Annotated in this window: 103 protein-coding genes, 8 tRNA genes, 1 other RNA gene and 1 pseudogene (2 of these 113 running past the window's edge); 61 read left to right on the forward strand and 52 right to left on the reverse strand. The window is 70.1% G+C overall.

Annotated elements, in window-relative coordinates:
• The 3 genes in view from purL to purS are tightly spaced (each overlapping or abutting the next) and all read right to left on the reverse strand, a layout consistent with a single transcriptional unit that may run on beyond the window.
• Positions 1-91 carry the 5' portion of a phosphoribosylformylglycinamidine synthase subunit PurL gene (gene purL / locus ACGFSB_RS08170; protein WP_393395951.1) on the reverse strand. It extends 2,159 nt beyond the left edge of the window, so the window shows 91 of its 2,250 coding nt (coding positions 1-91); its start codon is at positions 89-91; its stop codon lies off the left edge, out of view.
• Positions 88-768 (reverse strand): phosphoribosylformylglycinamidine synthase subunit PurQ, encoded by a 681-nt coding sequence (gene purQ, locus ACGFSB_RS08175; RefSeq protein WP_393395954.1) that lies wholly within the window; start codon positions 766-768, stop codon positions 88-90. The genes purL and purQ overlap by 4 nt, the downstream gene beginning before the upstream one ends.
• A complete protein-coding gene (gene purS, locus ACGFSB_RS08180; RefSeq protein WP_135332092.1) occupies positions 765-1,016 on the reverse strand; it encodes a phosphoribosylformylglycinamidine synthase subunit PurS in 252 nt (83 codons plus the stop codon). Before purS ends, purQ begins: the two co-directional genes overlap by 4 nt.
• Positions 1,017-1,349: 333 nt before the next feature.
• On the opposite strand from purS, the gene ACGFSB_RS08185 reads away from it, so the two are divergent.
• The 8 genes from ACGFSB_RS08185 to ACGFSB_RS08220 all read left to right on the forward strand — a co-directional run bounded on the left by ACGFSB_RS08185 (position 1,350) and on the right by ACGFSB_RS08220 (position 6,030).
• On the forward strand, positions 1,350-1,667 hold the full coding sequence (locus tag ACGFSB_RS08185; protein WP_393395957.1) for an Lsr2 family protein: 318 nt from the start codon (positions 1,350-1,352) through the stop codon (positions 1,665-1,667).
• 113 nt (positions 1,668-1,780) lie between these two features.
• A tRNA-Gly gene (locus tag ACGFSB_RS08190) sits at positions 1,781-1,852 on the forward strand.
• A gap of 79 nt (positions 1,853-1,931) precedes the next feature.
• Positions 1,932-2,007 (forward strand) — tRNA-Gly (locus ACGFSB_RS08195).
• Positions 2,008-2,178: 171 nt separating this feature from the next.
• Positions 2,179-3,177 carry an ABC transporter ATP-binding protein gene (locus tag ACGFSB_RS08200; protein ID WP_393395959.1) on the forward strand — a complete coding sequence of 333 codons (999 nt, stop codon included), beginning with the start codon at positions 2,179-2,181 and terminating at the stop codon, positions 3,175-3,177.
• Positions 3,174-3,971 carry an ABC transporter permease gene (locus ACGFSB_RS08205; protein WP_393395962.1) on the forward strand — a complete coding sequence of 266 codons (798 nt, stop codon included), beginning with the start codon at positions 3,174-3,176 and terminating at the stop codon, positions 3,969-3,971. The genes ACGFSB_RS08200 and ACGFSB_RS08205 overlap by 4 nt, the downstream gene beginning before the upstream one ends.
• A gap of 14 nt (positions 3,972-3,985) precedes the next feature.
• Positions 3,986-5,326, forward strand: coding sequence for a sensor histidine kinase (locus ACGFSB_RS08210; protein ID WP_393395965.1), 1,341 nt, complete (start codon positions 3,986-3,988; stop codon positions 5,324-5,326).
• Positions 5,323-5,931 (forward strand): response regulator, encoded by a 609-nt coding sequence (locus ACGFSB_RS08215; protein ID WP_393395968.1) that lies wholly within the window; start codon positions 5,323-5,325, stop codon positions 5,929-5,931. Before ACGFSB_RS08210 ends, ACGFSB_RS08215 begins: the two co-directional genes overlap by 4 nt.
• A 23-nt stretch (positions 5,932-5,954) precedes the next feature.
• Positions 5,955-6,030: transfer RNA gene (locus ACGFSB_RS08220), tRNA-Gly, on the forward strand.
• Positions 6,031-6,136: 106 nt separating this feature from the next.
• Here ACGFSB_RS08220 and ACGFSB_RS08225 read toward each other — a convergent pair.
• From ACGFSB_RS08225 to ffs, 6 genes are all read right to left on the reverse strand, one after another.
• Positions 6,137-7,033, reverse strand: coding sequence for a phosphoribosylaminoimidazolesuccinocarboxamide synthase (locus tag ACGFSB_RS08225; protein WP_393395970.1), 897 nt, complete (start codon positions 7,031-7,033; stop codon positions 6,137-6,139).
• A 137-nt stretch (positions 7,034-7,170) separates the two neighbouring features.
• Positions 7,171-8,664 (reverse strand): N,N-dimethylformamidase beta subunit family domain-containing protein, encoded by a 1,494-nt coding sequence (locus tag ACGFSB_RS08230; RefSeq protein WP_393395973.1) that lies wholly within the window; start codon positions 8,662-8,664, stop codon positions 7,171-7,173.
• Positions 8,665-8,943: 279 nt separating this feature from the next.
• Positions 8,944-10,794, reverse strand: a complete 1,851-nt coding sequence (locus tag ACGFSB_RS08235; protein WP_393395975.1) for a hypothetical protein — start codon at positions 10,792-10,794, stop codon at positions 8,944-8,946.
• A gap of 337 nt (positions 10,795-11,131) precedes the next feature.
• Positions 11,132-12,394, reverse strand: coding sequence for a phosphoribosylamine--glycine ligase (purD, locus tag ACGFSB_RS08240; RefSeq protein ID WP_393395978.1), 1,263 nt, complete (start codon positions 12,392-12,394; stop codon positions 11,132-11,134).
• A 380-nt stretch (positions 12,395-12,774) separates the two neighbouring features.
• The gene (locus ACGFSB_RS08245; protein ID WP_393395981.1) at positions 12,775-15,057 is read right to left on the reverse strand and encodes a DNA polymerase III subunit gamma and tau; all 2,283 of its coding nucleotides are present in this window, start codon (positions 15,055-15,057) and stop codon (positions 12,775-12,777) included.
• Between the two features lie 45 nt (positions 15,058-15,102).
• An RNA gene (gene ffs / locus ACGFSB_RS08250) (signal recognition particle sRNA small type) lies at positions 15,103-15,201 on the reverse strand.
• A gap of 154 nt (positions 15,202-15,355) precedes the next feature.
• Between ffs and ACGFSB_RS08255 the strand changes: the two genes are divergently transcribed.
• Together ACGFSB_RS08255 and ACGFSB_RS08260 are read left to right on the forward strand one after the other, a co-directional pair.
• Positions 15,356-15,443 (forward strand) — tRNA-Ser (locus tag ACGFSB_RS08255).
• 282 nt (positions 15,444-15,725) lie between these two features.
• Entirely contained in the window at positions 15,726-18,446 is a 2,721-nt protein-coding gene (locus ACGFSB_RS08260) for a SpoIIE family protein phosphatase (protein WP_393395983.1), read from the forward strand.
• 627 nt (positions 18,447-19,073) lie between these two features.
• Here the strand turns inward: ACGFSB_RS08260 and ACGFSB_RS08265 are convergent.
• Positions 19,074-20,453: an FAD-binding oxidoreductase gene (locus ACGFSB_RS08265; protein WP_393395984.1), complete on the reverse strand. Its 1,380-nt coding sequence runs from the start codon at positions 20,451-20,453 to the stop codon at positions 19,074-19,076.
• A 326-nt stretch (positions 20,454-20,779) separates the two neighbouring features.
• Here ACGFSB_RS08265 and ACGFSB_RS08270 point away from each other — a divergent pair, with 326 nt between their 5' ends.
• Together ACGFSB_RS08270 and ACGFSB_RS08275 are read left to right on the forward strand one after the other, a co-directional pair.
• Positions 20,780-21,715: an ATP-binding cassette domain-containing protein gene (locus tag ACGFSB_RS08270; RefSeq protein ID WP_393395987.1), complete on the forward strand. Its 936-nt coding sequence runs from the start codon at positions 20,780-20,782 to the stop codon at positions 21,713-21,715.
• 169 nt (positions 21,716-21,884) lie between these two features.
• Positions 21,885-22,667, forward strand: coding sequence for an ABC transporter permease (locus ACGFSB_RS08275; RefSeq protein WP_393395989.1), 783 nt, complete (start codon positions 21,885-21,887; stop codon positions 22,665-22,667).
• Between the two features lie 50 nt (positions 22,668-22,717).
• Here ACGFSB_RS08275 and ACGFSB_RS08280 read toward each other — a convergent pair whose 3' ends face one another.
• Positions 22,718-25,918 (reverse strand): BTAD domain-containing putative transcriptional regulator, encoded by a 3,201-nt coding sequence (locus ACGFSB_RS08280; RefSeq protein ID WP_393395992.1) that lies wholly within the window; start codon positions 25,916-25,918, stop codon positions 22,718-22,720.
• A gap of 61 nt (positions 25,919-25,979) precedes the next feature.
• Complete coding sequence (locus ACGFSB_RS08285) at positions 25,980-26,459, reverse strand: cupin domain-containing protein (protein WP_393395995.1); 480 nt, start codon at positions 26,457-26,459, stop codon at positions 25,980-25,982.
• Positions 26,460-26,581: 122 nt separating this feature from the next.
• Between ACGFSB_RS08285 and ACGFSB_RS08290 the strand changes: the two genes are divergently transcribed.
• From ACGFSB_RS08290 to ACGFSB_RS08315, 6 genes are all read left to right on the forward strand, one after another.
• On the forward strand, positions 26,582-27,514 hold the full coding sequence (locus tag ACGFSB_RS08290; protein WP_393395998.1) for a LysR family transcriptional regulator: 933 nt from the start codon (positions 26,582-26,584) through the stop codon (positions 27,512-27,514).
• Positions 27,515-27,562: 48 nt separating this feature from the next.
• Positions 27,563-27,817 carry a hypothetical protein gene (locus ACGFSB_RS08295; protein ID WP_393396001.1) on the forward strand — a complete coding sequence of 85 codons (255 nt, stop codon included), beginning with the start codon at positions 27,563-27,565 and terminating at the stop codon, positions 27,815-27,817.
• Positions 27,818-27,828: 11 nt separating this feature from the next.
• A complete protein-coding gene (locus ACGFSB_RS08300; protein ID WP_393396004.1) occupies positions 27,829-29,034 on the forward strand; it encodes a flotillin family protein in 1,206 nt (401 codons plus the stop codon).
• A gap of 122 nt (positions 29,035-29,156) precedes the next feature.
• Positions 29,157-29,741: an HhH-GPD-type base excision DNA repair protein gene (locus ACGFSB_RS08305; RefSeq protein WP_393397000.1), complete on the forward strand. Its 585-nt coding sequence runs from the start codon at positions 29,157-29,159 to the stop codon at positions 29,739-29,741.
• A gap of 451 nt (positions 29,742-30,192) precedes the next feature.
• The gene (locus tag ACGFSB_RS08310; RefSeq protein WP_393396006.1) at positions 30,193-30,516 is read left to right on the forward strand and encodes a hypothetical protein; all 324 of its coding nucleotides are present in this window, start codon (positions 30,193-30,195) and stop codon (positions 30,514-30,516) included.
• Between the two features lie 62 nt (positions 30,517-30,578).
• A complete protein-coding gene (locus ACGFSB_RS08315; RefSeq protein ID WP_393396009.1) occupies positions 30,579-30,716 on the forward strand; it encodes a hypothetical protein in 138 nt (45 codons plus the stop codon).
• A 23-nt stretch (positions 30,717-30,739) separates the two neighbouring features.
• Here the strand turns inward: ACGFSB_RS08315 and ACGFSB_RS08320 are convergent.
• Positions 30,740-31,159, reverse strand: a pseudogene (locus ACGFSB_RS08320) (helicase HerA-like domain-containing protein); the annotation flags it as partial.
• Positions 31,160-31,386: 227 nt separating this feature from the next.
• Between ACGFSB_RS08320 and ACGFSB_RS08325 the strand changes: the two are divergent.
• Both ACGFSB_RS08325 and ACGFSB_RS08330 read left to right on the forward strand, forming a co-directional pair.
• Entirely contained in the window at positions 31,387-31,683 is a 297-nt protein-coding gene (locus tag ACGFSB_RS08325; protein ID WP_003955420.1) for a type II toxin-antitoxin system VapB family antitoxin, read from the forward strand.
• Positions 31,684-31,804: 121 nt separating this feature from the next.
• Positions 31,805-32,455 (forward strand): LytR C-terminal domain-containing protein, encoded by a 651-nt coding sequence (locus ACGFSB_RS08330; RefSeq protein ID WP_393396012.1) that lies wholly within the window; start codon positions 31,805-31,807, stop codon positions 32,453-32,455.
• 3 nt (positions 32,456-32,458) lie between these two features.
• On the opposite strand, the gene upp is transcribed toward ACGFSB_RS08330, so the two are convergent.
• Positions 32,459-33,094, reverse strand: coding sequence for a uracil phosphoribosyltransferase (upp, locus tag ACGFSB_RS08335; RefSeq protein WP_135331553.1), 636 nt, complete (start codon positions 33,092-33,094; stop codon positions 32,459-32,461).
• A 95-nt stretch (positions 33,095-33,189) separates the two neighbouring features.
• On the opposite strand from upp, the gene ACGFSB_RS08340 reads away from it, so the two are divergent.
• From ACGFSB_RS08340 to ACGFSB_RS08360, 5 genes are all read left to right on the forward strand, one after another.
• Entirely contained in the window at positions 33,190-33,378 is a 189-nt protein-coding gene (locus ACGFSB_RS08340) for a hypothetical protein (protein WP_393396015.1), read from the forward strand.
• Positions 33,379-33,582: 204 nt separating this feature from the next.
• The gene (locus ACGFSB_RS08345; protein WP_393397002.1) at positions 33,583-34,158 is read left to right on the forward strand and encodes a hypothetical protein; all 576 of its coding nucleotides are present in this window, start codon (positions 33,583-33,585) and stop codon (positions 34,156-34,158) included.
• Positions 34,159-34,292: 134 nt separating this feature from the next.
• A complete protein-coding gene (gene tadA / locus ACGFSB_RS08350) occupies positions 34,293-34,736 on the forward strand; it encodes a tRNA adenosine(34) deaminase TadA (RefSeq protein ID WP_393397004.1) in 444 nt (147 codons plus the stop codon).
• A 70-nt stretch (positions 34,737-34,806) separates the two neighbouring features.
• A tRNA-Ser gene (locus tag ACGFSB_RS08355) sits at positions 34,807-34,891 on the forward strand.
• Between the two features lie 248 nt (positions 34,892-35,139).
• Positions 35,140-37,407: a (Fe-S)-binding protein gene (locus ACGFSB_RS08360; protein WP_393396018.1), complete on the forward strand. Its 2,268-nt coding sequence runs from the start codon at positions 35,140-35,142 to the stop codon at positions 37,405-37,407.
• A 99-nt stretch (positions 37,408-37,506) separates the two neighbouring features.
• Here the strand turns inward: ACGFSB_RS08360 and ACGFSB_RS08365 are convergent, their stop codons facing one another.
• From ACGFSB_RS08365 to ACGFSB_RS08390, 6 genes are read right to left on the reverse strand one after another with little or no spacing between them, the layout of a single operon-like run.
• Entirely contained in the window at positions 37,507-38,655 is a 1,149-nt protein-coding gene (locus ACGFSB_RS08365) for a 2Fe-2S iron-sulfur cluster-binding protein (RefSeq protein WP_393396021.1), read from the reverse strand.
• Between the two features lie 29 nt (positions 38,656-38,684).
• On the reverse strand, positions 38,685-39,185 hold the full coding sequence (paaD, locus tag ACGFSB_RS08370; RefSeq protein WP_393396024.1) for a 1,2-phenylacetyl-CoA epoxidase subunit PaaD: 501 nt from the start codon (positions 39,183-39,185) through the stop codon (positions 38,685-38,687).
• Positions 39,182-39,973, reverse strand: coding sequence for a 1,2-phenylacetyl-CoA epoxidase subunit PaaC (gene paaC, locus ACGFSB_RS08375; protein ID WP_393396027.1), 792 nt, complete (start codon positions 39,971-39,973; stop codon positions 39,182-39,184). The genes paaD and paaC overlap by 4 nt, the downstream gene beginning before the upstream one ends.
• A complete protein-coding gene (paaB, locus tag ACGFSB_RS08380) occupies positions 39,963-40,268 on the reverse strand; it encodes a 1,2-phenylacetyl-CoA epoxidase subunit PaaB (protein ID WP_347123863.1) in 306 nt (101 codons plus the stop codon). The genes paaC and paaB overlap by 11 nt, the downstream gene beginning before the upstream one ends.
• Positions 40,268-41,317 (reverse strand): 1,2-phenylacetyl-CoA epoxidase subunit PaaA, encoded by a 1,050-nt coding sequence (gene paaA / locus ACGFSB_RS08385; RefSeq protein ID WP_393396031.1) that lies wholly within the window; start codon positions 41,315-41,317, stop codon positions 40,268-40,270. Before paaA ends, paaB begins: the two co-directional genes overlap by 1 nt.
• Before the next feature lies 1 nt (position 41,318).
• Entirely contained in the window at positions 41,319-43,541 is a 2,223-nt protein-coding gene (locus ACGFSB_RS08390; protein ID WP_393396034.1) for an MMPL family transporter, read from the reverse strand.
• 264 nt (positions 43,542-43,805) lie between these two features.
• Here ACGFSB_RS08390 and ACGFSB_RS08395 point away from each other — a divergent pair, with 264 nt between their 5' ends.
• The 9 genes from ACGFSB_RS08395 to ACGFSB_RS08435 all read left to right on the forward strand — a co-directional run bounded on the left by ACGFSB_RS08395 (position 43,806) and on the right by ACGFSB_RS08435 (position 55,249).
• Positions 43,806-44,870 carry a hypothetical protein gene (locus ACGFSB_RS08395; RefSeq protein ID WP_393396037.1) on the forward strand — a complete coding sequence of 355 codons (1,065 nt, stop codon included), beginning with the start codon at positions 43,806-43,808 and terminating at the stop codon, positions 44,868-44,870.
• Positions 44,867-45,109 (forward strand): acyl carrier protein, encoded by a 243-nt coding sequence (locus tag ACGFSB_RS08400; protein ID WP_393396040.1) that lies wholly within the window; start codon positions 44,867-44,869, stop codon positions 45,107-45,109. The genes ACGFSB_RS08395 and ACGFSB_RS08400 overlap by 4 nt, the downstream gene beginning before the upstream one ends.
• Positions 45,109-46,734: a class I adenylate-forming enzyme family protein gene (locus ACGFSB_RS08405; RefSeq protein ID WP_393396043.1), complete on the forward strand. Its 1,626-nt coding sequence runs from the start codon at positions 45,109-45,111 to the stop codon at positions 46,732-46,734. Before ACGFSB_RS08400 ends, ACGFSB_RS08405 begins: the two co-directional genes overlap by 1 nt.
• 16 nt (positions 46,735-46,750) lie before the next feature.
• Positions 46,751-48,004, forward strand: a complete 1,254-nt coding sequence (locus tag ACGFSB_RS08410; RefSeq protein WP_393396046.1) for an alpha/beta fold hydrolase — start codon at positions 46,751-46,753, stop codon at positions 48,002-48,004.
• A complete protein-coding gene (locus tag ACGFSB_RS08415) occupies positions 48,001-49,206 on the forward strand; it encodes an SDR family oxidoreductase (RefSeq protein WP_393396049.1) in 1,206 nt (401 codons plus the stop codon). The genes ACGFSB_RS08410 and ACGFSB_RS08415 overlap by 4 nt, the downstream gene beginning before the upstream one ends.
• Before the next feature lie 96 nt (positions 49,207-49,302).
• Complete coding sequence (locus tag ACGFSB_RS08420) at positions 49,303-50,895, forward strand: AMP-binding protein (protein ID WP_393396052.1); 1,593 nt, start codon at positions 49,303-49,305, stop codon at positions 50,893-50,895.
• Between the two features lies 1 nt (position 50,896).
• Entirely contained in the window at positions 50,897-53,197 is a 2,301-nt protein-coding gene (locus ACGFSB_RS08425; protein WP_393396055.1) for an anthranilate synthase component I, read from the forward strand.
• Between the two features lie 20 nt (positions 53,198-53,217).
• Positions 53,218-54,396, forward strand: a complete 1,179-nt coding sequence (locus ACGFSB_RS08430; protein WP_393396058.1) for a hypothetical protein — start codon at positions 53,218-53,220, stop codon at positions 54,394-54,396.
• A 37-nt stretch (positions 54,397-54,433) separates the two neighbouring features.
• Positions 54,434-55,249 carry a 4'-phosphopantetheinyl transferase gene (locus tag ACGFSB_RS08435; RefSeq protein WP_393396061.1) on the forward strand — a complete coding sequence of 272 codons (816 nt, stop codon included), beginning with the start codon at positions 54,434-54,436 and terminating at the stop codon, positions 55,247-55,249.
• A gap of 4 nt (positions 55,250-55,253) precedes the next feature.
• On the opposite strand, the gene ACGFSB_RS08440 is transcribed toward ACGFSB_RS08435, so the two are convergent.
• A complete protein-coding gene (locus ACGFSB_RS08440) occupies positions 55,254-55,763 on the reverse strand; it encodes an RNA polymerase sigma factor (RefSeq protein ID WP_393396064.1) in 510 nt (169 codons plus the stop codon).
• Positions 55,764-56,299: 536 nt separating this feature from the next.
• On the opposite strand from ACGFSB_RS08440, the gene ACGFSB_RS08445 reads away from it, so the two are divergent.
• From ACGFSB_RS08445 to ACGFSB_RS08480, 8 genes are all read left to right on the forward strand, one after another.
• Positions 56,300-57,178 (forward strand): LuxR C-terminal-related transcriptional regulator, encoded by an 879-nt coding sequence (locus ACGFSB_RS08445; protein ID WP_393396067.1) that lies wholly within the window; start codon positions 56,300-56,302, stop codon positions 57,176-57,178.
• Between the two features lie 56 nt (positions 57,179-57,234).
• The gene (locus tag ACGFSB_RS08450; RefSeq protein WP_393396069.1) at positions 57,235-59,199 is read left to right on the forward strand and encodes an FAD/NAD(P)-binding protein; all 1,965 of its coding nucleotides are present in this window, start codon (positions 57,235-57,237) and stop codon (positions 59,197-59,199) included.
• On the forward strand, positions 59,196-60,602 hold the full coding sequence (gene pcaB / locus ACGFSB_RS08455; RefSeq protein WP_393396072.1) for a 3-carboxy-cis,cis-muconate cycloisomerase: 1,407 nt from the start codon (positions 59,196-59,198) through the stop codon (positions 60,600-60,602). The genes ACGFSB_RS08450 and pcaB overlap by 4 nt, the downstream gene beginning before the upstream one ends.
• A 402-nt stretch (positions 60,603-61,004) precedes the next feature.
• A complete protein-coding gene (locus tag ACGFSB_RS08460; RefSeq protein ID WP_190082868.1) occupies positions 61,005-61,184 on the forward strand; it encodes a hypothetical protein in 180 nt (59 codons plus the stop codon).
• 58 nt (positions 61,185-61,242) lie between these two features.
• Positions 61,243-61,536 (forward strand): Dabb family protein, encoded by a 294-nt coding sequence (locus tag ACGFSB_RS08465; RefSeq protein ID WP_393397006.1) that lies wholly within the window; start codon positions 61,243-61,245, stop codon positions 61,534-61,536.
• A gap of 230 nt (positions 61,537-61,766) precedes the next feature.
• Positions 61,767-62,681, forward strand: a complete 915-nt coding sequence (locus tag ACGFSB_RS08470; protein ID WP_393397008.1) for an RNA polymerase sigma factor SigF — start codon at positions 61,767-61,769, stop codon at positions 62,679-62,681.
• A 244-nt stretch (positions 62,682-62,925) separates the two neighbouring features.
• Entirely contained in the window at positions 62,926-63,786 is an 861-nt protein-coding gene (locus tag ACGFSB_RS08475) for an RNA polymerase sigma factor SigF (protein WP_393396077.1), read from the forward strand.
• Positions 63,787-63,867: 81 nt separating this feature from the next.
• A complete protein-coding gene (locus tag ACGFSB_RS08480) occupies positions 63,868-64,644 on the forward strand; it encodes a hypothetical protein (protein ID WP_393396079.1) in 777 nt (258 codons plus the stop codon).
• 205 nt (positions 64,645-64,849) lie between these two features.
• Here the strand turns inward: ACGFSB_RS08480 and ACGFSB_RS08485 are convergent, their stop codons facing one another.
• Positions 64,850-65,053 (reverse strand): hypothetical protein, encoded by a 204-nt coding sequence (locus tag ACGFSB_RS08485; protein ID WP_393396082.1) that lies wholly within the window; start codon positions 65,051-65,053, stop codon positions 64,850-64,852.
• A gap of 172 nt (positions 65,054-65,225) precedes the next feature.
• Here ACGFSB_RS08485 and ACGFSB_RS08490 point away from each other — a divergent pair, with 172 nt between their 5' ends.
• From ACGFSB_RS08490 to ACGFSB_RS08505, 4 genes are all read left to right on the forward strand, one after another.
• Complete coding sequence (locus tag ACGFSB_RS08490; RefSeq protein WP_393396085.1) at positions 65,226-65,705, forward strand: MarR family winged helix-turn-helix transcriptional regulator; 480 nt, start codon at positions 65,226-65,228, stop codon at positions 65,703-65,705.
• A gap of 14 nt (positions 65,706-65,719) precedes the next feature.
• Positions 65,720-68,227 carry an MFS transporter gene (locus ACGFSB_RS08495; protein ID WP_393396088.1) on the forward strand — a complete coding sequence of 836 codons (2,508 nt, stop codon included), beginning with the start codon at positions 65,720-65,722 and terminating at the stop codon, positions 68,225-68,227.
• Positions 68,228-68,392: 165 nt separating this feature from the next.
• The gene (locus tag ACGFSB_RS08500) at positions 68,393-69,220 is read left to right on the forward strand and encodes a YceI family protein (protein WP_393396091.1); all 828 of its coding nucleotides are present in this window, start codon (positions 68,393-68,395) and stop codon (positions 69,218-69,220) included.
• Positions 69,221-69,257: 37 nt separating this feature from the next.
• On the forward strand, positions 69,258-69,719 hold the full coding sequence (locus ACGFSB_RS08505; protein WP_393396094.1) for a PPOX class F420-dependent oxidoreductase: 462 nt from the start codon (positions 69,258-69,260) through the stop codon (positions 69,717-69,719).
• Between the two features lie 39 nt (positions 69,720-69,758).
• Here ACGFSB_RS08505 and ACGFSB_RS08510 read toward each other — a convergent pair whose 3' ends face one another.
• The 7 genes from ACGFSB_RS08510 to ACGFSB_RS08540 form a co-directional block, all read right to left on the reverse strand.
• A complete protein-coding gene (locus tag ACGFSB_RS08510) occupies positions 69,759-70,541 on the reverse strand; it encodes a TetR/AcrR family transcriptional regulator C-terminal domain-containing protein (protein ID WP_393396097.1) in 783 nt (260 codons plus the stop codon).
• A gap of 93 nt (positions 70,542-70,634) precedes the next feature.
• Positions 70,635-72,152, reverse strand: coding sequence for an MFS transporter (locus tag ACGFSB_RS08515; RefSeq protein ID WP_393396100.1), 1,518 nt, complete (start codon positions 72,150-72,152; stop codon positions 70,635-70,637).
• 229 nt (positions 72,153-72,381) lie between these two features.
• Positions 72,382-74,526: an ArnT family glycosyltransferase gene (locus ACGFSB_RS08520; protein ID WP_393396103.1), complete on the reverse strand. Its 2,145-nt coding sequence runs from the start codon at positions 74,524-74,526 to the stop codon at positions 72,382-72,384.
• Positions 74,523-75,911: a glycosyltransferase gene (locus tag ACGFSB_RS08525; RefSeq protein ID WP_393396106.1), complete on the reverse strand. Its 1,389-nt coding sequence runs from the start codon at positions 75,909-75,911 to the stop codon at positions 74,523-74,525. The genes ACGFSB_RS08520 and ACGFSB_RS08525 overlap by 4 nt, the downstream gene beginning before the upstream one ends.
• Before the next feature lie 26 nt (positions 75,912-75,937).
• Positions 75,938-77,515 (reverse strand): sensor histidine kinase, encoded by a 1,578-nt coding sequence (locus tag ACGFSB_RS08530; protein WP_393396109.1) that lies wholly within the window; start codon positions 77,513-77,515, stop codon positions 75,938-75,940.
• Complete coding sequence (locus tag ACGFSB_RS08535; RefSeq protein WP_393396112.1) at positions 77,512-78,273, reverse strand: response regulator transcription factor; 762 nt, start codon at positions 78,271-78,273, stop codon at positions 77,512-77,514. The genes ACGFSB_RS08530 and ACGFSB_RS08535 overlap by 4 nt, the downstream gene beginning before the upstream one ends.
• 90 nt (positions 78,274-78,363) lie before the next feature.
• The gene (locus ACGFSB_RS08540) at positions 78,364-78,615 is read right to left on the reverse strand and encodes a GntR family transcriptional regulator (RefSeq protein ID WP_393396115.1); all 252 of its coding nucleotides are present in this window, start codon (positions 78,613-78,615) and stop codon (positions 78,364-78,366) included.
• 125 nt (positions 78,616-78,740) lie between these two features.
• Between ACGFSB_RS08540 and ACGFSB_RS08545 the strand changes: the two genes are divergently transcribed.
• Entirely contained in the window at positions 78,741-78,905 is a 165-nt protein-coding gene (locus tag ACGFSB_RS08545) for a hypothetical protein (protein WP_393396118.1), read from the forward strand.
• A 72-nt stretch (positions 78,906-78,977) separates the two neighbouring features.
• Here ACGFSB_RS08545 and ACGFSB_RS08550 read toward each other — a convergent pair whose 3' ends face one another.
• From ACGFSB_RS08550 to ACGFSB_RS08560, 3 genes are all read right to left on the reverse strand, one after another.
• A complete protein-coding gene (locus ACGFSB_RS08550; protein WP_393396121.1) occupies positions 78,978-79,358 on the reverse strand; it encodes an antibiotic biosynthesis monooxygenase family protein in 381 nt (126 codons plus the stop codon).
• Positions 79,359-79,530: 172 nt separating this feature from the next.
• On the reverse strand, positions 79,531-80,397 hold the full coding sequence (locus ACGFSB_RS08555) for a DUF2797 domain-containing protein (RefSeq protein WP_393396124.1): 867 nt from the start codon (positions 80,395-80,397) through the stop codon (positions 79,531-79,533).
• Positions 80,398-80,429: 32 nt separating this feature from the next.
• A complete protein-coding gene (locus tag ACGFSB_RS08560; RefSeq protein WP_393396127.1) occupies positions 80,430-81,104 on the reverse strand; it encodes a chitinase in 675 nt (224 codons plus the stop codon).
• A gap of 276 nt (positions 81,105-81,380) precedes the next feature.
• On the opposite strand from ACGFSB_RS08560, the gene sigJ reads away from it, so the two are divergent.
• Both sigJ and ACGFSB_RS08570 read left to right on the forward strand, forming a co-directional pair.
• Entirely contained in the window at positions 81,381-82,328 is a 948-nt protein-coding gene (gene sigJ / locus ACGFSB_RS08565) for an RNA polymerase sigma factor SigJ (RefSeq protein ID WP_393396130.1), read from the forward strand.
• A gap of 145 nt (positions 82,329-82,473) precedes the next feature.
• Positions 82,474-83,709 carry an NAD(P)/FAD-dependent oxidoreductase gene (locus ACGFSB_RS08570; RefSeq protein ID WP_393396133.1) on the forward strand — a complete coding sequence of 412 codons (1,236 nt, stop codon included), beginning with the start codon at positions 82,474-82,476 and terminating at the stop codon, positions 83,707-83,709.
• Between the two features lie 82 nt (positions 83,710-83,791).
• Here ACGFSB_RS08570 and ACGFSB_RS08575 read toward each other — a convergent pair whose 3' ends face one another.
• Positions 83,792-84,082 (reverse strand): alpha/beta hydrolase, encoded by a 291-nt coding sequence (locus ACGFSB_RS08575; RefSeq protein WP_393396136.1) that lies wholly within the window; start codon positions 84,080-84,082, stop codon positions 83,792-83,794.
• 198 nt (positions 84,083-84,280) lie between these two features.
• On the opposite strand from ACGFSB_RS08575, the gene ACGFSB_RS08580 reads away from it, so the two are divergent.
• Positions 84,281-84,682, forward strand: coding sequence for a hypothetical protein (locus tag ACGFSB_RS08580; RefSeq protein ID WP_393396139.1), 402 nt, complete (start codon positions 84,281-84,283; stop codon positions 84,680-84,682).
• Between the two features lie 6 nt (positions 84,683-84,688).
• Here ACGFSB_RS08580 and ACGFSB_RS08585 read toward each other — a convergent pair whose 3' ends face one another.
• Together ACGFSB_RS08585 and ACGFSB_RS08590 are read right to left on the reverse strand one after the other, a co-directional pair.
• Complete coding sequence (locus ACGFSB_RS08585) at positions 84,689-85,273, reverse strand: hypothetical protein (RefSeq protein ID WP_393396142.1); 585 nt, start codon at positions 85,271-85,273, stop codon at positions 84,689-84,691.
• Positions 85,274-85,471: 198 nt separating this feature from the next.
• Positions 85,472-85,702 (reverse strand): hypothetical protein, encoded by a 231-nt coding sequence (locus ACGFSB_RS08590; RefSeq protein ID WP_393396145.1) that lies wholly within the window; start codon positions 85,700-85,702, stop codon positions 85,472-85,474.
• A 152-nt stretch (positions 85,703-85,854) separates the two neighbouring features.
• On the opposite strand from ACGFSB_RS08590, the gene ACGFSB_RS08595 reads away from it, so the two are divergent.
• From ACGFSB_RS08595 to ACGFSB_RS08605, 3 genes are all read left to right on the forward strand, one after another.
• On the forward strand, positions 85,855-87,195 hold the full coding sequence (locus ACGFSB_RS08595) for a tetratricopeptide repeat protein (RefSeq protein WP_393396148.1): 1,341 nt from the start codon (positions 85,855-85,857) through the stop codon (positions 87,193-87,195).
• Between the two features lie 552 nt (positions 87,196-87,747).
• The gene (locus ACGFSB_RS08600) at positions 87,748-87,960 is read left to right on the forward strand and encodes a tyrosine-type recombinase/integrase (protein WP_393396151.1); all 213 of its coding nucleotides are present in this window, start codon (positions 87,748-87,750) and stop codon (positions 87,958-87,960) included.
• Positions 87,957-88,097, forward strand: coding sequence for a hypothetical protein (locus ACGFSB_RS08605; RefSeq protein WP_393396154.1), 141 nt, complete (start codon positions 87,957-87,959; stop codon positions 88,095-88,097). The genes ACGFSB_RS08600 and ACGFSB_RS08605 overlap by 4 nt, the downstream gene beginning before the upstream one ends.
• 79 nt (positions 88,098-88,176) lie before the next feature.
• Here the strand turns inward: ACGFSB_RS08605 and ACGFSB_RS08610 are convergent.
• Both ACGFSB_RS08610 and ACGFSB_RS08615 read right to left on the reverse strand, forming a co-directional pair.
• A tRNA-Arg gene (locus tag ACGFSB_RS08610) sits at positions 88,177-88,249 on the reverse strand.
• A 221-nt stretch (positions 88,250-88,470) separates the two neighbouring features.
• Positions 88,471-88,561 (reverse strand) — tRNA-Ser (locus ACGFSB_RS08615).
• Positions 88,562-88,733: 172 nt separating this feature from the next.
• Here ACGFSB_RS08615 and ACGFSB_RS08620 point away from each other — a divergent pair.
• Complete coding sequence (locus tag ACGFSB_RS08620; RefSeq protein ID WP_393396156.1) at positions 88,734-89,222, forward strand: SSI family serine proteinase inhibitor; 489 nt, start codon at positions 88,734-88,736, stop codon at positions 89,220-89,222.
• A gap of 212 nt (positions 89,223-89,434) precedes the next feature.
• Positions 89,435-93,850, forward strand: coding sequence for a PAS domain-containing protein (locus tag ACGFSB_RS08625; protein ID WP_393396158.1), 4,416 nt, complete (start codon positions 89,435-89,437; stop codon positions 93,848-93,850).
• Between the two features lie 9 nt (positions 93,851-93,859).
• Here the strand turns inward: ACGFSB_RS08625 and ACGFSB_RS08630 are convergent, their stop codons facing one another.
• Entirely contained in the window at positions 93,860-94,435 is a 576-nt protein-coding gene (locus ACGFSB_RS08630) for a TetR family transcriptional regulator (protein ID WP_393396160.1), read from the reverse strand.
• A 350-nt stretch (positions 94,436-94,785) separates the two neighbouring features.
• Here ACGFSB_RS08630 and ACGFSB_RS08635 point away from each other — a divergent pair, with 350 nt between their 5' ends.
• A complete protein-coding gene (locus tag ACGFSB_RS08635; protein WP_393396162.1) occupies positions 94,786-95,934 on the forward strand; it encodes an MFS transporter in 1,149 nt (382 codons plus the stop codon).
• Between the two features lie 90 nt (positions 95,935-96,024).
• Here ACGFSB_RS08635 and ACGFSB_RS08640 read toward each other — a convergent pair whose 3' ends face one another.
• The 9 genes from ACGFSB_RS08640 to ACGFSB_RS08680 form a co-directional block, all read right to left on the reverse strand.
• On the reverse strand, positions 96,025-97,674 hold the full coding sequence (locus ACGFSB_RS08640) for a long-chain fatty acid--CoA ligase (RefSeq protein ID WP_393396164.1): 1,650 nt from the start codon (positions 97,672-97,674) through the stop codon (positions 96,025-96,027).
• 215 nt (positions 97,675-97,889) lie between these two features.
• The gene (locus tag ACGFSB_RS08645) at positions 97,890-98,453 is read right to left on the reverse strand and encodes a SigE family RNA polymerase sigma factor (RefSeq protein WP_209446289.1); all 564 of its coding nucleotides are present in this window, start codon (positions 98,451-98,453) and stop codon (positions 97,890-97,892) included.
• Positions 98,454-98,614: 161 nt separating this feature from the next.
• Positions 98,615-99,469 carry a DUF1906 domain-containing protein gene (locus tag ACGFSB_RS08650; protein WP_393396166.1) on the reverse strand — a complete coding sequence of 285 codons (855 nt, stop codon included), beginning with the start codon at positions 99,467-99,469 and terminating at the stop codon, positions 98,615-98,617.
• 52 nt (positions 99,470-99,521) lie between these two features.
• Complete coding sequence (locus ACGFSB_RS08655; protein WP_393396168.1) at positions 99,522-100,688, reverse strand: lipid-transfer protein; 1,167 nt, start codon at positions 100,686-100,688, stop codon at positions 99,522-99,524.
• A complete protein-coding gene (locus ACGFSB_RS08660) occupies positions 100,685-101,116 on the reverse strand; it encodes a MaoC family dehydratase (protein WP_393397010.1) in 432 nt (143 codons plus the stop codon). The genes ACGFSB_RS08655 and ACGFSB_RS08660 overlap by 4 nt, the downstream gene beginning before the upstream one ends.
• Before the next feature lie 17 nt (positions 101,117-101,133).
• Positions 101,134-102,243 (reverse strand): acyl-CoA dehydrogenase family protein, encoded by a 1,110-nt coding sequence (locus ACGFSB_RS08665; protein WP_393396170.1) that lies wholly within the window; start codon positions 102,241-102,243, stop codon positions 101,134-101,136.
• A gap of 1 nt (position 102,244) precedes the next feature.
• A complete protein-coding gene (locus ACGFSB_RS08670; RefSeq protein WP_393396172.1) occupies positions 102,245-103,183 on the reverse strand; it encodes a bifunctional MaoC family dehydratase N-terminal/OB-fold nucleic acid binding domain-containing protein in 939 nt (312 codons plus the stop codon).
• Positions 103,180-104,358 carry an acyl-CoA dehydrogenase family protein gene (locus ACGFSB_RS08675; protein ID WP_393396174.1) on the reverse strand — a complete coding sequence of 393 codons (1,179 nt, stop codon included), beginning with the start codon at positions 104,356-104,358 and terminating at the stop codon, positions 103,180-103,182. Before ACGFSB_RS08675 ends, ACGFSB_RS08670 begins: the two co-directional genes overlap by 4 nt.
• Positions 104,359-104,690: 332 nt before the next feature.
• A complete protein-coding gene (locus ACGFSB_RS08680) occupies positions 104,691-105,002 on the reverse strand; it encodes a hypothetical protein (protein WP_393396176.1) in 312 nt (103 codons plus the stop codon).
• A gap of 370 nt (positions 105,003-105,372) precedes the next feature.
• On the opposite strand from ACGFSB_RS08680, the gene ACGFSB_RS08685 reads away from it, so the two are divergent.
• The gene (locus ACGFSB_RS08685; protein WP_393396178.1) at positions 105,373-106,239 is read left to right on the forward strand and encodes a bifunctional DNA primase/polymerase; all 867 of its coding nucleotides are present in this window, start codon (positions 105,373-105,375) and stop codon (positions 106,237-106,239) included.
• Between the two features lie 65 nt (positions 106,240-106,304).
• On the opposite strand, the gene ACGFSB_RS08690 is transcribed toward ACGFSB_RS08685, so the two are convergent.
• The 3 genes from ACGFSB_RS08690 to ACGFSB_RS08700 form a co-directional block, all read right to left on the reverse strand.
• The gene (locus ACGFSB_RS08690) at positions 106,305-107,012 is read right to left on the reverse strand and encodes a sensor domain-containing protein (protein ID WP_393396180.1); all 708 of its coding nucleotides are present in this window, start codon (positions 107,010-107,012) and stop codon (positions 106,305-106,307) included.
• A 223-nt stretch (positions 107,013-107,235) separates the two neighbouring features.
• Positions 107,236-107,320, reverse strand: a tRNA-Ser gene (locus ACGFSB_RS08695).
• 42 nt (positions 107,321-107,362) lie between these two features.
• Entirely contained in the window at positions 107,363-108,820 is a 1,458-nt protein-coding gene (locus ACGFSB_RS08700; protein ID WP_393396182.1) for a S1C family serine protease, read from the reverse strand.
• Between the two features lie 186 nt (positions 108,821-109,006).
• Here ACGFSB_RS08700 and ACGFSB_RS08705 point away from each other — a divergent pair, with 186 nt between their 5' ends.
• The 3 genes from ACGFSB_RS08705 to ACGFSB_RS08715 all read left to right on the forward strand — a co-directional run bounded on the left by ACGFSB_RS08705 (position 109,007) and on the right by ACGFSB_RS08715 (position 111,678).
• Entirely contained in the window at positions 109,007-109,828 is an 822-nt protein-coding gene (locus tag ACGFSB_RS08705; RefSeq protein ID WP_393396184.1) for a glycerophosphodiester phosphodiesterase, read from the forward strand.
• Positions 109,829-109,890: 62 nt separating this feature from the next.
• Positions 109,891-110,511 carry an ATP-binding protein gene (locus tag ACGFSB_RS08710; RefSeq protein ID WP_393396185.1) on the forward strand — a complete coding sequence of 207 codons (621 nt, stop codon included), beginning with the start codon at positions 109,891-109,893 and terminating at the stop codon, positions 110,509-110,511.
• Positions 110,512-110,709: 198 nt separating this feature from the next.
• Entirely contained in the window at positions 110,710-111,678 is a 969-nt protein-coding gene (locus ACGFSB_RS08715) for a DUF5926 family protein (protein WP_393396187.1), read from the forward strand.
• A gap of 237 nt (positions 111,679-111,915) precedes the next feature.
• On the opposite strand, the gene ACGFSB_RS08720 is transcribed toward ACGFSB_RS08715, so the two are convergent.
• Both ACGFSB_RS08720 and ACGFSB_RS08725 read right to left on the reverse strand, forming a co-directional pair.
• Entirely contained in the window at positions 111,916-112,482 is a 567-nt protein-coding gene (locus tag ACGFSB_RS08720; RefSeq protein WP_393396189.1) for a hypothetical protein, read from the reverse strand.
• 57 nt (positions 112,483-112,539) lie between these two features.
• The gene (locus tag ACGFSB_RS08725; protein WP_393396191.1) at positions 112,540-113,244 is read right to left on the reverse strand and encodes a bifunctional DNA primase/polymerase; all 705 of its coding nucleotides are present in this window, start codon (positions 113,242-113,244) and stop codon (positions 112,540-112,542) included.
• A gap of 539 nt (positions 113,245-113,783) precedes the next feature.
• Here ACGFSB_RS08725 and ACGFSB_RS08730 point away from each other — a divergent pair.
• Positions 113,784-114,306, forward strand: partial view of a PP2C family protein-serine/threonine phosphatase gene (locus ACGFSB_RS08730; protein WP_393396193.1) — the 5' portion only. Its footprint extends 902 nt past the window's final position; 523 of the gene's 1,425 nt are visible here — the first part of the coding sequence; its start codon is at positions 113,784-113,786; its stop codon lies off the right edge, out of view.

A 114,306-nucleotide genomic window follows, 5' to 3' on the forward strand; every position in this document is an offset into this window, starting at 1 on the left:
GGGCGTACTCGTCTTCCTTCAGGCCCAGTTCGGCCCAGGGCAGCTTGACCTCGGGGGTCTCGGCGGCGTGCTTGACGGTGTCCAGAGTCATGCGTTGACCAGCTTCTTCAGGATCGAGGTGAAGAATCCCAGACCGTCGGTGCGGCCGGTCCCGACCAGCGGCTCCACGGCGTGCTCGGGGTGCGGCATCAGACCGACGACGTTGCCCGCCTCGTTCGTGATGCCGGCGATGTCACGGAGCGAGCCGTTGGGGTTGCCGTCCAGATACCGGAAGGCCACCCGCCCTTCGGCCTCCAGCATGTCCAGGGTCCGCTCGTCGGCGGTGTACTGACCGTCGATGTTCTTGAGCGGAATCCGGATCTCCTGGCCCGCCGTGTAGTCGGTGGTCCAGGCGGTCGCGGCGTTCTCCACCCGCAGCTTCTGCTCGCGGCAGATGAAGTGCAGGTGGTTGTTGCGCAGCATCGCGCCCGGCAGCAGGTGCGACTCGGTCAGCACCTGGAAGCCGTTGCAGATACCGAGAACCGGCATCCCGGCCTTCGCCTGCCCGATGACCGACTCCATGACGGGCGAAAACCGTGAAATGGCCCCGGCCCGCAGATAGTCGCCGTACGAGAATCCGCCGGGCAGCACCACGGCGTCGACCTGCTTCAGGTCCTTGTCCCGGTGCCAGAGCGGCACGGCTTCGGCACCGGCGACGCGGACCGCGCGCTGGGTGTCGCGGTCGTCGAGCGTTCCGGGGAAAGTGACGACTCCGATTCGAGCGGTCACTTCTCTTCCTCCACCTTTACGAAGAAGTCTTCGATCACGGTGTTGGCGAGGAAGGTTTCCGCCATCTCGTGGATACGGGCGAGGGCTGCGTCATCGACGGGCCCGTCCACCTCGAGTTCGAAGCGCTTTCCCTGACGTACGTCGGCGATCCCCTTGAATCCGAGGCGCGGCAGTGCACGCTGCACCGCCTGGCCCTGGGGGTCGAGGATCTCCGGCTTGAGCATGACGTCGACTACGACGCGTGCCACTGGCACTCCCGGTGTGTGGTGCTGGCTGAGCGGTCCCTTCAGACTACCCGCACAAAAATTCTACTCGCGTAGATTCGTAGAAACCTACGTGAGCGCGGTCACGTTTCCACCCCTGCCTACGTATCGAACAGGGCACCTTCGCGAAAAATCCAGGAAAAGATCACGCATCGCCATTGCCCTCGGACACGCGGGCGGATTTAGTCGGGCTTCACAATGCAATGCCGGGCACTGTACAAATGAAATGGCATTAGCCGATACTTTGCCCAAAACAGCCGGACAGTCGGCATCACCGCACGTCAACTGCGGTTGAGCCGCACGAAGGGACCGATATTCGTGGCGCAGCGTGTCGTAGTCACTCTCTTTGACGACATCGACGGCGGGGAAGCGGCAGAGACGATCGCCTTCGGTCTTGACGGCAAGTCGTACGAGATCGACCTCAATCAAACCAATGCCAAGAAACTGCGCAAGGCACTCGCCCCGTTCCTCGACGCCGCCCGCAAGCAGTCGAAGTCCGGCAAGGTCTTCCGGCACACGGCGGTGGCCGCGGACCCGGCGGCCGTGCGCGCCTGGGCCCGCTCGCACCAGATGGACGTGCCGCCCCGCGGCCGTATCCCGAAGAAGGTCTACGAGGCCTTCGAGGCGGCCAACTGACTCCGGCCCCGATGCCGCCTCGGCGACCGACTTGACCTGCACCCCCGACGGTCGGCTAGAGTTTGGAACACGCCGAGGGGCAAGGTCGAAAGGCCCGAACCTCACGGAGTCTTGCGGGTGTAGTTCAGTAGTAGAACATCCCCCTTCCAGGGGGAAGGCGCAGTGTGCAATTCCTGTCACCCGCTCCGCATCGCTTACCAGCCACTCTTCGGAGTGCGGTAGGCTGGTGCCCGCGCCGATCAGTGAGAGCTGGTCGGAGGCAATGCGAACGTAGCTCAGTTGGTAGAGCGCAACCTTGCCAAGGTTGAGGTCGCGAGTTCGAACCTCGTCGTTCGCTCCATTGAAGAAGGCCCCGGTCATCACGACCGGGGCTTTTTTCGTGCGCCCAAGGTTCGTGCGCCCAGGGTTCGTGCGCCCAGAGACCGGGGGAACCGGGCCTCCTGACATTTGTCATGCGAGCCGGTGACAGCGCGCACTGCTCCGGCGCCGACGCCCGGGGGACGCTCTTCCTATGACTGACCAAGTGATCGACGTGACCGATCTTCGGCGCGTGTACGGGGGAGGCTTCGAGGCGGTCCGGGGAGTTTCGTTCTCCGTCGGACGGGGTGAGCTGTTCGCGCTGCTCGGGACCAATGGCGCGGGCAAGACCTCCACCGTCGAACTCCTCGAAGGGCTCGCCGCACCCGCCGGGGGGCAGGTGCGGGTGCTCGGGCACGATCCGTACACCGAGCGCGGCGCCGTGCGGCACCGGATCGGCGTGATGTTGCAGGAGGGCGGCTTCCCCTCCGAGCTGACGGTCGCGGAGACCGTCCAGATGTGGGCGGCGTGCACCAGCGGGGCGCGGCCGGCCGCCGAAGCCCTGGAGCTCGTGGGGCTCGGCAAGCGGTCCGGCGTCCGCGTGAAGATGCTGTCCGGCGGTGAGAAGCGGCGGCTCGACCTGGCTACGGCGCTCATCGGACGGCCCGAGGTGCTCTTCCTCGACGAGCCGACGACCGGACTCGACGCCGAAGGGCGCCGCGAGACCTGGGAGTTGGTGCGGGCGCTGCGCGACAACGGCACGACCGTACTGCTCACCACGCACTACCTCGAAGAGGCCGAGAACCTCGCCGACCGGCTCGCGATCCTGCACGAAGGGCGGATCGCGGCCGAGGGCCGGGTGGCCGACGTGGTCGCCGAGCAGCCCTCGCACGTCTCCTTCGAACTGCCCACCGGGTACTTCGTCGGGGACCTGCCGCCGCTCGGCGAGCTCGGGGTGAGCGACCACGAGGTGGTCGGCAGCCGGGTCCGGCTGCGTACGCACGAGTTGCAGAGGGCGGCCACGGGGCTGCTGCTGTGGGCGCGGGACGCGAACGTCGAGCTCGGGAGGCTCGATGTGCGGGCCGCGTCGCTGGAGGAGGCGTTCCTGCGGATCGCGCGGGAGGCCGAGCGTGCCTCGGGTGCCTCCTCGGGTGCCGTCTCGGATGCCGTCTCGGATGCCGCCCGTGTCGCAGCGAAGGAGACGGTGGCATGAGTACGGCGACGATGACGAAAGCCGTAGTGACCACGACTCCCGCGGGGCGGATGCGGGCGCTGGCGCGGGCCGAGCTGACGCTGCTCGGGCGTAGCAAGGGCACGCTGTTCGCGGCGCTCTTCGTGCCGCTCGTGATGCCGTTCAGCCTGCGCCAGGTCGCGGACAGCATGGATCTGAAGGGCAACGGGCTCTCGATCGGGGCCGTCGTGGTGCCCGGGGCCATCGGCATCTCCCTGCTCTTCGCCGTCTACTCGGCGCTCACCACCGTCTTCGCCGCCCGCCGCGAGGAACTGGTGCTCAAGCGGCTGCGCACCGGCGAGCTGCGGGACCCGGAGATCCTTGCCGGGGCCGCGCTGCCGTCCGCCGCCATCGGTCTGACGCAGTGCGTCGTCCTCGCGGTCTGCTGTGCCGCGCTGCTCGACGCGGGGGCGCCGGGCGCGCCTCATCTCGCCGTACTCGGTGTGCTGTTGGGCCTGGTGATGTTCACCGGCCTCGCCGCGGTCACCGCCAGTGTCAGCAAGTCCGTGGAGTCCGCGCAGGTCATGGCCATGCCTCTGACGTTCGCGTCGATGTTCGGCTCGGGACTGTTCATCCCCTTCGAGGTCATGCCCGACAAGCTGGCCTCGGTCTGCGAGCTGCTGCCCCTGAGCCCGGTGATCACGCTGGTGCGCGGCGGCTGGACCGGGGAGCTCTCCGGGACCGAGACCCTGGGCGCCCTCGCCGTCGCGGTCGCCTGGACCGCGCTCTCGGTGTTTGCTGTACGACGGTGGTTCCGCTGGGAACCGCGACGCTAGAGGAGGGGTCAGGCGTGGTCAGGCGAATTCGCGGGCTGCAACGCGGCTGGCATGAGCGGAGCAAGATCGAGAAGGTCGAGTTCCAGAGCGTGGTCATGTGGCACGCCATGCCCTGGCTCTTCTTCGTCAGCTGGGGCTCGGTGCCGCTGATCGCGAACCTGCGGCACGAGCCCCTTCCGCTGATCCTCGGCTGCGCACTGATCGGCGTGGCCGCCTTGCAGTGCGTCCACGTCAACCGCACACTGCGCCGCTCCCTCGACCACTTCCTGAAGCGAGCGGACCCACCGCGCCGCGACCTCGCCGTTTCGCTCGCGCTCATGGTCATGACGCTGGGTCTCGTGCTCGCCATCCAGGCCGTGGGCGGGGTCAAGGAGGAGATGCTCACCCTCACCACGATGTTCACGGTGATGCCCTACGGTCAGTCGCTGGCCTTCTCCGTACCGGTCCGCACCTTCCTGATCCGGTTCGCCGTGATCGACGCCGCGTTCGTGGCCGGGTTCGCCGCGGTCGGCATCCACGACGGACGGCTCATCGGTACGGCCCTGGTGATCGTCTTGGGCGCACTCCTCTCCCTGCTGACCACGCGCTGCGGCGCCTGGACCCTCTCCGTGATGTGGGAGGCCGACCGCGCCCGCGAGGTGGAGGCACGGCTCGCGGTGGCCGAGGAGCGGCTGCGGTTCGGCCGTGACCTGCATGACGTGATGGGCCGCAATCTCGCCGTCATCGCCCTGAAGAGCGAGCTGGCGGTGCAGCTGGCCCGGCGCGGGCGGCCCGAGGCGGTCGACCAGATGGTCGAGGTGCAGCGGATCGCGCGGGAGTCGCAGCGGGAGGTCCGGGAGGTCGTACGCGGATATCGCGAGGTCGATCTGAGGGTCGAGCTGGCCGGTGCGCAGGGCGTCCTGGAGGCGGCGGGGATCGCCTGCCGGGTCACCGGCGTCCCGGCCTCCGAACTGCCGGTCCCTGTGCAGTCGGTTCTGGGGTGGGTCGTCCGGGAGGCGGCCACGAATGTGCTGCGGCACGGGGACGCGGATCGCTGCGACATCGCCCTGGCCGTCACTGAGGAACGTACGACATTGACTGTCGAGAACGACGGGGCGCCCGATGCCCCGCCGGAGAGCAAGGGGTCCGGGCTCGCCGGGCTTCGGGAGCGTCTTGCCGCGGTGGGCGGGACGTTGGACTTCGCTTCCGGCGGTGGGAAGTTCCGGCTGAGCGCGGAGGTTCCGCTGCGCATCGCCGTGCCGGACGCCGGTGCTGGTGCCGGTGCTGGTGCCGGTGCTGGTGCTGGTGCCGATACCGACGCCGTTTCCGGCGACGATGCCGCCCCGCGATCGGACCGGACGGAAGTGGCCCTGTGAGTGTTCGCGTACTGCTCGCCGATGACGAACACCTCATCCGCGGCGCTCTCGCCGCGCTCCTCGCGCTCGAGGACGATCTCGTCGTGGTCGCCGAGGCGGCATCGGGGCCCGAGGCGCTCGCCATGGCGCGGGCCCATCAGCCCGATGTGGCCGTGCTCGACCTGGAGATGCCGGGCGCCGACGGTGTGAGTGTCGCCACATCGCTGCGGGACGAACTGCCGCACTGCCGCACCATGATCGTGACGAGCCATGGCAGACCGGGGCATCTCAAACGGGCGCTCGCGGTGGGGGTGCGGGGCTTCATGCCGAAGACCGTGAGCGCGCAGCGCCTCGCCGAGATCATCCGCACCGTTCACGCTGGTAACCGCTATGTGGACCCGGAGTTGGCCGCCGACGCGATCTCCGCCGGGGACTCGCCGCTGACCGCCCGCGAGGCCGAGGTGCTCGAACTGGCCGCCGACGGCGCGCCCGTCGCGGAGATCGCCGAGCGGGCCGCGCTGTCCCAGGGGACCGTCCGCAACTACCTCTCGTCGGCCGTCACGAAGACCGGGGCGGAGAACCGTCATGCCGCGGTGCGTCTCGCACGCGAGCGGGGTTGGGTATAGTTGGCTTCGCGCTTCGGCGCAGCGCGGACGTAGCTCAGTTGGTAGAGCGCAACCTTGCCAAGGTTGAGGTCGCCAGTTCGAACCTGGTCGTCCGCTCCATAGAAAGAACCCCCGGTGCCTCTCGGCGCCGGGGGTTTCTTCATGTCTGCCGCCACTGGGGCTGCGGGCTGCGGGCTGCGGGCTGCGGGCTGCGGGCTGCGGGCTGCTACCAGACCATGCCCGTCAGACGCTCGTACGCCTCGATGTACTTGGCGCGGGTGGCGTCCACCACGTCCTTGGGGAGCGGCGGCGGGGGCTGCTCGCTCTTGCGGTCCCAGCCGGAGGCCTCCGAAGTCAGCCAGTCGCGGACGAACTGCTTGTCGAACGACGGCTGGGCGCGGCCCGGCTGCCATGAGTCCGCGGGCCAGAAGCGGGACGAGTCCGGGGTCAGGACCTCGTCCGCGATGATCAGCTGCTCGCCGTCGAAGCCGAACTCGAACTTCGTGTCGGCGAGGATGACGCCCCGGTCGCGGGCGATGTCGCGGGCCCTGCCATAGACCGCGAGGGTCGACTGGCGGAGCTGGGCCGCCGTCTCGGCGCCCACCTGGCGCGCCACTTCCTCGTAGCTCACGTTCTCGTCGTGCTCGCCGACCTCCGCCTTGGTGGCGGGCGTGAAGATCGGCGCGGGCAGCTCCGAGCCGTCGCTCAGGCCGTCGGGCAGCGCGAGGCCGCAGACGGTGCGCGAGGCGTTGTACTCGACCAGGCCGGAGCCCGTGAGATAGCCGCGGGCCACGCACTCGACCGGGACCATCGCCAGGGACTTGCAGACCGTGGTGCGGCCCGCCCAGTCGGCGGGGGCGCCGGGCGGCAGGTCGGTGGAGATGACGTGGTTCGGGATGAGGTCGGCGAGCTGGTCGAACCACCACAGGGAGAGCTGCGTGAGGACCCTGCCCTTGTCAGGGATCTCCGTGGGCAGCACCCAGTCGTAGGCGGACATACGGTCGCTCGCGACCATCACGAGGTCGCCCGCCTCGTTCCGGTACAGGTCGCGCACCTTGCCGGTGTGCACGTGCACCAGGCCCGGGACCTCGATCGGCTCGGGCTTTTCTACGAATCCGGACACGGTTCCTCCCCGTGGTTCTGACTGAGTGCTGTTGATTCTCCCGCATGGGGAGACAGCTTTTGGCCAGGGGCCGGCCCGGGTGTCTCGAGAGGGGCGGGGCCGGGATGAGGGCCGGGACGGGGGCCGGGATGGGGGCCTCAGTCCCGCTTGCAGATGCCGTCCAGGAGGTTGGCGGTGGCGCGCTGGACGCGGGTGTCCACATGGCCTGGGCGGTCGAGCGCGGGGGACCAGGCGAAGGTGCCGGACGCGAAGACCAGGGCGCCGGACGGGGCTGTGTAGAGCGACGACTCCTGGTGGCGGGTGGCGCCCTCGCTGTCCTCGTACGGAGAGTGCGCCAGGAGGATGCGGCCCTGGTGCTCCGGGAGCGTGGTGCGCGGGAAATAGCGGTCGGCCTCGCCCGCGACCAGGCCCTCGATCTCGTCCCCTTCGTGCGCGCCGGTCGCCTCCCACAGCCAGTGGTCGGCGTTGCGTACGACGAGGGGGGCGGGCTCCGGGACCCGGCCCGCGTACTGAATGCCGAGGAGCTGCTGCTCCGCCTTGTCCTGTTCCCGCCAGAGGGCCGGCCTGCCGGGGCCGTGGCGTTTGCGGCAGGTCAGCAGGCGGTCCTCGACACCGGACGGGGAAGGGCCCAACTCCACCTGCCAGTACATGGTGTTGGCGGAGAGGAAGACGAGGGAGGTGCCGTGGTCGCGGGCCTGCTCCGTGGTGCGCCGCATGTTCGTCGACCAGTACTCGTCGTGGCCCGGGAAGACCAGGCCTCGGTAGCGGGTCGGATCGATGCGTCCGGCGTGCAGGTCGCGGGTGTCCGCGTACGCGAGGTCGTAGCCGTAACGCTCGGCCCAGCGGATGAAGTCGTAGGCGTGGCCCACATGGAGGGGCAGGCCCGCGCCCGCGTAGGGGCGGTCGAAGGAGACCGTGTGGGCAGCCTCGCTCTCGCCGAGGAGCCGGCCCTTCTCGTCCCAGGCGTGGTAGAGGCTGGCGCCCGTGCGGCCGTCCTCGGGGTAGAGGTTGTACGCCTGCCAGGTGATGTCGGGCAGCAGGAGAAGCAGGTCGGCCCGGTGGTTGTCGCGGACCGTGAACGGGACGTGCGAGCGGTAGCCGCCGACGGTGGTGAGGACCGCCACATACGCCCCGACGCTCCAGTAACTCGGGATCTGCAACCGCCAGGAGAGCCACCAGTGGTGGCAGGAGACCGTGCGGTCGGCGGTGAGCGGGGGCGGCTGGACGATGCCGGAGAGCCGGGGGCTCGTGGTGATGTGGCTCGCGCCGTCTCCGCCGTAGTGCCCGATGCGGTAGATGTCGACGTTGAACTGCTGGGGCGGATCCACCGTCACGTGGAAGTCGATCGCCTCGCCGGGGGCTGCGGCGCCGGTCGAGGCGAAACCCTTGATCTGGCCGTGCACGTCGTCGGCGGTACGCGGGCCGTTCCTCCGGGTGCGGGTGCGGGGCGCGGGGATGTTCTGCGCGCCGGGGGCCGGGGCGTGGTCGACGTACCAGGGCACTACCTGGCCCGTGTCGTCGAAGTAGTGCTCGGCGCCTCGGAGCCAGGGCAGTGGGCCCTGCCCGAAGGGGTCGGTCACGGCGTGCGCCAGCGCGCCCGATTCCCATCTGCGGATCTGCTCCGACCCCATGTGTGTACCCCTCCCTCACTCCCCCTGGCTGCGGTGTCGCCGTCTCCTCCGCCCCGTGTGCGCCCGGTCAGGTGCGTCATACGTCCGGTTCAGGTGCGTCCGGTCGAGCGACCGGCCCCAGCACATCACATTACGCACGCACTCCGTCACCGTTCGTCGCTAATTGACGGGAACGGAACGGGGCCCTCCGGGGGCGGGGTGTGGGGGCGGTGGAGGGCGTGGGGCCCGGCAGGGCTTCAGCTCGACTCGGGCTCGGCTCGGGCTCGGCTCGGGCTCGGCTCAGACCAGCCGTACGGGCTTCTCCGGGCGGACGCCCAGGCGGGCCAGCCAGCCCTTGAGGGGTATGGGGTCGCCGTCCTCGACGAGGCTCAGGACATGCGGCGTGAGGTCCGCCGCGCGCTCGCCGTCGACCAGGAGGGAGGGGCCGTCGAGCCAGTCGAGGCCGGGGGCGGCGCCTGCCGTGTCCACGGCGGCGCAGCAGACGAGGGCCGTGACGTGGTCGGCGAGCAACTCCCGCCCCGTGCGTGGCGGTTGGAGGGGGAACAAGGGCAACATGCCGTCGTCCCAGAGCGCGTCGTCCGGGCCCTGCCCCGTCGGGGCGGGGCGGGGCGGCGCCGCGGCTTCCTCGCGGGCCAGCTCGGCGGTGAGGCCTGCGGCCAGGAGCCCGCCGGGGCCGTCGGTGGACTCTTCGGGGTCTAGGGGGTCTAGGGGGCCTACGGGGTCTGGGAGGCCTTCGGGCTCTACGAAGTCCTCGGGCTCTACGTTGTCGAAGTCGACGGAAAGTGGGCTGTCACTGCCGCTTTCGCTGCCGCTGCCCCTCTGATCGCCCTCCGCCGTGAGGTGGTCCAGTACGCGGCCCAGCGTCGGACCCTTGGAGCCGGGGGGCACAGGCTCGGCATCGGGGCTGATGTCCAAGGAGTCGAGAACCCGGTGCAGGCGGGCGGCGTCCATGCGCCACTTACGGTCGACGACCTCGTCCGGATACTCCTGCCAGGCCACCGGCGCCCAGTCGGGACCCGTCTCGGCGGGGCCGCCGTGGAAGAGGCGGGCGGCGAGCAGCGAAGCCGCCTCGTCCGCGGAACCCGGCTCCTCCAGGAGATCGCAGGCGGGGCGCTCCCCCAGGCGGGACGTGAAGCCCTCGGCCAGGCGGTCCCTGCGGGAGAGCTCCGTGAGGGCGGCGACCACGCCCGCGTCGAGCCGTGACGGCCAGCGGCCCATCCGCCAGGCGGGCAGCGCGACCTTGGTCAGGAGCCGGTCCCACCCGGCATACGCCAGGCCCACCTGCTCCTGAGCGACGATCCGGACTCCATAGTCCACGGCCTGTGCGCGCTCGGCGGCGGCTGCCGCCACTCCGCGCTCCATCTCGCCCGCGTGCCCACGGCAGCTGCGCAGGAGCAGCCGCGTCACCCAGCCGGCGCCGCCGAGAACGATGCGCGCGAGCGGCCCTCGCCCCGGAGCGGACGTGACCGCGACCGCCGCGTCGAGCCCGCGGATGAAGCGCCGGGCCGCGGCTATGTCCGGGTGCGCCGAAGGTCCCGTGCCTGCCACGACCGGGGCGAGGACCGCGCGCAGCTCGCCGACCCGCATCCACCAGAGGAACGGGGAGCCGATGACGAGCACCGGAGCCACGGGGGGCTGGCGGCGGGGGGCGGGGCGGCTGTCCCGTACGCCATTGCCCTCCACAGGCGCCGGGGCCGAGGCCTCCGCGGGCGGGCCGTGCGCCGGATGTGTGCGGTCCTCGAGCCAGCTGTCGCAGTCCGGGGTGAGCGCTATCGCCGACGGGGCGGGCACGTCGAGGCGGTCGGCGAGGTCCCGCACCATTCGATACAGATCGGGGGCCGAGCGCTCGGCGATCGGGACGGTGGGGCTGAGGGCGGGCCTGGCCCGCGCGACGACGAGCGCGATGCCCCCGGCGGCGAGCAGCACGAGGGCGGCGACGGCCGTCACGACGACGCTCACGACGTCCCAACTCCCGTCGGCGATATGGCCCGTGGCGCCGCCCGCGAGCAGCACGACGGCGACGGCCGCTGGCAGCAGTGCGACGGCCAGTGCCCTGCTGCGAACGCGCAACACGGCGAGCGCCTGGGAACGCGCGGACTGCGCACCCACCTCCACACCCGTACCTGACACGACCGATGTCACCCCCTGCTGCCTGCTCCGCCTACTGCCCAGCCGACGGCCGGGACGGAGAGCGGACGGCAGCCGCCGATGGATTTGCTCACTCCCCCACTGTGGCACCCGCCACTGACATCGCAATGCCGGTGGTCTGTTTGGCTCTGGGTGCCCGAACCGCTTTCGCCGCACCCTAGTTGGGGTGCGGGGCATCGTCAGCCGGATGGGCCAGCGGTCACTCGAATGAATGGCCTTGGGCAAAGGTGGATGACGGTCAGGCCCCGGATCCAGTGTCAGATCCGGGGCCTGAGAGTCGTTCGTGAATGGCGCGCAGGTGACGCGCGGGCGACCTTGGTTACGCCTCCGCCGCCTCCGCCGCCGCCTTCGCCGCGATGTCCGTGCGGTGCTGGGAGCCGTCGAGGCGGATGCGGGACAGCGCCGCGTACGCGCGCTCTCGCGCCTCGGTCAGGTCTGTGCCGGTCGCCGTCACGGAGAGCACACGGCCGCCCGCGCTGACCACGGCGTCGCCGTCGTGCTTCGTCCCCGCGTGCAGGACGTACGCGTCGGGGGCATCCTGTGCCGCCACATCGCCGAGTCCTTCGATGGGGTCGCCGGTGCGCGGCGTCTCCGGATAGTTGTGCGAGGCGATGACCACGGTCACTGCGGCCTCGTCGCTCCAGCGCAGCGGGGGGAGGTCGATGAGGGTGCCGTTCGCGGCGGCGAGGAGGACCCCGGCGAGCGGGGTCTTCAGGCGGGCGAGGACGACCTGCGTCTCGGGGTCGCCGAAGCGGGCGTTGAACTCGATGACGCGTACGCCACGGCTTGTGATGGCGAGGCCCGCGTAGAGCAGCCCCGAGAACGGGGTGCCGCGGCGGCGCAGCTCGTCGACGGTGGGCTGGAGCACGCTCGCCATGACCTCGTCGACCAGCTTCGGGTCGGCCCAGGGGAGGGGCGAGTAGGCACCCATGCCCCCCGTGTTCGGCCCTTCGTCCCCGTCAAGGGCGCGCTTGAAGTCCTGGGCGGGCTGGAGCGGGACGACGGTGACGCCGTCCGTGATGGCGAAGAGGGAGACCTCGGGGCCGTCGAGGAACTCCTCGATGACGACGCGGTCGCAGGCGAGGGCGTGGGCGCGGGCGGCCTCGACGTCATCGGTCACGACGACGCCCTTGCCGGCCGCGAGGCCGTCGTCCTTGACGACGTACGGCGCACCGAAGGCGTCGAGCGCCGTGTCGATCTCCTCGGCGGTCGTACAGACGTAGGAGCGCGCGGTGGGGACCTGGGCGCCGGCCATCACGTCCTTGGCGAAGGCCTTGGAACCCTCCAGCTGCGCGGCCTCCTCGGAGGGCCCGAAGCAGGGGATGCCCGCGTCGCGTACGGCGTCGGCGACTCCGGCGACCAGGGGCGCCTCAGGGCCCACGATCACAAGACCGGCGCCGAGCCGGGTGGCAAGGGCGGCCACAGCGCCGCCGTCGAGGGCGTCGACCGGGTACAGCTCGGCCACGTCCGCGATGCCGGCGTTGCCGGGAGCGCAGTACAGGGCGGAGACGACGGGGTCGAGGGACAGAGAGCGGCACAGGGCGTGTTCGCGGGCACCACTGCCGATGACGAGGACCTTCACAGTCGCCAGCCTAGCGGGGGCCGCACCTTGCCTTTGTACGGGAGCCCCAGGTGGGGCGGCTCCAGGGGTTGTACGTTCCTCCAGAACCGGCCTCGAGAGGCGGGGCGCGCGGGGGGTGCGGTGCGGTGGGGGCCGGGTCATTGCCTGCGGGCCGCCGTCACCGGGCCCAACCGCTGCGCGGTGAACTTTGCCTGCGGGCCGTCGCCACCCTGTCCCGCCGCTGCGCGACGGATCTCTCCGCCCACCCGCCCGATTGCCCGGCAGTGCAAGGGGATCGGGCGGGAGAGACCTACCGCGGGGCGGGGTGATCTGGCGGGCGGGCGGGTTGATCCGCCGCGCAGCGGCGGGACAGGAGCCGCCGGGCGCCCCCGCCAGGCCCCTCACGGCTCGTTCGTGTACTCCTCGACGATCGTGGCGCCCAGTTCGCGGACGATCAGGTCGTGGCCGGACAGGGCCGACTCGACCAGGTCGGGGTCGTCGTCCGCCGCGGTGTCGTCCTCCGGGGAGACATGGTCCCGGGGGCGGCGCTCCGGGGCCGGAGCGGGAGTCGGGGTCGGTGCGGGGGCCTGGGCCGGGGCCGGGGTCGCGGCGGGCGGCGGGGACGGCTGCTGCGGGGCCGGGCGTGCGGGCGGCGCGCCACCGCCTCCGAAGTTGCCCGCCGCGGGCGGCGGTGCCGAGCCCCCCGAGGGGTCGACGATCGCCTCGACCTTCCACTGCACCCCGAACTGCTCGGACAGCGCCTGCCGCAGCACGTCCTCGCTGCCGCTGCTCGCGAAGTTGTCCCGCGCCCCCGCGTTGACGAAGCCGATCTGCAGTGTCGTCCCGTCGAAGCCCGCCACCTGGGCGTTCTGGCTCAGCAGGATCCAGGTGAAGCGGCGGCGGCCCTTCACCGCGTCGAGGATGTTCGGCCACAGAGAACGCGGGTCGGGCCCGCCTCCGGAGGCGGCAGCCGGGGCTGGGGCGGCCGAGGGGGCGGGTGCCGCCGGAGCGGGCTGCGAAGGCTGCGAGGGCTGCTGCGGCGCCGGGGTGCCGCCGCCCGCGGAGGCTGCCGTGGGCCAGCCGCCCGGACGGGGAGCTTCCGGTGCGGGGGGAGCAGCCGGAGCCGCCTGAGTCGCCTGAGTCGCCTGAGTCGCGGACGCCGCGGACGCCGCGGACGCCGCGGGCTCAGCCTGTGCCGGTCCGCTTCCCGCTCCCGGTGCCGAAGCCGTCGGCCAACCCCCAGGGCGACGCTCACCGGACGGCGCCGCCGCCTCAGGAGCAGCAGCCGGTGACGCCGGAGGCGACTGCGGGGCCGGAGCCGGAGCCGCCTCCCCCCGCGCAGCGGCCCGCGCCGCCGCGGCCCCGCCCCCCGGCGGAACCGGCGAAACCTGCGGCTCAGCGGGACCCGGCGGCATGGCGCCGCCCTGCTGCTGCACCCCCGCATGAGCCTCGGGCCCGGGAACGTACCCCATGGCGGGACCAGGCCCCCCGCCCTGTCCCCCACCCTGCGGCCCCGCCATGAAGTGGCCGCCACGCTCAAGGCGGTCAAGGCGGGCCATGAGCGAGCGCTCGTCGTCGTACGCCGCCGGAAGCAGCACGCGCGCGCAGATCAGCTCGAGCTGCAGACGGGGCGACGTCGCCCCCCGCATCTCCGTGAGCCCCTCGTTGACGAGGTCGGCGGCGCGGCTCAGCTCGGCGCCTCCGAAGACACCGGCCTGCGCCTGCATCCGCTCGACGACGTCGGACGGGGCGTCGATGAGCCCCTTCTCCGCCGCGTCCGGAACCGCCGCGAGGATCACCAGGTCCCGCAGCCGCTCCAGAAGGTCGGCGACAAAACGACGCGGGTCGTTGCCGCCCTCGATGACGCTGTCGACGACTTCGAAGGCGGCTGCCCCGTCCCCCGAGGCGAAGGCCTCCACCACGGAGTCGAGCAACGACCCGTCCGTATACCCGAGGAGGGACGTCGCCATCGCATACGTGACGCCGTCCTCCTTCGCGCTGGCGAGGAGCTGGTCCATGACGGACATCGAGTCACGCACGGACCCGGCCCCGGCCCGCACCACCAGCGGGAAGACGCCTTCCTCGACGGCCATCTGCTCACGGCCGCACACCTCGGCCAGATACTCCCGGAGCGTCCCGGGCGGCACGAGCCGGAAGGGATAGTGGTGCGTACGCGACCGGATCGTCCCGATGACCTTCTCGGGCTCCGTCGTCGCGAAGATGAACTTGAGGTGCTCCGGCGGCTCCTCGACGACCTTCAGGAGGGCGTTGAAGCCGGCCGACGTGACCATGTGGGCCTCGTCGATGATGTAGATCTTGTAGCGGCTGCTCGCCGGGCCGAAGAAGGCCTTCTCGCGCAGGTCACGGGCGTCGTCCACGCCTCCGTGCGAAGCGGCGTCGATCTCGATGACGTCGATCGAACCCGGTCCGTTCCTCGCCAGGTCGACGCAGGACTGGCACTCGCCGCAGGGCGTCGGAGTAGGACCTTGCTCACAGTTGAGGCAGCGGGCCAGGATGCGCGCGCTCGTCGTCTTGCCGCAGCCGCGCGGGCCACTGAACAGGTAGGCATGGTTGACCCGGTTGTTGCGCAGCGCTTGCTGCAGCGGGTCGGTTACATGCTCCTGCCCGATGACCTCGGCGAAAGACTCCGGGCGATAACGGCGGTACAACGCGAGAGACGACACGCATACGAGGTTATAGGCGCCCACTGACAACCTGGCCCCCCGGGAACGCAAAGCGCCCCCCACGCACCCGCCAGAGCCAACCTACCCTTGCTGCCTTCCGGCCCTGGGGGAGTTCAGTCAGATAGCGCCACGTGAGGGGCTGGACCCCACCCTAGCCGATCCCCGGGGCCGGAAGCGACGCCGGTACCGACCGGAGAACGACCTGCGAACGATCTCGGGAACGACCTGGGGAACGATCTCGGACCCGACAGCGGATCGTGTTCGCGAGCACTCCCCAACGTCTTGTATTGTTTGCGGCGGAGGATTCGCCTAGTGGCCTAGGGCGCACGCTTGGAAAGCGTGTTGGGGGCAACTCCTCAGGGGTTCGAATCCCCTATCCTCCGCCAGTGCCTCACCGGGCACGATGTCGAAGGGCCCCACCGTTCGCGGTGGGGCCCTTCTTCGTTCGTGCTCTCAGTCGTGGTCTCGGCAGCCCTGACCTCACGCTTCTCTGGCCGGACGGCTGCCCCTGTCCGCGTCGACGGATCGTAAACAGGGAACAGGGAACACCGAACTACTCGATCGCCGGCTCCTACCAGTACCGGGACCGGAATCACGTATAGGGCTCGCCCGGCGGACAGGGGTGTAGAACGGATTATGTGATCAGGCGTTTCGGCCGACTACAGGGCGTGTCGGTTCGGTCGCTGCTTCCCAAACGCCCCAGAAGTGTCGCCGGGCAGGTCTTCATCCTCCAGGTGGCAGTCGTCGTCCTGCTCGTCGTCGGCGCGATCCTGGCGCTCGCGCTGCAGACCCGGCGCGATCTCGACAACGAGGCCAGGAACCGCTCGGTCGCGGTCGCGGAGTCGTTCGCCCATTCACCGGGGCTCATCGCGGCCATGAATTCACCCGATCCCTCCAAGGTGCTCCAGCCGATCACCGAGGAGACCCGCAGGGCGGCGCGCGTGGACTTCATCGTGGTGATGGACACCGAGGGCATCCGCTATACGCATCCGCTGCCGGAGCGGATCGGGAAGCGTTTCGTGGGCACCATCGAACCGTCCCTGGCGGGCAAGGTCCTCGTCGAGAACGTGCAGGGGCCCCTGGGCCGCGAGGTGCAGGCGGTGGTGCCGGTGACCGCACCGGGCGGCAGGGTGGTGGGCCTGGTCTCGGCCGGTCTCAAGGTCCGCAATGTGAGCAGCGAGACCAACCACCAGCTGATCGTCATCCTGGGCACGGGCGCGGTGGGCCTCGCGGTGGCCACCGGCGGCACCGCGCTGGCCACCAGCCGCCTGAGGCGCCAGACCCACGGGCTCGGCCCGGCGGAGATGACCCGCATGTACGAACACCACGACGCGGTCCTGCATGCCGTGCGGGAAGGCGTCGTCATCGTCGCGGGCGACGGGACGGTGCTGCTCGCCAACGACGAGGCCCGGCGGCTGCTGGGACTGGCCCCCGACTCCGAGGGCCGCCCGGCCGCGGAGCTGGAAGGAATCGATCCCGCCACAGCCGAGCTGCTGGCGTCCGGCCGGGAGGCCACCGACGAGGTCCATGCGACGGGGGACCGGCTGCTGGTGGTGAACCAGCGGCCCACCGACGGCCCCGGGGGCCCGATGGGGACTGTCGCGACCATCCGCGACTCCACGGAGCTGCGGGCGCTCACGGGCCGGGCCGAGGTGGCGCGGGAACGGCTGCGGCTGCTGTACGACGCGGGGGTCGGCATCGGTACCACGCTCGACGTCAGACGCACGGCCGAGGAACTGGCCGAGGTCGCGGTGCCCGCCTTCGCCGACTTCGTGACCGTCGACCTGCCCGACTCGGTGCTTGGCGGGGAGGAGCCCAACCCCACGAGCCCGGAGATGCGCCGGACCGCCGTCAGCGGTATCCGCGACGACCACCCGCTGTACGAGTGCGGCCGGCTGATCGAGTTCCTTCCGTCGACCCCGCAGGCCCGCGGGTTCGGCAGCGGGCACGCCGAGCTGGTGCCGGACCTGTCGCGGGCGCCGGGCTGGCAGGCGCAGGACCCGGAGCGTACGGAAGAGATCATCGGCTACGGCATCCACTCGCTCATCACCGTCCCCCTCCAGGCCCGCGGTGCCGTGCTGGGGGTGGCCAACTTCTGGCGCTCGGAGAAACCCGGGCCCTTCGACGAGGACGACCTCTCCCTGGCCGAGGAACTGGTCGCCCGCGCCGCGGTGTCCGTGGACAACGCCCGCCGCTACACCCGCGAGCACGCCCTGGCCGTGACGCTCCAGCGCAGCCTGCTGCCGCGGGCACTGCCCCGGCACAGCGCCGTCGAGGTGGCACACCGCTACCTGCCCGCGCAGTCCGGGGTGGGCGGCGACTGGTTCGACGTGATCCCGCTGCCGGGCAGCCGCGTGGCCCTGGTCGTCGGCGACGTCGTCGGCCACGGCCTGCACGCGGCGGCGACGATGGGGCGCCTGCGCACCGCGGTGCACAACTTCTCCACGCTGGACCAGCCGCCCGACGAACTCCTCAGCCACCTCGACGACCTGGTGAGTCGTATCGACCAGGACGAGGCGGGTGCCGCAGGCGGGCTTGAGGGCTCGGCGATGACCGGGGCCACCTGCTTGTACGCGGTCTACGACCCGGTCACCCGCCGCTGCTGCTTCGCCCGCGCCGGGCATCTCCCGCCCGCCGTGGTCCGCCCCGACGGGAGCGTCGAGTTCCCCGACATCCCGGCCGGACCGCCGCTCGGGCTCGGCATCATGCCGTTCGAGACCATGGAACTGGACATCGAGGAGGGCAGCCGGCTCGTCTTCTACACCGACGGGCTGATCGAGGACCGCACCCGGGACATCGACGTCAGCATGGAACTGCTGCGCCAGGCGCTCTCCCGTACCGACCGCACACCGGAGCAGACCTGCCAGGACGTGCTCGGCGCGCTGCTACCCGCCCGCGCGAAGGACGACGTGGCGCTGCTGGTCGCCCGTACCCAGGCCCTGGGACCCGACCGGGTCGCGGAATGGGACGTGCCGCCCGCCCCCAGCGCCGTCGCCGGGATGCGGGCCGCGGCTGCCGCGAAGCTCAGGGAATGGGGTCTTGCGGATCTGGAGTTCGGTACGGAACTGATCCTGAGCGAGCTGCTCACCAACGCGATCCGCTACGGCTCCCCGCCGATCAAGGTACGGCTGCTGCACGACCAGGGCCTGACCTGCGAAGTGACCGACGGCAGCAGCACATCGCCCCATCTGCGGTACGCGGCCACGACGGACGAAGGAGGCCGCGGGCTGTTCCTGGTCGCCCGGACCTCCGAGCGCTGGGGCACTCGCTACACCGCCGAAGGAAAGATCATCTGGGCGGAGCAGCTCCTGACCGGCGAAGGGGCCACGCCACCGGACCTGGACGGCGAAGCGCTGCTCGACCTCTTCCCCGACGACGAACTCCTCTGACGTCCCCGCCTGACGCCACCGCCGGGGCCCTGCGCCCGGTGCCGCCGGGGCGCCCCGCCCGGGCCGGGCATCAAGGTGCTGGGCATGGACACCCGCCCGGCACCGAAAGACGCCGCCGAACCCGTGCGCGAGGCCAGGGCTGCCTTTGCCTCCGCCGACCCGTAGCGCTGCGCTCGGAGCCGGCGTCAGCACCCCGGAGCAGGACGCGGTATCGGCGGCCGCATGCACCCTGATGACGGCCTGTCGGTTGGCCCGCTCACCCAACGCGCCGCAGTGCTGCCGGGCCACACCCGCCGAGCCCCGTCCGCTGTGCTCTCCATCGCGTTCTTCGCGTGGTCTCAGTTCTGGTCTCGTTCAGCTGCGTACGGCACTGTTCAGGAGCCACGGCCACCCCGCTTGCACCACAGGTCAGAACGTCCCCGCACGCCGCCGACCCCCAAGACGAAGACTCGGAAAGCGTGTTGGGGGCAACCCCTCACGAGTTCGAATCTCGTATCCTCCGCCAGTGCCTCACCGGGCACTAAGTTGATGGGCCCCACCGTTCGCGGTGGGGCCCTTCGACGTTCTCCGTCTCAATTCTCGTCCCAGTTGGGTTCTGGGGCTGCCGCTGACCCGCTCCTGAAGAGCTCACTGCGCGGGCGCGATGTTCTGGTTGGCGTGGAAGAGGTTGGCCGGGTCGTACGCGTCCTTGATGCGTGCGAGCCGGGCGTAGTGGTCGCGATAAGTGGCCTTCACGCGGTTGTCGCCCTCGCCCTCGCCGATGAAGTTCACGTAGGCGCCGCCCATGGAGTGCGGGTGCAGCTCTTTCCAGTAGTCGACGCACCACTGTCTGATCGTCGCGGCGTTCGCCGGGTCCGGGTCGACGCCGCCGATGATGCCCGACCAGACCGCGTCGCGGTATCCCCACGCCGTGTCCTCCTGGTCGACCCGGGCGGCGGCCCCGTCCACGGGATAGAGGTGCATCGTCGACAAGTCGGTGGGGAGGTTCTCGGCATACTTGGCGTGCACGTCGATGGCGTCGTCGGTGATCCGGTCGAAGAAGTCGCCGCGCCAGTACCACTGGAGGCCGGTGGGGATCAGCTCGTCGAACATGCTCTGTAGCGCCGGGTAGGGCATCGGTGCGGTGAAGTGGAAGGCCGGCGGGCCCGGTTCGTTCACCGCGGCCAGGGCCTTGTCGGCGTCGTCCGGGTCGCCCGTCCAGCACCACACGACACCACACATCTTCTGGCCGTGTATCTCCTCCGGGAACGGCGGGCCCGGCGGGACGGTGAGTGCGGCGAAGAAGCCGTTCAGGTCCTCGGGCGCCTGCGGAAGGAACTCGCGGTACCAGCGCAGCACGTCGCGGGTCAGGTCGATCGGCCACACGGTGGCCCCGGCGACCACGTCGCCCACCGGGTGCAGCCGGAAGCGGAACGAGGTGACGATGCCGAAGTTCCCGCCGCCTCCCCGCAGGGCCCAGAACAGGTCCGGGTGCTGGGACTCGCTCGCGACGACGAAGCTGCCGTCGGCGAGCACGACGTCCGCCGCGACGAGGTTGTCGATCGTCAGGCCGTACTTGCGGGTGAGGTGGCCGTGGCCGCCACCGAGGGTGAGGCCCCCGACGCCCGTCGTCGACATGATTCCGGCGGGGGTGGCCAGGCCGAAGGCGTGGGCCGCGTGGTCCAGGTCGCCGAGCTGGCTGCCGCCGCCGACCCGGGCCGTCCTCGCCACGGGGTCGACTCGTGCCCAGCGCATGGGCGACAGATCGATGGTGACGCCGCCGTCGACCTCGCAGAGCCCGGCGCCGCTGTGGCCGCCGCCCCGGACGGCGAGTTCCAGACCCCGGTCGCGGACGAAGTCGACGGCGGCCATAACGTCCCCCGCGTCCGAGCACCGCACGATAGCGGCCGGGCGCCTGTCGATCATGGCGTTGTAGATCTTGCGGGCGGGGTCGTACTCGCTGTCCTGCGGGCCGATGACCGGACCGCGGAGCGCGGTTCTCATGTCTTCGAGGGTGGTGCCGTCCATGACGGAACTCCTTACCGAGACGCGTACCGCTTCTCCCACCCGGCCTTTGCCCTGTCGGGCCGTCGGTGAGCGGTTGTGCGCCGGCGTCCTGGCACCCCCCAGCAGCCGCAAGGCTGACCTCTCCAGGATCCCGCCGGTCGACCGGCCCCGCAATTCGCCGACGCCGCCGACCCCCGGCTGACAGCCGCCCCGCCTCCCTGTCAGCCCCTGTCAGCCCGCGGGCCGCCCCCTGTCAGCGGGCCCCGGCATCGTCTTGTTCATCGAGAACGACGAGGGCCTGAACGACGAGGGCCTGAACAGGGCCACTGGCCACGGAGGAGAACACGATGTCGTACGCCATCAAGGCCGAGGGTCTGGTCAAGAAGTACGGGGACTTCGTCGCGCTGGACGGTGTCGACCTGGAGGTGCCCGCCGGGAAGGTGATCGGGGTGCTCGGGCCGAACGGCGCCGGGAAGACCACCACCGTGCGGATTCTGTCGACGCTCCTTCGTCCCGACGCGGGGCACGCCACCGTCGGGGGGCATGACGTGGTCAGGGATCAGGTGCGGGTCCGCGGTCTCATCGGGCTCACGGGGCAGTACGCCTCCGTGGACGAGGAACTGTCCGGCGCCGAGAATCTCGTACTCCTCGGGCGGCTGCTCGATCTTTCGCGGCGGGACGCCAAGGCGCGCGCCGTCGAACTGCTCGAGCAGTTCGAGCTGACCGAGGCCGCCCAGCGGCCGATCAGCACCTTCTCCGGCGGGATGCGGCGCCGCCTCGACCTGGCCGCGAGCCTGGTCGGACGGCCGCAGGTTCTCTACTTGGACGAGCCGACCACCGGGCTCGACCCCCATGCCCGCAAGGAGGTCTGGGCGGTCGTGCGGCGGCTCGTCGCCGATGGGGCCACCGTGCTGCTCACCACGCAGTATCTGGAGGAGGCCGATCAACTGGCCGATTCCATCACCGTGTTCGACCGTGGCCGCGTGGTCGCCGAGGGGCGTCCCGACGAGCTCAAGCGGCGGGTCGGCGGCCAGACGCTCCAGGTGCGGCCGACCGCGGCCCGGGATCTGGATGCCGTGGGCAGCATTCTCGCCGAGCTCACCGGAGCGGTCCCTCAGCGGGATGCGGACAACGGGGTGCTTACCGTGCCGGTTGAGGACCCGATGCTGATTTCCGCCTTGGTCAGGCGGCTTGATGGGGCCGGGATCACCGCGGACGAGCTGGGGCTGCGCCTGCCCAGCCTGGATGAGGTCTTTCTGGCGCTCACCGGAAAGACCGCCTGAGCTGTCCGCCGGAAATGCGGCGAGAGACCTGCGGGCCGGCGGGGGCTGGTCGCGCCCACGCGGCGGAGCCGCATGTGTCACAGCCCCGCGCCCCTTACGGGGCACAGTGCCCCCGCCCACGCCCCTGACTCCCCAACTCCCCCCGTACCACGACCGAAGGGACCCGATCATGAGCACCGCCATCACCCCCGCCAAAGCCGCCCGGCACAGCCTCGCTCTCGCTGGGCGTGGTGTTACCAAGTTCATCAAGTCGCCCGCACGCCTTGTCGATGTCGTGCTTACGCCCATCGTGTTCCTGCTGATGTTCGTCTACCTCTTCGGTGGCGCCATCGCAGGCGGTGGCACCCACGCCTACCTGCAGATGATCACGCCCGGCATCATGGTGATGACCGTCTTCCAGGCCAGCATCGGCATCGGCGTCTCGCTCAACGCCGACTCGAGCACCGGGATCTTCGACCGGTTCCGCAGTATGCCGATCGCCCGTTCCGCTCCCCTGATCGGAGCCGTGCTCGCCGACGTTGTCCGGTACGTGGTCTGCCTCGGTACGCTCGTGATCCTCGCCCTGGTCATGGGCTACCGGACGGACACCAACCCGCTCGCCGCGCTGGCCGCCGTCGGCGTGCTCATCGCCTTCGCCGTCAGCTTCTCCTGGATGTCCGTCTACATCGGCATGTTGGTCAAGACCCCCGGTTCGGTGCAGGGCCTGATGACGGTCCTGGTGCTTCCGCTCACCTTCGCCAGCAACGTCTTCGTCCCGGACCGCACCATGCCGGGCTGGCTCCAGGTCTGGTCGGACATCAACCCCGTGAGCCTGATGGCCGACACCATGCGCGGTCTGCTCAACGGCGGCGAGGTCGCGGGGCCGCTCCTCGGCAGCCTGGCCTGGATGGTCGGTGTGGTCGCCGTCTTCGCCCCGCTCGCGATGCGGGCCTATCGCAAGCGTGCCGCCTGAGCGTCACGTGGCACGACCAGTCACACACCACGCCCCATCACCACGCCCCATCACCACGCCACCGGCTGACCCGCCTCCTCGGTCAGCCGGTTCAGCGCGTCCGCCCTCGGGAGCCCGGCACCCCTGCCGTACGCCTCCCGGTAGCCCTTCTCGCCCAGCAGCCCCGCCAACTCCTCCACCAGCTCCCGCAACTGCGGATCCCCGTCGTCGAACACACCCCGGATGACCTGGCTCGTCCCCAGTACGGTGGCCGCCCCCGCCGCGTCGCCCTCCAACAGGAGCAGCCGGGCCAGGAGTTCGGCGGCCTGCGCGATGTCGGCCACCTCCCCACGGGCGAACGCGCCGCCCACCGCCCTCGGCAGCAGCTCACGGGCCCCGGCCGCATCGCCCCGGGCCAGCAGGTTCGCCGTCCTGGCGCCCGCGATCAGGTCGCGGGCCATGGCCTCGGGCAGGGTGAGGCGGCCGGCGAGGGTGTCCAGGCGGTCGAGGGTCAGGCCCGCCTCGTCCAGGTCGCCCGACCTGCGGTGCAGATCCGCGAGGCTGAACAGCATCTCGGCCTCCATCCGCCGGTAGCCCCGCTCCTCGGCCTGCCGCCGCGCCGCTTGGATGTCCCGCAGGGCGCCCTCCCGGTCGCCGCCCCGCAGCCGCTCCGCCGCGAGCCTGGCCCGGCTGTTGAAGATGTCGTCCTCGACGCCGAGTTCGGTACTGACGCTCACCGCCCTCTCGTACGCGGCGATCGCATCCCCGTGCTCACCGCGCAGGGAGTGGTCCCTGCCGACGGCGAGCAGCACGAGCCCCAGGCCCCAGCGGTCGCCCACCGCATCGAAGCCGCGCAGGGCCTCGCGGCGGGAATCGGCGCCCGCGGGCTGCTCGCCCCGCCCGGTGAGCACGAAGTCCCGCGCCCAGTGCGCGCTCGCCCGCACCCACGGGTCCGGCCGCTCCGACGCCCGCCGGAGCCAGCGCTCCCCGAGGTCGGCGTTGTCCGTGAGGAACGCGATGAGCGGGATCCACAGCGGAAGGGCCGGGTGGAACCCGTCGGCGCCGGTCCGGTCACAGTCCTCGATCAGCGTGCGTACGGGCACGTCGCCGGAGCCCGAAGACTCCGGAGTGCCCGGAGCGCCCGCCATCAGCCGCACCACGCGGAACGCGGCCCGCGCCTGACCCGGCAGGGCGTCGTCAAAGGTGAGGACCTCCGCGAGGAACGTCTCGAACTGGGTGCTCATCCCCCTGATCCCCCAGTACCAGAACAGCGCGCCCACGAACCGCGACGCGAGGACCGCGTCCCCGGCCTCGACCGCCGCCCGCAGCGCGGAGACCAGGTTGTCGTGCTCGGCGTCGAAGAGCGCGATCGAGCGGAGCTGGTCGCCGGTGCGCAGCGCGGGCTCGTACTCCTCGGCAAGGGCGAGGAAGTACGCGGTGAAGCGGGCCGCGACCGGAGCGCCGTCACCGGATTCGGCGAGCCGTGCGGCGGCGTAGGCGCGTACGGTCTCGGACATCCGGTAACGCGGCTCCTCGTAGCCGGACTCGGCCACGTCCACCAGGGACTTCTCCACCAGCGAGCCCAGCACGTACAGCACGTCGTCCGTAGGCAGTGAAGCGTCCGGGCAGACCGCCTCCAGGGCGGCGACCCTCGCCCCGCCGGGAAACATCGACAGCCTGCGGGCGAGTATCCGCTCGGGCTCGTCGAGAAGGTCCCAGCTCCACTCGACAAGGGCGAGCAGGGTGCGTTGGCGCGGCAGCGCCGTCCTGCTCCCCGAGGTGAGGAGGCGGAACCGGTCGTCGAGGCGGCGCGCGATCTGGCCGACGCTCATCGAGCGCAGCTTGGCCGCGGCAAGCTCCAGAGCGAGCGGCAGGCCGTCGAGGCGTCGGCAGATCTCCACCACGGCGTCCACGGTGGAGGCGTCGAGCACGAAGCCCGGCCTGACGCCGGAGGCCCGGTCGGTGAACAGACGCACCGCGGCCGAATCGGCGGCCTCCGCGAGCTCCGGGGTGCCGGCGGGCACACCGAGCGGACCGAGGTGACAGAGTGCCTCGCCGGTGATGGCGAGGGGTTCCCTGCTGGTGACCAGGATCTTCAAGTGCGGGAGTTTCTCGAGGAGTTCGTACGTGAAATCCGCAGCCGCCTCGACCAGGTGCTCACAGTTGTCCAGTACGAGGACGGCGTCGCCGACATCGAGCACCTCGGTCACGCGGTCGCCCGGCACGCCACCGTTGGCGACAGCGCTGAGCGCCGCGTGCACCGCGTCCGTCAGCTGGTCCGGGGTGCCCACGCCCGCCAGCGGCACGAACCACACCCGGCCGCGCTCGTACGCCCGGTGCCGGGTCACGGCTTCGAGCGCGAGCCTCGTCTTGCCCGCGCCGCCGGGCCCGACGAGCGTGACCAGGCGGGACGCGTCCATGAGCCCTGCTATCTGCTCCAGTTCGCGCTCCCGCCCGACGAAGCTGGTCAGACGTGCCGGGAGGCGGACCGGGGCGGGCACGGGCTCCGGGCGGCCCGCCACGGGCCGCTCCAACTCGCCGCGGAGCAGGGCAAGATGGACGTCCTTCAGTTCGGCCGACGGGTCTACGCCGAGTTCGTCGTCGAGCCTGCCCCGCATCTCCTCGTACACCGCGAGGGCATCGGACTGACGGCCCGCGGCGGACAGCGCGCGCATCCGCAGGGCGGCGACGCGCTCGCTCAACGGCCGCTCCAGGCCCGCCGATTCGAGGTCCGCGAGGACATCTGCGTACCGCCCGATGCGCAGTTCCGCGTCGAAACGGTCCTCCGCCGCGGCGTCCCGTATGTCGTCGAAGCGGGTGGCGCAGGCGCGGGCGAAGGGGGCGTCGAGCACGTCGGCGAGCGCCGCGCCACGCCACAGCGCGAGTGCCGCGCCGAGCGTCGACGCGGCCTCTTCGGCGCGACCCGCGGCCAGTTCGCGCCTGCCCTGCCCGGCGAGATCCTCGAAGCGGAACGCGTCCACGTCACCGGCGCCCACCGGGAGCCGGTAGCCGCCCGCCACCGATTCCACCGTGCCGGTCGCCGCCCCGCGCAGGGCCTTGCGCAGCCGGGACACGAGCGCCTGCAAGGCGTTGGCCGCGTCCGCCGGGGGGTGCTCGCCCCACAGCCCGTCGACGAGCGTGTCGACGGAGACCGGACGCCCCCCTTCGAGCGCGAGCCTGGCAAGCAACATGCGAAGCCGTACGCCACCCATGTCGACCGGCGTCGCGTCATCGGCGGTGGCCCGGACGGGCCCGAGCAGAAAGACCTTCACTGGCAGACCTTCACTGGCTGACCTTCCCTGGCTGACCTTCACAACAGGTTCCTTGTCGCTGCTAGATGAAGAAGCTGTCGTGCTTGACCAGGAACTCGCCGAACTCCTTGCCGCCCTTCTGGGCCATCTCCGCCACCTGCTCGAAGTACTCCTCGCGCGGGGCGCCCGGCGAGAAGAGCATGATCATGGAGGCGGGGTCGTCACTGTCGTTCTTGAAGGCGTGCAGGCCGCCGACGGGGACGTAGAGGAAGTCGCCGGGGCCCCCGGTGATCCAGCGCTCGCCGTCGTAGAGCTGGACCTGGCCGGACAGGACGAAGAAGGACTCCGAGATCGACTTGTGGAAATGAGTGGTCGGGCCGGGGGCCTTCGGGCCCATGTCCACCTTGTAGAGGCCGAATTCGCCGCCGGTGGAGGCGTGCGTCGCGAGGTAGTGGGTGCGGTTGCCGCCGGGGCGGACCAGTTCCGGCTCCGTGTCGGCAGGCCTGAACACCGCGTTGACTTCGCCCTCATCACCGAGATAGCGCGGCTCCGGGTAGGACATGTTCGCTCCTTCGTTCGTGACGCTGCCAGTTGTCGTCCACCGGGGTTGACTTTATCCACCGCGGCCTCTGCCACCCTGTTAGTAATACGAAAGGGAGCAGGCGTGAAGTTAAGCTGAGCTACATGCTTGATATGCGGCGTATGCAGGTCCTGCGGGCAGTGGTCACCAGCGGCTCCGTGACCGCGGCGGCACGGAACCTCGGGTACACGCCCTCCGCGGTCAGCCAGCAGATGGCGGCCCTGGAGAAGGAGGCGGGCATCGCCCTCCTGGAGCGCACAGGACGCGGGGTACGGCCGACGGATGCCGGGCGGCTGCTCACCGAGTACGCGGTCACGATCGGCCGGCACATCGCCGAGGCGGAGACCGCGCTCGCCGAGCTGCGGGCCGGGCGGACGGGGCGGGTCTCCATGCGGTACTTCACTACGGCGGGCGCGGCCCTCGTCGCTCCCGCGCTCGCCTCGCTGCGGCGCGCGTACCCCGCCCTTCAGGTGGAGTTGAAGCTGTCCGACCCCGACGACCCGATGCCGGCGGTGCGGGACCGGCAGGCCGACCTCGCCCTGGTGGTCAGGCCGCCTGGCCAACTGGGCGTGGACGGCGTCCGGTTCGAGCATCTCCTCGACGACCGCTACCACGCGGTGCTGCCCGAGGGGCACCCCCTTGCCGCCGAGGAGGTGCTCGACATGGCCGACCTCGCGGATGAGCCGTGGGTCGCGAGCGAGTCCCCGGGGCCCTGCCTCGACCCCATCCTCGATGCGTGCGGGGCGGCCGGTTTCAGCCCGGACTTCGTGGTGGAGAGCGGGGACTACGCCACGGCTCAGGGCTTCGTCGCCGCGGGCCTCGGCGTCAGCCTGGTCCCCGAACTCGGCCTCGGCGTCCCGCACTCCGGGGTGGTCGTCCGCGAGGTCCACCACCCGGTGCCGATCCGGTCCATCTACGCGGCGGTACGGGGTCCGGCCCCGTACCGCCCGGCAGTACGCGGCCTTCTCGACGCGTTGGCTCAAGCCGCGGCCGGGGGTGGCGGTGCGGGCGGTGCCACCTCGGCCGCCCCGCGCTAAGGTCAGGAATCAGACAGAGCCTGCATGACATGGGGGAGGCGGCCGCCGATGGCGCCGGACGAGGCTGTGATCGGCTGTACCGGTGAACTAGTCACCGGTACGCGCGGATCCGCGGGGCCGGGTGAGGTCCTGGTGCGGATCCGAGGGGGATCCGAGACGTTTCTGGCCTGGTCCGACGAGCCGCTCCCGCACGGAGCGGCCGTGCTCGTGATCGAGTCGCGGGGCAGCCGTCAGGTCGATGTCATCAAGTGGGCGGACCCGTTGGAGGCGTTGACCGGTGATGGTACCGGCAGCGCCGGTTGAGGAGTCGATCGATGTTCGGTTACCGCGTTCCCGCCCCCGATGAGGCGATGCTGATCTCCGGAGGCAGGCGAGGCCTCGGGGGCGCCCCGTTCCGGGTGGTGACAGGGCACGGCAAGTTCGTGCTGCCCGTCTTCCGCAAGACCCGTTTCCTTACGCTGTCCATGTGCGAGGCGGAGGTCGCCGAGACCTGCGTGACCCGGCAGGGCATCGCCCTGACCGTGCGCGCCGTCATCGCCTTCAAGGTCGGCAACGACACGGAGAGCATCGTCAACGCGGGCCAGCGCTTCCTGTCCGACCAGGACCAGATGTCGCTCCTGACGGGCCGGATCTTCTCCGGCCATCTGCGTTCCATCATCGGCTCGATGACGGTCGAGGAGATCGTCACCGAACGGCAGAAGCTCGCCACGGAGGTCCTTGACACCTCCAAGGCCGAGATGGCGAAGATCGGCCTGCACGTGGACTCGCTGCAGATCCAGTCGATCGACGACGGCGAGACCGGCTACATCGAGGCGATGTCCGCCCCGCACAAGGCCGCCATCCAGCGCCAGGCCCAGATCGCCCAGGCACAGGCCACCCAGGCCTCGTCCGAGGCGGAGCAGGAGGCCGCCCGCAACCAGGCCGAGTACGCGCGACAGACCGCCATCGTGCAGGCGCAGTACTCCGCCGAGGTCGAGCGCGCCCAGGCCAAGGCCGCCCAGGCGGGCCCCCTCGCCGAGGCGCACGCCCAGCAGGAGGTGCTCGACGCGCGGACCGAACTGGCCGAGCGCGCCGCCCAGTTGCGCCAGCAGCAGCTGGTCGCGGAGGTCGTGAAGCCCGCCGAGGCCGATGCCGAGCGCATCAGGGTGCTCGCCGTCGCCGAGGCCGAGCGGATGAAGATCCAGGCGGAGGCGGCGGCGTCGTACGACCGTGTCGCGCTCGACCGGATGCTGATCGACCAGCTGCCGCTGATCGTGAAGGAGGCGGCTTCGGGCCTCTCCGGCGCGAACGTGAACGTGCTGAACGGCGCGGACGGGCTCGGCGAGATCGCGGCCGGGCTCGTCGGGCAGGGCCTGACGATCCTGGACTCGGTACGGAACAACCTCGGTACGCCCGCGGCCCAGGGGCAGGGCGATCGCGAGACGCCCGACATCAGGCAGCTCCTTGGCGGGCCTGCCGGGCAGCGGGGCAAGGGGGACGGCGGCAGCAAGAGCAGCGACGGTCCGGTCGAGATCGAGTAACCAGGACCTGGCTTCGCACGGCGGCGGCATTCACATACGTACTGCTACGTACTGCTACGTACTGCTACGTACTGCTACGTACCGCCGTGCGAAGGCATCCCCGGCAGGAGATGATCGACTCCATGGACGTCACCCTGCACCTGGCACAGGAGCCGGAAGCCGATGAGCTCCTCGGCCGCAGCCCGCTGGCCGCGCTCGTCGGGATGCTGCTCGATCAGCAGGTCCCGATGGAATGGGCGTTCGCGGGCCCGCATACGATCGCGCGGCGGTTGAACGCGGACGATCTCGACGCGCAGGAGATCGCTGCGTACGACCCCGATGAGTTCGCGGCGCTGCTCTCCGCCAAACCGGCGGTGCATCGCTATCCGGGGTCGATGGCGAAGCGGATCCAGCAGCTGTGCGCGTACCTCGTGGAGCATTACGAGGGTGACCCCACCGCCCTGTGGGAGGGGCCCGCCTCCGGCAAGGAGGTCCTGGAGCGCCTCAACGACCTCCCCGGCTTCGGCAAGCAGAAGTCCCAGATCTTCCTGGCCCTGCTGGGCAAACAGCTGGGCGTGCGGCCCACGGGGTGGCGCGAGGCCGCGGGGGCTTACGGCGCCCCCGACGCGTACCGCTCCGCGGCGGACATCACGGGGCCGGAATCCCTCCAGCGGGTCCGCACCCACAAGCAGCAGCTGAAGGCCGCGGCGAAGGCCTCCGGCGGGTAGCCCGCGGCCGGCCTCACCGCCCCGTTCCCGGGCCCGGCATCCTCCTCACCGAACAAGCCTTTCCCACCCTCCCCCAAGCTCTAAAGGAGCAGGGGGGACCCCCATCCAAGCTCTAAAGGAGCAGGGGGGACCCCCATCCCGATTGCCCCGCAGTGGGCGGGTGATCCCGTTACGGACGGCGGGTGCGGGCGATGGAGAGATGTTCGCCGCCGCAAGGTGGGAGATGGCCCCAGCCGCCGGACCGCTCCGGGGCCGAAGCACCCACGCGGCCACCGGCCGACAGCGAGGACGGACATACCCCGGCGCCGCCCCGCCCCCACAACAGACCGAAGGCGCACCAGCCCCGCAAGGCCCCCTCCCTCGTCAGCCCCACGCCCCGTCCGTAGCCCATGAGGGCGGATCTGGGCGTCGGGGAACACCAACGGGGTTCAGGCGGGGGACATGAATCCTCGTGAGCCGCGTCGCGTCGCCCCGCCCCTCGTGGCTCAGAGCTGCCTTCGTCCTGCTGGCCCTCCTCGGTACCGTCCTCGCCCCCTCCGTCTCCGCCGAAGCCGCCCCCGCCCCCGCCCCACCCGCGGCCGTCTCGGCCGTCTCCACCGAACTCACCGGCGAGGCCCATCAGGACACCGCCGACAGCGCCCTCCGCGTACCCACGAGACGTCCCGCTCCCCTCACCGCCCGAGCCGCGGGCCACCGGGACCCGGAGCCCCGGCACCCCGAGCACCGCCCGCACCTCGGCCTCCCCGCCCCACGCTCCGTCGTCCTCCGCTGCTGACAGTCCCCGCCCCGGACTGACCACCACCCCGCCAAGCAGCAGCGACCCGAGGACAGACACCCATGCCCATCGACCCGTACGCGGCCCTGCACGCCCTCCTCCGCGCCGAAGCCGTACGCAACGCGCCAAGCCCCGACCCGGCACCGGCCCCCACCCCGGCTCCGGCCGAGACGGACGACCAGGAGAAGAACGAACACTGACCCCATCGGCGCAGACGCCGGCCTCAGCGTCTGCGCCGAGCCGTCCCGAACACCGACCGGGTGATCTCCCGCCCGATCTGCGACCCCAACGACCGTGCGAGGGACTTGAACATCCCGCTCCCCGCCACCTGCTCCACCACGGACTCCGGCTTCTTCGCCCGCCGCTCCGGCGGGTCCGTGGCGGGCTCCGGGGCGGCAGCTGCCGCCTCCGCTTCCGCCTTCGCCTGACGTGCGGTCAACTTCTCGTACGCCGACTCCCGGTCCACCGCCTCCGCATACCGCCCGTACAGCGTCGACCCCTTCACCGCCTGCTCGAGCGCCCCCGCCTCGACAGGCCCCATCAACGACACCGGCGCCCGCAGCCGCGTCACGGCGACCGGCGTGGGCGCGCCCTTCTCGCTCAGTACGGTGATCACGGCCTCGCCCGTGCCGAGCGAAGTCAGGCTCCGCCGGAATCCTCGCCTCCGCTCGTCACCCCCATGACGGGCGGAGACCCGTTAGAGGGGTTCGCGCTCCCCGTCGTGGACGACATCGGCTGGCTCTCGCTCACTTCGGCCCCTGTTCCAGGCTCACGTGTTCCCGGTTTGCCCCGAAATCCGGTGTCATTTCCCAGCGTCGCACTCCGTCGCCATGGCTGCGCCCGGGGAGCCTTGCCCGGTAGGCTTTCCGTGTGATCTTCAAGCGCATCGGAAACGGCCGGCCGTACCCCGACCACGGCCGGGAAAGCACCCGGCAGTGGGCGGACGTCGCGCCGCGCCCGGTCCGCCTCGATCAGCTCGTGACGACCAAGGGCCAGCTGGACCTAGAGACGCTCCTCGCGGAGGACTCGACGTTCTACGGCGACCTTTTCGCGCACGTGGTGAAGTGGCAGGGCGACCTCTACCTGGAAGACGGGCTGCACCGCGCGGTCCGCGCCGCGCTCCAGCAGCGCCAGGTGCTGCACGCCCGCGTACTCGAACTGGGCTGACCCGCGGACGGCAGCCGTACCGCCGGGCCCTCGCGCCCGCTTTGGCCCTTTCGGGTTGCAATGAACCCAAGTCAATGATCATTTAGTAGGCATCACGGCGTCGCCGCACTACGCTGCGCCCATGAGCATGCTCACTCCCCCTGGCATGGGCGGCAAGTACCGCATCACGGGTAGCAAATATCCGCGTATGCGCCGAACCCGTGGCCGCCGCAGGATCGTGCTCGCGGTGATCGCGTCCGTCGCCGCGGTCGGCCTGATCGGCTGGGGAACACTGCAGCTCATCGACGTCTTCACGGGTGGCGGCGACAAGGCCACCGCGGCGAGCTCGCGCGGCGACTGCGCGGCCGGGCCCGGACCATCGGCCAAGCCGCCCGCCCCGAAGGCACTGCCCAAGCCGGGCCAGATCAAGGTCAACGTCTTCAACGCCACGCCCCGCGGCGGACTCGCCAAGGACGTCGCGGCCGAGCTCAAGAAGCGCGGCTTCGCCATCGGCAAGGTGGACAACGCGCCGAAGACGTACGACAAGAAGGTGAAGGGCACCGGGATACTGCTCGGCGCCAAGTCCGCCACGGACACCGCGCTGCCGGTGCTCGGCACGCAGCTCGCGGGCACCGAGAACCGGACGGACGCCCGCAAGGGCGGCGAGGTGGACCTGATTCTGGGCGCGAAGTTCAAGGATCTGGCAAAGAAAAAGGACGCCGACAGCGCTCTGGCGGTACTCGCCAAACCCAAGCCGACGCCCTCGCCGTCCAACGACCAGAAGGACTGCTGAGCGCTACTCGGCGGTCCCGTACATCCGGTCCCCCGCGTCGCCGAGCCCCGGCACGATGTAGCCGTTCTCGTTGAGCCGCTCGTCCACCGAAGCCGTCACGACCGTCACCGGCGTGCCCGCGAGCTCGCGCTCCATGACCTCGACGCCCTCGGGCGCCGCGAGCAGCACCACGGCGGTGACGTCGTCCGCGCCGCGCTTGATCAGCTCCTGGATGGCCGCGACGAGCGTGCCGCCGGTGGCCAGCATCGGGTCGAGGACGTACACCTGGCGCCCGGAGAGGTCCTCCGGCATCCGCGTCGCGTACGTCGAAGCCTGCAAGGTCTCCTCGTCGCGGATCATCCCGAGGAAGCCCACCTCGGCGGTCGGCAGGAGACGGACCATGCCGTCCAACATGCCAAGACCGGCGCGCAGGATCGGCACGACCAGGGGGCGCGGGTAGGACAGCTTGACGCCGGTCGTCGGGGTGACCGGCGTCTCGATGTCGACCTGCTCGGTGCGCACGTCCCTGGTGGCCTCGTACGCGAGCAGGGTGACCAGCTCGTCGGCGAGGCGCCGGAAGGTCGGGGAGTCGGTGCGCTTGTCGCGCAGCGTGGTGAGTTTGTGCGCCACCAGCGGGTGGTCGACTACATGAATCCGCATGGCATCAACAGTATCCGCGCCGAGGGCCCCCGAACTCGCTCGCGCTGGCATCAAACCCGCCGGACGGGGGAAAGTGGACGTACGGACGGACTGGGGTGGTGTGGCCTATGCCGGACGAAGAGCCGGAGCACGACCGCGAGACAGAAGCCGAGCGCAGGCGTCGCCGCGCCCAGTTCCTGCACGAACGGGCGGAAGCCATCGAGCTCCGCGACCGCGTGAAGCCGCGCCGCGCCCGAGCGGCACGGATGCGTCAGCAGATGCGTATGCGCACGTTCCGCTGGTAGCGACCACCTCTCACGCGGGCCTCGGGAGCCCGTCAGGAAAACGCGACGCGGACACAGCGGGCGGAAGACCTCTCCTTGAGCCGTTGTTTCTGCCACGATTCCGAGTGGGCGGGGCTTGGAGCAGCACTCCCCCGCTCCCCGAACTCGCCGGGGGGACACCCAAACCGTCAACCGGCACTGTCTATGACCAGTGGGAGAGTCACGGTGTACTTCGCCGCACTGCTCGCGCGCACCGAAGACGGGTGGGAAGCGAGCGACACGGAGCTCGACGATGTGGAGACCCTGTCGGATCTGACCGACCTGGCCCGCGAGGCCACGGCCGGCAGCGCTGAGGACGACACCGTCCTCGTCTTCATCGAACAGGAGGGCGCCTGGTTCGGCGTCGTCCGTGTGGACGGTGAGGAGGACCCTCGTATCTACGTCTCGGACGCGGCCGCGGCCGCCCGAAGCTCGTACGGCGAGATCCTGCTCACCGACGAGATGCTCGGCCGTGAGCCGGGCACCGACGACCCGGGCGTCGACCTGGACGCCCTCGACCTGGACGGCACGGAGGACGGCGAACCCACCGACTCCGACGCCGCCCCCGATTCCGCCGCCGCCGATGACGACACAGGAGGCGACGCGGACGACGCGGTGCCTGCCGGGCCGCTCGGCGACTCGGAGCTCCTGAGCGACCTCGGCGTGCCCGAGAAGGAGCTGCTCGGCCTCGAGCCCGGCGACGCGCTCAGCGACATCGCCGAGATCCTCGGGGCGGCGGAGGTGCTCGAGACCGTCCGCTAAGCCTGTCCGCCAGGCCTGTCCGCTAGGTTCCCCGTGTGAACGACGGGAAAGACCAGGCCGACCCCATCAACCAGACACCCGACTCCGCACCCGACCCTGTACCCGACCCCCTGCGCGACCGCTGGCGAGCAGCCATGCGGCTTGCCCTGGCCGAGGCCGAACTGGCCGTCCAGGGCGGCGATGTGCCCGTCGGCGCCGTCGTACTGTCCCCGGACGGTACGACGGTGCTCGCGGCGGGCCACAACGAACGCGAGGCGACCGGCGACCCCACGGCGCACGCGGAGGTCCTCGCCGTCCGCCGGGCGGCGGCGGCGCTCGGGGAGTGGCGTCTCACCGGCTGCACGCTGGTCGTGACCCTGGAGCCGTGCACGATGTGCGCGGGCGCTCTCGTCCAGTCCCGCGTCGACCGTGTCGTCTACGGAGCGCGTGACGAGAAGGCCGGCGCCGCGGGCTCGCTCTGGGACGTCGTACGCGATCGAAGGCTCAACCACCGCCCCGAGGTCATCGAGGGCGTCCTCTCGGAGGAGGCCGCCGAACAGCTCACCCGCTTCTTCCGGGACGGCCGACGCGGGCACTGAGCAACTGACTGAGCAGCTGTCGGCCAAACGGATTTCGGACCACAGGGCACCTTGGGCTAGAGTTCCTCTCGGTAGCGTGTCCGAGCGGCCGAAGGAGCTCGCCTCGAAAGCGAGTGTGGGGAGACTCACCGTGGGTTCAAATCCCACCGCTACCGCTTTTAACACCCCTCTGAACTGCGGAAACGTGGTCAGAGGGGTGTTTTGCGTGCGGCACGTACCGCACGCCCGTCGCCCAGTCGTCAGCGACACAGATCACTGCCTGCGCGGGTGTGCCGCCGCCGAGGCGGGCTGTACTCTCGTACGAGCTCAATAAGTTACCGCTTAGTAACGACCGGGTGAGGGCCTGCCCGGAGATTCACATCTACGTCCATCAGCCCCACCGGGACCGGTTCGAGGAGCCCCCATGCAACTCGCCGCGATCGTCGTTTCGCTGACACTCAGCGCGGTCGGCATTGCATTGTTCGTGCGCGCCTTTGTGCACTTCTTCCGCTTCTTCCGGCTGGGTGCACCATTGCCGGAGAACGCGAATCGTCTGGACAATCCATGGCAGCGGAGTGTGACGCTGGTCAAGGAGTTCCTGGGCCATACGCGGATGATGCAGTGGGGACTGGTGGGCTTTGCCCACTGGTTCGTCGCGCTGGGTTTCTACACGCTGATCCTGACGATCCTGAACGCGTATGGGCAGTTGTTCCAGCCGGACTGGAAGCTGCCGGTCGTCGGCGGCTGGCTGCCGTACGAGATGTATATCGAGTTCATCGGTACCGGCACCACGGTCGGCATCGTGATCATGTTCGTGATCCGGCAGCTGAGCCTGCCGACCCGGCCGGGACGCAAGTCCCGCTTCGCGGGATCGAACCGGGCCCACGCCTACTTCGTCGACATCGTCATCTTCCTCATCGGTCTCTCGGTGATGACGCTGCGCGGCCTGGAAGGCGTGCTGCACCACGCGAACTACGGCCCGGACAACTACGTCTCCTACGGCCTGACCCTCCTCTTCGAGGGCGTCAGCCACGCCAATGTGGAGACCCTGGTCTACTTCTTCGCCATGCTCAAGCTGAGCGCGTCCTTCATCTGGATGATCACGGTCAGCCTGAACCTCGACATGAGCATCGCCTGGCACCGAATACTCGGCTTCCCCAACATCTGGTTCAAGCGGGAATCCTCCGGCCGCACCGCCCTGGGTGGGCTGCTGCCGATGACGTCCGGTGGCAAGGAGATCAACTTCGAGGACCCGGGTGAGGACGATGTCTTCGGTGTCTCCCAGGTCGAGCAGTTCTCCTGGAAGGGGCTCCTGGACTTCAGTACGTGTACCGAGTGCGGCCGCTGCCAGTCGCAGTGCCCCGCCTGGAACACCGGCAAGCCGCTCTCCCCCAAGCTCCTGATCATGTCGCTGCGCGACCACGCCCACGCCAAGGCCCCCTACCTCCTGGCCGGCGGCGGCAAAGACCTGGAAGGCAACGAAAAGGCGACAGCGGAACAGCTCAAGGACGTGCCCGCCACCGCCCTCGCGGAAGCCGAGCGGCCCCTCATCGGCACCGCCCAGGACAACGGCGTCATCGACCCCGACGTCCTGTGGTCCTGCACCAGCTGCGGCGCCTGCGTCGAACAATGCCCCGTCGACATCGAGCACATCGACCACATCGTCGACATGCGCCGCTACCAGGTCATGATCGAGAGCGCCTTCCCCTCCGAAGCCGGCACCATGCTCAAGAACCTGGAGAAGAAGGGCAACCCCTGGGGCCTCGCCAAAAAACAGCGCCTGGAATGGCTCAAGGAACTCGACTTCGAAGTCCCGGTCGTCGGCAAGGACATCGAAGACCTCACCGACGTCGACTACCTCTACTGGGTCGGCTGCGCAGGCTCCCTCGAAGACCGCGCGAAGAAAACCACCAAAGCCTTCGCCGAACTCCTCAACATGGCGGGCGTCACGTTCGCCATCATGGGCGGCGACGAGAAATGCACCGGCGACTCCGCCCGCCGCCTGGGCAACGAGCCACTGTTCCAGCAGCTCGGCCAGGAAAACGTCGCCATGCTCAACATGGCCTACGGCGAGGACGACGAAGACCCCGCGACCAAGAAGCCGAAGTCCGCGAAGAAAATCGTCGCCACCTGCCCCCACTGCCTCAACACCCTCGGCAACGAATACCCGCAGCTCGGCGGCGACTACGAAGTCATCCACCACACCCAGCTGCTCCAGCACCTCATCGACGAGGGCAAACTCACCCCCGTCACCCCCGTCGAGGGCCTCATCACCTACCACGACCCCTGCTACCTGGGCCGCCACAACAAGATCTACACACCGCCGCGCGAGATCATGTCCGCCGTCCCCGGCCTGCGCCAGCAGGAAATGCACCGCCACAAGGAACGCGGCTTCTGCTGCGGCGCCGGCGGCGCCAGAATGTGGATGGAAGAACGGATCGGCAAGCGCATCAACACCGAGCGGGTCGACGAGGCACTCAGCCTCAACCCCGACATCGTCTCCACCGCCTGCCCCTTCTGCCTCGTCATGCTCACCGACTCCGTCAACGGCAAGAAAAACGACGGCGCCGCCAAGGAATCCCTCACCGTCGTGGACGTCGCACAACTCCTGCTCGACTCCGTGAAAACCCCAGCCGACCCCACCGGCGAAACCGAAACCGCAGACGAACCAGAACCCGAGCCGGCCAAGTAACGTCGGGCGCCCCGTTCCAAGAGGCAGGGCCGGAACCGCAACTCGCGGTTCCGGCCCTGCCTTTGTGTCTCGTCATAAGTGGCGGCACCCCGCCTGTGCTTACGCGTCGAAGTCCAGCCGTAGGTGGTCCGACGCCGGAAGGGCCTGGCACGGCAACGTATAACCGGCGTCCTGTTCCTCCCGGGTGAGCGCGTAGCGCCGGGCGAGTACGACCTTGCCGTCGACCACCCGCGCCCGGCACGAGCCGCACAGACCGTCGCGGCACGAGTACGGGGTCTCCGGCCGGTACCGCAGTACCGCCGCGAGGAGCGAGGGGTCCTGTGGGGTCATCTCGGCCTCGGTGCTGCGGCCGTGCAGCCTGGCCGTGATCCGGGCCCCGCCGCCGTGGCCCACAGCCGTGTCCTGGCGGGCCGTCCGGTCCGCTGCGTCCGGGTCCGCCGTGAACAGTTCCCTGCGTACGCGGGACGGAACGGCACCCAGCTCCCGCAGCACCTCGTCCACCGATTCCACCAGGCCCCACGGACCGCAGAGGTAGAAGTGCGTGCGGGCATCGCCCGGTTCGGCGCCGAGCCCGGTCAGCAGGAACGGCAGCTTCGTGGCGTCGATCCGGCCGGACAGTACCTCCGACTCGCGCTCCTCCCCGGACAGTACGTGCAGGACGAAGAACCGGTCGGTGTGGCAGTCCTTGAGGTCTGCCACCTCCTCGGCGAGGAGGGTCGAGCGCGCCGTGCGGTTGGCGTAGACGAGCGAGACCTTGCACTGCGGGTCGTCGCGCAGTGCGGCGGCCGCCATGCTCAGCAGTGGGGTGATCCCGCTGCCGCCGCCGATCAGTACGTGGTGCGCGCCGGGCCGGTCCACGAGGGTGAAACTGCCCTTCGGCGGGCCGGCTTCGAGGATGTCGCCCACGGCGAGCCGCGTGACGGCGTACTCACCGAAGCCGCCCGGTCCCAGCTGTTTGACGACGATGCGCAGCGTCGCCGGCGGCGCGGAGCCGGGCGGCCCGCAGATCGAATAGCTGCGCCGGATCTCCTCGCCCGCACCCACGCCGCCAAGATGGTGACGTACGGCGATGTGCTGGCCGGGACGGTGGGTGAAGGTGGCGGCAAGACCGTCGGGGACCCCGAGGGTGACGGCCACGGCGGTTTCGGTGAGCCGGTCCACCCGGTGCACCGGCAACGCGTGGAAACCGGGCCCGGCCGTGACCGGCTCCGGCGGCCGGTGCCGGTCGGGGCTCTGCATTCGCTCCATGAGGGTACGGACAGCTCCGTCTCGTGGTGTCATATCGCCTTCATGTGGCCGAAGTTCTCCCGGCAGGAGAGGCACACCAGCACGGACTGACAGCGCGTCGCCCCGAAGGGGCTCTGCGGCCGGGTGGCCGTCGAGCCGCAGTGCGGGCAGGCCACGCCGGTGCCGAGCCGCAGTTCAAGCGGCGCGGTTCGGCTGCCCGGTGGTGAGATGCCGTTCTCGGCGAGCTTGCGCCGACCGTCGGTCGTGATCCAGTCGGTGGTCCAGACAGGTGCGAGAACAGTCCGCACCCGCCCGTCCGGATGCCCGCAGCGGGCGAGTTCGGACCGGATCTCCGCCACGATGGTGTCCATGGCGGGGCAGCCGGTGTAGGTGGGCGTGACGGTGACCTCCAGGGTCCCGTCAGGGCCCGTCGTCACCTGACGCATCACCCCCAGCTCCCCGAGGGTGATCAACGGCAGCTCCGGGTCCGGCACCGCACCGACTCGCTCCCGTACCTGCTCGGGAGTCAGCCGCTCGCGTACTGCCGTCACCAGGTGCCTCCGGGGTGCTGCCGGTGCACCGCCTGGAGTTCGGCCACCAGCGGCCCGAACCCCTCGGTATGCAGGCCGTCCCGGCCACCGCGGGCGTGCCAGGTGGGCTTGGGCAGGGTCAGCCCGGCCCGGGTGAGAACGCCGCCGACGGCCGCATCCCACTTTGCCCGCAGCCCCGCCGGGTCGACGGCGACACCTTCCGCCGCGAGCCGTGCGGTCACCGCGTCCGTCGCGAACAGCTCGGCGGTGTACGGCCAGACCTGTTCCAGGCCCGCCTGCATCCGGCGGTGGCTCTCCTCGGTTCCGGTGCCGAGCCGGACCGTCCACTGCTCGGCGTGCGTGCAGTGGTAGGCGGACTCCTGGAAGGCCTTTTCGGCGAACGCGGCGAGTGCCGAGTCCGCTGAATCGGTGAGCGCAGTGTAGAGCAGCCTGGTGTGGTGCGTGAGGCAGAGCTGACGCGCGAGGGTGAGCGCATAGTCCCCGTTGGGGATCTCCGCGAGCAGCACATTGCGGAACTGCCGCTCGGTACGCGTGAACGCGAGGGTGTCCTCGTCACCGTGTCCGGTCAGCTCGGCGGAGTACGCGAGCAGGGTGCGGGCGTGGCCGAGGAGGTCCAGCGCGATGTTCGACAGCGCCAGGTCCTCCTCGATGGAGGGCGCCCTGGTCACCCAGGCGGAGATCCGCTGGCAGAGGATCAGAGCGTCGTCGCCCAGGGCGAGCGCGTACTGCGCGGTGTCGCTCTCCAGCACGGCGGTGTCCGGCAGCGCGGTCAGGGTGTCAGTGGCCATGGTCACTTCCACCCGCCGGGGCCGCGTACTGCTCGGAGAGCCGGTACGGCTTGCCCGTGCCGTTGCTGAACAGCGGTTCCTTCTCGTCCGGCGCGGTGGCCCGGATGTCCGAGGAGCGGACCACCCAGATCGACGACGGTTCCCCGCGCCGCGTGTACAGATCGCGCGCGTTGGCCATCGCCAGGTCGGCGTCGGAGCCGAGTACCGAGCCGACGTGCTGGTGCCCCAGGCCGCGGCGGGTTCTGACGAAGACCTCCCACGGCGTCTCGGCCCTCGTGGTCGTGTACGTACTCATTACGGTGTCCCCCTGCTCTGGTCGGTGGCCGGTGCGGTCCCCCGAGCCCCCTCGGGTGTGTCCCCCTGCGCTGTCTGTTCCGCTTCGCGCCGGGCGGCCGCGACGGCTGCCTCCCGTACCCAGGCGCCGTCCTCGTGCGCGGCGACCCGGTGTACCAGGCGCTGCCGCGCGCACTGGGAGTCGTCCGAGAGCACCTCGCGGTACTGGTCCCAGCTGACGGGCGTGAAGTCGTAGTGCCCGCGTTCGGGGTTCCAGCCGATGGCCGGGTCGGGCAGGCTCAGGCCCAGCTCCTCGGCCTGCGGCACGCAGATGTCGACGAACCGCTGGCGCAGCTCGTCGTTGGGGTGCCGCTTGATGCCCCAGGCGATGGCCCGCTTGGTGTGCGCCGCCCCGAAGGCGGCGGCGCGGTCCTTGCTCGCCGGGGTGTCTGGCGGGCCGAACATCAGCGCCACGGCAGGCAGCCACCAGCGGTTCACCGCGTCCTGTGCCATGTGCCGCTGCTCGGGCGTGCCCTTGCACAGCGCGCGCAGGGAATCGAAGCCCTGGCGTACGTGAAAGGTCTCCTCCTGGCAGATGCGCAGCATGGCGCGGGCGTACGGACCGTAGGACGTGCGGCACAGCGGCACCTGGTTGATGACGGCGGCGCCGTCCGTCAGCCAGGCGATGGCCCCGGTGTCCGCCCAGGTGAGCGCCGGGTGGTTGAACGTGCCCGCGTAGCGCTGGCTGCCGCTGTGCAGGGCATCGAGCAGCTCGCCGCGGCTGACGCCGAGGGTCTGCGCCGCCGCGTAGAGGTAGAGCCCGTGCCCCGCCTCGTCCTGCACCTTCGCAAGGAGTACGGCCTTGCGGCGCAGCGAGGGGGCGCGGGCGATCCAGGCGCCCTCCGGCTGCATACCGATGATCTCCGAGTGGGCGTGCTGGCCGATCTGCCGTACGAGCATGCGCCGGTAGCCGTCCGGCATCCAGTCGTGCGGCTCGACCCGTTCGTCGTTGCGGAGCAGCTCCTCGAAGCGCTCCTCCAGGCGCTCGGCAAGCGCGGTGTCAGCGGTCAAGTCAGGCCTCCCGTCCAGTGGAGACGGACTCGCGTCCGGCGCCCGCGGCCGCGGGCACGGCCGATTCGTCCCGCTCCTGGAGTCCGCTCAGAAAGCGCTCGTGGAACCGGCGCAGCGGACCGGGCGCCCACCAGTTGGCCCTGCCGAACAGCGCCATCAGGGACGGCACCAGGAGCGCGCGTACGAGGGTGGCGTCGATGATGACCGAGACGGCCGTGCCGAAGCCGAGCTGCTTGATGAAGACCAGCCGGGACAGCACCAGCGCGCCCATCGGGATACAGAAGAGCACCGCGGCCAGCGTGACCGTGCGGCCGACCTTCTCCAGGCCGCCGGCGATGGCCTCGCGGTCCGGCAGCCCGTGGTCCACGCCTTCCTTGATGCGGGAGAACAAGAAGACCGTGTAGTCGGTGGACATCGCCAGGGCCACCGCCAGCAGGATGATGAGCATCGTCGGCTGGAGCGCGCCCTGGCTTGTGAAGTCGAAGAGACCCGCCAGGTTGCCGTCCTGGAAGACGAAGATGAGCAGGCCGAGGGTGCTGGCGAGGGTGAGCAGGTTGGTGATGACCGCCTTCAGGGGGAGCACCACCGAGCCGGTCATCGCGAAGAGGATGAGCAGCGTGGTGAGCGACATCAGGGCGATACTCAGCGGCAGATGGTCGCCGAGGCTGCTCATCATCGCGTCATAGAGCGCGGTGTTGCCGGTGGTCACCGTCGGGTACGGGGCATCCACGCCCTGGACCGCATCCAGGGTGTCCTGGGCCTGAAGCGACAACGGGGCGTCCTTGAGGGCCAGTTGGGTCTCCCACATGCCGTCACCGATCGGGCGGGGTGACGTCACGGCGGCGACGCCGTCGAGCCCTTCGAGCCGCTCACGGTAGGCGGCGAGCTCGGCACCCGCATCCTTCGGTGCCTCGGAGACGAGGTGGACCGGCGACTGGAGCGAGCCGGGGTAGTCCTTCTCCAGCGTCGTGTACACCCGGCCCGCGTCGGAGTCCGCGGGCATCGAGGCGGAGTCGATGCCGGTGAACTTGGTGCCGAAGGCGGGCAGTGCGAGGACCACGAGCACCGCGCTCGCGGCCACCGCGGCGCTCACCGGGCGGCGCATCACGCCGTGCGAGAAGCGGTACCAGCGGCCGCCGGACTCGTTGCCCGCGCCGCGCTCCTGGGTGTGCTGCCAGCGCTTGGGCGCCCACTTGTTGATGCGCCCGCCCAGCACGGCGAGCAGCGCCGGCAGCCCGAGCAGCGCGAAGATCAGCGCACCGAGGGCGGTGGCGATACCGGCGATGCCCATCGTGTAGAGGAACCGCTGCGGGAAGACGAGCAGCGAGGCCAGCGCCACGGCGACGGTCAGGCCGCTGAACAGGACGGTGCGGCCGGCGGTGCGCATGGTCCGGCCCACGGCCTCGAGGGTGTCGTGGCCGGCCCGCAGCTCCTCACGGAAGCGGGAGATGATCAGCAGGCTGAAGTCGATGGACAGGCCGATGCCGAGCGCCATCACCAGGTTGAGGGAGAAGATCGAGAGGTCGAGCACGGTCATCACCGCGCCGAGCACGCCCAGCGCCACGGCGATGGAGACGAGGGCGCCGCCCAGCGGGATCAGCGCCGCGATCAAGCCGCGGAAGATGAAGAGCAGCAGGATCAGCAGGATCGGGAAGGCCAGCGTCTCGGCCTTGCCGAGGTCCTCGCTGGAGATCGCGCTGGCCTCGACGTTCGAGGCGGTCGGGCCGCCGAGGGTGACGCTGTCGCGCAGCTGCTTGTCCGCTTCGAGGGTGTCCTGGGTCTCGGTGACGGCCTTGGTGACGGCGTCGCCCGGCGTGAACCCCTTGACGGAGGCGACGAAGTAGGTGCTCCGGCCGTCCTTTCGTACCATCGCGGGGTTCTTGGCCGAGACGAAGTCCGCGACGTCCGTGACCTCCGGCCGCCCCTTGATCAGGTCGACCGCGTCCCGCAACTGCTTCGGCCGCTCGGCGGACTTGGGGTCGAGGGGCTTGTCCAGCTCGACGAGGACGACATAGCCCTGTTCGAGGTTGGCGCCGGTGGCCTTCTCCACGTCTTCGAGGACCTGGACGGCGGCCGACTCCGAGTCGTCGTAGTCGTCCACGCCCATGGTCATGGACGCCATCTGGGATCCGCCGCCCGCCAGACAGACGAGCGCGAGAAGTCCGACCGTCCAGAGCAGACGCCGCGGCCCCCTCTCCAGCAGGTTCAACAGTCTTTTGAACACTTCGCAAACTCCCTTTCGCGGGGGGCGTGACAGGGCTGAGGGCGTGACACCCCCGTGGGTGAAGGAGGTCGCGGACCGGCCGCGCAATCCACGGCAGGGCTATGGGGTACGCCACACCGTTCTTTCCGGTGGGCGAGGGATTGCCGGACGGTGCACCGAACTCTTCTGTTGTGCGTGCCGCTTCGGCGCGCAGTCCCCGTGCCGAGCCCCGCTGGGCGCTCGCGGCCATCGTCTGCCCCTCCCGCCAGGAAGGACCGCGCCACCATGACCTCTGACGTCCGCGCACGCGCTGCCACGCCGCCCCCCGAGGGGGACAACGGTGTGGACCCCGCGTTGCGGCCCTGGCTGTCGGCGCTGCGCGAGCTGGTGCCGATGCCGGACCGGTTCCGGGAGCTGCGGGTGGGCCGGGACGAGGCGCGTGCACTGCTCGGCTGTAAGGACGAACTCCTCGACCGGCTCGCGGCGGGCGGCCTCGCCCACCAGGGATCCGGCGCCGGACTCCGCTTCGACTACCACGACTTGGCGAACACGGCCCTCTACTCCGGCGCCACCACCAGCGTCCCGCTGGCCGGTCAGCGGATGATGCTCCGGTTCGCCTCGGGCACCCCCGACACCTGGACCCCACCGCGCCACTGGACGCTGGACTGGCGACTGCGCTGCCGCGACCCCCAGTGCCCCGGCGGCACCTGGCGGATCGCGCTGCCCACGCCTGAGGTGTTCGGCGGCAGCGTCGACGCGCTGGAGTGCGAGCAGCCCGCTGTGCTCGAGGACGGCGAACTCGTCGTGCAGAACGCCGCGTCGCTGCGTCTGACCGGCCGGGTCACCACCTCGGGGCGGCGCGCCCCGCTGCTCTCGGCCACCGCCCGGCGCCACTTCGACGCGCTGGTGGGCGAGTTGCGTGACGGCCCCTACCGCTTCCAGTGGATGCATCCGCGGCTGCGCACCGACCCGGTCGAGACCGAACGGCTCGGGATCATGGACTGCACGGTCTGTTCCCTGGAACTCCAGCGCAGGGCGGAGGCGGACGGGCTCACCGCCCGGACCCGCCGCGGCCGCTACCTGGGGGTGCTCGACGCCGAGCACGCCTGGTGCGAAGTCCTTGACGAGGACGGCGTGTTCAAGCCCGTCGACCCGGTCTTCGCGGTCCTCGCCGAGCGGCACCGGCCGCCCCACGAGGAGTTCTCGGAATTCTGCGCCGGCTCCGTCCCGAGCCGGTTTCTGCCCTGGTCCGTACCGGCCGGTGGTGCGCTGGCCGTGCACGACTGCCCGGTCGGCGACGGGGCCTGGGACAACACCTTCAGTGGCACCACAGCGAAAGGCAACGCATGAGCACCGTACGGGAGATGCTCGTCGAACTCACCGGCATGACGGAGTTCGGCGGCGAGATCACAGACGACGCCAACCTCAGTGCGAGCGGCGTCGACTCGGGTGACCTGGTCCGCCTGGTGCTGCTCATCGAGGAGCGCACCGGCGTGGAGGTCACCGCGGAAGACATGGACGACCTGTCCTCCATCTCCGACTACGAGCGCATGATCGCCGCGCGCCGTACGGCAGAGGGAGCCGCCTGATGTGGCTCAGCCAGGTCCTGCACCGCAACCAGCAGCGCTCCGGAGAGCGTACGGCGCTGATCGACGCCGAACGCTCAGTGACCTGGACCGAGTTGGAAGGGAGTACGACCAGGCTCGCGCGCGGTCTCGCGGCGCTCGGCGTCTCCAGAGGTGACCGGGTCGCCGTCCTTTCCCTGGACCGCATCGAGGTCATCGAGTCGTACTTCGCGCTGGCCAAGCTCGGCGCGCTGTTCGTGCCGCTGAACCACAGCCTCACGGCGACCGAGGTGACCGGCATGGTGCGGCGCACCGGGGTCAGCGTGATCCTCGGTGAGGCCGCGCTGCTGGAGCGCCACCCCGAACTTCCGGTGCGCCTGCGCCTCGCGTTGGACGGCCCGGAGTATGCGGAGCTGACCGCCCCACAAGGCAAGGGCACCGGCGCCCCGGAGAACACGGAGAACGCGGAGAACGCGGAGAACGCGGAGAACGCGGAGAACGCGGAGAACGCGGAGAACGCGGAGAACGCGGAGAACGCGGAGAACGCGGATGCCTTCCGGCTCCCGGACGTGGCCGACAGCGACCTCGCCGCGATCCTGCACACCTCAGCCACCACCGGGCAGGCCAAGGGCGTCACCGTCGACTACGACTCGTTCCGCGGCATCTCACTCGGCTGGCTCGCCGCGGCGGCGCCGGCCGACGACATGGTGCTGGTCAACTGCTGCCCGCTCTACCACGGCAGCATCACGGTCACCCTCGCCTACCTGGCGGCGGGCGCCACCGTCGTGGTGCTGCCGGGCTTCACGCCACAGCGGGCGCTCGCGGCGATGGAGCAGCACCGTGCCACGCACGTCTGGCTCGTTCCGCAGATGCTCGGCTTCCTGTTGCAGAGCAAGGGCATGGCCGGCACCGACCTCGGCTCCCTGCGCGAGGTGCTGTACGGGGCGGCGCCGATGCCCGCCGAGCTGCACGCCGAGGCCGCCGAGCGGCTCGGCTGCGGCTTCCGGCAGGTGTACGGCATGACCGAGGTGGGCGGCCCGTTCGCCACCCTCGGTCCGGACGACCACCTCGCCGTCGGCACCGACGCGCCGCTGCCCGCGGGACGGGTCATCCCTGGCATGTCGGTACGGGTTCTCGACGAGGCGGGTCAGGAACTGCCGTGCGGCGCCGTCGGCGAGATCACCGTGCGCGGCCCCGGGCTGATGCGCGGTTACTGGAACAACCCGGCCGCCACCGAGGAGATCACCGTCGACGGTTGGATCCGCACCGGTGACCTCGGCCGCCTCGACGAGACGGGACTCATCCAACTCGTCGACCGGCGCAAGGACATGATCCTGCGCGCCGGGCAGAACGTGTACCCCGCCGAGATCGAACGCGCGCTGCTCACGCACCCGCTGGTGCGTGACGCGGCCGTGGTCGGTGTCCCGGACGCGGACTACGGCGAGGTGCCGAAGGCATACGTCGTCGCCGGCCCCGCCGAGGCGGACGACGCCACGGCCGACGGCGCACCGACCGCCACCCGGGCTGAGCTGATGGCCCACCTCGCCGAGCGCCTCGCGCCGTACAAACGCCCCCGGTATCTGGAGTTCATCGACCAAGTGCCCCGTAGCCCCGCCGGAAAGATCCTCAAAAAAACGCTGCGCGCCTGAGCCGGAAGGAACTGCCATGACCAGCGCACGGACGCTCGACCTGCGCTATACCGCGGAGCGCACGCTTCGCGTCTCGGATGACACCGAGCTCTACTACGAGATCCAGGGAGACGAGGGCCCGCACCTCACCCTGGTGAACAACTTCTTCATCATCGCCCCGATGTGGCGCAACTTCACCGCCGAACTGGCCAAGCGGAACCGGGTCCTCACCTACGACCTGCGAAACCAGGGCGCCTCCTCGGTCTCCCCGGACATGACCTGGGACGACCACGTCGAGGACCTGCGGGCGCTGCTCGACGGCCTCGGTATCGAACGCACCCACCTGCTCGGCACCTCCGCCTCCGGCTTCATCTGCCGGGACTTCGCCGCCCGTTACCCGGAGCGCGTGGACGGACTGATCCTCACCGGCCCGTCCTGCACGCCCTCGGACGGCATCCGGCGGCGGGCCACCGAGCGAGCCTGTATCAACTCCCTCGCGCTGGGCGGCACCGAGGGCCTCTGGGACCACCTGTACTCGGTCGTCTTCAGCGAGGCGGCGATGCGCGAGATGGGGACCACCGGCTATCTCGGACTGCGGTCGGCGTTCACCGCCATCCACCCGCCGGACCCGATGCTCACCAACCTCAAGTGCGCCACCCAGGTGACCGACGGGCCGGAGCTCCTTGCCGCCATCAAGCAGCCGACGCTGCTGCTGCTCGGCGACAAGGACGACATGTGGAACGAGGGACTCGGCGCCGAGGCCGGCCGGCTCATCGAGAACTCCGAGGTCGAGTGGATGCACGACGTCGGCCACCTCCCGTACATGGAGGACGGCGACGGCTTCCAGGCCCGGGTCCAGCGCTTCCTCGACTCGCTCCTGGCCCGCGAGGCGGCCGTGGCCCCGCAGACCGGTGGCGACCAGGCCTCGGCCTCGGCCTCGGTCGACGGTCCCGCCGCCGAGGACACGGCCGGGAGCGGCGCCGCCGCACCAGCCGCCGACTTCGAAGGCGACGACGCGCTGCTCGCCGCGCTTTGCACGCTGCTGCGCGAGGTCGTCGCCGACCGGGCCGACCTGCCCGCGACGGGTCTCGCCGAGACCCCGCTGAACAGCATCGGCCTGGAGTCCTGGGCGTTCACCCTGCTCCTCGGCCGGATCGAGGAGGAGCTGTCCGTCGAGTGGGACATGGACGTCCCGCCGGAGGTCTTCGAAAGCCTCGGCTCCATCGCGGCCCACCTGCGCGCCCACCACAACCCCACCCCGCCCCACACCTCCCAGGAGTCCGCACAGTGACCGCGACCACCTCTCCCGCCGTACACGTCATCACCGGGGCTACCGGCTTCGTCGGCGGCGCCTTCGCGCTGGAACTGCTCCAGCAGACCGCCGACCGTCTGGTGTGCCTCGTCCGCGGCGAGAACGACGAGGCCGCGACCCGCCGCCTGCACGACGCCCTTGGCCATGCGGCCGAGATGTACGGCGTCCCGGGTCTGCTGCCCTCGATCCTGGAGCGCACCAAGGCCGTCGCCGGGGACATTACGGACGAGGCGCTGCCCGAGTCCGCCGACCGGTTCCTGACCGCCGCGGAAGGCGAAGCGCCCGGCACGTTCTGGCACGTCGCCGCCTCCCTCAAGTACGAGGACCGGCACGCCGACGAGATCAACCTGATGAACGTGACCGGCACGCGCAATGTGCTGGCGCTCGCCAAGGCCCTCGGCAAGCCGGTGTTCAACCACGTCAGCACCGCCTACGTGGCGGGCAAGCGCACCGGGTTGATGCGCGAGGAGTTCCCCGGCAACACCGACTCGGCGAACAACGTCTACGAGGCCACCAAGACCATCGGCGAGCAGGAGGTCGCGGGCTCCGGTCTGCCGTGGCGAGTGCTGCGCCCGTCGATCGTCATCGGGCATTCCGGCACCGGCGCCGCCACCAGCTTCACCGGCATGTACGGCTTCGTCTCGTCCGCGCTGCGCTTCCGCAGGGCCGTGGAGAAGGAGTTCGGCAACCTGCTCCAGCACCGCCAGGTGCCGATCATCGCCGACCCGGACATCGAGTGCGACCTCGTCCCCGTCGACCTGGTGGCCAGGAATGCCGTCACCATCGGCCGTGCGGGAGCGCTGAGCACCGTCTACCACCTCAACAACGGCGGTTCGCCGACGGTCGGCGAGGTCATCGAGGAGGTCTTCGCACTCACCGGACTGCGCAAGCCCCGTTTCGTCTCCAACCGGGGGCTGCTCACCGCGATCGACCTGAAGCTCGACGAGGGCATCCAGTTCTATGCCTCGTACATGATCAACGGGAAGCGCTTCGACCAGACGAACACCGAGTCCGTCTGCGGCGAGGGCGCCCAGCGCTTCGATGTGGACCGTGCGGAGGCCCGCCGCTTCGTGCAGTGGTATCTGGACCGCATCCAGTCCGACGGCCGCAGCTCGGCTCCGGCCCGTGCCGCCTTCGCTTTCTCGCGCGCGCCCCAGCTGGCCACCACCACCGGCGGCTGATCAGCGCCGTCCGGTGCCCGCACGCCGCCGTACGCCGACCACTCGCATCCGAGACGCCGCACCGTCTCCAGTCCCCTCCAGGAGAGGAGACCGCACATGTACCTGCCCGACGATCTGCCGAAGCCCGGGAAGCTGTTCACGCTGGGTCTGATCACCCAGCAGGCCGCGAAGAAGCACCCCGACTCGCTGTTCTACCTGGACCGGCCCTTCGACCTCGCGCCCGGTCTCGGCCTGCGGCCGACCTACGCACAGGTCGCCGGGCTCGTCGAGGAGACAGCCGCCCGGCTGTACGCCGAGGGTGTGCGCCCCGGCGACACCGTGGCCGTCTTCAAGAGCCACAACGCCGACATTCTCTTCCTCGCCTGCGCCATCGGCCGGGTCGGTGCGGTCCCCGCCATGCTCGCGCCCTTCCTGGAGTGGCCGACCGTGGTGACGATGATGAGCCGGCTCAAGCCGGACCACTTCCTCACCGACCCGGCCACCCAGGCGCGCGCCGGGGAGCACTTCGAGGCGCTGCGCGAGCACGCCCCGTCCGTCCTGCTCACACACGGCGAGCCGGCCGGGGTGCCCTCGCTGGCCGCCACCGTGCCGGGCGAGGCCCCGCCGTACCCGGACATCCCGCACGACTCACCCGCTCTGATCACGCACACCTCCGGCACCACCGGGGTGCCCAAGCTGGTCGCCGCCGCGCGACGCGGCACGCAGTTGCCCATCAACACCCAGGCGCAGATGGCGAAGCTGCTGCGGTACCGCGAGACGTTCGCCATGTGCATCTCGTTCGTGCACGCACGCACCTACGCGGCGCTGGCCACCGCCCTCCAGCTCGGCATCGACATCGCGCCGCTCGCGGACGCGGACGTGGACAGCGTGCGCAAGGTGCTCTCCGAGTGCCGTCCGGGCTGTGTGGAGGCCCACCCCAACATGTACCTGCACTGGGAGGAGTTGGCCGGCATCCCGGACGGCCCTTTCGAGCGGGTACGCATCTTCATGAGCACCTTCGACGCCATCCACCCGCGCAGCATCCGCACCCTGCTCGGGGCGAGCAAGCGGCGCTCCCCGCTGTTCATCCAGTCCTACGGGCAGACCGAGACCGGCCCGGTCACCATGCGGATCTACACCCGCCGCAACATCCGCAAGGCGGACGGCCGTTGTGTCGGCTTCGTCTTTCCCGGCATGACCAAGGCCCGGATCCGGCCCCGCCCGCAGGACGAGGCGACCCGCAACGGCTATATCCAGGCCAAGTCCTCCGGTGTCGCCCTCACGTACGTCGGCCAGCAGGAGCTGTACGACGAGCGGTGCGAGGACGGCTGGTGGAACCTCCAGGACATCGGTTACAAGACCCGCTGGGGCTGTGTGCACCTGCTCGACCGGGAGTTCGACCAGACGGACGGCCTGGAGAGTCTGCTGGCCGCCGAGGACTCCCTCATCGAGGCGCTCCCGGAGCTGACCGAGGCCGTCTTCATCCAGGTCGGCGACACCATACGGCCCGTGGTGAGCACCCGCCGGGACCTGCCGCTTGACCGCGCCTCCTGGCAGGCCGCCGTCGCGCACCTGCCCGCGCTGCCGGAGCCCGTGCACCTGGCCTGGGAGCACATGCCGCACACCGCCACCTGGAAGGTGAAGCGGAACGTACTCGCCGCCGGCCTGACGGACGGTTCGATTCCGGCCCTGGACGGGGTGCTGAGCTGACATGACCACCCATCCCCTGCCCGTTCCGCTCCCCCGGGAGTGGACCACTGGCGCCGGGGTGCGCGTGGAGCGCGCCCGTACCGCCGTCGACGGCGAGTCCGCCATGCGGGAGCTGGAGAGCGCACTGGACACCCACAGGGGTGCCGTCCTCCGCTCCGACTACGAATCCCCCGGCCGCTACCGGCGGCACGCCGTCGGCTACACAGACCCGCCCGTCGAGATCGTGCTGCGCGGGCTGCGCACGGTAGAGGTCCGTGCGCTCAACGCGCGCGGCGAGGTGCTGCTCCCGGTGCTGCGTCAGGCGGCACAGCGGGCCCTGCGCGAAGTCCGCGAACTCACTCCCCCCGACGGGTCCACGGGGGGTCAGGGGTTCACCGGCCTGGTGCGCACCACGCTCGGCCAGGACATGTTCAGCGAGGAGGACCGGTCGCGACGGCCGGGCGCCTTCGACTTCGTCCGCGCCGTACGCGACGCGCTGTCCGGCCCCCCGGGGGACTTCCTCGGCCTTTACGGCGCCTTCGGCTATGACCTCGTGCTCGCCTTCGACCCGGTGCCGCTGCGGCAGCCAGGGCGCTCGGATCACGACCGCGATCTGGTGCTGCACCTGCCGGACGAAGTGACCGTCACCGACCCGGTGGCGGGCACCGCCTGGCGGCACACGTACGAGTTCACGGCCCGGGGCCGGAGCACGCACGGCCTGCCGAGGACCACACCCGCGCAGCCGTTCCGTGCCGGGAGCCCCACGGACGGCTCCTTCGGCGACCACGCCCCGGGCGAATACGCCGCGCTGGTGAGCGCCGTACGTGAACGGTTCCGCGCGGGCGACCTGTTCGAGGTGGTGGCCAGCCGTACCTTCGACCGGCCCCTGCCCTGCCCTCCCTCGGAACTGTTCCGGGAACTGCGCACCCGCAACCCCTCGCCGTATCAGATGCTGATGAACCTCGGCGAGGGCGAGCACCTGGTGGGCACCTCGCCGGAGATGTTCGTCCGGGTGCACGCGCGGCACACGGCCGACGGCACCGGCTGGCGCGTGGAGTCGGCGCCCGTCAGCGGCACCGCGGCCCGCGGCCGCGATGCCCTGGAGGACGCCGAACAGGTCAAGGTCCTGCTTGCCTCCGAGAAGGAGGAAGCGGAGCTGACCATGTGCACCGACGTGGACCGCAACGACAAGTCCCGGGTGTGCGAGCCCGGCACCGTCCGCATCATCGGGCGCCGCCAGCTGGAGATGTACTCGACGCTGATCCACACCGTCGACCACGTCGAGGGTGTGCTGCGGCCGGAACGTGACGCGCTGGACGCCTTCCTCAGCCACATGTGGGCGGTGACGGTCACCGGCGCACCCAAGCACGCGGCCGTCGCCTTCCTGGAGGAGCACGAGCGCTCCCCACGCCGCTGGTACGGCGGCGCCGTCGGACGCATCGGCTTCGACGGCACCCTGGACACCGGCCTCACCCTGCGCACGGTGCAACTGCGCGACGGCCGTGCCCGGGTACGTACCGGGGCGACACTGCTCTACGACTCGGTGCCCGAGGCCGAGGAGCAGGAGACCGAGCTGAAGGCGAAGGCACTCCTCGACGTGCTCGCCACCCTGTCCGGCGCCGGGGCGTCCCGCGTCTCCATGACGGACAGGGAGCCCCGCACGGCGGCCGCCGCGGCGGACGTGGACGCCTCCGCGTACCGCCCACGGGTGCTGCTCGTGGACCACCAGGACTCCTTCGTGCACACGCTGGCCGGCTACCTCCGGCAGGCGGGCGCCCGCGTCTCGACGTACCGCAGCGGTTTCGACAAGTCCCTTCTGGCGGAAGTCGATCCCGACCTGCTGGTCCTCTCGCCAGGACCTGGCCGCCCCCAGGACCACGACACGGCAGGCACCCTGCGCATCGCCGAGGACCACGGCATCCCGGTGTTCGGCGTCTGCCTCGGTATGCAGGCCATCGTGGAGTACCTGGGCGGGCATCTCGCCGTGCTCGACCACCCCTTCCACGGCAAGCCGTCGTCGGTCTCGGTGGTGGACGGCGGCGGGGAGCTGCTGCACGGTCTGCCACCACGGTTCACCGCCGGCCGCTACCACTCCCTGTACGCCGATACCGAGGCCCTGCCGCCCGGTCTGCGGCTCACCGCCCGCTGCCCGGACGGGGTGGCCATGGCCGTCGAGCACGAGACCCGGCCGCTGGCGGGCGTGCAGTTCCACCCCGAGTCCCTGATGACGCAGTTCGACGACCACGGACAGCTGCTGATCGGCAATGTCCTTGCGCGACTCGCACGGCGGCCGCAGCCCGCCGGCAGCGTGCCCCTTGTGTGATGGAGAGAGGTTTCACGACCATGACCGACACCGTTGCCCCGGTCCGGCGGACCTGGCTGGCCCCGAGCGAACTGCACCCCGACGACCGCCGCGAGTTCGGCGCGATGCTGCGCTACTGCCTGGACGGCACCGACGAGGGGCGGATCCAGCTGGAGTCCGTGCCCAGGATCGAGTTCGGCGCCGCTGACGACGCGAACGCCGACCGTGTCGAGCGGCTCCTCGGCGAGGCGTTCAAGCGGTTCGCAGGCGCTCCGCAGCGAGCCGACCGTACCCGCCTCGACCGCTGGGACGTTGTCGCCGAACCCGCGGCGCCCGCCTCGTCCGGTCCGCTCGGTGACGCCCCCGCCGACGGCCGCATCGGTCCGGGCCTGTTCGTCAGCGGCCCCCGGAACGCGCTGCTGATCCGCGCTCTGGAGCGGCTGCTGGGGCAGACCGCCGCACGGCTCGGCGCCGCCGAGTACACGGTGCCCGCGCTGCTGCCCTGGACCACGCTGGAGAAGGCCGGCTACACCGGCAACTTCCCGCAGCACATCACCGCCGCCGGCGTCGTCCGCCCCGACCTGGACGCGCTCGACCGCTTCGGCACCGCCACCGATCTGACGGGCCGCGCGGCCGAGTTGGAGTTCACCCCGGTCGCACTCGCGCCCGCCGTGTGCATGGGGCTCTTCGAGCGCTTCCAAGGCGCGCGCCTCGACGAGCCGCTGACGATCACGGCCACCGGTCAGTGCAGCCGCTACGAGGGCAAGGCCACCGCCGACACCTCACCGACCCGCCGCTGGTCGTTCAGTATGCGCGAGATCGTGTACGTCGGCGACCGGCCCGGTGCCCGCGCCTTCCACGCCCAGGTCCTCGATGAGCTCCTCTCGCTCGCCGAGAGCCTCGGCCTGCCGTGCAAGGTGCAGCCCGCATCGGACCCGTTCTTCACCAGCGCCCGTCCGCAAATGGCCCAGTACCAGGCGGCGATGGACGTCAAGTACGAGCTGGTGGGGCGGATGGCGCACGACGGTTCGGGCGTCGCGGTCTCCTCGCTCAACTACCACAACCAGCACTTCGGCAAGGGCTTCGACATCGCCTTCGCCGGGCAGCCGGGCTTCTCCGTCTGCTGGGCCTTCGGCCTCGAGCGCTGGGCGGAGTGGCTCAGCGGCTACCTCGGCGACGACCCGGCGGGGTGGCCGGCCCAACTGCGTGCGCAGTGCTGACCTCAGCCACCGAGGACGGGGCACCGAGGTGAGCGCGGTGACCCCGAAGCCGCGGCTCGACGACGGAGCGGGCGTGGTGCGGGCACTGCTCGCGCTGCGCCCCGTTGTGGAGGCCACGCTCCTCGGCTCAGGCGGCGGTCGGCTCACGCTGGGTCTGGCCACAGCGACGGAGCCGGCACTGCGCCCGGCCGGCCCGGCCGAGGACCGGCTGTGCGCGGGCCAGCTTCCTTCCAGGGCCCGGACGTTCCTCTCAGGGCGGGTCGCCCTGCGGCGGGCCCTGGCGCGGGCCGGACATCCCGGCGCCGCCGCGGAGATCCCGTACGAGGCGGACGGCGTCCGGCCCCGCCTGCCGCGCGGCAGCGTCGGCTCCCTCAGTCACTCCGGGGGAGTGGCCGTGTCACTGGCCGCTCCGGCCGCGCACTGCGCCGGGCTCGGCGTGGACCTGGAGCGCCACCCGCTGCCGCACGCCGCGGCCCGGGTGGTGCTCTCCGGTGAGGAACAGCTGTTCCTCACCGGAGAGTTCGGTGATTTCGGTGGGTCCGGCGAGTTGGGTGGGTCCGGCGAGTTGGGTGGCTCCGGAGCGGACGCGGCCTGCGAACGCCGTCTGCGGGAGCTGTTCTCCGCGAAGGAGTCCGCGTACAAGGCGCTGTACGGGCTGCTCCCGCCGCCACAGCGGCCCACGACTCTGCTCGGTATCGCCGTCCGCCCCGTGCCCGGGGGCTTCTCCGTCCGGGCGCGCAGGGCCCCGGAGCAGGTGCTGCACGTCCACGCCCGCTGGGCGGACGGCGCGGTCCTGACCTGGACCGCCGCCGGAGTCACAGCTGCCGACCGCCTTCCGGGCAGGACCGGTTGACGGGTCAGCGCCAGGCGTCCTGGAAGTTCCGCCGGGCACGGTGTACCCGGGAGCGAACCGTGCCGACCGGCAGGGAGAGCACGCGCGCCGTCTCCCGCTCGTCCAGGCCGTAGACCGCGCGCACCGTGAGGACGTCCCGCTGGTGGGAGGGCAGCCGCTCCAGTACATCGGCGATGACGACACGGAGCGAAGGGTCGGCGGGAGACGGCTGGTCGACCAGTTCGGCCGTCGCGGCCTGTCCCGCGCGCCGTGCGGTACGCGCGGCCTCCCGTACCGTCACGGCGCGCACCCAGCCGTAGAACGCCGCGGGCTCCCTGAGGGTCCGCAGCCCCCGGTACACAGCGAACAGCGAGTCCTGGACCGCCTCGGGCCTGTGTCCGGCGTCCACCGAGGTGCAGAGCCGCCGTACGAACGGCGTGATGTGGAGCAGCAGATCGTTCACCGCGCGTTGGCTCCCCGCCTGCGCGCTCAGGATCAGGGTGGCAATTGGCTGGGCCGTGGCTGTCTCGTTCATTCCTCCGCCTTGCCTACATGTCGCAATTACCAGTTGCATTCATGAGGGAGCGAAATCCATGACGGCAGCCGGAATTCCCGGCTCCACAACACTCAACCCCCGCACATTTGAAGGGTAGTGACGGAGATCCACGGCACAAGCGCTTGGTGCTGGCTTGCTTACGCCATGGCGAAACCTCGCCACCACACCATCTCAAGCCGCCCGCATGGGGCGTGACTTGACACACACATACCGCTCTCACCTGCGGTCGCGCCGTAGAGCTACTACCCTACTGGCTGGTAACGGCTGGACAGTTCCAAGTCATTTCACGGGGGGGACGTTCTGTGAGAAACCGCGAAACCGACATGCCTGCACAATTGTCCGAGGCCTCACGGCTCGCTGTCTATATGGAGCTAAAGGAGCGCGGAGCTTCCAACCCGGAAGACCTGACGGACAGTTTCGGATTGTCACGATCCGAGGCACGCGCGACGTGGGTTTCTCTGCGGCGCCTGGGCTTGGTGAGCTGGCCGGCCGAGGAAGGCGATCGCGTCGTTCCGGTGGATCCGGAATTCGCGCTGATGCGCATGCTCCGGCAGCAGCAGGAAATGGCGCAGCGCAGCCTGGAGGACTCCCTGCGGATGCACGAGGCGATGGAGTCATTGCTGGAGGTCTACCTCCCGGCGGCCGGCTCCGCCCAGTCGCACATCGAGGTCACCGCCGCCGGCTCCGTCGACGAGATGGTGCAGAGGCTGCACGACGTCACCGACTCGGCGCGATCCACCCTGCGCACCGCCTACGCGGAGAGCAGCCTTCCGCCCCGGCTGCGCCGCAGGCTCGGCCCACTCCGGCAGCAGATGTTCGACCGGGGTGTCCAGATCCGCTCCATCCGGCTCCGCCGCGACTCGGTGTCACCCGACACCTACGACCCCTTCAGCCGCCTCGCAGGGGCGGGCGTGGATCTGCGGCTCGCCTCGGTCATCCCGCTCAATATGGTGATCATCGACTCCGACTACGCGGTGCTGTCCTCGTCCGACAGCTGGTCATGCGGCTCCCAGCTCATGATCCGCGGGGCACCGCTGGTGAACGCGTTCTCCGCGGTGTTCGAGCACAACTGGCGCGAAGCGTCCCCGTTCACCCCGGAGGGCGTGCGCACCTCGTCCGACCTCTCGAACGAACAGCGCACGCTGGTGCAGTTGCTGGCCGACGGCATGAAGGACGAGGCCATCGCGCGCACCCTCGGGGTCTCGCCGCGCACCGCCAGCCGGCTGATCGCCGACCTGATGCAACGACTCGGCGTCACCAGCCGCTTCGCGGCGGGCGCCCGCGCCGCGCAGCACGGCTTGCTCGCCCCGTCCCCTATAGGCCCGTCCCCAATAGGCCCGTCCCCTATAAGGGGGACATCTTCATCAATCGGGATATCCTCATGCGCGGGCTGACCCCGCTCAAGGCCGGGACCGGATACCAAGTAATGCGACAACGAAGGCACTTCTTCATGACGACTCGTCATAAAGCGCTCTGCATCGTTGGTGCCGGGCCTCGCGGGCTCTCCGTACTGGAACGCCTGTGCGCCAACGAGCGGGCAGAGCCCGCACACGCCGCCTTGACCGTACATGTCGTGGACCCGTTCGAGCCCGGCGCCGGCGCGGTATGGCGCACCGACCAGTCCCGCCATCTACTGATGAACACCGTGGCGTCGCAGATCACCGTGCACACGGACGCCAGCTCACGAATCGCCGGGCCCATCGAGCCCGGCCCAAGCCTGGAGGAGTGGGCTCGCAGCCTCTCCATGGGAGGCGGGGCCGGCGGCTATGACGACCAGACACTCGCCGAGGCACGGGATCTGGGGCCGAATTCCTACCCCACCCGGGCCTTCTACGGGAGCTATCTGTCTGACATGTTCCAGCAAGTGGTGCGGCACGCGCCCGACCATGTCACCGTCAAGGTGCACCGCACACGGGCTGTCGCACTGACGGACCAGCACGACATGCCGGACGGCAGGCAGGCGGTTTGCCTGGACGACGACACCTGGCTGTGCGGCCTTGACGCCGTGGTGATGGCACAAGGCCACGTGCCCGTACGGCTCACCGCACGGGAGCAGCGGACCGCGAGTCTGGCCCGTGCCCACAGCCTCACGTACTTCGAACCCGCCAACCCGGCGGACCTCGACCTGAGTGTGGTCCGCCCCGGAGAAGCTGTACTGCTGCGAGGGCTTGGGCTGAATTTCTTCGACCACATGACGCTGTTGACGCAGGGGCGTGGTGGGACCTTCGAACGGGTCGACGGCCGACTTGTGTACCAGGCGTCGGGGCAGGAACCTCTCCTGTACGCGAGTTCGCGCCGCGGAATCCCCCACCACTCCCGTGGTGAGAACGAGAAGGGTGCCTCGGAGCGCTACTTCCCCCGGCTCCTCACCGCGCAGTTCATCGCCACTCTGCGTGCACGGGCCCAGCGAGGTGGACGTATCGGCCTGCGGGCCGAGTTGTGGCCGCTGATCGCCTGCGAGGTGGAGAGCGTCTACTACGGCACCTGGCTGGTCGCCCGGGGCCGGGAGGCCGAACGCGAGGACTTCGTGGACCGGTACCTGAAGTGCTCGGGATCCGTTGAACACGAGGCACTGCTCGATACCTACAGCGTCCCCCGCACCGACCGGTGGAACTGGAATCAGCTCTCCCACCCTTATGGCGACCGCGAGTTCGCCGACCGTGACGACTTCCGGAGCTGGCTGCTCGGCTACCTGCGCAACGATGTCCGGGAGGCACGGGCGGGCAACCTCAGCGGCCCGTTGAAGACGGCCCTCGACATACTGCGCGATCTGCGCAACGAGATCCGGCTGGCCGTCGACCACGCCGGCCTGGACGGCGAGTCCCACCGGGATGAACTCGATGGCTGGTACACCCCGCTGAACGCGTTCCTGTCCATCGGGCCGCCGGCCTCGCGCATCGAGGAGATGATCGCGCTGATCGAGGCCGGTGTCCTGGAACTGACGGGGCCCTCGACCGAGATCCGCATCGACACCACCTCGTCCCCGGCCTTCGTGGCGGGTTCCAGTGCCGTCCCTGGACAGCCGGTGCGTGCACAGGTGCTGATCGAGGCCCGGCTTCCCGAGCCTGACCTGCGCCGCACCGCCGATCCACTGCTGCAGCACCTGCTCAGTACCGGGCAGGCCGTGCACCACCGAGTCCCCTCCGCCCACGTTGCGGACCACGAGACCGGCGGCCTGTCTGTGACGGAACGCCCCTACCGGTTGCTCGATGCTCAAGGCCAGGCGCATCCGCGCCGGTTCGGCTATGGCATCCCCACCGAGGCCGTGCATTGGGTAACCGCCGCGGGCATCCGCCCCGGCGTGGACTCCGTGACACTGGCCGACTCGGACGCGATCGCACGGGCAGTCCTTTCGCTCGCGCCCTGCGCCTACTCATCGGCGGTCGTTGCCGGTTTCCAAGGAGCCCTCATATGAACGACCGTTCCGGAACACTGCCCGACTCCGGCTTGCTCTCACCGGTCCGCGCCGGTACACCCGTCGAAGAGGCAGTCTGCGATCACGCGTGGCTGCAAGCCATGCTCGACGCCGAAGCCGCCTTGGCCAGGACGCAGGCCCGGCTCGGTACCTTGCCGCAGGAGGCCGCTGAGGTCATCACCGCCCAGGCACGGGCGGAGCACTTCGATCTCAGGGCACTGGCCCTGGCCTCACGCGAGACGGCCAACCCCGTGGTCGGGCTGGTGCAGGCACTCACCCGGCAGGTCGCGTCCGTCGCCCCGGGCGCCGCCGAGTACGTGCACCGGGGCTCCACCAGCCAAGACATCTTCGATACCGCTGCCATGCTGGTCGCTGACCGGGCCTTACGGCTGATGCGCGTGGACCTCCGCCGGGTGATCCAGGCGCTCGCGGAGCTCGCGACACACCACCGTGACACCCCCATGGCAGGCCGCACCCTGGCACTGCACGCGGTGCCCATCACGTTCGGCCTCAAGGTGGCCGGCTGGCGGAAGCTGCTCCTGGACGCCGACCTGCGGCTGGCGCGCGTACTCGACGGGGGGCTGCCGGCATCCCTCGGCGGAGCGGCCGGAACCCTCGCCGGATATCTGGAGTACGCCCGGCTGGACAGCGAGGGCCCGTTCGAGCCGGACGACTATCTGGACCGTCTGACCGAGACTTTCGCCGACGAGACGGGTCTGGCCCACTCCGCCCTGCCCTGGCACGCGCTGCGTACCCCGATCGCCGATCTCGCATCGGGCTTGGCGTTCACCACCGGCGCGCTCGGCAAGCTCGCCGTCGATGTGCTGTCGATGACGCGCACCGAGGTCTCCGAGATCGCGGAGCCCGCGGTTGCCGGACGGGGCAGTTCCTCAGCGATGCCACACAAGCTCAACCCAGTGCTGTCGACACTGATCCGCAGCGCGGCTCTACAGGTGCCCGCGCTCGCCGCTGGTGTGACGCAGTGTCTGGTGTCGGACGACGAGCGCTCGGCCGGGGTCTGGCACGCGGAGTGGCAACTGCTGCGTGAGTGTCTGCGGCTGACCGGCGGCGCCACACACACCGTGGTGGAGCTCGTCGAAGGACTCGTGGTCCGGCCGGAGCGCATGGCGGCGAACTTGGAGCTGACCAAAAGCCAAGTCGTCTCGGAGCGCATCGCCGCGAACTTGGCTCCGCGGATCGGAAAGGCCCAGGCCAAGCAGGCGCTTACCCAGGCGTCGCAGACGGCCCAGGAGTCCGGGCGGCCGCTGAGCGAGATCCTCGCCGAGGCTCCGGAGCTACAGGGTCTCTTCACGGCCGACAAGCTGGCCGACCTGTGCGACCCTGCCCGCTATACCGGCGCCGCGGGTGCCCTGGTGGACCGGGCGGTGCGGCCGGCGCTCTGAGTACTGGGCGACGTTCATTCTGGGGAGAGCCCGGAGAGAGCCCGGGGAGCGCCTGGGGAGATCTTGGGGAGAGTAGGTCGGGGGAAGCGGCATCGGGGGGACAAGCCGCTTCCCCCGATGAGGACTGGAACCCTCAAGCCAGCGCCGTCCTACGGGGGAAGCGGACGGCGCATGACCCCGCAGTGGGGCCAGTCCCTTGCCCCGCTGCGGTTTCCTGCCAGATCCGCCGGGGCACATCACCAATCCTGCGCCCCGCGCCTCCCGGAACGGGCGGGCAAAGGACCTCTGCTGCCGGGCCGTTGGTCCCTAAAAGCCCTGTGAGGACAGGGCGGGTTAGACTCTCGCCCGTCACAGGGGTCAACAGGAGTCACAGGGCGCAGCAGGTAAGGGGAGGCCGGGAGCGTGGCGGTGCAGTGGAAAAAAATCGGGCTCTTCGCGCTCGTCGTCTTCATGCTCTACGTGATCATCACTGACCCTGCCAAGGCAGCGGACTACGTCCAGATAGGCTTCGAGGCGGTTTCGGACGCCGCTCGGAGCATCGGTGACTTCATGACGTGGGTCGCCAATGGAGGCAAGGACTGAGCGGCTCTCCGCCGCCTTCCTCACCCACGCCTTCGCCTTCGCCTTCCCAGGAGTGCGCATGATCCGCCATCTGGTCCTCTTCAAGCTCAACGACGGTGTGCTGCGCGACGAGCCGCGCGTCGTCGACGGCGTCAAGGCCTTCCGCGCGCTCGGCGAGCAGATCCCGGACCTCGCGTTCTGGGAGTGCGCCTGGAACATCACCGACCGGCCCATCGCGTACGACTTCGCCATCAACTCGGCGGTCGAGGACACCGATGCGCTGAAGCGGTACATCGAGCACCCGGCCCACCAGGCGGGCGTAGCACTGTGGCGGGAGTTCGCCACGTGGGTGATCGCGGACTACGAGTTCTGAGCCACCTGGCTCAGCGGCCCCTCCCCGATCGGCCCCTCACCGGAACGGTGAGGGGCTTTTCTGCGTCCCATGCCCCAACTTGCCCCTCAACACGTAGTTATCGGGTGCTTGCACACAGTGCACATGTCTTGTGATGCTATGACCGCTTTTGACGGATGAGTTGACCGACGTCGACTGATCTTGACTGAGCCTGACAGGGCTTGACTGAGCTTGACCGAGAAGGGGTGGCGTTGACCGTGCCGGCCAGTACTGCGCCCGAAGCGCCACCCGAAGCAGCACCAGTGACGCTGCGAGAGAGCACTTCCGAAGGCCCCGCCGCCCCTGGCACGCCCGGTGGCCTCAGCGCCCCCAGCGGCCCGCCCGCGCCGAGCACCCCGAGCAGCAGGGGCGCCGACACCCGGGCCCTGACGCAGGTGCTCTTCGGCCAGCTCAAGGAGCTCGAACCGGGCAGCCCTGAGCACGGCCGCGTGCGCGGTGCGCTCATCGAGGCCAATCTGCCGCTGGTGCGCTACGCGGCGGCCCGCTTCCGCAGCCGTAACGAGCCGATGGAGGACGTCGTCCAGGTCGGCACGATCGGTCTGATCAACTCCATCGACCGCTTCGACCCTGACCGCGGCGTGCAGTTTCCGACCTTCGCGATGCCCACCGTGGTCGGCGAGATCAAGCGGTACTTCCGCGACAACGTACGAACGGTCCACGTGCCGCGGCGCCTTCACGAGCTCTGGGTGCAGGTGACCGGGGCGACCGAGGACCTCACCACGGCGTTCGGGCGCTCGCCCACGACCGGGGAGATCGCCGAGCGGCTCAAGATCACCGAGGACGAGGTCCTGGCCTGCATCGAGGCCGGACGTTCGTACCACGCGACTTCATTGGAAGCGGCCCAGGAGGGCGACGGCCTGCCCGGCCTGCTCGACCGGCTCGGCTATGAGGACCCGGCACTCGACGGCGTCGAGCACCGCGATCTCGTCCGCCATCTTCTCGTCCAGCTGCCCGAGCGCGAACAACGCATCCTGCTTCTGCGCTACTACAGCAATCTGACGCAATCACAGATCAGCGCCGAATTGGGCGTTTCTCAGATGCATGTGTCAAGACTGCTGGCCAGAAGCTTTGCCCGGCTTCGATCCGCAAATCGTATCGAGGCGTAACCGTATCGAGTGGACTGCCCCGACGGCGGTTCCCGACGGCCTCGTTCGACTAAATGCCGCAGACCCCCCCTTTCCTGCATCGATGTCACTCTTCTTTGTCGACATGTAACTACAGCGTGTTGCCGACATGTGACATTCTGCTGGAACCGCGTTTGCCGCAGCCCCACGTCCGGTATTCAGGTGGAGGCTGCGTTCCTCCGACGGGAACGTCCGCCGTGACCGTCCGCGACCTCAAGGGGGTGGCATGTCCGCAGACCAGGGCAGCTCGAAGGTGCTCACGCTCACGAAGAGCGAGTCAGCGCCCGCCGCGCTTGTGAGCCCAGTAGTTACCGGGGCTTCCGGCGCCATCGACACACGCACCCTGTCCCGCTCCCTGTTCCTGCGGCTCGCCGCACTCGACCAGGACAGCCCGGAGCGTGTCTACGTAAGAGACACGCTGATCGAGCTCAACCTCCCGCTCGTCCGGTATGCGGCAGCGCGCTTCCGCAGCCGCAACGAACCGATGGAGGACATCGTCCAGGTCGGCACGATCGGCCTGATCAAGGCGATCGACCGCTTCGACTGCGAACGGGGCGTGGAATTCCCGACGTTCGCCATGCCGACGGTCGTCGGCGAGATCAAGCGCTTCTTCCGCGACACCAGTTGGTCGGTGCGCGTGCCGCGCCGCCTTCAGGAGCTGCGGCTCGCGCTGACGAAGACCAGTGACGAGCTCGCGCAGAAGCTCGACCGCTCGCCGACCGTGCCCGAACTCGCCAAGGCACTCGGGGTGTCCGAGGAGGACGTGGTCGACGGCCTGGCCGTCGGAAACGCGTACACGGCCTCGTCGCTCGACTCGCCCGCCATCGAGGACGACGGCGGCGAGGGCTCCCTCGCGGACCGCCTGGGCTACGAGGACAGCGCGCTCGAAGGCGTCGAGTACCGCGAATCCCTCAAGCCGCTGCTCGCCAAGCTGCCGCCGCGCGAGCGCCGCATCATCATGCTGCGCTTCTTCGCGAACATGACGCAGTCGCAGATCGGCGAGGAGGTGGGCATCTCGCAGATGCATGTGTCGCGGCTGCTCACGCGGACGCTTTCGCAGTTGCGGGAAGGATTGATCGCCGACTGAGCGCGGTGGTCAACGCGCCACGGAGTGGCCGGTGTTGCTGACGGGGTTCCTATGTGACGGACCGTCAGCCACACTGGCGCGATGCGACGCGGCGTACGGAATGTACTGGGTGCCTCCACGGCCGTCCTGTGCCTGGGCGGCCTGCTGGCCGCGTGTGGCGGCGGGAGCGGCGACGACGGCTATGTGGCGACCGGCGCGGCTGCGGAGAGGCCTCAGCAGGCGCCGGGCAAGGGCGTCGCCCCTACCGGGGATGTGGAGCTCGTACCGCTGGACGGGAGTGAGAAGCCGTCCAGCGGCAAGGGCAAGGGCGGCGGCTCCGAGTCGCCGGAGCCTGGCCGCCCCGGCAGTTCATCGGGCGCCTCGCCCGCCGAACCCTCCGGCGGCAAAGCCGGCTCCGCCGGCCCTCCGGATGCCTCTGCCGACTCCGGCCCCACGACGGGGGGCGGCGATCCCGGTCGTACGGAGGGAAGTTCGGGCAAGGGAAGTTCGGGCAGTGGTCCCGGCGGCACGCCCTCCGACCCCGGCGACAGCTCCAGCGCTCCGGCCGGCGGCCCCGCGAAACTCAGCGTCGGCGAGCCGCGGCGTAAGGCCGCGGATGACCGTTGGTGCGAGAGAGTGACCGTCACCTTTCACAACACCGGGGGGTCGCCGGTGCGCTCGGGCACGGTCACCTTCGGTACGCATGTCATCGGTGCGCTGGGGATCGACTGGGCGACGGTCGAAACCACCGAGAAGCTTCCCGCGCCTATTGGCGCGGGTGAGCGGGTCAAGAAGACCTGGCCTGTGTGTGTCGAGGCGTGGCGTGTGCCGCTCGGTATGCATGTGGAGACGCGGGACATCTCCGTCAAGTGGAAGTAGCCGGGTTCTGATCCGGGCCGTATGTGGCTGGGTTCTGATCCGCGGGCCGCATGTGGCCGGGTTCTGATCCGCGGGCCGTATGCGGCCGGGTTCTGATCCGCACGCCGTATGCGGCCGGGTTCTGATCCGCACGCCGTATGCGGCTGTGCGCGCAGTTCCCCGCGCCCCTGAAGGCGCCCCTAAGGGGCGCACCTCAGGGCGTCCGCTACTTCAGCGCCAGCCAAGCCACCCCCGCCACCACCACAATCGCGAGTACGACGCCGATGATCAGGCCGATCCGCGGGCCCGTCGGCGCCGCCGCCGGCTGCTGGGTTCGGGCCTGGGGGGACTCGTCGACGAAGGCGCGGAACATCTGCGTGCTGCCTGCGGGGTCGGGGTTGCCCTGGGGACCCTGGGGGTTGTGTGCCATAGCGCAGGACCCTAGCGAACCATCGGGGGTCCGCCCAACCCCCGCTGACCATGGACTTTACGAGGGCAGCCCCAGACCTTTACCGACTCTTTAGGGCGTTGGTCCAGTTTTAGTTTGCCTGCGGCAACCAACTGTCTCTATGGTTGCCCTAAGCAACAACATAGGAGGTGCCGTGGCCGCGCAGCGTCAGTACGAGGAGCTGGCCCGACAGCTCAGCGCCATCGGTGCCGTGAAGCGAGGCCTCGGAAGGGGCCTGCCGCCCGACTGCCCCGGCGGATCGGCCGCCGTACTCGTCCTGCTCGACCGGCACGGCGCGATGCGGATGAGCAGGCTCGCCGAGCTGCTCGCCGTCGACATGTCGGTGACCAGCAGGCACGTCGCCCACGTCGCGGAGAAGGAGTGGATCCGCCGGGATCCCGACCCCGCCGACAAGCGCTCCCGCATCCTGCGCCTCACGCCCCAGGGCATGGCCAAGCTCGAAGAGCTGAACGAACTGTCGATCAAGACGCTCACCCACTACTTGCATGACTGGTCCGACGACGAGGTCGTCCAGCTCAGCACGCTGCTCGCGCGACTGCGCGACAGCTTCGGGGACTGCCGCGCGGCTTCGGCCCGGCTCCCTTTCGAAGAGACCACCCGTACACCCGCGTAACGAAGAGGAAGCCCATGGCAACAACCACACCAGCCGGTGTGCGGGGCAGCCACGCCAAGCACGGAGCGGCGCACGAAGCCGGTACTCCGATGACGCACCGCCAGATCATGGAAGCCCTGTCCGGGCTGCTGCTCGGCATGTTCGTCGCGATCCTGTCGTCGACGATCGTCTCCAACGCCCTGCCCGAAATCATCGGCGACCTGGGCGGCGGCCAGTCCGCCTACACCTGGGTCGTCACCGCGTCGCTGCTCGCGATGACGGCGACCACGCCCCTGTGGGGCAAGCTGTCCGACCTCTTCAGTAAGAAGGCGCTCGTACAGATAGCCCTGGTCATCTATGTCCTGGGCTCTGTCGTCGCAGGCCTCTCGCAGAACGCCGGGATGCTGATCGCCTGCCGTGTTGTGCAGGGCATCGGCGTCGGCGGGCTTTCGGCGCTCGCCCAGATCGTCATGGCCGCGATGATCGCCCCGCGCGAGCGTGGCCGCTACTCCGGCTACCTGGGTGCGACCTTCGCCGTCGCCACCGTCGGCGGCCCGCTGCTCGGCGGTGTCATCACCGACACCTCGTGGCTCGGCTGGCGCTGGTGCTTCTACGTCGGTGTGCCCTTCGCGATCATCGCCCTGATCGTCCTGCAGAAGACCCTGAAGCTCCCCGTCGTGAAGCGGGACGTCAAGGTCGACTGGGGCGGCGCCTTCTTCATCTCGGCGGCCGTCTCCCTGCTCCTGGTCTGGGTGACCTTCGCGGGCGACAAGTACGACTGGATGTCCTGGCAGACCGGCGCGATGGTCGGCGGCTCGGTCGTACTCGGACTGCTCTTCCTGCTCGTCGAGTCCAAGGCGCGCGAGCCGATCATCCCGCTGCGGCTCTTCCGCAACCGCACGATCACCCTCGCCTCCATCGCCTCGCTCTTCGTGGGCGTCGGGATGTTCACCGGCACGGTGTTCTTCAGCCAGTACTTCCAGCTGGCGCGCGACAAGTCGCCGACGATGTCCGGCGTCATGACGATCCCGATGATCGCGGGTCTGTTCGTCTCGTCCACCGTCTCCGGCCAGATCATCACCAAGACCGGCAAGTGGAAGGCCTGGCTGGTCGCCGGCGGTGCGCTCCTGACCGCGGGGCTCGGCCTGCTCGGCACGATGCGGTACGACACCGAGTACTGGCACATCGCGATCTTCATGGTCCTGATGGGCCTCGGCATCGGCATGATGATGCAGAACCTGGTCCTCGCCACACAGAACCAGGTCGCTCCCGAGGACCTCGGTTCCGCGAGCTCCGTCGTCACCTTCTTCCGTTCCCTCGGTGGCGCCATGGGCGTTTCGGCGCTCGGCGCCGTGATGGCGACGCGCATCACCGGCTACGTGAAGGACGGCGTCGCCGACCTCGGCCCCAAGGCCGCGGGCATGGGTCACGGCGGTACGGGCGGTGGCGGCATCCCCGACCTGGACAAGCTCCCGGCCCCGTTCCGCACGATCATGGAGACCGCCTACGGGCACGGCATCGCCGATGTCTTCCTGATCGCCGCGCCGCTGGCCTTCATCGCCTTCCTGATCACGATCTTCATCAAGGAGGTCCCGTTGCGTACGTCCGGTGCGCTGGCTCAGGCCGCCGAGCCCTCCGAGGTTCCGGCCACCACCGTCGCCGATGAGCAGCCGGTGCTCGCCTCTGTCGGTGCGCACACCGAAGCGGGTCCTGACGGCACGCAGAAGCTCGCCGCTGTGGCCTCGTCGGCCGCCGGTGACGCCCCGCCGCAGGCCATCGGCGGCGGCACTCCGGTCCACGGCTTCGTCCGCGGCGCGGAGAGCGCTCCGGTCCCGCGGGCCGCTGTCACGCTGATCTCCCTCGGGGGACGGCAGCTGGGCCGTGCGGTCGCGCAGGGCGACGGGTCCTACGCCGTCGACGCCCCGGGCGCCGGGTCGTACGTACTGATCGCGTCGGCCGACGGTTTCCAGCCGCAGGCCTCCACGGTCGTCGTCTCCGACGAGGCACTCACGTACGACATCCTGCTGAGCGGCACGAGTGGCCTCAGCGGTGTGGTGCGGGCCTCCGACGGGAAGCTGCCCGTCACCGGCGCGATGGTCATCGTGACCGACGTGCGCGGCGATGTCCTCGCCACCGGGATCACCGGTGACCAGGGCGAGTTCACCTTCGCCGAGCTGGTGCCCGGACAGGTCACCATCGCGGTGAACGCCGCGGGTCACCGCCCGATGGCGCTGCCCGTCGAGGTCGGCGCGGTCGGCGTCACCCGGGTCGAGGTCGAGCTGAACGCCGGTTCGCAGGTGCTCGGCACCGTGCGGGCCAAGGGCGGGCCGCTGAACGACGCGCGGGTCACGCTGGTGGATGCGGCGGGCAACGTCGTCTCCACGGCGACCACCGGGTCGGACGGGGCGTACGCCTTCACCGACCTGGACAACGGCGAGTACACGGTCATCGCGACCGGCTACCCGCCGGTGGCGACGGGTCTGACCGTCGCCGGAGAAGGTGTCGGCGACCACGACATCGAACTCGCCCACCCCGGCGAGTAGGTGAGTAATTGACCCCGGCCCGTGCGCGCGCTCTGAGCGGATGCGTGCTTGCGGGCCGGTGTGGAAAGGGCCCCCGGGACGGCGGTGACGCACACGGCAGGGGACGGCCGTGTCACCGCCGCCGGGGGCCGCACTCTTTTTGAGCTCGGCAAGGAGAAAAACGGGATGGGACTCAGCGCTCGGATCCGGACGCGTGACGGGTGGGCGGTGTCGCACGCCGTCGTCACCCTGACGGACATGACAGGCGCGCAGGTGCTGCGCGCGGCGGCGGACGGGGAAGGTGCGGTACGCGACGCGACGGATCTTCCTCCCGGCCCCTACACCGTGATCGTCACCGCGGTCGGCTACGCGCCCGTGGCCTCGACCGCGCTCGTCACGGCGAGCGGCCGTGCGGAGGTGGGCAACATCGTCCTCGCCCGGCAGGGCGGTACGGAGCTGCCGCCGCCGGGGCCCTGGACCATCGACCCGGCGCACTCGACGGTGGGCGCGGTCGCCCAGCACCTGGGGATCACCAGCGTGCACGGCCGGTTCACCGACTTCGGCGGGCACGTGGAGATCGCCGGGGCCGACGGGGACATGGAGAAGTCTCGGGTCGAGGCGGTCATCAAGTCGGCCTCCATCGACACGGGGAACGGAATGCGGGACGGCCACCTGAAGTCTCCCGACTTCCTGGACGTGGAGCAGTACCCGGAGCTCGTGTACCGGTCGTCGGGCCTGACGCCCGCCGGTCCTGACCGCTGGACGGTCCACGGCGAGCTCCAGATGCACGGTGTCGTACGCCCGGTCGACCTGGACCTCAGCTACCTGGGTACGGGTGCGGATCCCTGGGGCGGCACTCGCGCGGCCTTCCGGGCCACGGTGGAGCTGCGGCGGGAGGACTTCGCCATGAACTACAACCAGGTGGTGCAGGCGGGGATCTCGGCGATCGGGACCACCTTGCGGGTCGAGTTGGACATCCAGGCCGTGCAGGGGGAGTCGTTGCCTCAGGGATAGTGGGTGGGAGGGCGCTGCCCGGACGTAGGGTGCCCGTATGGCACCTCACATCGCGACCAACACCGCCGTGTCCCTCGATGAGTTGCTGGACTTCGTCCGGCCCCGGCATCGCGCCATCCTGCTCACCGCCCGTGCGGACAGCACCCCACAGGGGTCGCCTCTGACCTGTGGGGTCGATGACTCCGGGCGGATCGTGGTGTCCACCTACCCCGAGCGGGCCAAGACGCGGAACGCGAAGCGGAATCCGCAGGTCAGCATCATTGTGCTGAGCGACGAGTGGAACGGGCCCTGGGTGCAGATCGACGGGGCGGCCGAGGTCGTCGACTCCCCGGAGTCCGTGGAGCCGCTCGTCGAGTACTTCCGGAACATCTCCGGTGAGCACCCGGACTGGGACGAGTACCGCGAGGCGATGCTGAAGCAGGGCAAGTCCATCATCCGGATCACTCCGGAGCGGTGGGGACCGGTGGCCACCGGGGGCTTCCCGGCGGCTAAACCGTAAGGACGTACGGGCTTAAGGGCGTACGGGCGGGCGTACGGCCTAGCGGCCCGGACGCAGCATTGCTTCGATGCCCGCCACCAGCAGGTCGAGCGCGACCGCGAAGTCCAGCTCCCACATCTCCTCGACCGTGCTCCCGCCCCGCGCCTCCATCATGTCGGAGGCGCTGTGCAAGGTCTCCTCCATGCCCGGATGGGCGTTGACGGCGCCCATGGCCTCCTTGAAGTACTCCCCGGGGGTCAGACCCGCCGCGGCGCACCGCGCGATGTAGTGGCCCTGCACGGTGCCGAATCCGTACACGAACTGGAAGACCGCGGCGATCGCGCCCGCCTGCTTCTCCGTCGGCAGGCCGGTCTCGCGCACCACCCCCTGTACGGTCAGCGCGAACTTGAGCCAGTTCGGGCCGATGTTGAGGTAGTTGCCGACCAGCGGTGACACCCAGGCGTGCCGGACCAGCAGCCCCCGGTACTCCTCGGCGAGTTCGCGAAGTGCCGCACGCCACCGCTCGGCTGTCACGGACTCCGGGTCCGGCAGCGTCATCTCGCCGGCGGCCGCGTCCAGGGCCAGTTCGAGGAGGTCGTCCTTGGTGTCGACGTACCAGTACACGGACATCGCCGTGACGTTCAGGTCCGCCGCCAGGCGTCGCATGGAGAACTTGGCGAGGCCCTCCTCGTCGAGGAGACGGACCGTGGCCTCGGTGATGCGGTCACGGTCCAGGCCCGTCGGCTGATCACTCTTGCGGCCCGCGCCGTTCCGGGGGGCCTTGCCCTCCAGCCAGACGCTGGTACGCGCGAGGCGCTTCGCGCGGTCGGCTGCCTTCGCCATGGCGCACCTTCCTGGTCCTGAGCTCTTGTACCGGTGTTCCGAGGGCGGGCGACAGACCGGAATCAGCCAGTCCGCCGCCGCCCGGCATCGATGCTATGCGGACGGCGCCGCCGGGCCCGCCCCCGCAGAGTCTGCCCTCTCCGCCCTCTTCAGCAACGCGGCTGCCAGCAGGCCCCCGAGCAGCACGGCCCCCGCGCCCACCAGCTGACTGGTCTCCAGGCCGGATGAGAACGCGTCGGCGATCTTCGTTCGTTCGGCGTCCGACCCCGCCGCCGCGAGGGCCGCGGGCAGTGAGACCGCGGAGACGGTCACGAGCGAGGCGAAGCGTGAGTTCAGGACGGCGCCGAGCACGGCCACGCCGAGACCGTTGCCGAACTCCGCGAGCGTGCCGTTGACGCCCGCGCCCACGCCCGCCTTCTCCGGCGGGATCGCGCTCATGATCGCGTTGGCCATGGCGGGCATGGCGAGCGCGATGCCCGCGCCCATCACGATGAGGCCGGTCAGCATTCCGGCGTAGTTGTCGCCGCCGAGTACGGCGATCGCGGCGAGGCCCGCGGAGAGCAGGGTCATGCCGATGGCGATCGTGGCAGGGGTGCTCGTCTTCTTTAGAAGTCGTGCGCCCAGGCCTGTGAGGTTGAGTGCGACGACGGTTACCGCGAGCGGTGCCGTGCGAAGGCCTGCCTCCAACGGCTCATATCCCAGAACGAACTGGAGGTGCTGGGTGAGCAGGAACAGCGAGCCGCCCATGCCGAAGGCGACCAGGATGGCGCCCGCGACGGCCCCGATGAAACGCTGGTTGCGGAAGAAGTGCATGTCCAGCATCGGGTGCGGGATGCGCAGCTCCCAGAAGACGAAGCCGCCGAGTACGGCCACGCCCACCGCGGCGGCGACGAGCACCTGCGGCGATGTCCAGCCGTGTTCGGGCCCCGAGATGATCGCGTACACGACCGAGGCCATGCCGATGGTGGAGAGCAGCGCGCCGAGCAGGTCGGGGCGGTCGCCCTGGGGGTTCTTGGACTCCGGGACCAGCTTGATGACGGCTGCCAGCGCGATGAGCGCGACCGGGATGTTGATCAGGAAGATCGCGCCCCACCAGAAGTGGTTGAGCATGACCCCGCCCATCAGCGGGCCGAGCGCGAAACCGAGGGAGTTGACGGTCGACCAGAGGCCGATCGCCTTCATCCGTTCACTGTCGTCGAAGATCTGTACGACGACGGCAAGCGTGGTGGTGATCAGGAGCGCCCCGCCGACGCCCATCCCCGCGCGGGCGGCGATGAGCTGCGTCGATGACTGGGCCAGGCCCGCGACCAGCGAACCGATGCCGAAGAGGGCGAGGCCCGCGGCGAGCATCTTCTTACGGCCGTAGCGGTCGGACGCGCTGCCCGCGGTCAGCAGAAGGCCGGACTGGACGAGCGAGTAGGCGTTGATCATCCACTGGATGTCGGCCGTGGACGCGTCCAATTCCTTGGTGAGGGAGGGGATGGCGACGTTCAGGACGGTGTTGTCCAGGAGGACGGTGAGCTGAGCGAGGCAGATGACGCCGAGGATCAGCCAGCGCTGGGGGTGCCCCTGAGGGGCTGTGGGGGTCTCGGCGGTCGTCGTTGCCGTCATGCCCTCTCCTTCTTCTTCTCTACTTATACGGTGTACGGGGGGTTGGTGATGTACACCGTAAAGCATCTCCTGTACGGCGTACAAGAGATTTTCCGGGGGGCGTGAAAACAGCATCGGGGCCGACCGCTGGTCGCGGTCGGCCCCGATGCGTTCGAGCTGCGTCAGCTCTTGAGTCGTGTCAGCTCTTGAGTCGTGTCAGCTCTTGAGTCGTGTCAGCTCTTCGGCTGGGTCAGGCCTTCGGCTGCGTCAGGTCGTAGAAGGTCGCACTGCCCACCGTGACCTTCTTGTAGGTGTCCTCCACCCAGGAGGTGATCTTGGAGGAGGTGCCGCTGTCGCCGCCCATGCCGCCTCCCATACCGCCGCCCGAGATGAAGTAGTGGACCTTTCCGTCCTCGACGTACTGCTTGAACTGGGCGAGGGTCGGGGACGGGTCGCTTCCGTTGAAGCCGCCGATGGCCATCACCGGGTCGCCAGTGGCCAGTTGGTAGCTCGCGGCGTTCTGCGAGCCGATGGCAGCCGCCGACCAGGTGTAGTCCTCGGCATTCGCCTCCAGGAGCTTCTTCGCCTTGGCGCTGACCTGGGCGCCGTCGAGGAGGCCGCCCATGCCGCCGCCTCCGCCCATGCCGCCGCGCTCGGCCATGGCGGCGCCGCCGGGCATGGTGCGTTGCTGCTGCTTGCCCTGGGGGTTGGTGCCCTGCTGGCCAGGCGGCTGGCCCTGCTGGGCGGGCGGCTGGCCCTGCTGGCCGGGCGGCCGCATCCCGCCGCCCCCGCCCTTACCTCCCCCACCGGGACCGCCGCCACCAGGACCGCCCCCACCAGGACCGCCGCCCATCCGCCCCGCCGAAGCGGGACCCGCGGTCACGATCGACCCCGTGTGCGCGCTGTTCACCGTCGAGAGGGTGTACGCGACCGGCCCCGCCACGGACGCGGCGAAACTCAGTCCCACGGCCGCGAGGGCGAGTTGACGCCCGAGCCGGGCCGCGAGCAGCAGGCCGAGCGCGCCCACAAGGCCGACCACGAGCACCGCCCAGCGCAGCCACGGCAGGTAGTCCGAGGTCCGGCCGAGCAGGGTGTACCCCCACCACGCCGTGCCCGCGACGGTCACGCCGAGCAGCGCGCCCGCCCACCACTTGGCCCGCTCCTCCCACAGGACCGTGGCGCCCATGCCGATCAGAGCGGCGATGTAGGGGGCGAGGGCGATCGTGTAGTACTGGTGGAAGATCCCCGCCATGAAGCTGAAGACGGCCGCCGTCATCAGGAGCGAACTGCCCCACGCCACGAACGCCGAGCGCGTGGTGTCCGTCCTGCGGGCCTTCCAGGTCAGGATGATGCCGCCGACGAGCAGGATCAGCGCGGCGGGGATGAGCCAGGAGATCTGGCTGCCCACCTCGGAGTTGAACATCCGCCCGATGCCGGTCTCACCCCACTGACTGCCACCGCCGCCGCCACGGCCGCCACCGCCACCGCCGACGCTGCCTGCCTCTTCCCCGTTGATGCGGCCGAGGCCGTTGTAGCCGAAGGTCAGCTCGAGGAAGGAGTTGTTCTGCGAGCCGCCGATGTACGGGCGCGATGACGCGGGCCACAGTTCGACGATGGCCACCCACCAACCGCCGGCGGCGATCATCGCAAGCCCGGAGAGGGCGAGTTGACCGAACCGCTTGCGCAGCCGCACGGGTGCGCACACCGCGTAGAGGACCGCGAGCGGCGGCAGGATCAGGAACGCCTGCAGCGTCTTGGCCAGGAAGGCGATGCCGACCGCGACGCCCGCCCACACCAGCCACTTGGTGCGGCCGTGCTCCAGGGCGCGAAGCACGCAGTACACGGTGACGGTCATCAGGAAGGCGAGGATCGCGTCCGGGTTGTTGAACCGGAACATCAGCGCGGCTACGGGTGTGAGAGCGAGGACCGCTCCCGCGATGAACCCGGCCGCCGGGCTGAAGCGGCGGCGTACGGCCGCGTAGAGCACACCGACCGTCCCGACGCCCAGGAGAACCTGCGGGGCGAGCACCGCCCAGGAGTTGAGCCCGAAGAGGCGTACGGAGAGTGCCATCGGCCAGAGAGAGGCCGGGGGCTTGTCGACGGTGATCGCGTTGCCCGCGTCGAGCGAGCCGAAGAACATCGCCTTCCAGCTCTGGCTGCCTGCCTGGACGGCCGCGGAGTAGAAGGAGTTGGCGTAACCGGAGGCGCTGAGGTTCCAGAAGTAGAGGACCGCCGTCGCGAGCAGCAGCCCCAGGAAGGCGGGGCGCGCCCAGCGCGGATCGTCGGGGCGGCCGTGCCACAGCCGTGCGGGCAGGCGGCGCGGGCTCCGGTGGGCGTGTTCGTGTTCACCCGGCGTTGTGTGAAGTGGCGTTGCCACGTGGGGAGTTGTCGTCATCGGGCGTTCCTGGGGTCGCGTGTGTAGGTGAGCTCGTACGAGGACGGGGACGGGGACGAGGCGTCGGACGATGTCGCGTCGGACGATGTCGCGTCGGACGATGTCGCGTCGGAGTAGCGGCGCTCCGGGAACACCCACGCCCGCAGGAGCAGGAACCGCAGCACCGTCGCCGCGAGGTTGGCGGCTATCAGTACCGCCAGTTCCGTGCCGTGGGACGCGTCGATCGATGCCGCGTCGAGGGCGGCGAGCGAGCCGCTGGTCAGGGCCAGGCCGATGGCGAAGACGACGAGGCCCTGTGCCTGGTGGCGCATCGCGCGGTCGCGGCCCCGTACCCCGAAGGTCAGGCGGCGGTTCGCGGCGGTGTTGGCGACCGCCGACACGAGGAGGGCCAGTGCGTTGGCCACCTGGGAGCCCGAGAACGTACGGAAGCCGGAGTAGAGGAGGAGGTAGAAGAGCGTGGAGAGCGCGCCGACCACGCAGAAGCCGACCAGCTGGCGGGCCAGGCCACCCGGCACGCCGGTCAGCTGCCGGTCACGCGGGTCGTCCCCGAAGGGGCGCGCGAGGCGGTCGAGCGGGAGCGCGCCGACAGCGAGCGCCCTGCCCACCCGCCACACCCCCTTGAGATCATCCGTGGCCGTCCTGACCAAGTGGACGGTCGAGTCCGGGTCGTCGACCCAGTCGACCGGCACCTCGTGGATGCGGAGCCCCGCGCGCTCGGCGAGCACCAGCATCTCCGTGTCGAAGAACCACCCCGTGTCCTCGACCAGCGGCAGCAGCACCTTCGCCACATCGCCCCGGATCGCCTTGAAACCGCACTGGGCGTCGGAGAAGCGTGCGTGCAGCGAGCTGCGCAGGATGAGGTTGTAGCCGCGGGAGATGAACTCCCGCTTGGGGCCGCGCACCACACGCGAGCTGCGCGCGAGCCGGGAGCCGATCGCCAGGTCGGAGTGTCCGGAGATCAGCGGCGCCACCAGCGGGAGCAGCGCGTTGAGGTCGGTGGACAGGTCCACGTCCATGTAGGCGAGGACGGGGGCGTCCGAAGCGGACCACACGGCGCGCAGCGCACGGCCGCGCCCCTTCTGCTCAAGTCGCGTGTACCGGACCTCTTCGCTCGCCGTGGCGAGCCGCGCCGCGACCTCGGGGGTGCGGTCCGTGGACGCGTTGTCCGCGATGGTGATGCGGAAGGGGTAGGGGAAGGTGCGTACGAGATGGTCGTGCAGGCGCCGCACACACGGCCGGAGATCCTTCTCCTCGTTGTAGACGGGGATCACGATGTCCAGGACGGGTACGTCCCGCCACGCGGCCGGAAGGTGGGCCCGCGCCGGCAGAGGGACCGAGCAAGCGCCGCCCGGGGAAGAGTCCGCCGGGGAAGAGTCGGTTTGCATGACACCGACATTCGCCAAGTGGTCTGTCAGGCCTGTGTGGTGAGCCTGTGGCCGGGCTGTGAGTACGTGACCTCGGTGGACGCCGCGGGCAGCGTCACCGCGAACACCGTCCGTCCCGGCACGCTCTCCACGGTCACGCTCCCGCCGTGCGCCGTCACGATGGCCTGCACCAGGGCGAGGCCCAGGCCGGTGGAACCGGCGGTGCGGGAGCGTGAGGCGTCACCGCGGGCGAACCGTTCGAAGACGTGGGGGAGCAGGGCGGGCGGGATGCCGGGGCCGTCGTCCTGGACTTCCAGGCGTACGGCGCCGCCGTCCGCGTCCCGCAGCACGCGGGCAGTGACCTTCGTGCCCGGGGGTGTGTGCGTGCGGGCATTGGCCAGGAGGTTGACGACGACCTGGTGGAGGCGGGCCGCGTCGGCAAGGACGATCGCGGGCTCGTCCGGCAGTTCGAGGCTCCAGTGGTGTTCGAGCCCCGCCGCTCTGGCGTCGCTCACGGCGTCCACGACGAGGGGTGAGAGATCAGTGCTCTCGTACGTGAGCGGCAGTCTCGCACCGGCGGTTCCGGAGCGCCCGACATCCCGCCCCTCATCAAGCCGCGCGAGCAGCAGCAGATCCTCCACCAGCCCTGTCATCCGCTGCGCCTCGGATTCGATCCGGCCGAGCGCGTGCCGCGTATCGGGCCCTGTCGACTCCCGCCCCCGGCGCGTCAGTTCGGCGTATCCACGGATCGAGGCCAGCGGCGTACGCAGCTCATGACTGGCATCCGCCACGAACTGCCGTACCCGCGTCTCGCTCTCCTGACGCGCGTGCAGCGCGGAGTGCACATGGTCGAGCATCCGGTTGAGCGCGGCGCCCACCTGGCCGACCTCCGTGTTCGGCTCCGCGTCGGGCACGCGCTCGTAGAGCGTCACCTCGCCGCTGTGCAGGGGTAGTTCGGATACCCGGGTCGCGGTCGCCGCGACCCGGCGCAGTGGGCGCAGCGCGACGCCGACCATGGCCGCACCGGCGAGCGATGCCGCCACGAGGCCCGCGGCGGTGACGCTGACCTCGACGATGACCAGCGTATTGAGAGTGTTCTGCACCTTGGTCGTGGGAATCCCGATGAGGAAGTCGCCGTGGGGTCCTGTCGCGTACTGCACGCGGTACTCGCCGCGGTCGGGGATGTCGACGTTGTGCGCGTGCTCGTCACGCGGCACGGAGCCGAGCGCGGCAGCCTGCTCGGTGTCGAGCTGCTCGGTCCGCGGCTCGACGCTGCCGCTGCCGCTGTCCGGCTCATCACTGATCAGCGCCCGGCCGACCGAGCCGTCGTTCTCGACGACGGCCCCGATGGTGCCGAGCTCCTGGGGCCCCTTGGAGACGAACCGCAGCGGATCGCCCGAATCCTCGGGCAGCTTGCCGCCGCCGGCACCGCCGCCCGGCTGGGGCAGCGGCCCTGAAGCACGCATGGCGACCGCACCGAGCGAGCCGTCCAGCTGCTCGTACAGGTGCGAGCGCAGCGCGATGGTCGTCACCGTGCCGATCACCGCGCAGACGACGGCGATCAGCGCGACGGCCGAGACGACGAGCCGCGTCCGCAGCGAACGCGGCTGCCGCCGCCGTTTCATGAGACGGCTACGCCCTCGACCGCGGGCGCGGGCTTGATCAGGTACCCGGCACCGCGGCGCGTATGGATCATCGGCTCACGCCCCGCGTCGAGCTTCCTGCGCAGATACGAGATGTAGAGCTCGACGACGTTGGCCTGGCCCCCGAAGTCGTAGTTCCAGACGCGGTCGAGGATCTGCGCCTTGCTGAGCACGCGCCGCGGGTTGCGCATCAGATAGCGAAGCAGCTCGAACTCGGTGGCGGTGAGATGGATGGAGTCCCCGCCACGGGTCACCTCGTGGCTGTCCTCGTCGAGGGTGAGGTCGCCGACGGCGAGTACGGATTCGCTACGCCGGTCGGAGGCCCCCGCACGCCGGATGAGCCCGCGAAGGCGCGCGACGACTTCCTCCAGGCTGAAGGGCTTGGTGACGTAGTCGTCGCCCCCGGCGGTGAGCCCGGCGATCCGGTCCTCGACGGCGTCCTTGGCCGTCAGGAAGAGCACCGGCACATCGGGCAGCTCGCGCCGCAGCCGTCCGAGCACGGCGAGGCCGTCCATGTCGGGCAGCATCATGTCGAGCACCACGGCATCGGGCCGGAAAGCGCGGGCGGCCCGCACCGCACCGGCACCGTCACCCGCGCTGCGGATCTGCCAGCCCTCGTAGCGCAGGGCCATGGAGAGCAGCTCGGTCAGCGACACCTCGTCGTCGACGACGAGTACGCGAACGGGGCTCCCGTCCGTCCTGAGCAGTTCGGTACGCCCCTGGGGCGAGGTCGTAGTCATGGCACACAGCCTGCGCCGCGGCCCTGAGAGAGCTCTTGCCGGAACCTGTGAATTCCCTGAGAAACGGGGGCCTACGGCCCAGGCTCTGGGCTACGGCCCAGGCTCTTCGGGCCGATCGGCCACGAACGAGCCGAGGCCGACCTCAGCTCGGACGAGCCCTTCCGCCTTGAGGTGCGCCAGAGCCTTCTGCGCCGTCGAAGCCGCGATACCGAACTCGGCGGACAGCTCCACGACGGACGGCACCCTGGCGCCTACCGGGTAGGTGCGGTCGTCAATGCGGGACGCGATGGCTGCAGCCACCTGGCGCCAGACGGGGCGTGTTCGATCGAGTTCCGAACTCATGCGGTGGACGCTAAAACACTGCGGTAGACCGTGCGACCGGAGTAGAGTCCAATAAACCTCGGTAGACCACGGTAGACCGACACGCAGAGGGACCCCCGCGACGGAGGTCCCGGGTCGCCGACGCCATGGAATCCGTCCAGCTCGGCATGGGCGGCGAACTGCTCACGTACGCCCGAGACATGCTCGCCGACGCCTCCGAGAGTGAACTCCACTTCCTCGCACAGCGTTTGACCGAGGCGTTGCAGGACGCGTTGCGGGTCGCCGAGAGCCGAGGCCTCAGGTTGCGCTGAGCCGTCTGTGTTGCAGGAAAATCCCGGGCGGCGCGGCCTGCCGCCGGGATTTCCTTGCAATAGGGCCGCTCCCTACCCCCGCTCGAAGCCGTAGCTCCGCTCCACCTTGGCCACATGCACGACGTACTTCTCGTACCACTCGGCGCGCCCTCGCCTCTGCGCCGTGCGGTGCTCGGCGTCGCCGCGCCACTCCTTGATCGCGTCCTCGTCACGGAAGTACCCGACGGTGATGCCGAGCCCGCCGGGCGTCCGCGCGGAGTCCATCCCCAGGAAACCGGGCACGGAGGCGACGAGCTCGTCCATGCGGGCGCCGGTCTCGTCGTAGCCACTGCCATCACCATCGCCGTCGCGGTTTTCGACGTCGGCCATCAGAGAGGTGAACACGACGGCGTAGTAGGGCGGTTCGAAGACGGGCCGAAAGGGCGGGACAGGCGTCACGGGCTGATCACTCATGTCCCCAGATTCGGCCGCGCCCCACCCGCCTGTCCACCCTTCCCCGCCTTCATTGCCATACAGGCAGCCAGACTTGACCATCCGGTCAGCTCCACCTCGAACCCAGCGGCCCGCAGACCCGGACCCCGACCCTCGGCCCCCGGCTCCCGGCACCCAGCCCCCAGCCCCCCGCTCAGAAGAGCCCGCCCTGTACGACAGGCACCTCCCGTACAGGAACCGTCGTACGGTCCGCTCCCCGCGCCCCTTCGAGCCGCCACCCCCGCAGCAGTCGGCTGTCGAGGACGATCAGCCGCCCGCCGTCGTCGAGACAGAGATCGGGCCCGGCCACGGCGACGAGTTCCCCAAGAACCACCCCACCGTCGACAAGCTCGGTGACGGCGAACCCGCCCACGCCCGCCAACCGTTCAACCCCGAACACCTCACCGTGATCCCCGAGGGCGTGATCTTCCAGGTACATCCGCTCAAGCGACTCGGGCCACCCCGGAAGCGCGAGGGCAGCGCCATGCATCCGCTCCAGCTCACGCCGCCGTTCGTCCACCCCCGGCAGGCCGGCCCTGACGGCGCGCTTCCTGGCGTACGAGATCCGGTCCGGCACCCCGAGGGCGACCCGCAGCACCTCCTCGGCCCGCCGCGCCGCCATCAGGGGCCCGCGCCCCAGCCAGACGAAGGCCACGGCCCCCTGCTCAAGCAGCCGAGCCGAGCCGCGCTCCTCACGGGTGATCCCGACCTTCACCATCCCCACCCCGAACCACGCGAGGTAGACCCGGTAGGTGCGCGGATCGTCGGCGATGGTGTCGGCGGCCACCGAGTGCGCCCGGTCGAGCCTGGCGCACTCGGCACACCGGGCCTGCGTCCCCCGCCCCGGCACGCCAGCCGCGACCGGACAGGGATTCCCCCGGGCCCCCACGCACTCCCGCCGACCGAGGGCCCGGAAGCCCACCTGCCGCCCCACGACCAGCGGGCTGACGTCCCCCCGCTCCCAAACGAGCACGGGCCTCGCCGCGTCCGTCCAGCTCAACCCCGCACTACGCCACTCCATAGGGACAGTCTTACGCAGCCCCGCTCCGGGTCTCAGCAGCTCAGGTGCCGCCCGGGGGCGACATGCAACACCCGCACGAACTCCCGATAGAGCCCGACCCGGTGCTTCACCTGCTCGGGCCGCCCTCCGTCGCACTCGGGCCCGTTGAGACTGCGGATGGTCTCGCCGAACCCCTTCTTCCGCAGCATGGCCTCGTGCCCGGTGACGGTGCCCATCCCGGTCTGGGTGTTCCAGTACCAAAGGGCTGTCATCCAGGCCACCTTCGGATCGCGCTCCACCAGCCACGGATCATTGAGCAGGTCGATCCCCAGCGCGTCTCCGGCCGCCTTGTAGTTGAAGTTCCAGCTCAGCATGATCGCGCCGCGCCCGTAGTACGCGGCTTCCCCGGCCGGGCATCCATAGGGCTGGGTCTTGTCGCAGAAGACGGGGTACGTCGACTCGTCCTGAGCCACGACATAGAACAGGCCCCCGGTCTCATGACTGACGTTGGCCAGGAAGGCGGCGGCTTCCTGCCTCCGCACCGCCTTGCTCCCCGTCCGCGCGAACTCCGGATAGGCACGGGTGGCCTCGACGAGACCGTCGTACGTGAAGAAGGGGTCCCGCTCAGGGAACATCCGCTCGAACTGAGCCTCACTGACGACGAACTTCGCCTTGCCCGGCGCTTCGGCGGCGGTACCGGGCACCGCGACAGCGGTGGCCCCGCTCACGCCACAGAGCACCGCCAACGCGACCAGAACGCCCAGGACTTGCCCACTCAGTGTCCTTAACACTCTCGGCGTCCTCAACGCTGTCAGCGTCCTCAACGCTGTCGGCGTCCTCAACACTCTCAGCGTTCTCAGCGTTCTCCACACCGGGTCATCACTCTCCTCGGACGCCGCCATCCCCGAGGGGGGATTGGTCCGGACCATTGTGCCGAGCATGTCAACATCGCATCTCAATATCGCCCTCGTCCGGCGCACACCGGCGCGACTAGGATCCGAGTCATGCCCCTGACCATGAGCGACGTGGACCGGTTCGAGGCCTCCATCCCCCGCCTGGAGGCCATCGCCTACCGCCTGCTCGGCTCCGCGAGCGATGCCGAGGACGCCGTACAGGAGGCGTTCCTGCGCTGGCAGGCCGCCGACGTCGACCGCATCGAGGTCCCCGAGGCCTGGCTGACGAAGGTCCTCACCAACCTGTGCCTCAACCAGCTCACATCGGCCCGCGTCCGGCGCGAGACCTATGTGGGCCAATGGCTGCCCGAGCCGCTGCTCACCGGGGACACGATGCTCGGCCCCGCAGACACAGCCGAGCAGCGCGAGTCGGTCTCGTACGCGGTGCTCGCCCTCATGGAGCGTCTCGCCCCCAACGAGCGTGTGGTGTACGTGCTGCGCGAGGCCTTCGGCTACCCGCACCGGGAGATCGCGGAGATCCTCGACATCACCGAGGCCTCTTGCCAGCAGACCTTCCACCGTGCCAAGAAGCACATCGCGGACGGCAAGGCCCGTACCACCGAGATCGACGAAGCCGCCGCCCGGCGGATCGTCGAGGAGTTCCTCGAGGCCGCCACCAGCGGCAGGACCGAGCCGCTCGTGCGGCTGCTCGCCGGGGACGCCATCTCGATCGGCGACGGCGGCGGGAAGGTCCCGGCCCGCGCCAAGGCGTTCGAAGGCGCCCTCGCGGTCGCGACGTTCATCCGGGGCCTGTTCAAACCCGGCGAGTCCAAGCGCGCCATCGCCGGCGGCTCGCCCGAGGTCTACGCCACGTCAGTCAACGGCGACCCGGCCGTCGTGATGGTCCTCGACGGGAGGGTCATCGGCGTCATGTGCCTGGAGGTCACCGCCGACGGCATCGTCGCGCTCCGCAATCAGGTCAACCCCGACAAGCTCGAACGCGTAACGCGGCAGTGGGCGGCCACGGAGCACGGGAAGCCGTTGTTCAACGCGTTCTGACCCTTCACTCCGACCTTCACTCCGACCCTTCACTCTGACCCTCCCCTCCCACTGTGAGGTGCTTCACACCGCGCTCCTGTCAGGAAACGGCAGGCTGCCCGGTTCAAGTGGCGAACCCGCTGAAGAGCTGAGACAGGAGCCCAAAATGCACACGCAGCCGCAGCCGCAGGCACAGCACCGCATCATCGTCATCGGGGCCGGATACTCCGGAGCCGTCGCCGCCGGGCGCCTCGCCAAGCGGCTGCACCGCGAGGACGTAGCCGTCACCCTCGTCAACGCCGAGCCGGACTTCGTCGAGCGCGTCAGGATGCACCAGCTGGCGACCGGCCAGGCCCTGAAGCCCCGGCCGTTCAGCGAGATGTTCGCGGGCACGGGCGTAGAACTGAAGCTGGCGAAGGTCACGGGCGTGGACGTCGACAGCAAGACGGTCACAGTCACCGACACAAAGAGCACCGAGAAGCCGACGATCGAGGAACTGGAGTACGACACCCTCGTCTACGCCCTCGGCAGCGCCTGGAACAGCCACGACATCCCCGGCACCGCCGAGCACGCCGACGAGATCGCCAGCCGCCCCGGAGCGCTCCGGCTGCGCGAGCGCCTGGCCCGCCTGGACGCGGGAGAGACCGTGCTCGTCGTCGGCGGCGGCCTCACCGGCGTGGAGGCCGCGACCGAGATCGCCGAGGCCCGCCCGGACCTGGACGTCGCCCTCGCGGCCCGCGGCGATCTTGGCGACTGGCTCTCGCCCAAGGGCCGCGGGCACCTGCGGAAGGTCATCGAGAAGCTCGGCATCACAGCGCACGAGCAGACCGCCGTGACCACCGTCGAGGCGGACAGCGTCGACACCGCCGACGGCAGGTCGATCCCGGCCGCGGTCACCGTGTGGACCACCGGCTTCGCGGTCCACACGATCGCCCGGTCCACGACCCTCGAGGTCACCGACACGGGCCAGATCATGGTCGACAGGACCATGCGCTCGCTCTCGCACCCGGACGTGTACGCCATCGGCGACGCGGCCATGGCGATGGGCCCCGGCGACAAGCCGCTGCGCATGTCGTGCGCGACGGGCACCCCCATGGCATGGCAGGCCGCCGACGCCATCGCGGCACGCCTGACCGGCGGAAAGATCCCGAAGGCGCCCCTGCGCTACTTCAACCAGTGCATCTCGCTGGGCCGCAAGGAAGGCCTGATCCAGTACGTCACCGCCGACGACCGAGCCGTCCGGGCGGCCCTGACAGGACGATTCGCCGCCGTCTACAAGGAACTGGTCTGCAAGGGCGCGGCCTGGGGCGTCGAAAACCCGGTACTCGGCATCCCGACCCGACGCCGCCGCGTGGTGCGGGAGCAGACGCAGGCGGCGTCGGCCGTCAGGACATCGGTCTGACGGGGCCGGACATGGGGCCGCCGGAGCGGCCCCATGTCCATGTCCATGTCCATGTCCAGCCAGTCGGCCTGCCTGGAACAGGTCAGGTCGTTGGTGGGCAGCTTGCCGGTGGCCGGGTAACGGTTGACCTGATGGTCTGGTCGACGCAGGCATTCTCGTAAAGGCCGTAGATCGCGTGCCGGTTGGCGCCCTTGACGGTGATCAGCTTGGAGCTCGGCAGCAGGCCGTGCAGGGCGACAGCACCCTTGTGCGCGGTGCGCGGGTCCCGACCCGACCGTCCGTCTGCCGGTGAGAAGTGGACGGCACCGGACCGGCCACGCAAAAGCCGGAGGCCCTGACGATTTCCCGTCAGGGCCTCCGGCCAGCTGTGCACTCGGCAGGATTCGAACCTGCAACCTTCTGATCCGTAGGTTGGGGCGGGGACCTGGGAGAGGGCTCTACCGCCTGCCGCGACGGTCGCTGGCGGTAGTGGTCATCAGCCTGCGTGTGCCCTCGTTGCCGTCACGGTTGCCGTCAACATCGCGCCTTCGGAGCGCCGATACGACCGTGTCCACCACGCTACTCTCGGCGCATGGTCGAGGCTTTCGTCTCCGGTGACGGCCACCGCGCGTGCGGCATCTGTCCGTCCCGCCGCTTCCCGCTCGGTGAGTTCGACGTGGCTGAGCGCCCGTCTCGCGAGTGCCCCTTCAATCCCGAGGACGGCCATAGGTACACCCTACGTGGTGTGCCTGTCTGCGTTCACCCGGAGAAGGTGGGGCTACCGCCCGCGCCGTACAAGACGGACGGTGTGGCTCTGCTGGCGGACGTCGCGCTGCCCGATGACGTCGCCGAACTCGATGGGTACCTGCGTGAGCTGGTGCACAGCGCGGCACCTGGTGCGCTGGAGCTGCTGATCGACCTGGCGGACCGTGAGATCCGGCGGACCTTCCCAGAGGTAGACGCGACCTTGGCACTGCGCCGTGCGTTCAACTAGCCCCCTTTAGCTGGCCATGGGGAAGCCGGGGGCGAAACGGCGGCCACCATCAAGGATGCCGAGCGGCTCGTACTTGGCCGCAACGATGGCCTTGCGCCTGGCGGTCTCGTCCTTGGTGAGCCAGTAGCGCTCGTTCATCGGTCCCCACGCCGAGCGGTACACCTGGTGGGTGTAGTCGCCGTGGTCCCACTCGCCGATGGCTTCGCGGTCCGTGGCGTGCACGAACTTGATCCCGGTACGGGCCTGGATGCGGCAGAGCACGGTGAACTGAGCGGCGAGTGCGTGGACCATCTCGTCCACGGGGACAGATACGGGGATCTCGGCGGCCTCCTCGTTCTGGTGCGTCATCTCGTAGACGGCCGACTTGATCGCCATGACGCGCATGGCCTCGGGAAACAGAGGCTCGGTGTCCATCTCGACGTCGAACCCGTCCACCAGGGCGTACCCCATGAAGCACTGCCAGTCCTCGTCGTACTTCGCACAGGCCGTGCGCAAGCGGTCGAACTCGCGGTCAGCCTCGACGATCGCGAGGATCTCGCGGGCTCGACGCGCCACGACCTCGGGGGCGGGCCGTACTAGCGTTGCGGACACTGCTGCACTCTCCTTCGTTGGTTGGTGCATCGGTAGACCCGTCCGGCTGCCGACCGCCGTCACGCAACGGCAGTCGGACGGGAGTTCATGGGGTGGTCGGGCTTGTGGCAGTCACGCCGAGTACGAACCCGATCGATGCCGAGATGGCGATGATCAGGAGCGGTCCGGCGTAGCTGGTCACACGGGCGGCTAACCGGCTCACGGCTGCTCGCCCGAACTGCGGTCGTCGGCCTCACCGGCGTTGGTCCCGTGCACGTCGCTGGCGCCCTCTTGGGCCTGGGCGGTTCGGTGCTGGGGGCACTGGCACGGTGGGTATTTCATCGATCCAGGGGGCAGCTCGTAGGCGTCCAGGTTGTCGAGCTTCAACACGCCTTCGGTGCCCTGTTCCTCGGTCAATCGGGCAAGCTCTGCCCGCGCTTCGCTTCTCATGACTCAACCCCTCGGGGGACGTCTGCGGCGAGCGTTTCGCCGATCTTTCGTGTGCTCTACGCAACCGCGCGACCACGCACGGCGGTACCGTTGCAACAGCCTCGGGACTTGAAAGCCTTGAAAGCACGCAAGAGCGTGGGGAGTTGAGACTCATGGCGAAGCGCGAACCGAACGGAGCGCTCGGCCACCTGCTCGCCGAGAGCCGTTGGACGTACCGCCAGTTCGCACGGGCCGTGAACCGCATAGGTACGGAAACCGGCACCCCCTTGCGCTACGACGAGTCAGCCGTGAGCCACTGGCTTGGCGGCACCGTTCCGCGTGACGCTGTGCGGGGCTGCATCCTCGAAGCCTTCTCCCGTCGGCTGGGCCGCCCGGTCACGCATGCTGAAGCGGGTCTGCCCGTTCCCTCCGATCACTCGCCCGTGTCCACGGATACCGTGGAAGGGCTGATCGATCTGGGGAGGCAAGATATGGACCCGTCCCGCCGCAGAGTGCTCGGTGCGGGCCTGTTCTCGGTTGCCTTGACGGTCCCCGGCTGGCCGGACGTCATCGGACGTGCTGAGGCGGTGCAGTCCGGCCGCACGTCACGCATCGGCATGAACGAAGTAGACATGGTCATAGCGATGACCGAGCGGGTCTCAGAGCTGGACGACCAATTCGGCGGACGGCACGCCCGCCCCATGGCGGCCTCGTTCATGGTCAACACCGTTGCCTCGTACCTGCGCGCCGATGCGCCCGAGGATGTCCGGCAAGCGATGCAGTCCGCCGCGTCGGACCTGCTGTACCTGACGGGCTACATGGCCGTGGATGAAGGTCTCCATGGGCTCGCCCAGCGCTACTACGTCAAGGCCTTGGAGCTGGCTGGGGCGGCTGAGGATCACCTCACGTACTGCACGACCTTGCGCGGCATGAGCGTGCAGGCGGTCGACTTGCACCATGGGTCCAAGGCCATGGAGCTGGCGGACGCTGCTGCCGCAGCATCCCCGAAGGCTGGACCTCGGATGCGGGCCTTCCTCGCCGGTCAGCAAGCGCACACGGCGGCACAGACTGGCGACCGTGCGAGCGCGCTGCGGTACATCCGTGAGGCAGAGGCGGCCATGGACCGTGCGGAGTCTCGGGGGAAGGCGTTCGGCTCGTACGATCCGTCATCGCTCAACTACCACGTGAGCCAGGTGCGTTACGAGCTCAGTGACCGGGCTGGCGCCGTGGAAGCCATGCAACGGGCGGACGAGATGCGCCAGAGCGTCTACCGCCGCACACGGGTACACAGGCGCGGCCTCCTGGCAGAACGGCAACTAGAAGTCGGCTACTTGGAAGCGGCGTGCGCCACCTGGCACCAGGCGCTCGACGACTACCCCATGGTCCAATCCGGGCGTGCCGACGACCGCGTGAAAGCCATGTTCGGCCTCATCCGCCCGCATCTGAAGAACGCAGCGGCCCGTGATCTCTACGACCGCGCGCGGACGATCGCACCCCCGGCATTGGTCAGCTGACTTTCGTCTGCCGGGCCCGATGAATGGCGCGCTGACCCACGCGGCCGGCACTCACGGCTTTGGCCGGTGTCCTGCCCGGATTGGGGTCGGGCATGGTCAGGGGGCCGTACGCTTCCCGGCAACTCGGGCAGGCTTTGCACCTGCCCGGAATGTGAACGAGTGGCCCCCTGGCCTTGCCCGACGCGGGCCCCGATCCGGGGAGGTGGCTAAAGCCGTGAGGGCCTGCCACTCCCAGCCACAGGGGAGCGGCTGGACGCTGAGGCTCAGGTCCGCTGTTGCTTACAGGGCAAGGCAATCCGGCGTACGGGCGGCTCGCCGACCGGACGGGACCGGCCGAAGGCCGCACGCCCGGCCGAGGCGGCGAAGGGCCGCCCGGCGCGCCGAAGGCACGCCTTGACCTTGTAAAGAAACTCTGCGGAACCTACAGCCTCAGCACGGCCGCAGCGTCTCCCCCGGTGGCTCGGGTCGCGGCAAGCCACTCCGGCGCACTGGCTACCTCGAACCGGTCGGCGGGAGCCGCGATCGGGCTGACCGGCTGGCGGCCGGTGAGAAGTGGACGGCATCGGGTCTCGTGTTCACCACGCGCAACGGAACCCCGATCGAGCCCCGGAACCTCAACCGCGCCTTCGAGACCCTGAGCAACCGTGCGGCATCCGTCAGGTCCGCTTCCACGACCTTCGGCACACCTGCGCCTCGCTCCTGCACGAGCAGGGCGCCGACGCCCGGACGATCATGGAGATCCTCGGCACAGCTCCATCCGCGTGACGATGGACATCTACACCTTCGTACGGCTCGACACGCAGCGAGCGGCCTTCGGGCGGGTCGGTGACGCCCTGGCGGCGGGTGACGGCAATGGGCCGGACGACGATGACGGCCTGGCTGGATCACCTGTCGCGATCTAGGACGGTTGCCGTCAATCACTGCCGTCAAGGCAAAAGCCGGAGGCCCAGTCGATTACTCGACTGGGCCTCCGGCCAGCTGTGCACTCGGCAGGATTCGAACCTGCAACCTTCTGATCCGTAGTCAGATGCTCTATCCGTTAAGCTACGAGTGCTTGTTTCTTCTGTTGTGTTGCTCTTCCTCCCGGGTTTTTCTCCCCGGTCGGCGTTGCGAGAACAACATTACATGACCTGCGCCGTGAGGCGAAATCCGTTTCCCGCACCCCGTGTGAGCTGGGAAAACAGCCGCAAACACGCACCCGCGGGCACGCACTCACGGACACTCGCTCACGACCGAAGCCCCGGTCCAGTGGACCGGGGCTTCGGGATCACGCAGCGGAGGCGGAGGGATTTGAACCCTCGATGGGATGTAAGTCCCAAACCGCATTAGCAGTGCGGCGCCATAGACCGGACTAGGCGACGCCTCCAGCTTGCACACCTGCGCGAACGCGAGGGGTGCGTGCAGATGATGACACAGCCGAGCGGCGTGTCACCAATCGCGGCCTCCACGGTACTGGTCGGGCGGCCCGCAGAGCAAAGTGTCTTCCGCCGCCCGCAACGTCACGCCGTCAACAGCGTTAGACGCGGTAGAGCCCGTACGTGTTCGCGTACCCGGCATCCCGCACCCAGTGGAGCCCCGTCATGCTGCGCCGTCTCGTCCTCACCGCCGTCGCGTCCGTCGCCGCGCTGTCCGCCGCGCCCGTCGCCGCCCACGCCGACATGGGGCCACTGCACCTGTCGACTCCGCTGACCGAGTCGACCCCCGACCGGCTCACCGTGACGGTCGAGCATTCGGGGGGCGCGGGCGACGGGACGTACGAACTGCAATGTCACCCGGGGGGCGGCACCCACCCGCACGCGCAGGACGCGTGCGGGAAGCTCGACCAGGGCACGTGGGGCAAGGACACGTTCGCCCCCGTGCCGGCCGACTCGATGTGCACGATGCAGGACGGCGGTCCCGCCACCGCGCACATCACCGGGACCTGGAACGGGCGGCCCGTCGACGCGACGTACGACCGCAGCAACGGATGCGAGATCTCGCGGTGGGACGAGCTCGTACCGGTGCTGCCCGAGGTCGGCACCGCCTAGCCTCAACACCTCAGCCGGATCCGGCCGGCCGCGACCTCGTCGTGACCAGGCGGTACGGAAGCCACACATCTTCTGCGTGCGACCTCCCTCTCATCCGGCGTCGCGCCCGCAACCACTCCCCGTAGACTCCCTCCCGTGACACGCCACGGGCCACGGGGCAAGATGGCCTGAGCGAGTCGGCAAGCAGCAGTGATCAGGGAGGAAGCGTCGTCGTGAGCAGCAGGCCATCCCGAGGCGCTGCTCGCCTCGCAGCCATACTCGACGCGCTTCCGGACGCGTTGGTCCTCGTCAACGCGAACGGGACCGTCGTGAACGCGAACGCGATCGCGCTCGAGGCGTTCGAGACACCGGGCACCGCTCTTGTCGGGCGTGGACTCCTAGATCTGTTGCCGGAGTTCGACTCCCGGCTCATTCCCGGATCCATGCGCCGACCCGAGTCCATCGACGAGCGCGGGCGGACCAAGCCGACGCGGATGACCGCGCGGCGCACGGACGGCAGCGAGTTCCCCGTCGAGGTCACGAGCTCGCCCCTCGATGACATCCGGGACGCGTACGACAATTACGGCTACACCGGCGACGAGTTGCTCATGCTCGTCGTACGCGACCTTTCGGGCGCCGTGGACACCGAGGCCGAACTCGCCCGCTCCCAGCGGCAGACCGAGATGATCCTGCGGGCCGCCGCCGAGGGTGTTGTCGGGACCGACACGGAGGGGCGGGTCGTTCTCGTCAACCCGGCCGCCGCGCAGATACTGGGCTTCCGTGCCAGCGATCTGGGTGGGCAGGAGCTGCATCAGCTGGTGCTGCACTCCCGCGCCGACGGTGAGCCCTTCCCGTACGACGAGTCGCCGCTCGCCGACACCCTCCGCTCCGGGCGCAAGCACCGGGTGCGCGGGCAGGTCCTGTGGTCCAAGAGCGGTGACCGGGTCGCGGTCGACCTGACGACGGCTCCCGTGCGGGACGGGGACCAGCTCGTCGGCGCGGTCATGACGTTCACCGACCGGCGGCCCTACGACGCGCTCGCCGAAGAGCACGAGGCCGCCATCGCGCAGCACGCGGCGGAGATGCAGGCCGCGACCGAGCGGCGTACGGAAGAGCTGCGGGCCGCCACCGAGCAACATGCCGCCGAGCTCGCGGCAGCCGCCGAGCAGCGCACGGAGGAGATCGCCGCCGAGCAGGAGCGGTACGCGGCGCTCGGGGAGCGCGAGAAGGACCGGTACGAGGCGCTGGCCGAGCGGGAGACGGAGCGGTACGACGCCCTTGCCGCCCGGCATGAGCAGCTGGTCGCCGTGCTCGGTTCGTCGCTGCGTGGGCCTCTGGATGAACTGCGCCGCGAGCTTTCGGCCCTCGCCGCTGATGACGCCGGGCAGTTGTGGCCCGAGGCAAACCAGGTTCTTCATCATCTTTCGGCCGGGTATGCCCGCATCACCACCCTTGTCGACAATGTGCTGGGCTTCCAGTTGCTCGACTCCGGTGCGGATCAGCTGTCGTGCGTAAAGGTCATGCTCGATGCCGTAGTCGCGAGTGGGGTTGAGGGTGCCGTCGAGCTGATCGGGCCCGGCCGCGCGCAGTTCGCGGTGCACGCGCCGCCGATCGAGGTCGAGGTCGACCCGGGGCGGCTCGCCACAGCACTGGCCCATCTGGTCGCGGACGTGGCGGGGATCGACGCCACGGGGAACGCGCGTGCCGGAATCGCCCCCGTGATCCCGGCCGCCGGTGGGTACGTGGACTCCACTGTGGTCGTGGCCGCCGCGCAGCGCGGTGAGGTCGTACGCATCGAGGTGCGGGGGCCGTACACCGGAGGAGACCCGGTGCACGAGCCGATCGTGCGGGGCATCGTGCGGGCGCACGGCGGCGTGCTGCAAACGCATGAGGTGCCGGGGATGAGCGGCAATGCGTATGTTCTTGAGGTGCCTATCGGGGCGGGGGCTGGGGGCGGGGCGGTTTCGGTTTCCGCTGCGGCTGAGGCTGCAGCGGAGGATGCGGCTTCGGGCGTCTCTGGGGGGACGGGTGAGTCCTCCGGCTTCGGCTCCGGCTCCGACTCCGTGACTGACTCCGTGACTGACTCCGTGGCTGACTCTGTTGGTTCTTCGGTTGTCGTGCCTGAGCAGGCTTCGCCCACCACGGGTGGTGGGCGGCGTCGGGCTCGGCGGGCTTCCGGGCCTTCGGTCGACTCGTTCTTGGACAGTGCGGTTCCTGGGAGCGGGAGCGTCGGCTCTGGGGATGCCACTTCTGGGGGTTCTGCGGGCGGGGTCTCGCCCACCGGGACCGGGCGGCGTCGGGGGCGGCGTGCGGCTGAGGCTGAGGCCGCGGAGGCTGCTGCTGTTGGCGGGGCTGAGGTGCCAGTTGCTTCGGGGACGCCTGCTTCGGGGACGCCTGCTGGGGCTACTGGGGATGCTGGGGCTACTGGGGCTGTTCAGATTGCGCGGGCTGAGGGTTCGCAGACTTCTGGTGGGACGAGTGCGGGTACAGGTACTGGACGGCGGCGTGGTCGGCCCAGTGCTGCGGACGGCTCCGTAGGGTCCACGGGGTCCACCGGGGCCACCGGGGCCGTGAGCTCCATGGGCTCCGTGGTGACCGCCGCTGAGCACGCTGCCGGGTCGGCCGCGCTGGGACAGACCGTGCCGCCGCAGGGCGTGCCGGTTCCCGCGGGGGCGGTTGCTTCAGGGCGGCGTGCCCGGACGAACGACGAGCAGTTGGCGTTGCCGCCCGCCTTGCCTTCGGGTGGCGGCGGTGGGCAGGAGGCTGCTGCCTCCGGGGCCGGTAGCGCTGTTGCTGTCGCGGGCTCGGCTGCCTCGGCTGCCTCTGCCGGCGAGGCCTCGCCCCGGCCGACGGGGCGGCGCCGTCGTGCGCTGGCAGCCGCCAAGGAGCGGGCCGCTGCCGAGGAGGCACCCAGCGGGCGCGTCTTCGCGCTGCCGCCCGCGTCCGCGGACCAGGCGGACCAGGTGGAGCTGGCAGACCAGGACGACACGGGCCAGCACGAAGCGGCGCTGAGTCATCCGACCGACGATCACACGCCGCCGCAGCCTCATCCGGCGGAGGCGCCGACGGGGCGTCGGCGGTCCCGTCCGGCGGCGGGCGCATCGAGCTCCGCTTCAGGTTCCGCCTCAGGCTCCGAGGCAGGTGCACCTGCCTCGCCTGCCTCGCCTGCCGAGGGCCCGCCCGCCGGCGTTCCCTCGCCCTCGCAGGCCACTACGTACGGCGAAGGCACCCCCGCGCGGGGCGTCGCTCTCCCGCCCGAGCGCGGGACCCCGGCACGGGCCGCGCAGCCGCTGCCCGCCGAGGCCGCCCCCGGCGACCCCAACTCGACGCAGGGGCGCGCGATCAGCGTGCGTACGCTCGGGCAGGGCGTGCCGTTCGGCCAGCAGATCGCCGAGCAGCAGCAGCGCAAGCAGCGTCAGCTCGGGCTTCCGCAGAGCCAGGGGGAGCCCGCGTCACCGCAGCCGCCTCAAGCGGCGCAGAATCCCCGGATCCCGCAGCAGCCGCAGCCTCCGCTGCCCCCGCAAGCCCAGGCCCCGGCCCCGGCTCCATCTCCGACCCCCGCTCCGGGCACCCCGCGCCCCGCCGCCCCGCTACCGGAGCAGGCACCGGCGCAACCCCAGGCCCCTGGGCAGCCACAGCCCTCGCAGTCCCACACCCTCGGCGGCTCCGTCAGCGGCTCCGGGCGCCGCCGCAGGCTCTCCACTCCCCCCGAACCCACGGCCGAGGAGCGGCCCGAAGCCGCGGCCCGCCCGCATCCCCAGGCACAGCCACAGTCCCGTATCGGATCCTCCACGGAGGGCACGGGACGCGCGTACGCGATCGGCGCACCGGACGAGGACGCCGACGAGGGTCCGGAGCCGCTCGACGGCCCCGGGGGTGCCGTCGAGGTCGCCAACCGGCCCCAGCCGCAGCCCATGGACGACGAGCTGCCGCCCGAGCCGCTGGACAATCCGCGCCGCCTCCTCGTCTGGCCCGCGCCCGACGTCACCACGCAGCAGGCACTGAGCGACCGCGGCTACCGTCCCGTGATCGTGAACTCCCGCGAGGAGGTCGACGCCCAGATCGCGGCGTTCCCCGCGGCGCTGTTCGTGGACCCGCTGACCGGGCCGATCACGCGTACGGCTCTGCAGTCGTTGCGCACCGCCGCCGTCGCCGCCGAGGTCCCCGTGCTCGTCACGGCGGGACTCGGCCAGGCGACGCGCGAGGCGGCGTACGGCGCCGACCCCGCCGTACTCCTGAAGGCCCTCGCCCCCCGCGACAGCGAGCAGCACCCGCCGCGCGTCCTGCTCATCGAGGAGCACGAGGAGATCGCGCTCGCCCTGACCGCGACGCTCGAACGGCGTGGTATGCAGGTCGCGCGGGCCGCCAGCGACGCGGACGCGGTGACGCTCGCGGCGCAGATGCGGCCGAACCTGGTGGTGATGGACCTGATGCAGGTACGTCGCCGCAGGGCCGGAATCATCGACTGGCTGCGCGCGAACGGCCAGTTGAACCGCACCCCGCTCGTCGTCTACACCGCCGCCGTCGACCAGACGGAGCTGCCGCGGCTCGCGGCGGGGGAGACGGTGCTGTTCCTGGCGGAACGCTCGACGAGTGGCGAGGTGCAGGACCGCATCGTGGACCTGCTCGCGAAGATCGGTACGAACTGACCGGCTTCCTTAGGCCGTGATGCGGCGCAGCGCGGCCTTGATGGACGTGCGCAGCCGCTCCTTGTCGGCGTCCTCGTCGCCGACGAGGATCCGCCGCATCTGCGGCACGGCCGTGGACCAGGCCGCCAGTGCGACCACCATGAACATCAGGTGGGGGGCGGGGATTTCGTCGCTGATGACGCCTCGGGCCTGCGCATCTGCGAGTACGGCGACCTTGCGGTCGTAGTGGTCGACCCGCTCCCGCTCGTCCGGGAGTTCGTCCGTGCCGTACTCGATGCCCTCCCAGAAGAGCAGGCGCAGCAGCTCGGGCTGGGCGGCGTGGTAGTCCATCAGCCGGTCGATCCAGCCGTCCATGTCGTCGGCGTCGACGGGATTGCTGATCGCCATGTCGAGCATGCGCTTCTCGAGGACCTGCGTGAAGAGCTCGGCCTTGTTGCCGAAATAGGCGTAGATGAGCTGCTTGTTGGCTTTCGCCTCGCTCGCGATGCGGTCCATGCGGGCGCCCGCGATGCCGTACCGCGCGAACTCGGCCACCGCCGCCTCGAAGATCCGGGCCTTGGTGGCTTCGGGGTCTCTCACTGCCATGGGGACAGGGTAGCTAATCCATAGAGGTAACCAACTGGTTGGTTGCTTGACAGGGTGTGGGCGGCGAGTGCAGACTTTTTCCAACCAACTGGTTAGTTGGTTGGTTGGAACATTGGCTCAGTGCTGCACAAGGAGTTCGCCCTCTCATGCCGCCATCACCTCTCTCAAGCTCGACCTCAAGCTCAAGGTCGGCCTCAAGCTCGACCTCGAACTCAAGGTCGGCCTCAAGAACGGTAAGAACGGGAGGGACCCGGACGGCTGGCGAAGTGGCTTGCGAAGTGGCCGGAGACACCCGGTCCCAAGACACCCGGTCCCAAGACGCCCGGTCCCACCGCGCCATCCCGCCCGGCGTGCTCCTCGCCGTCGTGGCGATCTGCACCGCGGTGACCGCCGCCAACATCTACCTGGCGGCTCCCCTGCTCCCCCTCATGGCGCACGACTTCGGCACCCAGCCCTCCGACCTGGCCTGGCTCGCCTCGGTGTCCCTTCTCGGTTACGCCGCCGGGCTGCTGTTCTTCGCCCCGCTCGGGGACACGGCGAACCGCCGCCGCCTCGTCGGCATACTCTCGGTCGCCGCGACCCTGGCTCTGGGGGCGGCAGCGGTCTGCTCGGGCTCGGTCGCGCTCGCCTGCGCCCTGTTCGTCGCTTCGGCGGCAAGCGTCATACCGCAGCTTCTGGTGCCACTGGTCGCCGAGCGCGCACCTGCCCACCGTCGTGCCCGTCATGTGGCGGCCGTGATCGCCGGACTCTTCGCGGGAGTTGTCGCCGCACGGGTGCTCGGCGGGCTCGTGGGCCAGGCCCATGGCTGGCGCATCGTCTTCGTGGGCGCGGCCGTGCTGACACTGGTGCTCGGGCTGACCACGGCCGCGGTGCTGCCCGCCGAGAACCGGCCGCGCCACACCGGCTCTGCCCTGGCGGGCCTTGCCCGGCTGCCGCGGGTCCTGAAGGAGTCGCCGGAGCTGCGCCGCGCCTGCCTGCGCCAGGGAGGGATGTACGGCGCGTGGAGCGCGGTGTGGACCTCGCTCGCCCTGCTGCTCACCAGCGATACGTACGGCATGTCGACCGGGGCCGCGGGCCTCTTCGGGCTCCTCGGGCTCTCCGCGACCGCGGTCGGCCCGCTGGCCGGCGGGCTCGTCGACCGCTTCGGGGCGGCGCGCGTCACCGCGACCGCCTATGCGGGGGCGGCGGTCTGCCTGCCGCTGTTCTGGCTGGGCGGACAGCAGTTGTGGGCGCTGTGCGCGGCCGGGGTCCTGGTCCACGCCGCCCTCGTGGCGAGCCTTGTCGCCAACCAGACGCTGGCCCTGACCGCCACAAGACTGCCCGCCACCGCCAACACCGCCTATGTGGTGGCCGGTTTCGCGAGCGGCGCCGTGGCCTCGGCCCTGGCCGGGTCCGCCTTCACCCACTGGGGCTGGGGTGGGGTGTGCGCCATCGCGACGGTATGGCTGGCCCTGGGCTGGGCCACGACGATACGCCGCTCCGGCGGGGGAGCGGCGTAACGCCCGGGGCCAGGCTCCGGCCCCACGGAGCCGGTCGCGCTGGAAGTCCCGTCAGAGATTCCCGTCAGAGACTCCCGTCAGAGATTCCCGTCAGAGCTTGGTGACGTCCAGGTCGCCGTCCGCGTACTGCCGACGCAGTACCTTCTTGTCGAACTTGCCGACACTGGTCTTGGGCACGGCCGCCACGATGGCCCAGCGCTCGGGCAGCTGCCACTTGGCGATGGTGCCCGAGAGGAAGTCGCGCAGGGCGGCGTATTCGAGGCTCGCGCCTTCCTTCAACACGACCGTGGCGAGCGGGCGTTCGCCCCACTTGTCGTCGGGGACGGCGACGACCGCCGCCTCCGCGACATCCGGATGGGCCATGATCGCGTTCTCCAGCTCGACACTGGAGATCCACTCTCCGCCCGACTTGATGACGTCCTTCGCGCGGTCGGTGAGCGTCAGGAAACCATCGGAGGTGATCACACCTACGTCACCGGTCTTCAGCCAGCCGTCCGCGCTGAACTTGTCCTCGGGCTTGAGCACCTCGTTGCCCGCGCCTCCGTAGTACGCGCCCGCGATCCACGGTCCGCGCACCTCCAGCTCGCCCGCGGACTCGCCGTCCCACGGCAGGTGCTCGCCGGCGGGGCCGACCAGGCGGGCCTCGACTCCGGTCGGGAAACGGCCCTGGGTGAGGCGGTAGGCGAACTCTTCGTCCGTGCCGATGGACTTGGCGGGCGGGCGCGCGACCGTGCCGAGCGGTGAGGTCTCCGTCATGCCCCAGGCGTGACAGACCCGCATACCCAGCTTGTCGAAAGCCTCCATCAGCGAGGGCGGGCAGGCCGAGCCGCCGATGGTGACCTGGCCGAGGGAACTGACGTCACGCGGCTTCGCGGTGAGTTCGGCGAGCAGGCCCTGCCAGATGGTGGGGACGGCGGCCGCATGCGTCGGCCGCTCCGTCTCGATCATCTCGGCGAGCGGGGCGGGCTGCAGGAAGCGGTCCGGCATCAGCATGTTCACGCCCGCCATCAGCGTGGCGTGCGGCAGACCCCAGGCATTGACGTGGAACTGCGGGACGACGACGAGCGTGGTGTCCGCGTCCGTCAGGCCCATCGACTCGCTCATGTTGACCTGCATGGAGTGCAGGTAGATGGAGCGGTGGGAGTAGACGACGCCCTTGGGGTCGCCGGTGGTGCCGGAGGTGTAGCACATGGCGGCGGCCGTACGTTCGTCCAGCTCGGGCCAGTCGTAGGCCGTGGGCTTGGCGGCGATCAGGTCCTCGTACTCATGCACCTGCGGCTGGACTCCGGCCAGCGGCGAGCGGTCGCCCGGACCCGTGACCACCAGGTGCTCGACCGTCGGCAGCTGCGGCAGAAGGGGCGCGAGCAGCGGAATGAGGGAGCCGTTGACGATGATGACCCGGTCGGCCGCGTGGTTCACGATCCAGGTCAACTGGTCGGCGGGCAGCCGGAGATTGAGGGTGTGCAGGACGGCCCCCATACAGGGAACCGCGAAGTAGGCCTCGACATGCTCGGCGTTGTTCCACATGAATGTGGCGACACGATCGTCCCCGGCGACTCCGAGGTCATCGCGCAGCGCGTGCGCCAGCTGAGCCGAGCGTTCACCGATCTCACGGAAGCTGCGGCGCTGTGGCACCGCCTCGCCGGTCCACGTGGTGACCTGCGACGACCCGTGCACGGTCGTCCCGTGCCGGAGGATGCGGGTGACGGTCAGTGGTACGTCCTGCATCGTGCTCAGCACGGCGTCCTCCCGGTGGGCGCGCGGCATTCATCCGGGGCGGCTCCCGGATGACCTACCTGGCAGTAGGGCTTGCCAGATTCTTGCTGCATACCGCACGGTATGTCACTAGTGCGGGAGAAGAAAGGTCCGAGGGAACACCCGGGAGCAGGACCGACAGTGGTCCGAGGGCAAGTACAGCGGCGGGTTCGGCCGGGGGTGCTGCGGTATGGCGGCGGTTACCTGACCGGTGTGAGCTCCGGGTCCTCCCGCAGCTTGCCGAGCGCACGCGACACCGCGCTCTTGACAGTGCCGATGGACACCCCGAGCACCTCTGCCGTCTGTGCCTCGCTCAGATCCTCGTAATACCGTAGGACGACCATCGCCCGCTGCCTCGCGGGCAACTTCATGATCGCGCGCCACATCGCGTCCCTGAGCACCTGCTGCTCGGCCGGATCCCCGACCGGCGTCACCTCGGGCTCGGGCAGCTCATCGCAGGCGAACTCGTCGACCTTGCGCTTGCGCCACTGCGAGGTCCGGGTGTTCAGGAGGGCCCTGCGCACATAGCCGTCGAGCGCCCGATGGTCCTCGATCCGGTCCCACGCGACGTACGTCTTGGTGAGCGCGGTCTGCAGCAGGTCCTCGGCATCGCTCGGGTTCGCCGTGAGCGAGCGCGCGGTGCGCAGCAACACGGGCTGACGTGCCCGTACGTAGGACGCGAACGATGGATACGCCGAAGGACTCGCTGTCCGCGTCGCGGCCTTCGATGCGCTGGTGCACATGGGCACCATGGATACGGTCATGGCTCCACGCTAGAAGCGCCCCCTACTTCAGCGGATCGGCCGCAGGTCCCGAAGCGGTGTCCGCCTCAGGTTGTACGCGGGGTGGTAGCCCCACCTCCTGAAGGTGGAGGAGGCGCGGCAGATCCCTGAGGGTTCACCCCTGAGAACGCCTCGCTCCGGCCCTAGCCGATCCGCGCCGTCGGCGCGTGCACGAGGTTCCGGTCGATCATCAGCGTGCGCCCGCCGTGCCGCTCCTTCACGTTCCCCGCGTACTGGTGAATGCGCCGCCCAGGGCGCCAGGCGTCCTGCCGCAGGACACGCTCACGGTACAAGTGCGGCCGAGTGTGCCAGCGCGCGAACCACATCACCGCAGGCAGGTCCCGCACCCCTGCCCGCCGAGCGGTCTCCATGTGCCGTACGCCGGAATCCGCACTGCTGTAGAAACCCGGCACGTATCCGTATCTGCGCACCTCCCTGTCCCACGCCCGCACGAAGGCCAGCGTGATGTCGCCGCACTTCTTCTTCCGGTAGGTGTATGCCTCCATGTCCAGATAGAGCGGGCTGCGCCGCTGCATACCCAGTGCCTTCGCCTTCCGTACCGCGTCACGCCCCTCCCGTGTCCCCTGTCGCCAGGGGTGCCGTCCGATGCGTACGTCCTTCTTGTGCTTGGCGTTGACACAGGGCGCCTGCGAACCCACGTACACCGGCAGCACCTTCCACCCCATCCCCCGCACCGCCCGCATCCAGCCGCTGGTCAACCGCGGCTGGCGATCGCACGCCCTGCCGCGGCCCGCGTAATAGACGCCCACCGCTTGGTAGTCGGAGGCCGTCCAGCGGCGCATCGTGTCCGCGGACGGGGCGAGGCAGGTGTCGAAGGCCCAGCCACGGAAGGCAGGGGCCATGGCCTCGGCCCCGGCCCCGGGTCTGCCGGCCGTGGCGCCCGTCGGTGCCACACCCAGGGCCAGAGCGGTCAGAGCAGTCAGAGCGGTCAGAGCGACGGCGGGGGCAAGTCCCCTCATCAGCTTTCGGCAGCGCATACGCCGAGTGAAGGCCCCAGGGCCCGCTGTCCGCCGGGGACACGCGTCGCGTTCAGCCGTCCGCCGCCAGAATCAACCCCGATGTAGGGACACCAGTGCCCGCCGTGACGAGAGTGCGCGAGGCGCCCGGTATCTGGTTCACGGATGTGCCGCGCACCTGCCTGACCGCCTCCGCTATGCCGTTCATCCCGTGCAGATACGCCTCCCCGAGCTGCCCCCCGTGCGTGTTCAGCGGCAGCCTCTCCTCCGCCACGAAGTCCGCCGCCTCACCCGGCCCGCAGAAACCGAACTCCTCCAGCTGCATCAGCACGAACGGCGTGAAGTGGTCATAGAGAATGCCCACGTCGATCTCGGCCGGGGTCAGCCCCGAGCCGCGCCACAACTGCCGTGCCACCACGCTCATTTCGGGTAGCCCGCTCAGGTCGTCCCGATAGAAGCTGGTCATCTGCTCCTGCGCCCGCCCCGCCCCCTGAGCCGCCGCGGCGATCACCGCGGACGGGTGCGGCAGATCCCGGGCCCGCTCCACACTCGTCACGACGATCGCCTGCCCGCCGTCCGTCTCCTGACAGCAGTCCAGGAGCCGCAGCGGTTCGACTATCCAGCGCGACGCGGCATGCTCGGCGAGGGTGATCGGCTTCCCGTGGAAGTAGGCCGCCGGGTTGGTCGCCGCGTACTTCCGGTCGGTGACCGCGACGTGGCCGAAGGCATCGGGGGTGAGGCCGTAGGTGTGCAGATAGCGCTGGGCCGCCATCGCGACCCAGGAGGCGGGGGTCAGCAGCCCGAACGGCAGGGACCAGCCGAGCGCCGCGCCCTCCGCCGACGGCTCGCGGTGCTGCACACCCGAACCGAATCGCCGACCTGAGCGCTCATTGAACGCCCGGTAACAGACGACGACTTCGGCCACTCCGCTCGCCACCGCGAGGGCCGCCTGCTGGACGGTCGCGCAGGCCGCGCCTCCCCCGTAGTGGACGCGCGAGAAGAACGAGAGCTCCCCGATCCCGGCCGCCTGCGCGACGGTGATCTCCGGGTTCGTGTCCATGGTGAACGTGACCATCCCGTCGACGTCTGAGGGACTCAGCCCGGCGTCGTCCAGCGCGAGGCCCACCGCCTCCACGGCGAGCCTGAGCTCACTGCGCCCCGAGTCCTTGGAGAACTCGGTGGCCCCGATCCCCACCACGGCGGCCTTCCCGCCGAGGCTGTCGCGCGTGCGGACGCTCATGCCGCGCCGCCTGTCGCGCCTGCGGGTGCTGGATGTGCCACGCCCAAGGCCGGGACCGCGACCGTGACCGTGCCGGTGACGTGCTTGCCGATGCCGTTGGCCCCGACCACCCTGATCGTCGCCGTATCGCCCTCGACCCGCTCCACGCTGCCCTTCAACACCATCGTGTCCCCTGGGTAATTGGGCGCACCCAGCCGGATCGCCACCTTGCGGAGAGTCGCCCCGGAGCCGAGGTGATCCGTGATGTACCGGCCGACAAGGCCGTTCGTGGTCAGGATGTTCATGAAGATGTCGGGGGAGCCCTTCTCCCGTGCCGCCACCGCGTCGTGGTGCACGTCCTGGTAGTCCCGTGACGCGATCGCACCGGAGACGATCAGCGTCCGGGTGACCGGGATGGTGAGCTCCGGCAGCTCGTCACCGACCCTCAGCCCTCTCTCCTGCTCCCTCATACCGTCTCCTCCGCCGCGCTCTTCCCGCTCTCCAAGCCCTTCGACTCTTCCAAGCCCTTCGACTCTTCCGAGCCTTCCGCGATCAAGGCACCCATTTCTGCGAGGACTTCACTCCCAGACCCCAGATAGGCGTCCAACTGCCGCCCCCACAGAAAATGCCGGTGCACAGGGTGATCGAGGTCGGCCCCCATACCGCCGTGCAGATGCTGGCCCGCGTGCACGACACGCTTGCCCGCCTCCGACGCCCACCACGCGGCGGTCAGCGCATGTATGACGTACGGGAGGCCGGTGTCGCGCCGCCAGGCCGCCTCGTATGCCGTGACCCGTATCGTCTCGGTGTCCATATGGGCGTCCGCAGCCCGGAGTTGCACCGCCTGCTTCGCCGCGAGAGGCCGCCCGAACTGCTCCCGCTCATTCGTGTGGGCGACCGCGCGGGCCAGCGACCCCGCGCACACTCCGGCCTGCAGCCCCGCGAAGGCCGTGCGCGCGCCGACCAGGACGTCGTCGTACGCACCGTCACCGCCGATCCGCTCCCCGGGCGCCCCGTCGAGCACCAGCCGCCCCGCCGCCCACGGCGCGGTCAGCTCCACCGGCTCGGTCACCGCGTCGGCGACCCGCACTCTCCACAGGCTGTGGCCGCCCCGCGGAGCGGAATCCCGCACCGCCACCAGGACCTCCGTGGCATCCCGCAACCACGGCACCCACCCCACCTCACCGGTCAGCGCCCCCTCACCGGAGACCGCCACGCCGCCCCGAGCGGGGAACGCCCCCGTCGCGACCGCCGTACCGTCCCGCAGCCCTGGCAGCAGCCGCGTCCGCTGCTCCTCCGTGCCATGCGCCGCCACCGCGAGCAGTCCATAGACGCAGCTCGCCGCGAACGGCACCTGCGCCGTCACCCGCCCTTGCTCCTCGAGCAGCAGTACGAGCCCGAGCAGCCCGACATCCTCCACCGCGCCCGGCAGCCCCGCCGCGCACAGCGCCTTCCACAGCTCGGCATCCGATCCTGTCCCGGCCGCCGCGAGCCGCTCCGGCGTGGACAGGTCCCCGAAGATCTCTCCGGCGAGGTCCCGCGCGGCGGCCTGCTCCTCCGTGGGCATGAAGTCCATGTCAGGCCCCGCCCTCTGCCGTGCCGGTCATGCCCTCGACCGCCCGGAACACCGGCAGTTCCAATTCCTCGTCCACCCACTGGAATTCGAGCCGCACCTGCTGCCCGATCCGCACCTTGTCGCTGGGCACGCCCACCACATTGCTGACCATGCGCACGCCCTCCGCCAGGTCGATGAGCCCCACGGCGTAAGGGGGGTCGAAGGCGGGGAAGGGCGGATGGTGCATGACGACGTACGAGTAGACCGTGCCCTCGCCGCTCGCCTCGACCGTGTCCCATGCGAGCGACCCGCAGGCATTGCAGCCGGGCAGCCAGGGGAAACGCAGTGTCCGGCAGCCGCCACAGCGCTGGATCAGGAGCTCGTGCCGCGCCACGCCTTCCCAGAATCCGGCGTTGTCCCGATTGATCACCGGGCGGGGTCGCTTGCTCTTCGGCATGGGCGCATTCGCGGCCTGCTGCCGCTGCGCGGGAGCGTACTTGAGGATCCGGAAGCGATGCGTCCCCGCCGGCTCGCCATCCGCCCTGATGTCCATCCGCGTCGTGACGAAGTGCCCCGTGCCCAGCTTCGTCGTCTTGCGCTCCGACACCGACTCGATGACCGCGTCGAACGTGATCTCGTCACCTGGCCGCAGTGCCCGCAGATACTCCTGCTCGCAGTCGGTGGCGACGACCGAGGTGTACCCCGCGCCGTCCAGGAGCGCGAACAGCTCGTCGTACGCCGCCGAACGCCCTTGATGCCCGGAGAGCCCGCCCATCGTCCAGGCCTGGAGCATGGTCGGCGGAGCGGTCGGATCGGCCCCCGCATAAGCGGAGTTGGTGTCTCCCATAGCCTCGCACCAGTGCCGGATCATCGGCTCGTTGACCGGGTCCTTACCCCTGCCCGATGTCGCGGCCGCCCGGCCCTCGAACACCTTCAACGCCTCGTACGAGAGGGAACTCATCGCCGCCCCCTCCGCATCCCGAGCCGCATCGTCGCCACGATCTCCCGCTGCACCTCGCTCACCCCGCCCCCGAACGTATTGATCTGCGCCGCTCTGTTCATCCGCTCCAACTCCCCCTCACCGCCGGCGCCGAGCGCCAGGGCACCGGGCGAACCGGCCCGCACCAGACCCGCCTCGCCCGTCACTTCCTGACATATGCGGAACACTTCCACGGCCGATTCAGTTCCCGCGAACTTCACGCCGCTCGCGTCTCCGGGCGCCAGTCGGCCTGCCCCGACCTCCCCCACCAAACGCCAGTTGAGCAGGCGCGTTGCCGCGAGGCGCGCCTGTGCTTCGGCCAGTCTGGATCGGACCCACGGGGCGTCAATCCGGCGTTCGCCCGTCACTGGATCGGGTGTACGGGCGGAGGCGAGGGCCGCGGCGTAGAAGTCCTCGGCCTGCATACCGATCGCGGCGAGCGCCACCCGCTCGTGGTTCAGCTGGTTGGTGATGAGCCCCCAGCCGCCGTTCTCCTCACCGACGAGGTTGGCGGCGGGCACGCGGATACCGTCGTAATACGTCGCCGTCGTCGTCAGGCCACCCACGGTCTCGATCGGCGTCCACGAGAACCCGGGTGCCCCGGTCGGCACGAGGATGATCGAGATGCCTTGGTGTTTGGGGGCCTCGGGGGCGGTGCGGCAGGCGAGCCAGATCCAGTCGGCGTTCTGGGCGTTCGACGTGAAGATCTTCTGCCCGTCGATGATCCACTCGTCGGCGTCGCGCACCGCCCGCGTACGCAGCGAGGCAAGGTCCGTGCCCGCTGACGGCTCGCTGTACCCAATCGCGAAGACGAGGTCGCCGCTGAGGATGCGCGGCAGGAAGGAGGCCTTCTGCTCCTCGGTGCCGTACTTCATGAGGGTCGGCCCGACGGTGTTCAGGGTGACCATCGAGACGGGGGCACCCGCGCGGTAGGCCTCGTCGAAGAAGACGAACTGCTCGTCGGGGCCGCGCCCCTGGCCGCCGTACTCGACGGGCCAGCCGAGACCGAGCTTCCCGTCGGAACCGATGCGCCGCAGCAGCCGTCGCTGCCCCTCCACGTCGGTCCCTTCGGGAGGTCCTCCCGGCATCAGATCGCGGAAGTACGCGCGCAGTTCGGCACGTAGTTGCTGCTGGTGTTCGGTGGGGGCGAGGTGCACGGCGGCGGCCTCTCCTTCGCGTACGGGCGTCGCACCGACAATGGTTTCTGACTGTCCGTCAGAAACTGTCGTGGTGTCAAGAGATCACGCCGGATACCGAGTCCACCAGGTGCCGAGCCCACCGGATGTCGGGTCCACCGGATACCGGGTCCACCGGATACCGGGTCCACCGGATGTCGGGTCCACCGGATACCGAATACGAGGACGGATCGCCCCTGACCGGGAGGCGGGCCCGGAACACGCCTGCGCGGCGGTGCAGAAGCACCGCCGCGCAGACCCCTCACACACCCCATCGAGCAGGCCCCAGGAACAGCCCCCGGAAGGCCGTCACTTCACCAGAGCTGCGTGAAGTCGACCGCGATGTTCTCGTTCGACTGGTCGATCGCCGTGAACGCGGAGCCGTTGACCTGAGCGGTGTTGTTCTGGTTCGAGGCGCCCGAACCGACCGCCTGCTGCTGCGATGTGGACGAGTTGCCGTGGTTGTTCCCGCCGACGCCGCTGCCGTTGACAGTCGCCACGCCCGCATTCGATCCGTCGTTCGCGAAGGCGCCGTTGTCCGCCATCGCGACACCCGAGAAGAGCGCGGCTGCCAGGGGCAGGGCCGCGGCGGCAGCGATGACGCGGGCGGTACGGATGCTTGCCATGTCAATTCCTCCAGAACGGGGGGTACGCACCGGCACCATGCCGGGAGCACCTGAAATACGGCTTGTTCCAAGGCGGTTGGCCGACCGCCCCGGGGTTCTGCACGACGTCGCGAGTCCAGAGTTGCCCACCGAATCCCCGGCGAACCACCCCGGAAGCCCTGATTCCCCCGCAAGCGTGAGGACAAGTCGATAAACATGCTTCGCGCCCTCAAAGCCCCAGCTCAGCCCTCGACAACCCACCTAAACCCAGACCCCGCACGCGCTGAACCGTTCCGGCACTTCACGAAGAAGATCGGCCGCTTCCGCGATTCGCCCGCGCGCCGCCCCACCCCCTCTTCCTTTCTTCGAACACTCGTACGAAAATAGAGGCATGGCCACCACCGCCCGCCATGCCACAGCGCTCGCACTCGCCCACGCCCTGTCCGCCGCCGAGCGCGGCCTCGCCGTCATCCCGCTCTCCCGCACCAAGCTGCCCGCACTCCGCTCCCCCCATCATGAACAGCCCGAACCGCACCCCTGCCACGGCGAATGCGGCCGCCTCGGACACGGCGTGTACGACGCCTCGTCCGACCCAGGCCGCATCCGCGAGCTCTTCGCCGCCGCCCCCTGGGCCAGTGGCTACGGCATCGCGTGCGGACTGCCCCCGCACCATCTGATCGGCATCGACCTGGACACCAAGTCCGGTACGGACGCGTCGGCCGCCCTGCGGGAACTGGCGCTGCGCCACCTGTTCACGATCCCGGCCACGGTCGTCGTGGTGACCCCGAGCGGCGGCCGCCACATCTGGCTCGCAGGCCCGCCCGACGCCGTCGTGCCCAACTCCGCGGGCCGCCTCGCCCCCGGCATCGATATCCGGGGCGCCGGCGGCTATCTAGTAGGCCCCGGCTCACGCACCGAACACGGCGTCTACAGCACCGTGCCCGGCACCGCCCACCTCCCTCCCGCAAGCTGCCCGCCCGCACTGCTCCGCCTGCTCACGCCCCCGCCCCGTACACACCACGCCGAACCTGCGCAGGCACCCGCCCAACACGGCCAGGGCCTGGTCCAGTTCGTGCTCGCCGCACATGAGGGCCAGCGCAACACCCGCCTCTTCTGGGCCGCCTGCCGCGCCTACGAGAACGGCATCGGCGAGTCCCTGGCCCTCGATCTCACCGATGCCGCGCTCCGGGTCGGCCTCACGGAACGCGAGGCCCGCTCGACAATCGCGTCGGCGGCGCGGCTGACAGGCCACGCATGACAAGGGGCACGGGTAAGGGGCACCCGCAATAGCGGACGCCCCTTACCCGTGCCCACTGCGACTCTCTAGCCGAGCATCGAACGCACCGCCGCGCGGTCGATGTTCGTCAGTGCGCGGACCAGCTTCGGGGTGAGGAAGACGATGGCGAGACCGACCAGGGACGCCCCGGCGATCTGCAACGGCGACTCCAGGTAGTACGCGTGGCGCTCGCCACCGGAGGTGTAGTCGAACACCCGGTAGCCGGGCCAGTCGAGGTAGCGCGGGAACACCCAGGAGTACGCCGGCAGGAGCGCGACCACCCAGCCGGTGACCAGGAAGGTCACGCTGAAGACGAAAGAGACAACCCGCGACGGGAACATCACGAACTGGAAGAGCAGCGCCCGCCAGCCCGCCCCGTCCGAGAGCCGCGCCCGCATACCGGCCCACACGCCCGCGTCCCGCGGCGTCTCCACGGCAGCGGGACCGGCGACGTCGAGCCCCAACAGCGCCCGCGCCCGCCCCCGCTCAGCGCCACCGAGCCCACGCGCCACGGCCAACGCGGCCGCCAGGACCGGCAGTCCGAGCACGGTGACGAACAGGCCCATTCCGAGCGAGAACATCGTCACGGCGAAGGTGAAGCCCCCAATGGCGATGGGCAGCGACGTCAGTGTGTAGCCGATCTCCCGGTACGTGGAGGCGGCGAACGGCGCCCGCCAGAAGCCCGGGGATCCCGCGGACGAAGGAGCGGTGGGAGCGGTGGGAGCGGCTGCGTAAGGCAGTGCACTGGTGCTCATGGCGGGCCTCGAATCTTCGCGGTGGGGACGTGCCGTGCTGACGCCCTCTACGTTCGCGAATCCAAGCCGCCGCCGGCATCCGGCGACCTGGCCTCTCGGGGGTGGCGCTGACACCACCCCTCCATAAGGCCGAAGGCCCACCCCGGCCCGGACCAGGCAACGCAAAAGGGGCGCCCGGAAACTCCGGACACCCCTTCCCATCAGGTCTGACAGACCCTGCAAGCGGTGGGTGTGGGATTTGAACCCACGGTGACTCTCGCCACGACGGTTTTCAAGACCGTTCCCTTAGGCCGCTCGGGCAACCCACCCCGCACCGCCGGTTAGGGCGGTGCGGGGACAAGAGTAGCGGGTCAGCTCTCGCCCTTGCGCTGGCCCAGGACCACGTCGGCCGTGCGCTCCTTGCCGTCGCGCTTGTAGGTGATCTTTACGGAGTCACCCGGCTTGTGGGTCCAGATCTGGCCGATCAGGGTCGGGCCGCTGTCGATCACCGTGTCGTCCAGCTTCGTGATGACGTCGCCGGGCTTGAGGCCCGCCTTGTCCGCCGGGCCGTTCGGGGTGACCGCCTGCGAGCCGCTCGCGCCCTGTTGGGTGATCGTGGCGCCGCCCGTGCTCTCCTCGAGGGAGACCGAGGCGCCGATCACGGGGTAGACGGCCTGGCCGTTCTTGATCAGCTGCTGAGCGACGTACTTGGCCTGGTTGACCGGGATCGCGAAGCCCAGGCCGATGGAGCCGGACTGACCGCCGCCTCCGCCGAGGCCGCCGCCGCTCTCCGCAGGCTTGATCGCGGAGTTGATGCCGATGACCGCACCGCCCGCGTCGAGCAACGGGCCGCCGGAGTTGCCCGGATTGATGGAGGCGTCGGTCTGCAGGGCGCTCATGTACGAACTCTTGCTGCTGGCGCCGTCACTCGAGGTCACCGGGCGGTCCTTGGCGCTGACAATGCCGGTGGTGACCGTGTTCGAGAGGCCGAAGGGGGCGCCGATGGCGATCGTCGAGTCACCGACGGCCACCTTGTCGGAGTTGCCGAGGGTGAGCGGCTTCAGGTTCCCGGGCGGGTTCTTGAGCTTGAGGACCGCCACGTCATAGCCCTCGGCGCGGCCGACCACCTCGGCGTCGTACTTCTTGCCGTCCGAGAACGTCACCGCGAGCTTTCCGCCGTCGGCCGCGGAGGCCACGACGTGGTTGTTCGTAAGGATGTGGCCCTGCTTGTCGTAGACGAAGCCGGTGCCCGTGCCTCCCTCGCCATTGCCGCCCTGCGCCTCGACCGTGACGACGCTCGGCAGCGCCTTGTTGGCGATACCGGCGACCGAGCCGGGCTCACGCTTGAGGTCGGCCGGGGTGTCCGACGCGGAGACCGTCGTCGAGCCCGTGCTGTTGTCGTTCCGGTCGGCGGCCCAGAAGCCGATGCCGCCGCCCACTCCACCCGCGACCAGGGCGGCCACGAGCACCGCGGCGATCAGACCACCGCGTCGGCCCGCCGGCTTCGGCCCTTCTGGGTGCTGCGCCGCATACGACGCGCCCCACCCGGACCCGGAGTCTCCACCGTGGGCGTACGCAGGCACAGCGGGCGGCGGCGGAGGCGGCCAGGCTCCCTCGCCGGAGGCGTGCGGGGCCTGCGGGGGCGCACCGGTGGCCGCTCCCGCGTACGCCGGGGCCTGGGGAGCCGCCGGTCCTTGGGCGGGCGCCGCAGCGCCGGGTGCTGCGGCATCGGGCGCTGCGGGGGCGGCGGAAGCAGCGGGAGTTTCCACCGGCACAGGAGGCGCTGACGGGGCCGGAGGTACCTCGTTGCCCTCGTTCTCGGTGCTCACAGCTCTTCTCCTCGGTCCACGCTGTCGTTCTCGGTCACGGCCTGGCTGTGCCCAACTGTGCATCTGTCTGCAGTCAGCTTTTCCCATGGGCTGTCAGGGCACCATAAGCCGATCCTGTGGATCCGGCGCTGCGTGTGCCCTTCCTTGGGCAAGCCTGTGAGTACCCCGTGATGGCACCATGACGCGGTGACCCTCGCACGACAGCAACAGATCCAGGTCGTCGCCCACCGCGGAGCCTCCGAAGACGCCCCCGAGCACACGCTGGCCGCGTACAAGAAAGCGGTCGAGGACGGTGCGGATGCCCTCGAATGCGATGTACGCCTCACCGCGGACGGGCATCTCGTCTGCGTCCATGACCGGCGCGTGAATCGCACGTCGAACGGCCGGGGAGCCGTATCGGCCCTGGAACTCGCCGACCTCGCCACGCTCGACTTCGGCTCCTGGAAGCGCAACCACGGTGAGGCCGACGAAGGCCCCGACTGGGAGGACACCTCTGTCCTGACCCTGGAGCGGCTCCTTGAGCTCGTGGCCGAAAGTAACGCCTCGGGGCGCAACGTCCAGCTCGCCATCGAGACCAAGCACCCCACTCGCTGGGCGGGCCAGGTCGAGGAACGGCTCCTCCTTCTACTGAAGCGCTTCGGTTTGGATGCCCCGCCCCCAGAAGGCGCTGAGGGCCCCTCCCCCGTGCGCGTCATGAGCTTCTCGGCGCGCTCCCTGCACCGGGTGCGGGCGGCGTCCCCCACACTGCCGACCGTCTATCTGATGCAGTTCGTCTCGCCCCGGCACCGCGACGGCCGTCTTCCCGAGGGCGTACGGATCGCGGGCCCGGGGATGCGGATCGTCCGCAACCACCCCGCCTATGTGGCCAAACTCAAGCGCGCGGGTCACCAGGTCCACGTGTGGACCGTCAACGAACCCGAGGACGTGCAGCTCTGCGTGGAGCTCGGCGTCGACGCGATCATCACCAATCGCCCCAAGCAGGTGCTGTCCCAACTGGGCCGCCGCTAACGGGAGCCCCGTCGGTTACAGGGTGTGCACCGGCGCGTTCGGTCCGTATTCGATCGTTACGAGTGCGTCACCGTACGAAGGTTGGCCGGTTTCCGGTCCAGTCCATTGGGGCATTCACACCGTGGCGTGGGGCGAAGGAGGTCTCGGGGGTGGCGTTGGTGGTGGCACGGGAGGTGCCCGCGTCGTCGAGCATGGCCGTACCCCATGGCCCGGCGGGCGTGGGGGAAGCAAGGCACCGGATGCGTGATCAGTTGCGCATGAACGGGGTGCCGGAATCGGTCGTCGACGATGCGGTACTGGTCCTTTCGGAATTGCTCAGCAATGCCTGTCGGCACGGCAGGCCGCTGGGCGAAGGAATGGTGGGCGACGGTGATGTCCGGGCCGCCTGGCGCGTGGACGCGACAGGCCGGCTGACCGTCGAGGTGACGGACGGCGGTGGCCCGACCCGCCCCGCCCCGGCCACGCCCTCGGTCACCGCGCGCGGCGGTCGTGGGCTCAACATCATCACGGCCCTCGCGGAGACGTGGGGCGTGCGCGACGACACCCACGGCGAAGTCACGGTATGGGTCGTCGTACAGGCCGGGCACCGCCCTGAGGACTTCGCTACGCGCGTCGCGGCTCCATCGGCCGCCGCCGCGATCCCCGAACTCGCGTACGCGGACCCGTTCGACGACCGCGACTGACAGTGGTGACTGACAGTGGTGGCTGACTGTCGCGGTCGACAGTCGCGAGTGACAACCGCGACCGTTGACGGCAACTGACGACCGCGACCGCGTCAGGCTGAATCCCGGCGCCCTAGGGGCAAGCGGCTAGGCTCGCGCCCGTACGCCCAAGACGTACGAAGAGCCACGCTGGAAAGCCGCATCCGGGAGACACCCAAGATGGCCAAGAAGCGCCCTCAGACCAAGGGCAAGCAGCAGTCGCAGCTGACGGACGGGCAGGTCCCTGTCGTCGGTGCCCGCGAGCCCTGCCCCTGCGGTTCGGGCCGCCGTTACAAGGCCTGTCACGGCCGGGCCGCCGCACACGCGGTGACCGAGCTGGTGCAGCGCCCCTTCGAAGGCCTGCCCGGCGAGGGCGACTGGGTGGCTCTGCGCGAGCTCGTCCCGGCGGCCACCGTCGAACTGCCCCTCAAGGACGGGCTGCCGGACGGCGTGCCCTCCGTATCGCTGGCGACCGTACTCCCGATGGCCTGGCCCGCCCTGCGCCGCGACGACGGCTCGGTCCTGCTCGGCCTGCAGAACGACACCGCGTCCGGCGACATCAGCCGCGACCTCGCCGACACCCTCCAGCGTGCCCTCACCGCCGAGCCCGGCTCGCCGGTCCAGGCCCGCCGCGCCCCGGCCGACGGGCCGCGGCTGCAGGACATCCTCGACCCCGACGGCGCGTTCGAGCCGATCGTGCACCCGGGCTTCGAGTTCTGGGTGCCGGATTCGGAGAACGCGTCCACGGAGGTCTCCGCGTCCCTGGAGCGGGCGAACGCCGCCGCCATCCCGACCGTGAAGCTCTCCGGAGTGGACTCCGCGTACTGGTGCGAGACCCCCGAGAAGAACCACCTGCGCTGGGTCATGCCACACCCCGAGGAGCAGCTCCTGGACGCGCTCGCCCGGCTGCACGCGGCGGGTACGTCGAGCCTCGGCGAGGACACACGCCTGGTCGGCTCGTTCCGGGCGCACGGTCTGACGGTGCCGGTGTGGGACCTGCCGAGCGGAATGGGCGCCGAGGACATCGAGAAGCCCGCCGCCGAGTTCGCCGAGCGGCTCGCCGCGGCGCTCGCCACCGATGCCCCGCTCACCCCGGAGGAGCGCCGCGCGCGCGGCGGTCTCACCAACCGCCAGGTGACGCTGAGCTGACCTACCAGTCAGTCGGAAGCCGGCGGGGGAGGAATGGGTGACTCCTGTCACAACTCCCCGTTGCCGCAGGTAAATCCCTGTCCGGATATCCGAGATCGAATTTGCCAAGAGCAGATCTCTTGTTACCGTTCAGGTAGCCCGGTTGCTGGTGCATCCCCCGTCGCCAGCAACCGGGCGCTTCCATGTCCGGCTCGGTACAGGGCCTGACCTGCGGTCTCAACTGGCCTTCGGCCGCGCCTAGTTGCTCCCTGAGCGCAAGAGCAACGGCCCGCCACTCCCGTCAGCGAACTCCACCACCGCCGAATACGCCTCGGCATTCCCCGCCGTACGCTCCCGAGGCGTCTCGCAGACCCCCGGCTCGTCCTCGGCGCCCACCGCGCAATGCATCTGGACAGTGCGTCCGGCCGGGCCCATGCCGGTCAGTACGGCGCTCAGCTCATCACCGGTCATGTTGCGGTAGTACGTCCGCGCCCAGGTGTCGTGCCCCTGGGTCAGGACGCAGGTCTGGGCTTCGATGCCATCCGGGGATGTGAGTTCGGGACCGCACCGGGACGCGTCGGCGCCGCCGAGGCCGAGCCCCGTGAGCAGTGACGGCTTCTCCGTAGAAGGCTGTTTCGGAGTCGGCTTCTCCGTAGAGGGCTGTTTCGCGTCCGGACCCGGTGCCGGTGCCGCGTCGGCCGGGCGTCGCTCCGACGGCTTGGCGTCGGCGTCACCGTCGCCCACAGGGTCCGCGGACGCGCCGGCGAACGGCAGGAGAACCGTCATGGCCACGACGCCCATGAGCGCGATCAGGCGGGGGTTCATGGGCCCTGACATTAACGGCGTTTGAGGGGCGCCCGGCTCGCCGCGCGCCCATTTCCCCTACAACTCGGGTGCGCTCACACCCGTACGAGTGAGCGCGTCCACCACCGCGTCCACCACGGCCTCGACATCGGGCACCCAGGGCGCCGCCGAGCCGGGCAGCGGAGCCCGCTCCCAGCACACCGGTCCCTGACCCGTCCCGGAGGGCGGCAGCGCGAGATACCCGCCCTCTCCGTGGAAGCGCAGTGAGCCGGGCACCCAGTCCTTGGCGTACAGCAGCTCGCCCAACTGCTCCATGGAGTACGGCGCGACGAGCAGGAAGAGGCGGGCGGGGGTCGCCACGACCGGGCCGAGCCTGATGCCCGCCTGATCGAGCGCCCCCAGGGCGCGCGCGCCCGCGACGGCGGGCAGGCTGACGGCACACGGGGCGCTGACGCCGGTGGCGAGCACGATGGGCGCGTCCGGGCGGTTGGTCCACCACCAGCGCGCCATGCGCTCGTCGGTCGTCGCGGCCAGCAGGCCCGGGTCGAGGGGATGCGCTCCTGGCACTGTGCAGTCGGGGTCGGGGCAGGCGCAGCGGGTGCCGTCTCGCCGGTCGAGGCCGACGCCCGGCACCACGGGCCACTTCCATGCCGTCGCGAAGGTCAGGGCCGCGCCGATCGGACCGCGGTTCTGGTCAGGCTTCCCGCCGACAAGCCCGGTGAGCCCAATGAGCCCCTTGAGCCTGGACAGGAGCTTGCGTCGCCTTCCGAGGATCTCGCGCATGAGCGCTCGTTCCTTTCCGTTTACACGCCGAGGAACACGGCGGGCCACATCACACCATGTGTGGATCACTTCGCTGTGCGTAGAACAGGCGCATCACACCCCAGCCTGCGGCATGGGGAACCCCTAAGGGCCGAGCGTTAGCGTGGCGTGGGGTGGCGGTGCCTGGCGTTTGCTGTCCCGCGTACTTATTGCCGCCTCCCCCACGGGAGGATGGGGCACGGTCGTCGTGAGTTAAGACGCCCGGGTCCGTCGCCAGGTTCCGGGCGGATCTCAACTGCCCCTGGTCATCACCGAGTACGTACCCATCACGGCCGCTGTGACGCGCCCCCCGTGCCTGAGGGGCTGGGAGGTACCCCTTGCTGAACAATGCCAGTCGACCGCAATATGCCGTCACCTCGGGCAGTTTTGAGCCAAGTTACCAAGATCGCCTGTACGCCACAGAATTCCCCTGGACACCAGGAATCCCAGCTGGACAATGCTGGACATCCCCTCATCAGTGCGTGTAGATGTGGAGAACATTGCTAGCGGCGCAGAATGACATGGGGGTTTGCGATGCTATTGAGCATTACGCACCGGCCGGAAAGCCGTCAGCCATGAACGCCCCGCACCTTCCGAAAGTGGCCGGAATCGATTCAACTGTTCCGCCACCAGCCCACACTGTCTCGCCTGCCCCACAGGCCCAGAGCGCACCAACCGCGATGATCCAGGACCGGCTCGCGGGCTGGATCTCCGATCTCACGACACTCCAGGAACTCACCGAACGCCTGGCCCGCACGGCAGCACTCGACGAAGCGCTGCACGAACTGCTGCGCGCCGGAGCCGCCCTGGTCGGCGCCCGCCGCGGGCTGCTCGTCCTGGAGCCCGCCGACGGACTCGGCCCCGACACCACCGTCGGCCTCGGCCTCGCCCGCGCCGACCTCGGCCACATCGAGACGGTGCCCCGCGGCGCCACCGCCTTCGGCCGGCTCCTGGACGCGCCGCCCGGCACCACGACCGAGATCGTCAGCGCCGATCTGCTCGCCGACACGGGCCTCGACCCCCGCCACCGCGAGGTCGCCGTCA

This window comes from Streptomyces sp. NPDC048441 (assembly GCF_043200235.1).
GTDB lineage: Bacteria > Actinomycetota > Actinomycetes > Streptomycetales > Streptomycetaceae > Streptomyces.

Coding starts and splice junctions, on each gene's coding strand:
- ACGFSB_RS08200 (WP_393395959.1), top strand. CDS start 2,179: ATGACTGACCAAGTGATCGACGTGACCGATCTTCGGCGCGTGTACGGG.
- ACGFSB_RS08205 (WP_393395962.1), top strand. CDS start 3,174: ATGAGTACGGCGACGATGACGAAAGCCGTAGTGACCACGACTCCCGCG.
- ACGFSB_RS08230 (WP_393395973.1), bottom strand. CDS start 8,664: ATGGGGTCGGAGCAGATCCGCAGATGGGAATCGGGCGCGCTGGCGCAC.
- ACGFSB_RS08265 (WP_393395984.1), bottom strand. CDS start 20,453: ATGGACGGCACCACCCTCGAAGACATGAGAACCGCGCTCCGCGGTCCG.
- ACGFSB_RS08270 (WP_393395987.1), top strand. CDS start 20,780: ATGTCGTACGCCATCAAGGCCGAGGGTCTGGTCAAGAAGTACGGGGAC.
- ACGFSB_RS08275 (WP_393395989.1), top strand. CDS start 21,885: ATGAGCACCGCCATCACCCCCGCCAAAGCCGCCCGGCACAGCCTCGCT.
- ACGFSB_RS08285 (WP_393395995.1), bottom strand. CDS start 26,459: ATGTCCTACCCGGAGCCGCGCTATCTCGGTGATGAGGGCGAAGTCAAC.
- ACGFSB_RS08290 (WP_393395998.1), top strand. CDS start 26,582: ATGCTTGATATGCGGCGTATGCAGGTCCTGCGGGCAGTGGTCACCAGC.
- ACGFSB_RS08295 (WP_393396001.1), top strand. CDS start 27,563: ATGGCGCCGGACGAGGCTGTGATCGGCTGTACCGGTGAACTAGTCACC.
- ACGFSB_RS08300 (WP_393396004.1), top strand. CDS start 27,829: ATGTTCGGTTACCGCGTTCCCGCCCCCGATGAGGCGATGCTGATCTCC.
- ACGFSB_RS08305 (WP_393397000.1), top strand. CDS start 29,157: ATGGACGTCACCCTGCACCTGGCACAGGAGCCGGAAGCCGATGAGCTC.
- ACGFSB_RS08315 (WP_393396009.1), top strand. CDS start 30,579: ATGCCCATCGACCCGTACGCGGCCCTGCACGCCCTCCTCCGCGCCGAA.
- ACGFSB_RS08330 (WP_393396012.1), top strand. CDS start 31,805: ATGAGCATGCTCACTCCCCCTGGCATGGGCGGCAAGTACCGCATCACG.
- upp (WP_135331553.1), bottom strand. CDS start 33,094: ATGCGGATTCATGTAGTCGACCACCCGCTGGTGGCGCACAAACTCACC.
- tadA (WP_393397004.1), top strand. CDS start 34,293: ATGCGGCTTGCCCTGGCCGAGGCCGAACTGGCCGTCCAGGGCGGCGAT.
- ACGFSB_RS08360 (WP_393396018.1), top strand. CDS start 35,140: ATGCAACTCGCCGCGATCGTCGTTTCGCTGACACTCAGCGCGGTCGGC.
- ACGFSB_RS08365 (WP_393396021.1), bottom strand. CDS start 38,655: ATGGAGCGAATGCAGAGCCCCGACCGGCACCGGCCGCCGGAGCCGGTC.
- paaC (WP_393396027.1), bottom strand. CDS start 39,973: ATGGCCACTGACACCCTGACCGCGCTGCCGGACACCGCCGTGCTGGAG.
- paaB (WP_347123863.1), bottom strand. CDS start 40,268: ATGAGTACGTACACGACCACGAGGGCCGAGACGCCGTGGGAGGTCTTC.
- ACGFSB_RS08395 (WP_393396037.1), top strand. CDS start 43,806: ATGACCTCTGACGTCCGCGCACGCGCTGCCACGCCGCCCCCCGAGGGG.
- ACGFSB_RS08400 (WP_393396040.1), top strand. CDS start 44,867: ATGAGCACCGTACGGGAGATGCTCGTCGAACTCACCGGCATGACGGAG.
- ACGFSB_RS08405 (WP_393396043.1), top strand. CDS start 45,109: ATGTGGCTCAGCCAGGTCCTGCACCGCAACCAGCAGCGCTCCGGAGAG.
- ACGFSB_RS08410 (WP_393396046.1), top strand. CDS start 46,751: ATGACCAGCGCACGGACGCTCGACCTGCGCTATACCGCGGAGCGCACG.
- ACGFSB_RS08420 (WP_393396052.1), top strand. CDS start 49,303: ATGTACCTGCCCGACGATCTGCCGAAGCCCGGGAAGCTGTTCACGCTG.
- ACGFSB_RS08425 (WP_393396055.1), top strand. CDS start 50,897: ATGACCACCCATCCCCTGCCCGTTCCGCTCCCCCGGGAGTGGACCACT.
- ACGFSB_RS08430 (WP_393396058.1), top strand. CDS start 53,218: ATGACCGACACCGTTGCCCCGGTCCGGCGGACCTGGCTGGCCCCGAGC.
- ACGFSB_RS08440 (WP_393396064.1), bottom strand. CDS start 55,763: ATGAACGAGACAGCCACGGCCCAGCCAATTGCCACCCTGATCCTGAGC.
- ACGFSB_RS08450 (WP_393396069.1), top strand. CDS start 57,235: ATGACGACTCGTCATAAAGCGCTCTGCATCGTTGGTGCCGGGCCTCGC.
- pcaB (WP_393396072.1), top strand. CDS start 59,196: ATGAACGACCGTTCCGGAACACTGCCCGACTCCGGCTTGCTCTCACCG.
- ACGFSB_RS08465 (WP_393397006.1), top strand. CDS start 61,243: ATGATCCGCCATCTGGTCCTCTTCAAGCTCAACGACGGTGTGCTGCGC.
- ACGFSB_RS08475 (WP_393396077.1), top strand. CDS start 62,926: ATGTCCGCAGACCAGGGCAGCTCGAAGGTGCTCACGCTCACGAAGAGC.
- ACGFSB_RS08480 (WP_393396079.1), top strand. CDS start 63,868: ATGCGACGCGGCGTACGGAATGTACTGGGTGCCTCCACGGCCGTCCTG.
- ACGFSB_RS08485 (WP_393396082.1), bottom strand. CDS start 65,053: ATGGCACACAACCCCCAGGGTCCCCAGGGCAACCCCGACCCCGCAGGC.
- ACGFSB_RS08495 (WP_393396088.1), top strand. CDS start 65,720: ATGGCAACAACCACACCAGCCGGTGTGCGGGGCAGCCACGCCAAGCAC.
- ACGFSB_RS08500 (WP_393396091.1), top strand. CDS start 68,393: ATGGGACTCAGCGCTCGGATCCGGACGCGTGACGGGTGGGCGGTGTCG.
- ACGFSB_RS08505 (WP_393396094.1), top strand. CDS start 69,258: ATGGCACCTCACATCGCGACCAACACCGCCGTGTCCCTCGATGAGTTG.
- ACGFSB_RS08510 (WP_393396097.1), bottom strand. CDS start 70,541: ATGGCGAAGGCAGCCGACCGCGCGAAGCGCCTCGCGCGTACCAGCGTC.
- ACGFSB_RS08515 (WP_393396100.1), bottom strand. CDS start 72,152: ATGACGGCAACGACGACCGCCGAGACCCCCACAGCCCCTCAGGGGCAC.
- ACGFSB_RS08520 (WP_393396103.1), bottom strand. CDS start 74,526: ATGACGACAACTCCCCACGTGGCAACGCCACTTCACACAACGCCGGGT.
- ACGFSB_RS08525 (WP_393396106.1), bottom strand. CDS start 75,911: ATGCAAACCGACTCTTCCCCGGCGGACTCTTCCCCGGGCGGCGCTTGC.
- ACGFSB_RS08530 (WP_393396109.1), bottom strand. CDS start 77,515: ATGAAACGGCGGCGGCAGCCGCGTTCGCTGCGGACGCGGCTCGTCGTC.
- ACGFSB_RS08535 (WP_393396112.1), bottom strand. CDS start 78,273: ATGACTACGACCTCGCCCCAGGGGCGTACCGAACTGCTCAGGACGGAC.
- ACGFSB_RS08540 (WP_393396115.1), bottom strand. CDS start 78,615: ATGAGTTCGGAACTCGATCGAACACGCCCCGTCTGGCGCCAGGTGGCT.
- ACGFSB_RS08545 (WP_393396118.1), top strand. CDS start 78,741: ATGGAATCCGTCCAGCTCGGCATGGGCGGCGAACTGCTCACGTACGCC.
- ACGFSB_RS08550 (WP_393396121.1), bottom strand. CDS start 79,358: ATGAGTGATCAGCCCGTGACGCCTGTCCCGCCCTTTCGGCCCGTCTTC.
- ACGFSB_RS08555 (WP_393396124.1), bottom strand. CDS start 80,397: ATGGAGTGGCGTAGTGCGGGGTTGAGCTGGACGGACGCGGCGAGGCCC.
- sigJ (WP_393396130.1), top strand. CDS start 81,381: ATGCCCCTGACCATGAGCGACGTGGACCGGTTCGAGGCCTCCATCCCC.
- ACGFSB_RS08570 (WP_393396133.1), top strand. CDS start 82,474: ATGCACACGCAGCCGCAGCCGCAGGCACAGCACCGCATCATCGTCATC.
- ACGFSB_RS08580 (WP_393396139.1), top strand. CDS start 84,281: ATGGTCGAGGCTTTCGTCTCCGGTGACGGCCACCGCGCGTGCGGCATC.
- ACGFSB_RS08590 (WP_393396145.1), bottom strand. CDS start 85,702: ATGAGAAGCGAAGCGCGGGCAGAGCTTGCCCGATTGACCGAGGAACAG.
- ACGFSB_RS08595 (WP_393396148.1), top strand. CDS start 85,855: ATGGCGAAGCGCGAACCGAACGGAGCGCTCGGCCACCTGCTCGCCGAG.
- ACGFSB_RS08630 (WP_393396160.1), bottom strand. CDS start 94,435: ATGGCAGTGAGAGACCCCGAAGCCACCAAGGCCCGGATCTTCGAGGCG.
- ACGFSB_RS08645 (WP_209446289.1), bottom strand. CDS start 98,453: ATGACCGTATCCATGGTGCCCATGTGCACCAGCGCATCGAAGGCCGCG.
- ACGFSB_RS08650 (WP_393396166.1), bottom strand. CDS start 99,469: ATGCGCTGCCGAAAGCTGATGAGGGGACTTGCCCCCGCCGTCGCTCTG.
- ACGFSB_RS08655 (WP_393396168.1), bottom strand. CDS start 100,688: ATGAGCGTCCGCACGCGCGACAGCCTCGGCGGGAAGGCCGCCGTGGTG.
- ACGFSB_RS08665 (WP_393396170.1), bottom strand. CDS start 102,243: ATGGACTTCATGCCCACGGAGGAGCAGGCCGCCGCGCGGGACCTCGCC.
- ACGFSB_RS08670 (WP_393396172.1), bottom strand. CDS start 103,183: ATGAGTTCCCTCTCGTACGAGGCGTTGAAGGTGTTCGAGGGCCGGGCG.
- ACGFSB_RS08680 (WP_393396176.1), bottom strand. CDS start 105,002: ATGGCAAGCATCCGTACCGCCCGCGTCATCGCTGCCGCCGCGGCCCTG.
- ACGFSB_RS08685 (WP_393396178.1), top strand. CDS start 105,373: ATGGCCACCACCGCCCGCCATGCCACAGCGCTCGCACTCGCCCACGCC.
- ACGFSB_RS08690 (WP_393396180.1), bottom strand. CDS start 107,012: ATGAGCACCAGTGCACTGCCTTACGCAGCCGCTCCCACCGCTCCCACC.
- ACGFSB_RS08715 (WP_393396187.1), top strand. CDS start 110,710: ATGGCCAAGAAGCGCCCTCAGACCAAGGGCAAGCAGCAGTCGCAGCTG.
- ACGFSB_RS08720 (WP_393396189.1), bottom strand. CDS start 112,482: ATGAACCCCCGCCTGATCGCGCTCATGGGCGTCGTGGCCATGACGGTT.
- ACGFSB_RS08725 (WP_393396191.1), bottom strand. CDS start 113,244: ATGCGCGAGATCCTCGGAAGGCGACGCAAGCTCCTGTCCAGGCTCAAG.